The organism is Pedobacter sp. Leaf176, from assembly GCF_001424305.1.
Lineage (GTDB): Bacteria > Bacteroidota > Bacteroidia > Sphingobacteriales > Sphingobacteriaceae > Pedobacter.
The window spans coordinates 576,714-692,056 of the sequence record NZ_LMPD01000003.1; the positions used below are offsets into that span (position 1 = coordinate 576,714).

Here is a 115,343-nt window from a genome sequence, read left to right on the forward strand (position 1 = left end):
CAGCTTATTCTATTCATGATTTAGAAAAAACCTCATCGAATGCTTACTATTTAATGGAAAAGAAAAATCCGTTATTTCGGTATAAAAACCCTTGTTTAAAATCAGTTTTAAGCCCCTGGCTAACCAGCAAAGCAGGTATTGAGGGCTATTACGCGCCTCTAACTGGCGAGGCGAATATGAACATGGCCTTACCAGGTTTTGTTAAACCTTATGTCTCTTGTCATGAAATCGCCCATCAATTGGGTATTTCCTACGAAGATGAGGCCAATCTCTTAGGTTATTTAACTGCGAGTAATAGTCCTGATGTGAATTACCAATACGCGGCGAACTACGAAATGTTGCGGTATATTTTGTTTGAAATTAGAATGAAATCTCCTGAGGATTACAAAATACTTCACGATAAATTATCCGCCAGTGTTTTGGATGATTTTAAAACGGAAAAAGAATTTTGGCGAAAATATAATGGCGATATGTTCGGTTATATGGACGCGGCCTTTGATAGTTTCCTAAAGCTCAATAATCAACCCAAAGGAATTGATAGCTACCAGGATATTGTGATTTGGCTATGGAATATACACAAGGACGAGATCACCCCCTAGCCCCCTAAAGGGGGATTCACCATATGATCGAAAAGCAGGGTTTGTTATTTAAAGTCTATTTATTGTGCGTTCAAATACACTTTAGGAAATCAAGGCCCCCTTCAGGGGGTTTGGGGGTTTAACCATGTATCGCCTCTTTCGTTCCGAAACTTTGAATTAAATCGCCTTCAAATTCCAACCATTCTTTCCAGCGTTTATCTACATCCACATCAGTACTATATTTACGGGCAAAATTTAGGAAAGTAGTGTAATGTCCGGCCTCTGAAACCATAAGCTCATGGTAGAATTTCGCCAGCGCTTCATCCTTAATATTCTGAGAGAGCACGCGAAAACGTTCGCAACTTCTGGCCTCAATCATTGCGGCAAATAAAAGTCTGTCGATAAAAGCCTGGTTTCTGCTTCCATCTTTTTTGCTGAACTTTACCAAACGACCAACGTAATCATCTTTTCGCTCACGAGTCAAAGTATAGCCGCGTTGCTTAATGATATCAATTACCATTTGAAAATGCTGCATTTCTTCTATTGCAATAGCCGTTAATTCATCAACCAAATCCTGGTGTTCAGAATTTTGAGTAATTAAAGTAATCGCGTTTGACGCCGCTTTTTGTTCACACCAGGCATGGTCAGATAAAATTTCTTCCAAATTCGATTCCGCAATATTGGCCCAACGTGGGTCTGTTAATAATTTTAATCCTAACATGTGGTGATGTAATTGAGCTGCAAAAATAAGAATTTCCGCCAGATAGACACAGATTTAAACCGCAGATTGAAATGGATTTTTATATCTAATATACATCTGCGGACCTTATCCATTTAAATCTGGAGGAAATTATTCAACCCCAATAAAAACCTTTATTTTGCACAAATTTTAAATGATGAACGCAAAAAAAATATTGATTATTGGATTGGTTTGGCCCGAACCCACATCTTCGGCAGCGGGTACAAGGATGATTCAATTGGTCGATTTATTTTTGCAAAATGGTTATGACATTACTTTTGCCTCGGCGGCATCGAAAAGTGATTTTAGCCATGATTTCTCCGGAACTGGCGTGGTTGAGCAAGAAATACAACTCAATGACGAAAGCTTTAATTCATTTTTAAAAAATTTAAATCCACAAATTGTGCTTTTCGACCGCTTTATGGTAGAAGAGCAGTACGGCTGGCGGGTTCAGCAGGAATGTCCTGATGCGCTTAGAATTTTAGACACAGAAGATTTACATTGCCTGCGTAGCGCCCGCCAGCAAAGCAATAACCAACAGACCGAGGTTGATTTGTTTTCGGATACCGCAAAGCGGGAAATCGCTTCTGTTTTACGTTGCGACTTATCGTTAATTATTTCTGAAGTGGAGATGAAAATCCTGGTGGAAATATTTAAAATCGACGCGTCCATGCTTTACTATCTTCCATTTTTAGAAAAAGAAATCACGAAAGAAGCGATTAAAAACTGGATTCCTTTTGAAGAACGTTCAGATTTTGTTTTTATTGGCAACTTTTTGCATGAGCCTAATTGGAACACCGTTCAGATTCTAAAAACTAAAATCTGGCCATCATTAAGGAAAAAATTACCTGGGGTAAATTTGAATATTTACGGTTCTTATGCTACTCAAAAAGTGCTACAATTGGATAACAAAAACGAACGGTTTTTTATTCGGGGAAGGGCGCTTGAGGCACAAGAAACGATTGCTAAGCACAAAATTTTACTCGCCCCTATTCAGTTTGGTGCTGGTGTAAAAGGCAAATTTATTGATGCCATGCAGGTTGGCACCCCCTCTGTTACGACTTCAGTAGGCGCGGAAGCAATGAAAGGCGCACTGGACTGGAATGGTTTAATTGAAGACGATTTGACTGCTTTCGTTGAAAGAGCAGCTGAATTGTATCAGGATAAATCTGCCTGGCTTACTGCCCAAAAAAACGGCGTTCGGATTATTAACGAGCGGTATTCGGCTTCGCACTTCGCTAACGGGTTTATTGCTACGGTTGAAAATTTAGATTTAACGGCACATCGCCAAAACAATTTTATTGGACAAATTTTAAACCATCACACGGTGCAAAGCACAAAGTATATGTCGCTTTGGATTGAAGCGAAGAATAAAAGATAGTCAGAAGTCTTTAGACCGAAGTCCGAGGATATGGTTTGCTAAACCAGACAGGATTTCCACTTTTTCTTTGATAAAAATGGACAGAATCGAGGATTTCAACGAGTTCAATAGCAATGTCCAGCTCCCCTCCTTATTCTAAGGAGGGGCCGGGGCAATGTCATTAACTTAAGCAGACAACACAATACTTGTCATTCTATCGAAGGACAAGTATTGTGTTGTTTCCGAGTAAATGATCTTCGACAAGCTGCCCTTGATGTTATATCACAAATTACTATTAATCAATATTTAAGCAATTCGAATTTCCATCCAGCTAGGCCATAGCACATTATCCCCGTTCTCCGCAAATCCGGCCTAACAAATTTTTCGGGCTGCACTGTTCCGGCCGCAGAATTGGCTTCAAAAGAAAAATTTTCAGCCGGCATTTTTTGTTTCTTTTTGATGCCAAAAAGAAAGAGTCCTCCGGCGGCGGCGAGCCGAGGCAAGACTATAGTGGTATGACAAAAGAAATGGATTGTACGGCTCTAATATTAATTTTATAAAATAAATTACCCCTCACACGGATAACTATAAAGCTTAAGTTAACGACATTGGGGCTGGGTGTGTTTTCTGCCCTCAACTCCTCCTCTTTGTTAATAACCCTTATGGAAACCGTATTTCGATATGCTATCGTTGTAATTCCAACACTCGAATCCAGATTTTCTTTACAACATTAAAACATTTCAAACCCAAAACATTGCAACAATCTCCGTAAATTTGAGGCATGGCAAAAATATCAATTAACCTTGCTACGGGTTCGTTTCAGAAGGAAGAAATTATAGTTGGAATAGATTTAGGTACCACCAACAGCCTGGTCGCTTTCATCAATCCCGATAAAAACCCACAGGTAATTAACGATGCCGGCAAGGGTTTGTTGGTGCCGTCGGTTGTGTATTTCAACAGCCAGAATGAAGCAGTTGTCGGTAATGAAGCAAAAGAATTCTTAACTACAGACCCTGCAAACACTATTTTTTCTGTTAAACGACTGCTTGGACGCTCTTATAAAGATGTTGCCGAACACAAGGATATTTTCTCCTACAAAATTATTGACGATGATTCCGATGCCCTTGTAAAAATTCAGGCTGGCGATCGGTTTTATACGCCAATAGAACTATCTGCCGAGATTTTAAAAGAACTTAAAGCAAGAGCGGAACACGCTTTAAAAACACCTGTGAACCGTGCTGTGATTACGGTCCCAGCTTATTTCAATGATAGTCAGCGCCAAGCCACCCGTGATGCGGGGAAACTTGCCGGCTTAGATGTAATGCGTATTGTAAACGAGCCTACCGCAGCCAGTTTGGCTTATGGAATTGGTTTAGACCCTACGCAGCAAAAAACCATAGCGGTTTACGATTTAGGTGGCGGAACTTTCGATGTATCTATCCTTCAAATCCAAAATGGAATTTTTGAGGTTTTAGCCACAAATGGTAACACCTATTTAGGTGGTGATGATTTTGACCGTGCGATTTTAAATTATTGGTTTGAAAAAAACAACCTTGATTTGGCTACTGTTGCGTCAGATACGATTTTAATGCAAACCTTACGCTTACAGGCTGAAGCAGCTAAAAAAGCACTTTCCAGCCAGAATTTGTACAACGAACAAGTTGGTGGAATCTGGTGTACGTTGGATAAGCAAACGTTTGAGCAATTGATTAGTGCAAAGGTTGAAGAAACCATTACGGCTTGTAAAAACGCATTAAAGGATGCAGATTTAACCGCAGCTGATGTTGATGAAGTGATTTTAGTTGGCGGCTCTACCCGCACCCCTTTTGTTAAACAAGCTGTCGAAAATTTCTTTGGTAAAAAACCGCAAGACAATATCAATCCTGATGAAGTTGTTGCCTTAGGGGCCGCGATTCAGGCAGATGTTCTGGCTGGAAACCGTTCTGACATTCTATTGCTCGATGTTACACCACTATCACTAGGTATCGAAACCATGGGCGGCTTAATGGACGTAATTATTGCCCGTAACAGCAAGGTGCCAACTAAAGCTGGCCGCCAGTATACAACTTCTGTTGATGGACAGGTGAACATGAAAATTTCGGTTTACCAGGGTGAACGTGATTTGGTAAAAGAGAACCGTAAGCTTGCAGAATTTGACTTAAAAGGCATTCCGGCAATGCCGGCGGGCTTGCCAAAAGTAGATATTAACTTTTTGTTAAATGCAGACGGAATTTTAACTGTTCAGGCTATTGAACTACGTTCGGGCGTGAAACAGGAAATTGAAATTACACCAAGCTATGGCTTGAGCGATGATACCGTGGAAAAAATGCTTTTAGACAGTATCGAACATGCAAAAAGTGATGTCGAACAAAGGATGTTAATCGAGGCTCGCAGTGAGGGTGAACAACTGCTTTATACTGCTGAGCGCTTCATCGAAAAACATGCTGAACATTTAACTACCGAAGAAATTTCTGAAACAAAAATTCATATTGAAGCATTAAAAACCGCTTTGGCCTCACAGGAAAAAGATACCATTTTGAAAAAAGCCGACGAGTTGAATGAATTTACCCGCCCATTTGCGGAACGCGTAATGGATGCAGCGATTTCGACGGCAATGAAAGGTAAGAAGATAGAGTAAGTCCGAAGTCGGAGGACAGAAGTCCGATGATTTGAAGTTATGTAGGCATTCTTAACAGGTTCAGAACCATTTTTAATTTTACCATATAAGGCATTTAAGAAATTCAAGTCTACCGCACTTCTATGAAGCTTATATTTCTTAGGTGGTAAAGCTTTTTCTTATTTGTAATTAAACTCTTAATTTTCTTACCATACATCAAAAATTCTATCCTTCCAACCTGTTAACTTTGTCATATAAATTTATCAGTTATGGAATTAGGTATCGGTATGTTCGGCGATTTGCAGGTTAATGCAAAAGGAGAAATTCAGCCCGCTCAGCAAAGACTTCAGGAAATTATAGAAGAAATCAAACTCATGGATGAAGTAGGATTAGATTTCTACGGCATTGGCGAACACCATCGTCCGGATTATGCGGTTTCTAGTCCTGAAATTATTCTGGCAGCCGCAGCAACCGTTACCAAAACCATTAAATTAAGCAGCGCGGTATCGGTTTTAAGTTCATCAGATCCGGTAAAACTCTATCAAAATTTCGCCACCATTGATTTAATCTCGAACGGAAGAGCCGAGTTAATGGCTGGTCGCGGAAGCTTTATCGAATCTTTTCCACTATTTGGTTATAACCTTCAGGATTACGATGAACTCTATGAAGAAAAGTTAGAATTGTTGTTAAAAATCAATAAACAACCAAAAATAACCTGGAAAGGCAAATTCCGCCCGGAATTGGTTAACCAGGAAGTTTTGCCTCGTGCGGTAAACGATAATTTAAAAATCTGGGTAGCCGTTGGCGGAACACCGGAATCAGTTGAACGGGCCGGAAGGTTGGGTTTACCAGTCATGTTTGCCATCATCGGCGGACAACCAAATCAATTTAAACCACTCTTCGATTATTATAAGAAAGTTTATCAGGCATATGGTCATGATATGAATAAATTCGAAGTTGGCGTACACATGCACTCGCTGTTTGGCGAAAACAGTCAGGAAGTTTCTGATTATTATTTCCCCTTATATTCAGCACAAATGAACCGGATAGGTAAAACTCGTGGCTGGGCTCCGTTTCAAAGGAATCAGTTTGAGGCAGGTAGAAGCAGCAACGGTGCGTTAATTATTGGTGATGCAAATGAATCGGTGGATAAAATCTTAGCCATGGAAGAAACTTTTGGCTTAACGCGTTTCTCCGCACACATGGATGTTGGTGGACCATCACATGCAGCAATGATGAAATCTATAGAGATTTTTGGAACACAAATTGCACCCGAAGTTAGGAAAGCGTTGAAGAAATAGGTTATCAACTTTGTTGAATCCTAAAAGCAATACCACCATAATGGCTTCGATTAACCATGAAGATAAATTTTAGTTGAACGGCCCTTTCAACCGATGCGAAGAAATTTTTGGATTTTTATTCTGACTTCAACGTTGACACGCAATAGTCGCCATTTGTAATATGTTTATGTTAAAATGGAACAGGACAATTCCAGTTACATTATTTTTTGATTCAAATTTACGAAATTTAAACTCGCTAAAATTGAAATCAATTGACCCATTTTGAAAAACAAGATAAACATTCGAGATCTTTATACCCCTATTCAGCCTGCGGTAACACATTGGGGAGAGGTTGTGACCTATCTGGAGTTATCACCGGATATATCCCTCCAACCTTACATTTACTGTTATTGGGAGCTAAAAACCCGCAGGAAACTCGACCAACAATTCAATTACAAGGTGGTGGCAGATGGATGCATCGATATATTCTTCGATTTAAATCATCCCAAGGACAGTTTTATAATGGGGTTTTGCAAAAAGTATACTGAATTTGCCTTAGAAAACTCATTTCAATACATTGGTATTAGATTTCTTCCAACGATGTTTCCAATGCTGTTTGGCATAAATGCAGGTGAGTTAAGTAATCGCTTTTTAGAGCTGGATACAGTTGTTCCGGCTGTTGCAAAGTTCATTGAAAACAATTTTTCGCTTGCTACGACAATTAACCAAATTCAATCTAAACTTGATCAGTTCCTTATCAATCACTTACGGACCATCACGCTGAAACATGATTCCCGCATTGACAACGCCATCAATATTATTTTAGATAATTTTGGTGTACTAAATGTCGAAAATGATATTGACGTAGGTCTGAGCAATAGACAACTACGCAGATTATTTGAATTTTATATCGGTGACAGTCAGAAAACCTTCAGTCAAGTGGTTAGATTCCAAAACATATTAAAAGCAAAGCCATCTGCTCAAAGCTTAAAATTTAACAAGCTTTTTTTGGAGCAAGGATATTATGACCAGGCTCATTTTATTAAAAATTTTAAGAATTTTTACGGCACAACGCCAAACAAAGCCCTTGGTAGATAATTCGTCCGATTTTTACAATTCGAATCCACATGATTTCCTCAATTTTGATTGAAAGAAATCGAAAAATGAAAAAACACTTAATAATTATGCTGTTGTCTGCAATAGCACTTGATGTATTTTCACAGCAAAAGTTAAACACAAATAAAACACCAGTTATGAAATTAAATGCAGGTATTGTAACAGAAAAAATCTCAGAAAGTAAAGCATTCTATACATCGCTTTTTAATTTCGGAGTAACATTTGAGAATGAATTTTATCTTCTACTCCATTCTCCTGACAAAAAATCAGAGATCAGTTTCCTCCTTCCGAACCATCCGAGCCAGCAGCCGCTTTTTCATAAGCCTTTCCAGGGGCAAGGAATGTACTTAACTATCGAAGTCGACAATGTAGATGAAATTTATAAGTTTTTCAAAAAGAAGAACATTGAAATGAAGATCGACATTAGAAATGAATCATGGGGAGATCGGCATTTCGCCATTGAAGACCCAAATGGCGTTGGTATTGATGTTGTAACCTATGCCCCAAACAATTAACTGCAACCATGGATTAAACAAGTAATATCCTTAAGCTGTAAAATCCATTCTGCATTTGATAAATTTACGATCACTAAGAAAGGGATAATTCCCGTATCTTAAAATGAGCTAAACGGAAATCTCAAGTAAATTCATTATCTTTCGGTATGAAAAGATTAACGATTTTGCTTGCGTTAATCATCCCTTTTTTTTTTTGTACCTCCTGGGGGTTCTTTGCACACCAAAGGATTAATAACCTGGCTATTTTTACCCTGCCTTCTAATATGATTGGCTTTTATAAAAAGAACCTGAAATACATTACCGAACATGCTGTCGACCCCGACAAACGCCGTTATGCCGATACGTTAGAAGCACCACGACATTATCTTGATGTAGAAAACTATGAAAAGTGTATTGACAGTATTCCGGAAAAATGGAACGACGCTTTAGCTAAATATGGCATTAAGCATTTAAACGCAAATGGTATTGTACCCTGGCAGATTCAACGAACTTATTTTAGTTTAGTTAAAGCTTTTTCAACGCGTGATTCAATAAAAATTTTAAAATATTCAGCAGATCTGGGGCATTACATCGGCGACGCACACGTTCCCTTGCATACCACAAGTAATCACAACGGACAATTAACCAACCAGGTTGGCATCCACGCTTTTTGGGAAAGTCGTTTGCCAGAGCTATTTTCCACTAACTATAACTTTATTGTGGGCAAGGCGAATTACATAGAGAACCCACTAAAAGAGGCCTGGAAAATACTAAAGCATACACACAGTCTGGTCGACACGGTTTTAACATTTGAGGCACAATTGTCAGCTATCTTCCCTTCCGACAGAAAATATAGTTTTTCTGAAAGAAATAATGTGATTTTGAAGCAATACTCCCTAGCTTATTCAACGGCCTATCATGATAAGATGAATCGGATGGTAGAAAAACAAATGCGTTCTGCTATTTCAGAAATAGGTTCATTCTGGTATTCGGCTTGGGTAGATGCTGGTCAGCCGGAACTTAAAAATCTAATTAAAATTGACTTGAGTCCTGATGAAATGAAGATAAAAGACGATTTGGAAAAGAAATACCAGAGGGGAATCCCGATTGGAAGGGAGTTATGATAAAAGCGGGAACTCGGCCCGCTTTTATTATTTTGATTCGCCTCCCTCAATAATTTCTTCAATCTTTTTAGGCTGCATCCTGCTTTTAACAGCTGCCCAGACTGCAGGAACAAAGGTTACTACAGCAATAAACAATATCACCAACTCAAAATTGTTCTTGATAACCGGAATTTGACCCAACAAATAACCGCCTAATAACAAGGCAACAATCCATGCTACACCACCGAGGATATTATAATAGGTAAAACGGCCAAAAGGCATTTTAGCAATACCTGCAACAAACGGAGCAATCGTTCTGAAAATGGGTAAAAAACGACTTAACATAATTGCTTTACCACCATGCTTCTCAAAAAATTCGTGAGATTGGTGGTAATATTTAAGTTTTAAAATTTTGTTTTCTTCCTTAAAAACACCTGAGCCCAGAACAGTTCCAAGCTTATAATTGAGCGTATTTCCTGCTATAGCTGCTACAATCAAAATTACTAACATCAGCCAGATGTTTAAACCTGTGTTACCACCTGCGATTAATGCTCCTGCAGCAAAAAGTAAAGAATCTCCAGGTAAGAAAGGCGTAACTACGAAACCAGTTTCAGCAAAAATAATTAAAAATAATATCAAGTAAGTCCAGGTCTGGTAATCGCGGATGATCTCCGCTAAGTGAACATCTATGTGGGCAATAAAATCCCAAAGCTGTTGTAATATTTCCATTTATATAATTTTGGACAAAAGTAGGAATATCTAATTGATTAGAAGATTATTCTGAATTAATTATTTACAATCAAACGCTCCCTGAGTTTTCCTTTATTAGCGCCCTTGTTTACACCATCAATTATAATGGTATAAGTTTTACCCTTGAAAAAATTAGTGTAAGAAATGGTGTCAATTACCTGGGCAGAGTCAATAAGATTGAAATATAACTTGGAATTTTTCCCTACAGGTATTTTTATATAACCAGAATTTTCACCGTTTGCCAGGGTAAGATTTACTGGATTTGAATTTTCATTTTTGATACTAACCCTTGAATTGAGCGTGTGCCCAAGGTTTATGAAAAAAAGCCTTGCATTAGCTGTATCGGGCGTTAAATTATCTTCCAGGATATGTAGTACAGAATCCTTCTCAGACTTTTTATGATAATAAACAGAATAGTTTCTGCCTACAGAAAAAAAGTATTTCAAGGAATCACTTACAGATTGACTGCCAGTGTTTTTTGCGAAAATTGTATATTCTTTATCCCCGGCCGGAACAATGTAATCGCTGTTACCGTTATAAGATATGCTTGTTGCAGATTTAACATTGTTTAAATAGAAATCCTGTGGTTTTTCGTCTATGACGTTTATAAATCTGACCTTGGTATCTAAATCCTGGTTATCGCTTTTAGCACAAGATGTGACCAAAAAAGCGATTGCCATTAACAACAAAATTTTAAAAAGTGGAAACAGCCTGACTTTCATACAGATTTATAATGGGTACAACAAAGATAGTCTTTGTATTTTTAAATGAACGAAAATCCCAGCTTCTAATTGTCTACGATTAAATGCGCCTGCAAGTTTGCGGAGGTTAAACCACTAAACCAAACTGAATATATTTTTCCCGGCGACAACTCGCTTGCCAATATCGTTTTGATATTTCCTGAACCAACAACGTTGTATTTTAGATCTGCGCCTGCTTCTAACGTATAATAATTAGAGGATTCTTTAAAAAGTAATGCGTTTACAAATGGTGAACCTGTTTGTATGCTTACATTAACGCCTGTAGTGAAATAGGGTGTTAAATTTATGAATCTTATTTTAGCACTGGCCATATCTGAGGTACTTAAATTATCTTCATAATTTAGTATTTCTCTATTTCCGTTTCTATCGGATACAAGAAAGGTGCTATACGTTAGCGCGGGTACAAAATTGAAATTCGTATTTGTATTTAAATTATTTGTATCTGTAAAAGTAAGGGTTCTGGAGCCTGATAAAATTTTTATGTACTCACTGGTTTCCCCAAAAGAAAGCGCGTTATTGGTTACCTTTTCATTATCAAGATACACATTCTGCTTCGTATCGCCTTGTATGGCATTAACAACTTTAATTTTCGCCTGCCCCTTAACAATAGCATCAGGTTCCTTTTCATTGCAAGAAAAAAATGCAATAGAACAAATTAATAATACAGAAATTGTAGAGGTTCTCATAGATGGTTGTATTTGATATAAACAAAAATGGCTCGGTCAAAAACCAAGCCATTTTTAAAAAAAACTAATAATCTAGTAGATTAATAACTATTGTTGAGCATTACAGGCATCACCAGCATTAATACATCTTCATGTTCATCGTTGGTTTGAGGAATTAAAAGTCCTGCCCTGTTTGGAGTAGAAAGTTCTAACGTTATTTCATCTCCACTTAAATTACTCAGCATTTCAATTAAAAAACGGGCGTTGAAACCGATTTCCAGGTCTTCACCATCATATTGACAACTTAAACGCTCATGTGCTTCATTAGCAAAATCTAAATCCTCCGATGAAATATTCAGTTCGCTGCCGTTAATTTTTAATCGTACCTGATGGGTTGTTTTATTAGCAAAAATAACTACCCTGCGCAGCGTATTTAAAAACAAACCTCTGTCGATAACCAATTTGTTTGGATTATTCTGCGGAATTACCGCTTCATAATCAGGATAGCGTTCGTCTATTAAACGACACACTAAATTTATGTTTTCGAATTTAAAAAATGCACTGGTTGCATTGTAATCAACTGATACGTTAATATCATTTGAAGGTAGCGCGGCTTTTAAAAGAGTTAAAGCTTTTTTAGGTAGAATAAACGAGGTTGCCTTATCAGCCTTGCTATCCATGCGGCGATAGCGAACTAATTTGTGTGCGTCGGTTGCTACGAAAGTAATATGCTGAGGTGATAATTGGCAGAAAACACCAGTCATCGCCGGTCTAAGCTCGTCATTGCTAACTGCAAAAATTGTCTTTGTAATCGCTTCTGTTAAAACTGAAGCCGGAAGATTTACAGATGATGCGTTTTCTACAACAGGGATTTTAGGAAAGTCATCTCCATTTTCGCCACTTAGCTTATATTTACCATCGCCAGCACTAATTTCTATTGCGAAGGTTGTATCATCAATATTAAAAGCAATTGGCTGATCCGGTAATGTTTTAAGAGTATCTAATAAAATTTTAGACGGTACAGCTACTTTACCTTCTTCTTTCGACTCTACAGCTAGTGCTGTTGTCATACTGGTTTGTAAATCAGTTGCTGAGATGGTTAAATTACCGTCTTTAATTTCAAAAAGAAAATTTTCTAATATAGGTAAAACGGTACTGCTGCTGGATGCACCATTTACCGTTTGCAAGTGTTTTAATAAAGTTGATGTGGATACAATAAATCTCATGATATCAATTAGTCTTCTTCAAAAATAGAAAAATTATTTAGCGTACTTGTACTTACGGTGATAATGTTGAAAAATTGCAAATAATATTAACAATAATAACGGTAAAACAATATTTACAATTTGCCACTTCGTTTTATCAATTTTAACTTTGGCTTTATCCAATAGTCTTATTTTAACATCTTTATTTCTTAAAACAATTAGATTATCATCATCCGTAAAATAATCTGCAATGTTTAGCAGTAGCGCTTTATTACCATAAATTCGCTGCGTATACCGGTCGAAACCCAGAGGTAATGGCGAATTATCCTTTGCTATTACCTGATTGATGAAAACATCACCATCACCTATTACTACCATTTTCGCAGGCCTACTGCTAGAAATATGGCTATAGGGTTTGGAAATTCCTGCAGGAAGAGGCCGTCCGGCAAATACAGAAGGAAAATTTCCTTCAAGCAAAACACCACCACTTTGTAAGGGATTTTGAAAGCTTTTCGGCTCTGTTTGTTCTGCAGCCATTTGTAAAGAAAATAACTTAGGTGTATTAAACACCTTATTAAAGTTAGACGTTGTCAGAATATACGTTTTATTAACATTTCTTGAACCGATGGTATCTACTGTACTTGGAAACTCGCCTTTGACGCCATCTAAATTTTTAACGAGGCTTGCTGCTGTATCGGGCAGCAAAATTGGATAATAAATCCAGGGAACAAGCTGAAGTTGTGGCTGTCCGCCTGCCACACCCGTACTAACAGGGATTTCTGCTGAGTTTTTATCGGCTATGATGTTATAATTAATTCTTGCGCCATACATAAAGAGCATGTCGTCGAGATTTAAATTTCTGTTAAGAACCATCTGACTTTTTCCTCTTAGACTATCTAATTCTGCAGACACCTGGTCGATACTCCAGAGTACCCGCCCCCCGTTCATTACAAAATAATTGATTTTATACTTTTCCGCTTCCGAAAACGCGGTTTGAGGCTTTATAATTATTATAAGTTTTAATTTATCCAGACCCGATTGGTCTATTGTGTTCAAATCTACCCTGCCCACTTCGTAACTGTTGGCAAGCGTATGCATGGCATCATAAAGCTGTAAATCTGATGGCTCGCCATTGGACTCCGTAAAACCAATTCGCGGATTATTTCCTGACATAACTTTTTTAATACCAGAAGTAAAAGTATATTCCAGATTTTCTATAGAGCGGTTGATATTATCTTCATAACTACCACCAGCATCGAGGTTCTGTAAAAGTTTAACGGGCATTTGCCTGCCATCACTCTCGATCATCGCCATCGGAAAAACAAGTTTCTGCGTTAAGCCACTTTCTGTTTTCACACTAAGGTTAGTCGCCTCAATTCCCTGCAGGTAGAGGTTATTTATTACAGTATCCTGGTCTGCAGGATTTAAGCCAGCCAAAGGATCTACATATACCACGTTGAAACCGGCTTTGGAATAGGCCTTATAATCCGTTAATAAATCTTTAACCGATAACTGTAAGCGTTTAAATGCAGCGGGGAGGGTTCCATCAAGAAAAACAGTTATGGTTATTGGCTTTTCTGCATTTTCAAGTAGTTTCTTTGTTTTATCGTTTAAAGTAAAACGCTTATCAGCAGTAAAATCAAACCGATGGAAAATATATTGCCCAGCGATATTTACAAATAGCAAAGCCGTTATAACGATAATAATTTTAATCCATCGGTTTCTCATTTCTTCCCCTCGATTACCAGTTTTGTCGACAATAAAAAGATTACACAAAAACTCACAAAATAAATCAAATCACGGGTATCCAAAACACCACGACTGATGGACTGGTAATGTTGATTAATGCCCAGCGAAGCTATTGTAGTTTCAAAATTCTGCATAGTTACGATTTGGCTGCTGTAATCAAAACCCAGAAATGCAAATCCACATAAAGCTGCAGCAACTGCAAATGCAATAATTTGATTTTTAGTTAATGCGGAAGCAAAAATACCGATTGATATGAATGCAGAACCCAACAAAAACAAGCCAATATAAGATCCGATTACTGCGCCAGAATCTATATTTCCTTCAGGAAAACCCAATTTAGAAAGGGAATAATAATAGATCAGGGTCGGAATAAGGGAAAAAAGCATAAGTACTAAACAGGCTAAATATTTTGCTGAAACAATTTGCCAAAGTGTTACGGGTTTAGTAATTAATAGTTCGTAAGTTCCTTCTTTTCTTTCTTCAGCAAAAGAACGCATAGTAACAGCTGGAATCAGAAACATAAAAAGATATGGAACCAGGCTGAAAAAACCGCTTAGCTCTGCATAACCGTAATCCAAAACAGAAGTATCAGGGAAGAACCAAAGTAAAAGGCCCGAAACCAACAGGAAAATCCCGATGGTAATATAAGCGACCATCGAACTCAAAAAACTAAATAATTCGCGTTTGAATATTGCGTACATAGGATTTAAATGCCGAAGATAATGATATTTGAACGATAAAAATTCATATTCTCATATACTTAATTGTACGCTACAGCCCGAAAACGTAGGCGAATCTTATTCCGATAAAACCCTTCGTATTCGAACGGTTCAAAAATGTAAGGCTTTCATTCTTTCCTGTCCAGCCTTCATATCTGATGCCTAAATCGAGCATGTTTCTGCCCGGTAGATTGAATAAGTTTCCTATGCCAGGCGACCATGCAAAAAGCGTTTTTTGTCCATCATTTAAAGGCATAGCAGCACCTAATTGTCCTTCTGCGTAAAAAGTTTCACTAAGCTGATACTTTAAACCCGCTTTTAAGGGCGCATAAGTCAAGTCCCGAATATTTAATAATTGATTTTTCCTCCCAAAAAAATTAATTACCCCGGCATTCAGAGTGAATAAAAATTCATTCGAAACGATAAATTCAGCCTTTAAAGAGGCTCCTGCACCCACTGACGAGAGACCCGAAAAATTGCCTGATGGAAAGCCCAGGTCCGCGCCAATGCCTAATTTAGTGTTCTGTCCTAGTGTAGGCAAGGATAAAGATAAAATTGCAGCTATTAAAATAACTTGTATTTTGAACATGGTTATACCGTAAATTTCCTAAAAATATCTTCTAACGGACTATCATTATTGGCTTTTTTAATGCCCATTAAAGAATCGCTAGCTACTATTTTACCCTTATTAATAATAATGATATCATCACAAATGGCTTCAACTTCCTGCATGATATGAGTTGAAATGATAACAGTTTTATTTCTACCCAGTTCTGTGATTAAAGCCCTGATATCAACCAATTGGTTTGGGTCTAAACCAGAGGTTGGTTCATCTAAAATTAAAACGTCGGGATTATGTATAATGGCTTGGGCCAAACCGACTCTTTGCCGGTAACCTTTGGATAGCATTCCTATTTTTTTATGCTGTTCTGGCGTCAAACCGACTAATTCAATTACTTCGGCTATCCGCTTTGATAAATTTTTCAACTGGTAAGTTTGTCCTACGAAGCTTAGAAATTCTTTGACGTACATATCCGTGTAAAGCGGCGTATTTTCAGGTAAATAACCGATGTGATTTTTTACTTCAAGCGCGTGTGTTATGATATTCTTACTTACTATTTCGGCTTCACCTGATGTGGGTTTTAAATATCCCGTAAGCATACGCATTGTGGTTGATTTTCCAGCTCCGTTTGGACCTAAAAAACCTAAAATACGGCCGGGCTTCGCTTCAAAACTAATTGAATCAACCGCCTTTTGTTTATCATAATGCTTAGACAGATTTCTAACTGAAATGCTCATATTGTTAATTAATATAAGGGGAACTCAACTTCTTATTATACCTGAATTTATCCAGTTCTGCCGCAGTCTGCGGTAAATTATCTCCGGATAAAATGTCAGCACCGTTATTAACCAGATGATAATATACATTTTTCGATGGACTTGCAATTGCACTCTTATCAATATTACCCATCGTGCCTAAAATCGTTGTAATTCCCCTCTCATGAAGAAACTTATACAATTCCTTTTCTGGTGCACTTACACCTACGAATGCTACTATTCTATCATTTGGAATACCCAAATTATTCAGTCTTTTTAGGTCTGATGTTTTTTGAACTGAAGCGGAAATCATTAGGTCCGGAGCCAGACGATGAACATCCCGGGCTTGATTTGCTGTATAGGTAATGATAATTGAATTACTTTCCACCTTATATTGCCTAACCTTTTCAACGACTTTGGCATAAGAAACGCCTTTTTTTAAATCGATTGTAAGCAATACTTTTCCTTTGCTCCAGCTTAAAACGCTATCTAAGGTCGGTATTTTAAATTTTGTCTCTTCACCTTCGGTATCTTTCAAATTAAAGGCTTTCAGTTCTTCATAAGTATAGTTTCCTATTTCACCTTTACCAGTAGAGGTTCTGTCGAGTTTATCATCATGCATTACAACCAATACCGAGTCTTTACTATAGGCGATATCAAATTCAATAATCATTGGATTATAAGTTGTCGCATTATCGAAAGTCTCGATGCAATTTTCAGGGAAACCGGGCATTGGACCACCACGATGTGCACTAATTAAAGGAAAACGACTTTCAGGCGACCATTTTAAGAATTGGTATAGCGCTCCCGTATTATTAAATTTTATATAATGATGCACTTTTTTTTCCTGCTTGCATGATGTAACAAACGCGACAAAAGCAAACAAAAGTAAATGATGGAATTTCATAGATCAAAAATAGTAAAAAATGGAAGATGTAAGGCCCAAATTGGATTTCCCGGCATAATTCCTAAAAAAGATAAATACGCCATCCGAGAAACAAAATTACGAGAAACTTTTTTTTGTTTCTCCATAAATTGTTTCTCCAACCCGAAACATTTTTCTGAGAAACGTTTTTTTGTTTCGGGAAAAAGCATTTCAAATCCGCTACCGAACCGGTAATTCGGCCATCGTTCATCCTCCCTTCCTGAAAAAAGAAGAAAAGTTCTAAATTTGTACGGTAATAGCGACTTATTAAAAGCGCATCGAAATATGGCTTTTTTATTAATGCTGACCTGGAATCAGAAAATTGTTGAACAATGTAAGAAATCTAAGAAGAACAGAAATGACTAAGCTTATCTTTTTAACAGGTTCAAAATACAAATCTTACATTTCCCGCTGCAGGTAGATTTATTGAATTCAGGCAACACGAGAAAACAAATTTTCCGGTCAGGCGTTCAAACATAATCGCTTTACCGTTTAAAGATTGTAATTTCAAATCATGAAACCCCTATTCGTTTTACTTATTGTCTATGTAGCCTTATTAGCTTTTGGTAGTCACACTACGTTTGATAAAGGAAACATTTTCGCCGGCAACATCGCAATGGGCGTGATGTTACTTTTCACTGCGATTGGTCATTTTAAGTTTAAAACGTCTATGGCTGCAATGATTCCGCTTTTTATTCCAAAGAAAGTTGAAATCGTATTGTTCACCGGCGTTTTGGAAATTCTTTTCGCGATTGGTTTAGGGATAGAAAGTACACGCTGGTACACCGGCATTGCTTTAATTATTTTCTTTTGCGCCATTCTCCCTGCCAATATATACGCTGCAAAACATCAGATTAATTATGAGGATTTGTATAAACCAGGACCAGGCTTCAAATATTTATGGTTCAGAGTTCCTTTTCAATTTTTCTTAATCGCCTGGGTTTGTTATTTTAGCGTTCGATAAACAACACAAGATGCCGAATAACCCGATTCCAGCCGCAGCAAATAACCCTGCCGATGCTTTTAACCGCTTACTTACCGTTTTAGATACATTGCGTACGCAATGCCCCTGGGATAAAAAACAGACCATGGAGACCTTACGCCATTTAACTATAGAGGAAACTTACGAGTTAAGCGACGCGATTTTAGAGGGCGATTTAAATGAAATTAAAAAGGAATTAGGCGATGTAATGATGCACTTGGTTTTCTATTCAAGAATTGCATCGGAAACTAACGACTTCAATATTGTTGACGTTTTAAACGGGGTTTGCGATAAACTGGTTAACCGGCACCCGCACATTTATGGTGATGTTGAAGTTCAAAACGAAGAAGACGTGAAGCGGAATTGGGAACAAATCAAACTTAAAGAGGGCAATAAATCCGTTTTAGCAGGCGTTCCGGGCTCCTTACCCGCGCTCGTAAAAGCCGCCCGTATCCAGGAAAAAGCACGTGGCGTTGGTTTCGATTGGGAAAACAAAAACCAGGTCTGGGAAAAGGTTGAAGAAGAGTTACAAGAATTTAAAGCCGAATTTAATGTTGAAGATAATACAGCAATCGATGTAGAAAAAGCAGAATCTGAGTTTGGTGACGTACTTTTTTCTTTGATTAATTATGCCCGTTTTATCAATATCAATCCGGAAAATGCCTTAGAGAAAACCAATAAAAAATTCATCAAACGCTTTCAATATTTAGAAAATAAAGCTAAAGAAAATGGTAAAGCTTTAGCCGATATGACATTGGCTGAAATGGACATTTACTGGAACGAGGCGAAGAAATTGTAATATGAATACAGCTGAGAATAATAATCAAACGCCAAAAAACTTAGTTAGCATTGTTACCTTCAACGTAATCGCCGCTAAAACTGCCGGTGGCGGATTTATTCCCTGGGTGAATATTGCCAATGCAAACGAGGAAATTTTAAACCTTATCGATGCGGACGAAATTGTAATTCCGGAGCATGAAATTACAGTATCAATTGATTATCCATCATTAAACCCAACTTCATTCACTTTATTTTCATCCATCGGATTTTCGAGAAAGTCACTACTGATCGAAATTAGAGAGAAGTTTTTAATGTTATCCAAAGAAGAATCATTTGAAATTGCCGGATTAGATTTGGTTGCGTTAGATGTTTATAAAACCAATTCCGGTAAAATAGAAGTTACTTTGGATATAGATTTATAAGTTACATATCATGGTAATCGCAAAATTAATATTAAATTTGCGATCAAATTCGCAAAATTTATATTAATTTTGCGATTATGATTTCAAGAGCGATATCAAATTCCGTAGAAAAACATCTTTCAGACAATAAAGCTATAATTCTGTTAGGCCCAAGGCAAGTTGGAAAAAGCACCCTTTTACAACAACTCTCTTCTAAATTTACTTCTCCTATAATCTGGTGGAATGGCGATGATGCGGATATCAGGTCAATTCTATCAAATACAACTTCAACAGCTTTAAGATCATTATTAGGCAAGGCAAAAACCTTAATTATAGACGAGGCGCAGCGAATTGATAATATCGGCTTAACTATCAAATTAATCATAGACCAGTTAAAAGATGTTAAGGTAATCGCAACAGGCTCATCTGCCTTTGAATTAGCAAATCACATTAATGAACCATTAACCGGCAGAAAATGGGAATACAATTTATATCCGTTTTCTTTTGCAGAAATGGTAGAAGAACATGGATTATTAACAGAAAAAAGACTATTAAATCATCGCCTGGTTTATGGTTATTATCCTGAAATCGTAAACAACCTGGGTGGAGAAGAACCTAGATTAAAACAATTATCAGATAGCTATCTATATAAGGACATTTTAATATGGGAGAAAATTCAAAAACCTGACAAAATGGAAAAGCTTATTCAGGCATTAGCATTTCAGGTTGGAAATGAGGTTTCTTACCATGAACTTGGTCAATTGACGGGTTTAGATAATCAAACGACAGAAAAATATATCGATTTATTAGAAAAAGCATTTATTGTATTCAGGCTCGGCAGCTTAAGCAGAAACCTAAGAAATGAATTAAAAAAGAGCCGAAAAATATATTTTTACGACAACGGCATCAGGAATGCTGTTATTAACCAATTTAGCCCTGCAAGTTTAAGACAAGACATCGGTGCGCTTTGGGAGAATTTTGTGATCAGTGAAAGAGTTAAATTCCTTGCTTATAATCAAATCAATTGCAATCAATATTTCTGGCGTACTCACGCACAACAAGAAATAGATTATATCGAAGAAAGAAATGGCGCAATGAACGCCTATGAAATTAAATGGAATCCAAAATCAAAGGCAAAATTTCCTAAATCCTTTTTAGATGCCTACATTAATGTAGAAACGAAAATAATTACGCCAGAAAACATAGAAGATTTCTTATTATGAGTAAAACAGGCCATCAAAATAAAACCATTTTCCATTTTCTAACCTAAAACTAGATTTCTCGTGAAGTACTTCTGTTTGAAACTTCTTATTTAGATAAAAGGGTTTAAACTCTACCGTATCGAAATCAGCAGCAACTATGTTCAGCTTCAGCCATTTTGTATTCCTGGCACTTTTTAAATAAGCATCTTTCGAATTTCCCCTGCGTTTGCTTACATGTGTGGTTTCAAAGAGATAATCTCCATCGGCAACTACAAAAGCAGCGTACCTCGAACGCATTAAAGCTTCGGCCGTTGGAGCGATTTTAGCTTTTAAATGGTAAGGCTGGCAACAATTATTGTATGATAATCCGCTTCCGCAAGGACAATTTGTAATGTTCATTTTATCAAATATCCGGTAAAATTAGGATTTAATATTTCCAGCGCTAAAATTTCCGTAAAATTGTAGCTAAAAAATGAGGTATTTCTTTCACATCGCCTACCAGGGCCAGTATTTTAGCGGTTGGCAGAAGCAGCCCGGTGTTAAAAGTGTACAGGATGTTATCGAGCAAACGCTCGCTAAAATCTTTAAGACATTCATCCCTATTATAGGGTGCGGCAGAACTGATGCACACGTACATGCAAGCCAGTTTTTTTTTCATGCTGATATTGAACAGGAATTTGATTTTGATTTACTTTACATTATAAATAAAGCACTTCCATATAACATTGCGGTTTTTGATATTATTAAGATGGAGGGCAAACCCCACGCCCGTTTCGATGCTGTTCAGCGCAAATACGATTATTTTATCCATACTTATAAAGACCCGTTTTTAAGTAATCAAAGTTCATTCTATCAATTAAAAAAGCTCGATTTTGACAAAATGAAAGCGGTAGTCGCACTTCTGCCGCAATACAAAGACTATAAGGCTTTCTGTACACATCCAGATAAATATGAACATACCATTTGCAACGTAATGGAAGCTGGCTTATTTATAAATCCAAAAGGTGATAGATTTCGCTTTCACATTGCCAGCAATCGCTTTCTGGGAAAAATGATTCGCATTACGATGGGAAAAATTTTAATGGTTGGCAAAGGCGAATTAAGCATAGATGAATTCGAAAGTGAACTCATAAACCTTAAGCCATCAAAACTTTCATTGCCGGCACATCCAACAGGTCTTTATTTATCTAAAGTTACTTACCCTTACCTAAACCTCGCAGCCAGAACTGAAGTAGTATCTGTAGTTCAGGGAACTGAATGGATATCGGTTTAATCCGTTTTCTTAACGAAATTTACTTAAATCGAATGGCTTTTAGTGGTGATACTTTACTAATTAATAAGGAAGGTATTAATAAGACAGTTAAACATACCACTACAGTAACTACATTTAATACCAAAACGTCGGTGAAATGAAGTTCTATCGGTGCATATGCTAAAAAATAAGAGGATTGGTCTAACTTAAATATATGTGTTGATTGCTGGATTAATGCTAAACCAACACCTAAAATATTCCCAAGCAATAAGCCAATTCCAATAAGATAAGCTGCATTGTAAAGAAAAATTTTCATTATGCTCCAGTTACTTGCGCCGAATGACTTGAGCATTCCAATCATATTGGTTCGCTCTAATATCATAATTAAAAGGGCAGTAATCATATTGATAACGCCAACGATGAGCATGAGAATAAGTAAGACGCTTGTGTTTACATCAAGTAGGCCCAGCCAGGTAAAGATATTTTGAAAGTTTTCTTTAATAGAGTATGACCGTAGATTTTGCGGCAATTCCTCGAATATGCTGTCGGCTAAATCTTTTAATTTATTAAAATCATTAATCCTGATTTCAACTCCGCCGATCTCGCCCGGTTTCCAGTTATTTAACCGCTTAATGATATTGAGGTTACCTAACACAAACCCTTTATCAATATCCTCTACACCTATATCATAAACCCCTACAATTTTAAATTTCCTGGGCCTCAACTGGTTTTGAACAAAATACATGATAAAATCATCGCCAGTTTTTAATTTTAACCGATTAGCAGTGTATTTAGAAATCAAGAGTTCCTGCATAGCGACTGTACTGTCAGAAAAATTTATAATGGTACCGCTGATAATGTGTTGCTTAATATAATCCCAGTTATAGGTCTTATCAACCCCTTTAAAATTGATACCTTCAATTTCTTCATTTGCAGAAATAATAGCCGGTTTGGTCGCAAAAGGATAATAGTATTCGATATTCTTATTCCCTTTCAGCTGCTCCTGCGTTTCCTTGTCTAAAACAAACGGAGAATTCTCGAAAGAACTATTCAAGTCGTATCTGGTAATTTGTATATCGCCTAAAAACCCCCTAACTTTATCCTGAATCTCGGTTTTAAAGCCTTTTATGATTGCGATTGATAAAATCATAACCGCCAGACTCAGCATTACACCAGCAATTGCAATGCGTACAATGAGCTTTGAAAATGTTCTTTCTGATTTTATGGCAATTCGCCCGGCTATGAAGTATTCTAAATTCAACTTGATAAATTTGTTAGGACAAAAGTGCTTAAATCCTTTTTAAAAATGGCACTTTTGAGAATAAATAAGCGTTTAGTAAAATAATCAATACTTAAATAACAATAATCAAAAAAGCACTAAATTGTTTCGTTGTTAGCCCAATTGATTCAAAAATTATTTTCTATATGAAAACATGCATCACCTTCTCCTTAATAAGCCTAATCGCCATTTCTGCTTGCGGACAAACACCCAAATCTTCGGAACAGGAAATTGGCAGCAAAACGTCTGCAAACCACAAGACATTAATAAAAGACAACCTTAAACTTCCGGTTTCGATCAAAACAGGTGCAGAACAAACTGAAAAATACCTATCGTTACTGAAAGGTAAACGTGTGGGCATGGTTGTCAATCCTACTTCGATTATTGGCAATGCAACATCTGTTGACAGTTTATTGAAACGCGGTGTGACAATCCAGAAAATATTTGGCCCCGAGCACGGATTTAGAGGTAATGCAAGTGCCGGAGTAAAGGTTGATGATGATTTGGATGCAAAAACAGGCATAAAAGCAGTTTCACTTTATGGCAAACACAGCACGCCAACTAAAGAAGATTTGGCTGACATAGATATTATGGTTTTTGATATTCAGGACGTGGGTGTTCGTTTTTACACCTATATAAATACTTTGCAACATGTTATGGAAGCTTGTGCAGCAAACGGCAAAGAACTTTTAATTTTAGATCGCCCCAATCCGAATGGTTATTTAATCGATGGACCGATTTTAGATCCTCAGTTTAAATCAGGTATTGGCATTCAGCCAATCCCGATGGCACATGGTTTAACAATTGGAGAATATGCACAGATGCTTAATGGTGAAGGTTGGTTAAAAGATAAGGTGAAGTGCAAAATCACTATCATTAAAAACGCCAACTATGACCACGGTATGGAATATACATTGCCTGTAAAACCTTCCCCGAATTTAAATACTCAACAGGCAATTTTGTTATATCCGAGTACTTGCTTGTTTGAAGGAATTTATTTAAACCATGGTCGTGGTACGCAATTTCCTTTTACAGTTATCGGCGCACCTTATCTAAAAGGAATTTATAAATTTTCCTATACACCAACCGGGATAAAAGGCATGGCAGAGACACCGATTTTTAAAGATCAGGTTTGTTACGGTATTGATTTGCGAGGTTACGACACTAATATTTTGAGAAAGGAAAAAAAAATCAATATATCCTGGTTAATCGAATTGTACAAGGCATCACCAAAAAAAGATGATTTTTTTAATTCGACCTTAAGCAATCAAACTATGCCAATTGAACGCCTCGTTGGTGTAGCGGATTTCAGAAAACAAATAATTGGCGGCAAAAGTGAACAAGAAATCAGAGCAAGCTGGGAACCCGGCCTAAGCGCATACAAAACTATGCGTAAGAAATATTTGCTATACAATTAATATTGAATGAGCGCAGGAGCGAATGATTGAATTGCCCTTGCAATTATTTCAAAACTTAACGTATAGAGGTTTGTTATTATTTATAATTGATAAGCTTTGTGCTATTCAATCATATAAAAATCAATTATTAGCTATGAGCGGACCAAAAGTTAAAAGCGATAAACCAGGAAGTAATTTTGAGGAAGAAGTGCCAAAAGGAAGAGCGCCTGTAGATAAAAAAACAGTTAGAAAACCCAATGATAGCACCCCGAACAAACCAGTAAAAACAACCAATCCTGCAAAACAAAGGGAAAACGAAGAACAGCCGGTTCATTCGATAAAGAAAGCGCCTAAAGAATAACTACGGATTGCACCAATTAATCGATTGGTGCAATCAATTTTAAAGCGAAATAGAAAATAGAGCCCGCTCCTTCCTTACTTGTTAGCCAAATTCTACCGCCTTCATTTTTTACGATCTCTGATGAAATGTAAAGCCCTAAGCCCAATCCCGGGTAAGTGTGCTGAAAATTTCCGCTAACACGGTAAAACTGGTCGAACACTAAATGCTGCATGTCTTTAGGGATTCCTATACCATAATCCTGTACGCTCAAAACTACCTCATTATCTTCAATATAACTGCTAACATTTATATGTTTAGCATCATTTGAATATTTAATGGCATTTGATAAAAAATTAATCATTACCTGCCCAATTCTTTCTTTATCAGCATATACCTCAGCATCGCTTTTTAAATCTACCAGAATTTCATGTTGGGTGGTTGTATGTTGCATCTCATCTACAATTTCTTGCACGAGTACATCGAAACTGAACTTAACAGGGTTGAAAGCCATTTTTCCGGATTGAATTTTTGTAACATCCAGTAAATCGCCGATTAAACCTGTCAGCCGGTTTAATTGTACGTCCATCCGCTTAACCATATTGGCTTTTTTTGAATCCCCTTCATCACGTATCATGCGTTCTAAAACCTGCGTATAGGCTTTAATGCTTGTAACCGGTGTTTTTAATTCATGGCTTGCTATCCCTAAAAATTCGTCTTTCTGCCGTTGAAGTTGTACTTGTTTTGTCACATCGATAGCTGCATGTAAAATGGCATAAACACGTCCCTGTGCATCTTTTAATGGCTTATATGTGAAGTTGAACCATGATTTTTGTAACTTACCGTTTATGTTCAATTCGGCTTCCTGCTGATCGGCATGATAAGCTATACCGGTTCTGTAAACCTCTTTTAAAATTGAAATAAATGGCTGACCCACCAATTCTGGGATACCATCAGCCATCGTCTTTCCTATAATGCTATCGTCTTTTCCCCATAACTTAAGCATTTCGTTGTTCGCTATTTTGATTACAATGTCTTCAGTTTCGTAATAAGCTGTCGCAATCGGGTTGTCCAGCAATAAATTTCTGAAACGCGCTTCACTTTCTTTAAAAGCATTTATCGACCGTACCTGCGTGGTAATTTCACTTGCCACGACCATAATACCACTAACAGCTCCTTTTTCATCCCGAATGGGATCGTAAACAAAGTTGAAATAATAATCACCTAATACACCATTCTTATCTAATCTTGCCATGGTTTCATAGCCATAATGAGGATTTCCACTGTTATAAACGCCGAGCAGTAATTGAGGGAACGGCTGATTAATAATTTCAGGCAAGCCGTCTACTAATTTCAAACCAATGATATTTTTTTTCTTTCCCCAAATCTTAAGCAATTCATCATTTGCATCTTCGATTATTAACTCTCTGCCCCGCAAAATACCAATTGCAACAGGAGCGTCGTAAATCATTTGGCGAAAAAGTTTTTCTTTTTCACTTACTTTTATCCTTGCATTAACCAATTCTGTTACATCTGTGGCATTATTTAAAATTGCCCAAACCATGCCATCGCTATTTTTCAGTGGCTTGTAAACAAAATCGAAATAAAAGGTTTTTAAAAAGCCATCATTCATCAACTGAACCTTCGCCTCCTTGCCTTCGTAAGCGATCCCGGTTTTGATAACATTTTTTAAAATCTCCAGGAAAGGCTGATCATTTAATTCGGGTAAAGCTTCAGCAAGCTCCATTCCCACTACCATACCATCTTTGCCCCAAGCTTTTAAAATCGCTTTGTTCGCCACCTCGATAACTAATTTTTCACCTACGTAGAGTCCAATAGGCATTTCAGATTCCTCAATAAGAATATTAAATAACTCAGATTTGTCTCGAAAATTCACTTGCATAGGGTGTCGATAATGCATCCTTTATTTAGTTCCGGTTGACTTCAAAAAAGAAAGCAGTACTTTTTCATCATGTTCTAATCCAGCTTTTCCTAAAGCTTTAGTATTATTCATTTTTTTCATGAATTTCTCAAGTTCATTGTTTTCGTAGGCTGTAATTAAGAGCGGGTAAACATAGGAACTTTTACAAACGGCTCTGGTATTACCGAGTTTTTTTGCCACGCAATCTAAAACATTTACGACTGTTTTCTTGCTGTTTAACTGATAATCCTTGTCTGCGCTACATTTCGAAAACTGCCTTAAAGCTTCTAAAGTTCCTCCCCAGGTACGAAAATCCTTCGCGGTGAAATCACTACCTGTTATTTCTTTGATGTAATTGTTTATTTTGCCGGAGTCGATTCCTTTATGCTCCTTTCCATTGGAATAAAACTGGAATAATTCCTGCCCGGGAATATCACGACATTTTTTTACCAGTTTCGCTAATGTTCTGTCGTTGAGTTCCACATTCTGCCTCACGCCTTTTTTACCGATAAAATCGATATTTATTTTACTGCCGTTTATTTTAACATGCTTGTCTCTTAAAGTGGTTAGACCAAATGATCCGTAAAGTTGTTTATAGCTTTCATTTCCGACGCGGATTAATGTCTTTTGAAGCACATCCACTGAAATCGCTAAAACTTTACGTTCATCAAATTCTTTACGGCGTAAGTCTTTGACTAATTTTTTTCTGGCTTCTGGCAATGCTTTACCAAATTCGTAGAGCCGGAAATATTTATCTTCCGAACGCCGATTGGTCCATTTTGTATGGTATTTATATTGTTTTCTTCCTGCAGCATCAATTCCCGTAACCTGCAGATATGCATTTGGTTTACTGGCAATCCACACATTTTGCCAGGCCGGTGGAATCACGAGAAACTTTATTCTATCCAGGGATTTTTGATCGGTAATTTTATGCCCGTCTTTGTCTTCGTAATAAAATTTACCTGGCTTTCCTTTTCGGTAAATCCCAGGCATGGAATCCGTTACATAAACCAACCCACTTGCTTTAACTACCTCTTTACCTTGTATCATTTTAACCTGTCAGGATGATTTTATTTAGTTATTTTTGCGAAAACTTAATGTGAAGAATCACGTTATTTCAAAAACACAACACTTTCTTATGAAAATAGTTTTTATGGGTACGCCAGATTTTGCAGTAGCTTCTTTAGATGCGCTACTTCAAGCTGATTTCAATATCGTTGCTGTAGTTACGGCGCCTGACAAACCTGCTGGCCGCGGTCAAAAGCTAAATGAAAGTGCTGTAAAAAAATATGCTATAGAGAAAGGCATTCCGGTTTTACAACCTGAAAAACTTAAGGCTCCTGAATTTATTGAGGAACTGAGATCTTACCAGGCAGATTTACAAGTAGTGGTTGCTTTCAGAATGCTACCTGAAATGGTTTGGAATATGCCCCCAAAAGGAACCATTAACTTACATGGTTCCTTGTTACCCCAATATCGTGGTGCGGCACCTATTAACCATGCAATTATAAATGGGGAGAAAGAAAGCGGCGTAACAACTTTCTTTTTAACTCATGAAATAGATACAGGAAACATTATTTTTAGTGATACTGTACCCATCTCTGATGAAGAAACGGCAGGAGATTTACACGATAAATTAATGATTGCAGGTGCAAAATTATTAGTTGAAACCGTCGCCGCCATTGCCAAAGGAGATTTTACAGAACAGCCGCAGCCAATGGTTGAAGTTTTGAAACATGCTCCAAAAATATTTAAGGAGGATTGCAAGATTGACTGGAATAATACCGCTCAACAAGTTCATAATTTAATCCGGGGCCTTAGTCCTTACCCCACTGCTTTTACATTATTAAATGGCAAAGTACTTAAGGTTTTTAAGGCTTCTATCGAAGATAAGGAGCCGGGTATAGCTGCAGGTGGCTTTTTAACAGATGGAAAAACCCATTTAAAGTTTGCCACCAAAGATGGCTTTATAAAACTTTTAGATATTCAATATGAGGGTAAGAAAAGGATGTTTATCGAAGATTTTTTAAGAGGAATCAGACTATAGAGTTTTTAGTTTTTGGTCTTGCTTCGTTAATCAGCTTGTATTAGGCCTACAATAAATTAAAATTATTCAGTTTTTCACTTAGAAACTTAGACACTTCATTAAAATAGCGCTTTCGTCCATAGCCCATAACCCATTGTATTCCCTGGGTTGCATTGGTGATAAAAACTTCTTCTGCTTCTTTTAAAATTTCGGGATTAATCTGTGCTTCAATTAACTCCATCTCATTCATTTTTGCAATTTGCATTATCCTGGTCCTCATAACACCACTAATGCATCCTTCGGTTAATGCAGGCGTATAAATTTTGTTTCCGTAAACGACAAAAACGTTAGCGCTAATGCTTTCGCAAAGAAAACCATACTGGTTTAATATCATCGCCTCATCTAAGCGATGTTGACTTTTAAAAATGCCAGCCATCACGTATAGGAGCGCATTAGATGTTTTAAAGTTTGAAAGCTTATTAACTGGCTTGGTAAGTTCATCAAACACATCGATAATTAAACCTTTATTATTTAATTCGTATCCATTACTTTTCATAGGAATGCCTTCCAAAATGTAGCCAGCCTTATTTTGTTCAGGAGTATAAACGCCTGCTCCCTGTCGATAAACAGAAAGTCGAAACCTGACATTTCCGTTCCATCTGTTCTTTTTAGCTAGATCAGTGGTTTTTTGACGCATAAAATAGTCGTCCATCAGGGCATGGCCTTCCATTTTTAAAGCTTTCATTCCTGCTGTTAACCTGTCGGCGTGCAAATCTGCAAGCTGAAGCTTGTTGTTAATCATCCTCATGCTTTCAAAAAGGCCATCGCCGAACCTGAAACCTCTATTAGACGCTGTTAATACGGGAGCATCTATTGTCTGAAACTCATTGTTAAATAAAAAGTATTGTAAAGACATATATTAAGATGCGGCGATATAATTTTCCCATTTATTTAGTCCAGCCTTAAAATCGGCAGGTAAAGGGGATTCAAAGTAAATGTATTCTTTAGTTGTGGGGTGTATAAAACCTAAACTTTGCGCATGCAAAGCCTGCCGTGGCAGTAGTTCAAAACAATTTTCCACAAATTGCTTGTATTTGTTAAACGTTGTTCCTTTTAAAATCTTATCACCACCATACATTGCATCATTAAATAAAGGGTGACCTATATGTTGCATATGCGCCCTAATTTGGTGTGTTCTGCCAGTTTCCAATTCACAACTGATTAGAGTTACATACCCGAGGCGTTTCAATACCTTATAATGTGTTACAGACCATTTTCCCTTTTCTTCATCATCATAAATATCCATAACACGCCGGTCTTTCGCACTTCTGCCTATGTAACCAGTTACTGTTCCGTCGTTCTCAATATCACCCCATACCAGGGCAATATATTTCCTGGTAATGCTGTGATCGAAAAATTGTCTTGCTAAATGCGTTATGGATTTTTCATTCTTACTGATGAGTAGCAAACCTGAGGTATCCTTGTCAATTCGATGCACGAGTCCCGGCCGACCATCATTACCCGGCAATTGGGGTAACTTTTCGAAATGAAAAGCGAGTGCATTCACTAAAGTGCCTGTGTAATTATTAAACCCAGGGTGAACAACCATTCCTGCAGCTTTATTCACGATAAGTAAATCATCATCCTCGTAGATAATATCCAATGGCAAATCTTCGGGGTAAATTTCGGTATCGCGCGGCGGATGAGGTAATACAATGGATATCTCATCAAATGGTTTAACTTTATAACTCGGCTTGATTTGTTTTTGATTGACCAAAACATTACCGGCATCAATTGCATTCTGAATCCGGTTACGGGAAGCATTTTCTACACGAACCATTAAGAACTTATCGATACGGAGCAAGGACTGCCCTTTATCAACCACTATTTTTAAATGTTCATATAATTCCTGTTCTTCTGATTCCTGCAATTCGACCACATTTTCCATTTTGCAAAAATAAACTTTTAAGCGTAAGTATTCCCGAATGATTCGGGATTAAATAAAAGTGTTTACATTTGAAATGAACACTACACTACTAAACTTCAACTTATGAATAAGATTTACTTTAAAACTTTATATCTGTTTTTGTTATTAAGCTGTACAATTCAGAGGATTAGCGCACAGGAAAACGTCGGAGATTTATTTAAATCCGGCCCGGCTGATGCAACAAAATTAGTAAATGCTTACTTCGACCCATTGTATAAAGGTTTGGGCGTAGGACTATCCGACGGCTGGAGCAACACGGCTAAATCAAAAGGATTTTTAAAATTTGAAGTCAGGTTTTCTGTTTCCGGCGCACTGGTTCCGCAATCTGCGCGAACGTATGATGTTAACACTTTGGGCTTAGCCAACATCCGACCAGCTGTAGGCGCATCGTCAATTGGTCCTACAGCTTTTGGAAACGATCAGGAAGGTGGCCGGATGCAGCTATACAGCAGCAATGGCTTACCAACAACAACATTCTTTAATTTACCACAAGGAGTAGGTTTTCATATTGTTCCGGCTGCTCAAGTTCAGGCTACAATAGGCTTACCTAAGAATATCGACATTTCTGTAAGGGCGATGCCTAAAATAAAACTCAGTGATGATTTGGGAAGCTTATCTATGATCGGTGTGGGTGCTAAGATTGAACTATTGCCTCTTTTTATGGGAAAATCAGACAAATTAGTTCCCATTGACATTGCATTAGCAGGTGGATTTACACAATATAAATATACATTACCACTAAACATTAACAACAACAGTAACGCTGATCAACGAATCGATGCCAGGTTTAACGGTGTAAACTTTGATGCCATCATTTCAAAAAAAATATTGTTTTTTACACCATTTGCAAGCGTTGGTTATCAAACATCAACTACTAATTTAAAAGCCCTGGGCACCTATTCTTTCGATACAGGAAACGGCAATTCCATTTCTTATACAGATCCGATAGCCGTTAAACAGAAGGATATTGATGGCATCAGGGGAACTTTAGGTTTTCAATTGAAATTTGGTTTTTTCAAACTTTACGGCTCATATACTGCAGCAAAGTACAACCTGTTTAACGCAGGAATTGGCTTTGGGATTGGTCAATAGTTTTTAATAAGTACTGTTTTGGATATAACAGCAACTGTTTAATAAAATCTATCAACTTACCTAAAAATAAACCATTACCATTTGAGCTATCAGTATCGTGTTTAATGTATGAAGATAATGCTTAACCTGTAACATTAAGTTTAAGTTAATTTTTATGAAGACATAACCATATTGTCAATATTGGCTTGCTATTTGCGATGTATGTTTATCTAACAATTGGTCTATGAAAAATTTTACTCAAAATGTAAAAATCGTACTTAATTTCTTTCCTTATTTAGTAAGAAAGATATACTTTAAGTAATTCTATCAAAAACACCTGTATAATAACAGGTGTTTTTTATTTTTACAGGTGTTTAAAAAAATATACAGTCCAGTTGATAAAGTAGAATTATTCCCGTTCGACAAATTATATGCTAAACGGGATGATTTGATAGACGCTTACATTTCAGGTAATAAATGGCGTAAGCTTAAATACGTCTTAAAAAAAGCCGAAGAAGGACAAAAAACTCATCTTGTTACATTTGGTGGTGCATTCTCGAACCATTTAGTTGCTACGGCCGCGGCGGCATCAAGAACCGGATTGAAATCCACAGCATTTATACGTGGAGAAGAGGTGAAAAACGAAATCCTCCTACTTTGCTCACTTTTCGGAATGCATTTAATTTTCGCCGATAGAGAAAGTTATAAAGATAAGTTAACACTATATAACAAACACTTTCAGAAAGACTCAGAAGCGTTTTTTATTGACGAAGGAGGTGCGTCAGAAGAAGCAACAATTGGCTGTGCCGAAATAATTGACGAGCTCTCAGAAAGCTACGATCACATTTTCTGTGCTGCAGGTACTGGAACAACTGCCGCAGGATTATTGGAGGGCATTAAAAAACATAAATTAAGCACTAAATTGCATGTGGTTCCGGTTTTGAAAAATGGCTTCTTCATCAAAGATGAAATTCTGAAATACACATCCGATTCGCCAAATCTCTCATTACATACTGATTACCATTTTGGTGGTTATGCAAAAACAACTCCCGAACTCATAGAGTTTATTAAAAATTTTGTGCGTAAGACAGGAATTTTGGTTGACCCCGTTTATACCGCTAAATTGTTTTATGCCATAACTGACTTACAGAAGAACAATGTGATTGAATCGCATGAAAAAATACTTGCAATTCATACAGGGGGCTTACTAGGCCTTTTTGGGATGAAAGACAAATTTTAAAAGCTTAATTTAAAAACATTAGCGGATTTGAAATGTATAATTAAAAAGTCCTAAGCTTTATGAAGGTAAACGGAACATTGATAATCACGCTAAAATCTGGCGAAAAAGCTTTGATTTTACTTGCTGAAAACAAAGTTGAGCAGGAAAAGTTATATCATCACTTGTCTGTTGATGCTTATAAATTTAAAAATGAGATTTCTGAAGAAATATCCAAAATAGACTATATTTCTGCTGGTTATCGAGGCGAAGACAACCAGATTAATTGGGAGGATAATTACATTCCTGTTCCAAAATGGTACGATAAAAATTAACTTTATCAATCCTCCAATAAAAAGCTATTTCGACGAAAAAGGGTTATTTAATTTCCATTCATCATAAATAAAGTTTTCCACATCTGTAGTTATAAAACTCGTTTCTTATCAAAATCATACTTTAAACTGTTTAAAGCTGTTTTTTGAACCGGAGTTCAAAAAGTGCTTAAAATTGCTATTCAGGTGCATTTTTGTAAATTTGAATTGTACCAATACTACTTTTATGTACCAACTTACAATACCATCCGATCAGGTTAAGGAATCTTTGGACAAGCACATTCTAGCCGATGGGTTCGATTTGACTTATGACATGGAGAGAAGTTATGGAGCCTATATATATGACTCTAAATATAACAGGACATTGCTCGATTTTTTCACTTGTTTTGCATCTGTTCCTTTAGGTTATAACCATCCTAAAATGGTTAATGATGAAAACTTCAAAAAAAACCTACTAATGGCCGCTATGGCTAATCCGTCAAACTCCGACGTTTACACCCAGCAATATGCCCAATTTGTAGCAACTTTTTCCAGGGTGGGAATTCCTGATTATTTGCCTCATGCTTTTTTCATCGCTGGTGGTGCATTGGCCGTAGAAAATGCAATTAAAGTTGCCATGGATTGGAAAGTGCAAAAGAACTTTGCTAAAGGTTATAAGGAAGAAAAAGGATTTAAAGTTCTACATTTCGAAAAAGCTTTTCATGGGAGAACAGGTTATACTTTAAGTCTAACCAACACTTTGCCTGATAAAACGAAATGGTATGCAAAGTTTGATTGGCCGAGGGTAAGTACACCTGAAGTTAAATTTCCCCTGGAGGCTGACAATTTAGATAAAGCAATTCTTACTGAAGATGTTTCAATTGCCCAGATTAAACAAGCATTTACTGATTTTAGAGATGACATATGTGCAATCATTATTGAACCCATTCAATCAGAAGGTGGTGATAATCATTTTAGAGAAGAGTTTCTTATTCAACTTAGGGAAATTGCCGACGAAAATGACGCCTTCTTAATTTATGACGAAGTACAAACAGGTGTCGGCTTAACCGGCAAATTCTGGTGCCATCAGCATTTTAACGAAAAAGCCAGACCAGATATCGTTGCATTTGGAAAAAAGATGCAGGTTTGTGGCATTTTAGTTGGAAATAAGGTTGAAGAAATTGAAACAAACGTTTTTAAAGTTCCAAGTAGAATTAATTCCACCTGGGGTGGAAATCTGGTTGATATGGTTCGTTCCACACAGATTTTACAAATTGTAGATGAAGATAAACTTTGCGAAAATGCCACTAAAGTCGGTAGTTATCTCAAACAGAACCTGGAACAGTTTGCAAAGAAATTTGATACGATATCTAACGTCCGGGGAAGAGGCTTACTTTGCTCGTTTGATTTCCCAACCAAAGACATCCGTAATAATTTTATTGCTAAGGGTTTGGAAAACAACGTCATGTTTTTAGGTTGCGGCACTAACACAATCCGTTTCCGTCCGGCGCTTTGTATCGAACAAAAACATATTGACGAAGGCTTGACGGTTATGGAAAGAATATTGCCTTTATTGTAATATGAATAAGAAATTTCTCGCCTATACCATTTCTATTGCAGTATTACTGTTGGTTTTTTATATGGTTAAAGATACGCTGAGCCAGCCTGGAGTTGAAGATATGAAAGCTGGTTTTAAAGAAGTACTGAAATATCGTAATGCCAACAATACTGGCCCTGTTCAGCGGATATATGTTGTTACCATAAAAGATACAATTTGGCAGGAGCTTAAGGACTATGGTAATTTAATGCCACATACCAAATACGGGAATACAAAAGTTTACTATTTTTTGGAAGGTGTTAAAGTGCCGCAAAGTCTCCAACCTGGAGATATAAACTTCGATCCGTCGTTCAACAACTCCTGCGTTGCGTTCTTTGAAAAGAGTGCCATGAGCCAGGTAGCATTTAACAAACACCCTTTTTAAACTTACGAAGTTGGAATCGTACGTAGTAAATCTAAACAAAAGCCGAAAATCCTGTGATGGCCCGCCCTACTATCAACGTGTTTATCTCTTTTGTTCCTTCATAAGAATATATTGCTTCCGCGTCCGCAACAAACCGGGCAACATTGTATTCAAGTAAAATACCATTCCCGCCCATAACCTCTCTTGCTCTGCTTACGACATCCCTGGTTCTGAGCGAACAAAAGACTTTGGCTAATGATGCATGTTCATCTTTAAGTAATCCTTGATCCTGTAACTGAGACAGCCTGAAACATAAAGTTTGCATGGCTGTCAAGTTTGACAGCATTTCGACCAGATGGTTTTGGATTAACTGAAAAGAAGCGATGGGTTTCCCAAACTGTTTCCTGGTTCTGGTATATTCTAAAGCATTTTCGTAAGCACCTCTTGCACAGCCAACAGCCTGCCAGGCAACGCCTGCTCTGGTCATTTGTAGTACTTTTGCAGTATCCTTAAACGAATTTGCATTTTGTAGTCTGTCGACCTCCTCAACTTCACAATTCGTTAAAGTGATTAGGCCATTTTGAACAATCCGAAGCGCCATTTTATCCTTCATTTTCTCAACCGCAAAACCAGGATTATCCTTATTAACAATAAAGCCCTTAACCTCTCCATCATCTTCATCTCTGGCCCAGATAATCAGAATATCTGCAAACGTTGCATTGCCAATCCACTTCTTCTGCCCGTTCAAAATCCATTTATCGCCTTGCCGCTTACAAGTTGTGGTTAAACCTCCGGCTGCAGCCGAACCCACTTCAGGTTCAGTTAAACCGAAAGCACCGATTATTTTAAACTGCTGCATTAACGGCAACCATTGCTGCTTTTGTTCTTCTGAGCCGCAAAGGTAAATCGAACCCATTGCTAACCCACTTTGCACACCAAAAAATGTGGAGATTGAAGTATCTATTCTGGCCATCTCCATCGCTAAGATACCTTCCATCAAATTGGATTTTCCCGGGCATCCGTAGCCTTTATATGTTAGACCGCAGATGTTTAATTCGGCCAGCTTCGGAATAATTTCAAAAGGAAACTCCGCTCTATTCCAATATTCATTTACAATAGGCTTAACCTCTTTTTCCAAAAAAGCCCTTACTTTGAGTTGCAGTTCCCGGTCCTCATCTTTTAACGCCTCATCTCCAAGATGGTAAAAATCGCCTTCAACAGGCGGAAGTTCCCTTTTCTTTCCCGAACCGCCCATCATCTTCATCATCCCAGACAGTTGTTTATCATCCAGGTTTGAAATGGTTTCGACCATTTTTGGAAGATCAATTTTCTTAGATAAAGCTCCAAGCTTATCAAAATCTATATGCTTAAAAAGATGGTAAGCATTTTTTAGAGATGAGAATATATTCGCCATTATGATTTGTTTGAAGGTTAACAAAGAACTGTCGATTTTGTTGTTAACGCCGGTATCTCATCACCTTAGGCACCTAAGAACATCAAAGTAAATATAAAATACGCTAACTCAGGTTTCTAAGGTGTCTGCGGTGGTAAAGTATATATGCATGTTGTGGAAGCGCTCGGTTTTTCAACACCTTAGGCACCTAAGAGCATCAAAGTAAATATAAAATAACGCTAACTCAGGTTTTCTTAGGTTATCTGAGGTGGTAAAGAATATATGCATGTTGTGGAAGCGCTCGGTTTTTCAACACCTTAGGCANAATATAAAATAACGCTAACTCAGGTTTTCTTAGGTTATCTGAGGTGGTAAAGAATATATGCATGTTGTGGAAGCGCTCGGTTTTTCAACACCTTAGGCACCTAAGAACATCAAAGTAAATATAAAATACGCTAATTCAGGTTTCTAAGGTGTCTGCGGTGGTAAAGTATATATGCATGTTATGGAAGCGCTCGGTTTTTCAACACCTTAGGCAACTAAGAGCATCAAAGTAATATAAAATAACGCTAACTCAGGGTTTCTAAGGTGTCTGAGGTGGTAAAGAATATATGCATGTTGTGGAAGCGCTCGGTTTTTCAACACCTTAGGCACCTAAGAGCATCAAAGTAATATAAAATAACGCTAACTCAGGTTTTCTAAGGTGTCTGAGGTGGTAAAGAATATATGCATGTTGTGGAAGCGCTCGGTTTTTCAACACCTTAGGCAACTAAGAGCATCAAAGTAATATAAAATAACGCTAACTCAGGTTTTCTTAGGTTATCTGAGGTGGTAAAGAATATATGCATGTTGTGGAAGCGCTCGGTTTTTCAACACCTTAGGCANAATATAAAATAACGCTAACTCAGGTTTTCTTAGGTTATCTGAGGTGGTAAAGAATATATGCATGTTGTGGAAGCGCTCGGTTTTTCAACACCTTAGGCAACTAAGAGCATCAAAGTAATATAAAATAACGCTACCTCAGGTTTTCTTAGGTATCTAAGGTGGTAAATACTATTACCTCAAATCAAACAAATTATCAACGCCTAACAACTTTCTTGAAGTAAAACCCTCACCAAATGTAGCACCAATACTTTTACCAAACTCTCTTGCACGACCAATTACAGTTTCAAAAAATTCCGGAGAAGAAATATAGGTTGTTAATCCTTCAACATCGGGATTGTAAAATTGAGTTTTATATGCTTTAATAGAATTAATCTTCACATCCATGTGATCGGTGATATCAACTATAACATCCGGCCTTAGGTACCTGTCCTGAATAAACTGCAACAATAATCTTGGCCGGTGAGCCTCTTGTTTTTGTCCATTTACCGCTGTTTCAATTTTTGGTAAGCCAGATAAGAAAACCGAATCGTAGACCAGATCTCCTGCCCTGCCGTGATCGGGATGACGATCTTCCAATGCATTACTTAAAATGATTTCCGGTTTGTATTTTCTGATAACTTTAATAACTTCTAAGCGATGTTGCTCATCATTTTGAAAAAAACCATCTCTAAATCTGAGGTTTTCACGAGCGTGCAATCCTAAAATTTTTGCTGAATCTGCTGCTTCTTCATCGCGGGTTTCTGCTGTCCCTCTTGTACCTAACTCACCTCTGGTTAAATCCACAATTCCAACCCTTTTCCCCAATGCGATGTGTTTCAAAATTGTGCCTGAACAACATAGCTCCGCATCATCTGGATGTACGGCTATAACTAAAATATCTAATTTCATTAAATTACTTGGTGTTTTGTTCAAGCAAGCGTTGAACCTTTTTCTTAATTTTTGAATTTAATGGCTTTGTGAAAGGAAAAAAGTAATCCTCTACTTCGCCTTTCCGGTTGATGAGGTATTTATGGAAGTTCCACCTTGGCAATGAACTTAATTTTGTATTGAGTTTCTTATCGCTTAGAAATTGATAGAGTGGATGGGCATGCGCACCACGAACCAAAATTTTATCGAAAACAGGAAACTTAACGCCATGATTGATTTCGCAGAAGGAACTGATATCATTTCCATTGAGGGGTTCTTGTTTGCCAAAATCATTCGTGGGGAAGCCTAATATTTCAAAATCAGGATGGTTAATTTCATCCTTTAATTGTTGTAATTCACTAAGCTGGGGTGTAAAACCACATTCCGACGCGGTATTAACAATCAGAATAACTTTATTTCTGTAAGCAGACAAAAGTTGATCTTCGCCTGTAATTCTCTTCACCTTAAATGAATAGATATTAGGAACCGTTTCCTTCATTGTTAACCGTTATTGATAGAATCCAGAGGAGCGGATAATTGATTCAATATCCCTGTCCTCGTTCTTATCATAAGTACTTTTTAAATTATGGCCAACCACACGGGCGACAATTTGATAAGAGAAAGCAGCAAAGCCACCTTTTGTTTGTTTTACAATGTCATAGGTTGTCCGTCCAACCTCCCTGTCAATAAGTTTAGTTAATATCTGACCCTGGGTTATCGTTAAATCTTTAATCTCGCGATTAAACATATCTTTAATTTCTTTATCACACTGTTTAACAAGGCTTTTCTGGTCTTTTTTTTCAGGAGCTGTTAACAAATCCCTTTCCAGTTGTTCATACCTTCTTTTAGCAAATAATGCATAAGGCATTACTTTTAAAACATTGTAACGTAATCTGTTATAAGCAGCTTGTTCCTGTGGAGATTTCCATATTCTAGCAGCAAATATAGAAACATCATTAAGCTGCATCCATGGAATCATAATGCCATTATCATTTGTTGAAGCAACTCGAATGGTGTCCGTTTTCCCTAATTTTGGAAAAACAGGTGTGTTATTCTCCTGGGCTTTCAGTGAAACACCAAAAATCATGACAATAAACAGAATGATTAGCCCTTTTAATTTCATAAATTTATAGTTCAACAAAGTTAGGTGTTATTTCATATATTAGAAGTTTTACAAAACTAATATAAGTTTTATTCCATAATAAGACGCAATTTTTACGCAAAAAATACAAATGAAAACAGAGTTAGTGATCGATTTAGAAGCAGAGAAGCAGGAAATATTAAAACGATATAGGGCACTCCTCCGTGCAAGTAAATCTACTTTACAAAAGGGAGATAAAAAAGAGATAAGAAAGGCATTTGATATGGCGCTGGAAAGCCATAAAGACATGCGCCGTAAATCCGGAGAACCGTATATATACCATCCGATTGCAGTCGCTCAAATTGCAGCAGAAGAAATCGGCCTGGGAACAACATCAATTGTATGTGCTCTACTGCACGATGTAGTTGAAGATACCGACATAACGCTGGAAGACATTGAACGTGAATTTGGCAAGAAAACAGCCAAAATTATTGATGGTTTAACAAAAATATCAGGGGTATTTGATACAAATAGCTCATTACAGGCCGAGAATTTCCGAAAAATGTTGCTCACCCTTGCAGACGATGTCAGGGTAATTTTAATAAAGTTAGCGGATAGGTTGCACAATATGAGGACGATGGATTTTATGCCCCGGCATAAACAATTAAAAATTGCATCCGAGACAATATATTTATATGCACCCTTGGCCCATCGTTTAGGATTATATGCTATAAAATCGGAGCTTGAAGATCTTTCAATGAAATATCTTGAACCCGAAACATACAAGTTCATAGCGAAAAAACTAAATGAGAAAAAGGCGGAACGCAACATGTTTATAAAAAAGTTCGTCGAGCCAATTGATGAAATTATACATGAACAAGGTTTGGTAGCCGATGTTTATGGCAGACCTAAGTCAATCCATTCCATATGGAATAAAATGAAAAAGAAAAATATTCCTTTCGAAGAGGTGTATGATCTTTTTGCCATCAGAATTATTTTAGATAGTGCTTACGAAAACGAAAAAGCCGACTGCTGGAAAGCGTATTCAATAGTAACCGACTTATATCGCCCAAATCCCGACCGCTTGAGAGACTGGGTGTCGTCCCCGAAAGGTAACGGTTATGAATCGCTTCATACAACAGTAATGGGTCCACGCGGACAATGGGTAGAAGTTCAGATTCGTACACAAAGGATGAATGAAATCGCTGAAAAAGGGTTCGCCGCTCATTGGAAATATAAGGAATCCAGTAATGATAATGGCTTGGATCAATGGATTCAGAAGGTTCGCGAAATGCTGAATAATCCGGAAGCGAATGCTTTAGACTTTCTGGATGACTTTAAAATGAACTTATTCTCCGACGAGATTTTCATTTTTACGCCTAAAGGTGCTTTAATTCAGTTGCCATTAGGCGCAACAGCGCTCGACTTTGCATTTGAAATTCATACCGATGTTGGTGCAACCTGCATTGGTGCAAAAGTAAACCACAAACTGGTTCCCATATCTTATAAGTTACAAAATGGTGACCAGGTAGAAATTATTACGTCGAGCAAGCAAACACCTAAAGAAGATTGGCTGAACGTCGTTGTCACCGCAAAAGCCAAATCCAAAATAAAATCTTCACTAAAAGAAGAAAAAAGAAAAATTGCTGAAGCTGGAAAAGAGATTTTAGAACGTAAGTTGAAGTCGTTAAAAATCACTTATAACACAGATAACATTCAAAAAATCAGTTATTTCTTTAAATTACCATCTACACAGGAATTATTTGTAAATGTAGCACTGGGGAAGATAGAACTTAAAGACATTAAGGAATATTTATCCAGTGAAAAGGAAATAGAAAATCGCAGCCCCGAACGCCCTGAAAACCTAACGGTAGACATGGTTAAAACTAAAATGAAGGGTTCCGAGAATGACATTTTGCTCATCGGCGAAGACTTGCAAAAGATAGATTATACCCTGGCGGCATGTTGCAACCCGATTCCGGGAGATGATGTTTTTGGTTTTGTTACCGTTAGTGAAGGCATTAAAATACATAGAACAAATTGCCCTAATGCAGCACAATTAATGGCAAATTATGGCTACAGAATTGTGAAAGCAAAATGGAATAAACAGCAGGAATTAACCTTCTTAACCGGTTTGAGAATTGTAGGAATTGATGATGTTGGTTTAATTAACAACATCACCAAAGTTATTTCCAATGATTTTAAAGTTAACATGCGCTCGATTACAGTTGACACAAATGAAGGAATTTTTGACGGTTCGATAATGATTTTTGTTAATGACACGGAACATTTAGAAAATTTAATCAAAAATTTATTACAGGTTAAAGGAGTGACCGGAGTGACTAGATTTGATGCATAATTAGTCTGGAAGTCCGGAGTCCGATGTTGAAAGCCAGACTGCGGGATCGAATAGCAGTAAGTGTTAAATCAAATTGATAAGTGGACACCAAACTAAAGCGAATACTATGTTCGATGAATTGACAAAATATAAAAACAGCGACCATTTCTTCTTTCAAGCCACCGATGCTTTAAGCCAGGTATGCAATGCACCAACCAATCAACATGGAATTTATATCGTATACGCGTTAAAGCGTTAGCGAATCGAATTAGTTTATATTGGAAGGCCAGGAAGTATGAAACCTGAAGGTACGTTATTGATTTAAAAAACAGGTTGGGTGGAATAAAGAATGAGATTGTAAACGGTCATCAGTTTGGTGAAACTGCCAGACGAAAATCTGGACAATCCAAATGTTAAGTGAGGGCATTGAAGCTTTGGGTGTTTATTGGTATGTAACACATGGTATCAAGTTAAATGACTGTACAGGAGTAGTAGAATATAAGCTGTTCAAGCAATATCTCAACCCCCCAACCTTCCCAAACCGCTGAACGTTACATACTAGTGAAGTTTGAACTTCGTACCTCGCTCTTACTGACTTCCGACTTATTACAACATTTCAACAATCTTACAGTTGAACAATCAAACAATTTATATACCTTTGAGAGGAGTTTAAAAACTATGTCTGAACAAAAAACAAATGAGCTGGTTCGCAAGATTTTTGAGGCTTATTTAGAGAACAAAAATCTACGTAAAACACCGGAACGTTTCGCAATACTGGAAGAAATTTATTCCCGAAACGACCATTTTGATGTTGAAACCCTCTACATCCACATGAAAAACCAAAAATATCGTGTAAGTCGTGCTACGGTTTACAATACTTTAGAACTTTTGGTTTCCTGCGATTTGGTTACTAAGCATCAGTTTGGTAAAAACATGGCTCAGTTCGAAAAGTCTTATGGCTATCGCCAGCATGATCATGTTATTTGCATTGAATGTGGAAAAGTAGTAGAATTCTGCGATCCTCGTATCCATCAAATTCAAACCATGGTTGGCGACTTATTAAAATTCGATGTTAAACACCATTCATTAAATCTTTATGGCTTCTGCTCTGATTGCAGCATGGCCAGAAAAGTTAGCGAGAATGCTGCTTCTGCAGCGAAAGTTGTAGCAAATTAAATCAATACAAAAAAATAAAACCAAGCTTAATTTTTTAAATAATGACGCAAGTAGATGTACTTCTCGGCCTGCAATGGGGCGATGAAGGAAAGGGAAAAATCGTTGATGTTCTTAGTCCGAAATATGACCTTATTGCCCGTTTTCAGGGTGGCCCAAATGCCGGACATACATTAGAATTCGATGGCAAAAAATTCGTTTTAAATACCATTCCGTCAGGAATTTTTAACGAAAAAACCATGAACCTTATCGGTAATGGTGTTGTTATCGACCCAATTATCTTAAAAAGAGAGTTAGATAATTTGAAAAAAGCAGGTCATGATCCTGTTGCTGAAGGCAAATTAGTAATCGCACGTAAAGCACATTTAATTTTACCAACTCACCAATTATTGGATGCCGCTAACGAGGCAAGAATGGGTAAAAATAAAATCGGTTCTACACTAAAAGGAATCGGACCTACCTATATGGATAAAACCGGACGTAATGGTTTACGTGTTGGCGATACCACTCTACCTGATTTTAAGGAGCGTTACCAAAAACTAGTGGAAAAACACACTGAAATCCTTTCTCATTATGAAGGTTTTGAATACGAATTAGCAGAAAAAGAAGCATCTTTCTTCGAAGCAATCGAATTTTTAAAAACCATTCCACACGTAGACAGCGAACATTTTGTCAACGGTTATTTAAAAGAAGGCAAAGCTGTTTTAGCCGAAGGTGCACAAGGAACGTTATTGGATGTCGATTTTGGCTCTTACCCTTTCGTAACATCCAGCAACACTACAACTGCCGGAGCTTGCACAGGTTTGGGTATCGCCCCTAATAAGGTTGGCGCTGTTTACGGCATCTTTAAAGCTTATTGCACACGCGTTGGCGGAGGCCCGTTTCCTACCGAATTAGATAATGAAGTTGGTGAAAATTTGCGTGCTTTAGGTCATGAATTTGGTGCAACTACAGGTCGTGCACGCCGTTGCGGCTGGATCGATTTGCCTGCATTAAAATATGCCATCATGTTAAACGGTGTAACTGATTTAATTATGATGAAAGCTGACGTTTTAGATACTTTCGATACCATTTATGCTTGTACACACTACGAATATAATGGCGAAACAATCGACTATATGCCTTATGACATTATTTCAATCGAACCTAAACCAATACTGAAGGCTATTGATGGCTGGGCTACCGATGTAACTAAAATAACATCAATTGATGAAATTCCGGCTAAGTTAAACGATTATATCGCATTTTTAGAAAAAGAGCTTCAGGTGCCCATTAAGTTTCTTTCTGTAGGTCCTGATAGAGCACAAACTTTAGAATTACTTTAATATCTCCATTATCTATACCGTAGGGAAGAGATCTTTTAAGTTGATGCAATACTATAACATATGAGAAGCAATCCAATCGGGTTGCTTTTTTGTTTGCAGTAATAATAAATTTACCTTTGTTACCTCTTGGAAAATCAATTAAATTCATCCGATTTTAAGCAAAAAGCACTGCACTTTGCAAATCAATTTAACGTGTGCTGCTTTTTAGATTCTAATAACTATAAAGACGATTATTCCGAATTCGATTTTATTATAGCTTTCGGATGCAAAGCGGAATTAAATTCATCAGGAGGAAATGCTTTTGAATCGCTTAAAAGATTTTATGAAGACCATAAAAAATGGCTATTCGGTTTTTTTAGTTATGATTTAAAAAGTGAAGTTGAAGATTTAAAATCCAACAACCCGGATTACCTCCACTTTCCTGAACTTTATTTCTTTGTTCCAGAGTATTTCATTGCGAGTAAAAACAATAAAGTAAACGTAATTTTAGGTGACGAGTCCATCCTGCACCAAATTAATGACCTTGTCATTTCTGAGCAGAAAGTTTGGAATGATTTAACCATTAAAAGTAGATTCTCAAAAGAAGAGTATATTAAAAGTGTAAATATCCTGAAAGATCATATCGTCCGGGGTGATATTTATGAAGTGAATTTTTGCCAGGAATTTTTTTCTGAAAACGCAGCGATAAATCCCGTTCACACCTTTGAATTATTAAACCAGGTTTCCCCCACCCCGTTTGCAGGCTATTTCAAAGTTGATAACCAATATATCTTATCGGCAACACCAGAACGCTTCTTATGTAAACGCGGTTCTAAACTTATCTCTCAACCTATAAAGGGAACTGCAAGAAGAAGTTCTGATTTTGAAGAAGATGAACGAATCAAAACCCGGTTAAAAAATGATGCGAAAGAACAGGCGGAAAATGTAATGGTTGTTGATTTAGTGAGGCATGACCTGACAAAGTCTGCCGTAAAAGGATCGGTTAAAGTGGATGAGTTATTTGGAATTTATTCTTTTCCTCAGGTTCATCAGATGATTTCGACAATAAGTTGCAAACTAGACCCTAATATCCATTTTATCGATGCAATAAAAAATGCTTTCCCAATGGGATCTATGACTGGTGCCCCGAAGGTTAAGGCGATGGAATTAATCGAGAGATATGAAAATACTAAAAGAGGTATTTATTCCGGTTCCTTCGGCTGTATCAATCCCAACGGAGATTTTGATTTCAATGTGGTTATAAGAAGTATTCTTTACAATGCTTCAAATAAATATCTGTCCTTTCAGGTTGGAGGTGCAATTACTTTTCAAAGTGATGCTGAAGCAGAATATAATGAATGCTTACTTAAAGCGAGTGCTATATTAAAGGTTTTAGGGGATAACATTGTTCACTAGTCACTGATAACTAATAATTAGTGGGACCAGTATAACGAGAACCTTATTGTAGCAGTTAGATCCTATTCAAAAATAAAAAGGCGGAATTTCCTGCATCATGCAAAACTTTCCGCCTTCTTAACTCACAACTTTTAACTTTATTTTTTGTAATACTGCTGCGCTTCGGGTAAATATTTTTGAATCTGTGCAATACGTGTTGCATCACTTGGATGGGTACTTAAAAATTCTGGTGGTTTTTGGCCGCTTTGGGAAGCAGATGCCATTCTGTTCCAAAAACTTGTAGCGCTCTGTGGATTATATCCGGCCATAGCCATAAAAATCAATCCCAATCTGTCAGCTTCCAATTCTTGATTACGACTAAACTTAAGCATTGCAACCTGTCCACCAATACCATATCCCGCATTGAAAATGGACTGCGCCTGTGGATTTTTAGATAACGCTACCCCTGCCGCGGCACCTAAGCCTTGTGCAGCCATTTGTTGCGACATTCTTTCTGCAGAATGACCAGCAATTGCATGCGCAATTTCATGCCCCATAACAGTTGCTAAACCGGCATCGTCTTGTGTTACTGGCAAAATACCTGTATATACTACAATTTTCCCACCAGGCATGCACCAAGCATTTTTCTCATTATTTTGTACAACATTTACTTCCCATTTGTAATCCTTGATAAGGTTGCCATAGTTGTTGCTATTCATATAGTTTTGCACAGCTGTTATCAATCTGCTGCCAATTGTTTTCACTTTTAGTGCTTGTGCACTCGATGCGGGCAAAACAGTAGCCTTATTTTCATTTAAAAATTCACCGTAAGCCTGAAAAGCCATTGGTAAAACCTGATCGTTACTAACCAGATCTAACCTGCTACGGCCGGTTAACGGAACAGTAGAGCATGAATTAAATAGTAAAATACCAGCAATACCTGCGGTTAAAAATAATTTTTTCATAAATTTTTTAGTTAATGATTTTAAGCCCCTTGTTGGCAATCTTCCATATAACAGAAATAGTACCAATAAGTTTTAAAACGACGTTTTGTTTAATTAGCTCGCTTTCTTCTTAAAGAGGTATACCTTCGACTCCTTACCTTTAAGCAATCGTTCAAGATTCTTCTGATGCGTTACTAAAATCAGGATGCAGACTACCATGCCATACAAGACTTCAGATTTTATAGATACCTGAAAAAGAAACACAATACTCAGTGGAAACGTAAATCCTGCACATATCGAACTAAGGGATACATAGTTCGTTACAAGTAATACAAAAACAAAAATAAGAACGCATAGCATTGATGCCTCGAAGTGAACTGCTAAAATCATTCCAAAAAGAGTTGCAACACCTTTGCCTCCTCTAAAGCCAGCAAAAACCGGAAATAAATGTCCAATAACAGCAGTAACACCTAATGCGAGTTGGTAGTTAACAAATTGTGCAGAATTTTGGGGACCTGTTACCGACATACCAATGAGGTAGGCCAGGTTGGTTGCGGTGTAACCCTTGGCAATATCGATAATCATGACGGCTATACCTGCCTTTTTGCCTAAAACACGAAAAGTATTAGTAGCACCAGCATTCCCACTTCCATATTCTCTAACATCTACCCCATAAAAAGCCTGTCCTAGCCATACTGCTGTGGGAATTGAACCAAAGAGGTAAGCAAATAATAAGGCTGTGAGAGAATAAACCGTAACCATAGCCTACAATGATACAAAAAATAAGCTTTTCTTTATATAGGAGTCCACAGTTTAAAATGCTTTTAAACTCATATCAAGGCTTTTTACAGAATGCGTAAGCGCCCCCATTGAAATAAAATCTACACCACAAGACGCGTATTGTACAACGTTCTCTTCTGTTATCCCGCCTGATGCTTCGGTTATAAAACGTCCATTAATCAGATCAACTGCAGTTCTTAAATCCTGAAAACTAAAATTATCAAGCATAATTCTATCAGCACCTCCGGCTTCGATTACTTGATCTAATTCAACTAAATCTCGTACCTCAATTTCAATTTGAAGCAGTTTGTTATGATCAGTCAGATATTTTCTTGCAGCATTCAAGGCATTACTTATACCGCCAGCATAGTCCACATGGTTATCCTTAATCAAAACCATATCGTATAGACCAGTCCTATGGTTTACGCCCCCACCTATTCTCACCGCCCATTTTTCCAAATAACGCATGCCGGGTGTTGTTTTGCGGGTATCTAATAATTTTGTTTTGGTACTATTCAGTAAATTAACAATCCGATGGGTTTTGGTTGCTATACCGCTCATTCGCTGCATACAATTTAAAACTAAACGTTCTGCTATTAGTATAGCATGCGTACTTCCTGAAACCGTTAAAGCAATGGAGCCTACCTTCACTTCAGATCCATCGCCAATCAGAACATCTACTGCCAATGAGGAGTCAACTTCGTTAAATATTTCTACAGCCAGCTCAACACCCGCTAAAATACCGTCTTCTTTAATCAATAATTTCGCTTTGCCTTCAGTTCCCTGGGGAATAGTTGCGAGTGACGTGTGATCGCCATCGCCAACATCTTCGGCGATTGCGTTTTTTATAAATTGTGATATAAGTTGCTTATCCAAAGTTTAGGAATTAGTCCCCAAAAATAGAAATATTTATCAGGCTATCCTCACCTGTTTTGTAGAATTAAAAAGATTTAGATTGAAGTTGCCACATTAATCCTTTGCAGGCTCTATTCGGAGTTCAGTAATTAAAAATGAGGTATTAAATTTTTTCATAGTGATAGAAACCCTGAAAGTTTCTTTAGAAGTGCTTACCAGGATTACACCAAATCTATAATTCTGACTGTTATTTATTCTATGAAAAATACTTGTTTTAACAGGGCTATGTTTGCTAAAAAAATCTTTTAAGATTTGCTCCCCCTGTGCTTTAGAATATACATCTTCCTCATCAATTATAATTAGTTCAATGGTTGGCGCAAAATTCTTGGCAATTTCTTTTGAATTTCCGGACTTAAAATAGGAGGATAAATCGTCGATAATATCCGCCTGCCAGCTCACAGAACGACATATTGGTGCAATTGCTATAATGAGTAAAAATAAGCTTCGGATCATTTCTGTAGTATATAATGGTCCGTATAGCTAAAATTATGCCATTAGCATATCAAAAAAAGGATTTCTTAATTTGCATAAGCGTCAATAAACTTATATTTGCTTCATAAAACGTCTTTAACAAACATACATGCAATGAAAATGTTTTAGAGTTGTTTAAATTTTTGTCAGGTGATAAATGTTCACCCTAATGCCATTGATTAAATAAAATACAATTTAAATGAAAAATAAAAAACTTGCACTAATAATTCTTGACGGTTGGGGTTATGGAAAACACGATAATTCTGATGCCGCATATGCTGCCAATACACCTTTTTTTGATTCTTTATTAGTGAAATATCCAAATTCAAAGCTAGAGGCATCGGGAGAAGCCGTTGGACTGCCTGCAGGACAAATGGGTAATTCAGAAGTAGGGCACATGAATTTGGGTGCGGGACGTGTTGTTTATCAGGAGTTAGGGAGAATAAATAAATCCATTCAGGACAGAGCCTTACATAGCGATCCTACTCTGGTTAGCGCTTTTGATTATGCTAAGAAAAATAATAAGGCAGTTCATTTTATCGGCTTAGTTTCTAATGGAGGTGTACATGCACACATAGAACATTTAAAAGCGCTATGTGATGCTGCAAATGAAGCTCAAGTCCCTAATACATTCATTCATGCTTTTTTAGACGGTCGCGACACCGATCCGAATTCTGGTTTAGGATTTATAACTGATTTACAAAATCACATTCAGGGCAGCAATGTCAAATTAGCCTCAATGGTGGGCCGTTACTACGCAATGGATAGAGATAACCGGTGGGAGCGTGTTAAACAGGCATATGATGTCATGGTTAACGCAGTCGGTGAAAAAACAATGGATGCTTTAGCGACAATTAAAAAATCTTATGATGATGGTATCACCGACGAATTTATCAAACCGGTTGTTTTAATTCAGAGTAATGGTGAACCCGTAGCAATAATTCAAAAAGATGATGTTGTTATTTGTTTTAATTTTCGTACGGACAGAGGCCGGGAGATTACAACGGCCTTAACTCAAAAGGATTTTCCTGAACAACAAATGCAGAAATTGCCTTTGTACTACGTTACAATGACAACATATGATGAAAGTTTTAAAGGCGTAAATGTAATTTTCACTAAAGATGATTTATCGCATACTATTGGAGAAGTTTTAGCAGGAAGCGGTAAAAATCAAATCAGAATTGCAGAAACTGAAAAATACCCTCATGTAACTTTCTTCTTTTCGGGTGGACGTGAAACTGAATTTGCCAATGAAAAACGAATATTAGTTCCTTCACCAAAAGTTGCGACATATGACTTACAACCCGAGATGAGTGCTGCAGGAATAACCGAGGCCATTACACAGGAAATGGAAACCGGCTGGCCCGACTTCATCTGCTTAAATTTTGCAAACCCAGATATGGTCGGCCATACAGGCGTTTTTTCAGCTGTCGTAAAAGCAGTGGAAACCGCTGATAAATGTGCTGAAATTGTCGTTAAAAAAGGCCTCGAAAACGGTTACTCTTTTATATTGCTGGCAGACCACGGCAATTCAGAATTTATGGTTAATGGCGACGGATCTCCAAATACAGCCCATACAACAAATCTGGTGCCCTGTATTTTAATTGATGACGAATATAAAAGCATAGCAGATGGGAAACTTGGTGATATCGCACCAACGGTACTAAAAATTCTAAACGTAGAAATTCCTGAGGAGATGACGGGAAACATTTTGGTGTAATGAATAAAAAATTAATTCTTTTTCTATTTACATTATGCTTTTTTGGCTGTAATCAGCGGGAAGAATTCAAAGCCAGTACTGGTTTGTTGTACTTTGATGTCGATGGCTTCTTTAAACAAGAAGTTGCGAGGCTGAAGAAAGTAAATCCTGAGGTTGTTAAAGAAGTTTCAGTTAACGGCACAACTGAACAGAGCGCGATACATATTCCCAATTGGGAAAAGGAGCTTGCTATTTTTTCAAATGCCGACATCAATAAAGCTTCGTGGAAAGGCAGTTTTGAAATTCAAAAAACTGAAAATACAGAAAGCTATACTTCAAACAATAAACGGATTCCTGTTAAAAAAGTCTTAGTTTATAGATACCATTCGAAAGTTAATAAACTGGAGATAATTATATCAAATAAAAACATTTTATACAGTTCCGGAGATACTTTGCTATACTATCCTGACAGTTTATATCAAATTAAAAAGCATCAGAAAATCAAATTGATGAAAGCAAAAACCTATGGGGTTACAGGTAGGTTTAAACAAAAAAAGGCCTGAAAATAATTTCAGGCCTTTCATTCTATAAAGTCTTTTTCTTAGACATTGTTTTGGGAACCGGTTGAATTCATTTCAAACTGGCTATCTGAGCTTTATTGTAGGTTATCCAGTCCATAATATCTTTTCGCAATGGCTGAAGGGTAAGTATTTTTTGGAAATCCGCTATGGAGTTATTAAACAAAGCGACACAAGTAGTCTTATCTACTGCTTTTTTGGCTTTATAAGATTTGAAAATAGCGTAGTCCTTATAAGCTAACCCTCTGTTCTGGAACATTTGAGTGTCCTCATCTCCACTAAGTTCACTCGCTTTTGTGAAATCCTTTATAGCCGCAGTATAAAAATTCTCACGCATAGTATTTAAAGATTCTTTTGGATCATTTGCAATATTTAACCGTGCCTTTCCCCTGTAATAATAGGCCGAAACCTCGCTTGGTTTCAAAACAATTAAACGACTATAGGTTCCTATGCATTTTTCAAATTCCCCATTCTGGAAATAAGAATAGCCTAACATTTGTAAGATTTTTGTATTATCCGGAGTTTTTGCATCGGCTTTTTCCAACTGTGAAACCGCCGTTCTGTAATCTCCTTTAAGCATTGCATCCATAACTTTTTTGTCGTTACTATTTTGAGCAAAACTATTAGTGGAAGAAAAAATGATTAAACCTAAAATGGTTTGTTTAATATAGTTCATGTACTATTTATAAGTTAACAATTAAAATTTCATTGGATAAACGAATGAAATATTTACGCAATATAATTCAAATCTCAGAAATAAAAGGCTTTATTTTTTTTACGTGCGCCCAATTTATTTTACAACATCATTAACGTGCAAAGTTCCAATATATGATATTTGGCGCACAATTAATATTATACTGCCTTTTTATCATAGTGCATCGCTTATTTGGATATAACTTCAACTTAAAGCATCTTTGGCACAAGAGTTGAATTTAATACATGCATTAAAAAACACACAAATTACCTGCGATAAAACTGCCAGTTTGTCGTTTCATAGCATTATAATGAGTAAAAAAGATATATTTGATTTTAATAACGCCATGCCTATAATTAACGAGGACACGGAATTTTTTCCTTTAATGTCCCAACAGGATGAGGATGAAATGAATAATGAGGATACTCCTGAAATCTTAGCAATTCTACCACTGCGTAATACTGTTTTATTTCCAGGTGTTGTAATTCCCATTACCGTTGGAAGAGATAAATCAATTAAATTGATTAAGGAGGCCTATAAAGGGAACAAGATAATCGGGGTTGTTTCCCAAAAAGATGTATCCATAGAAGATCCAACTTTTGAACAGTTGAATTCCGTCGGAACAGTTGCAAACATTATTAAATTATTGCAAATGCCTGATGGAAACACGACCGTCATCATCCAGGGTAAGCAGCGTTTCCGACTTTTGGCGGAGGTGCAAAATGAGCCTTACATCACCGCGTCTATCAAAAAGTTTGAGGAACAAAAAACGAAAGTTGATAAGGAATTTAAAACACTAATTGCATCGATTCGTGAAATGTCTGCTCAGATTATTCAACTTTCACCCAATATACCGAGCGAAGCGAGCATCGCCTTAAAAAACATTGAAAGCAATTCGTTTTTAATAAATTTCATATCGTCAAATATGAATGCTGAGATGGCCGATAAGCAAAGAATTCTTGAAATGGATAATTTGCTTGAAAGGGCTCAGAAAGTGATGGAGCTTTTAATGGTCGAATTGCAAATGCTCGAATTGAGAAATCAGATTCAATCTAAAGTTCGTACTGATTTAGATAAGCAGCAACGGGATTATTTTTTAAATCAACAGTTGAAAACCATTCAGGAAGAACTAGGTGGAAATTCAGCAGATTTAGAATTCGATGCACTTCAGGAGCGCGCTAAAAAGAAAAAATGGTCGAAGGAGGTTTATGCCCATTTCGATAAAGAACTTGATAAATTAGGCAGAATGAATCCGGCCGCACCAGATTATTCAGTTCAGCTTAATTATCTGGAATTGCTCTTGGATTTACCTTGGAGTGAATTTACAAAAGATAATTTTGACCTTAAAAGAGCACAACGTATTTTAGATAAGGACCATTTCGGTCTCGAAAAAGTTAAACAGCGTATAATTGAATATCTGGCAGTGCTGAAGCTTAAACGCAATATGAAAGCGCCAATTTTATGTTTAGTAGGCCCTCCGGGTGTAGGTAAAACATCTTTGGGAAAATCTATTGCCAAAGCTTTAGGCCGTAAGTATGTACGGATGGCTTTAGGTGGTATACGTGATGAAGCTGAAATCAGAGGTCACCGCAAAACATACATCGGCGCTATGCCGGGCCGTATAATTTCATCAATAAAAAAAGCCGGTGCAGACAATCCTGTTTTTGTCCTGGATGAAATCGATAAAGTTGGAACCGATCATCGTGGCGATCCATCGTCTGCTTTACTGGAAGTACTTGATCCAGAACAAAACAACGCTTTCTATGATCATTATGTGGAAATGGATTACGATTTATCAAATATCCTGTTTATAGCCACCGCGAATTCTTTAAGTACCATACAACCCGCATTATTAGATCGTATGGAAATCATTGAAGTTAACGGTTATACAATTGAAGAAAAAATTGAAATCGCCAAAAAGTTTCTATTGCCAAAACAAAAAGAAAATCACGGGTTAAAATTGAAAGATATCATTCTGAAACCTGTCCTGATTGAAAAAGTAATTGAAGATTATACCCGTGAAAGTGGCGTTCGTGGTTTAGAGAAAAAAATTGGTTCGCTCGTTCGCGGAGTCGCAACAAAAATCGCGATGGAAGAGCCCTACAATATTACTTTAACGCAGGAAGATACCGAACGCATTTTAGGTGCGCCTATTTACGATAAAGATTTGTATGAAGGCAACGAAGTTGCCGGGGTCGTTACAGGATTAGCTTGGACAAGTGTTGGCGGCGATATTCTTTTTATCGAATCCAGTTTAAGTCCAGGTAAAGGAAAATTAACCCTGACTGGTAACCTGGGCGATGTAATGAAAGAGTCAGCTGTAATTGCATTGGCTTATTTACGTGCACATGCTGCAGAATTTGGTATCGATTATACACTATTTGATAATTGGGATGTTCACGTACACGTGCCGGCCGGAGCAACGCCAAAAGATGGTCCTTCTGCTGGAGTAACCATGTTAACCGCACTTACATCTGCATTTACTCAACGTAAGGTAAAACAGCATCTGGCAATGACTGGTGAAATTACGCTGCGCGGAAAAGTTTTGCCAGTAGGTGGAATTAAGGAAAAAATACTGGCTGCAAAAAGGGCAAACATAAAAGAAATTATTCTTTGCAAAAGCAATCGAAAAGACATCTTAGAGATTAAAGAAAGCTACATTAAGGATTTACAATTTCATTACGTTACAGAAATGAGTGAAGTAATCGAACTCGCTTTACTTAAAAACAAAGTTAAAAAACCGATTGATTTAAGCATTAAAATTAGTCCGATTGTTAACTAATTTGTAATATTCTGATTTATTTCAGTGCTCGATCGACAAATTCCATTTACAATAGATACTTTTAGTCCTGATGAATTAATCAGGACTTTTTTTATGAGATCAATTTTTACTTTTCTTTTGATGTTGTTTTTGCTGACCGCCGCCAAGGCACAGAATTTTAGGAACGAGTTTGGTTTTAAAACAGAAAACGATGCTTATCTGGCCACTTTGAACGATAGATATTATACGAACGGACTATTCATCTACTATCGCAGGGCGATAAATCCGGAAAAAATCGGGCAAAATATTGAAAAGAAAATTTACGAAATTTCAGCAGGCCAAAAAATGTATACACCTTATTGGGGGCAGGTTGCAAAAAAAGAGGATCAGGATCGACCATTTGCCGGCTATTTATACGCAGGTGCAGCATATTCTATATTTTACAAAAAGGAAACTGTACTAAAAACTAGCATTGAAGTAGGCACTATCGGACCAAATTCATTGGCACAGGACGCACAGAAATTTCTTCATAAAACCGTTGGATTTTATACACCCGCAGGCTGGGAATATCAAATCAGAAACGAGATGGCAGTTAATTTATCGGGTAATTATAGCACACTTATACACCGTTCAAGCGACAATGCGATAGACCTTAGTGGTCAGGGCTATGCAAATTTAGGAACTACTTTTACTGGTCTGGGCGCTTCCTTACTTTTTAGAGCAGGCAGATTAAATCAATTGTTCAATAGCAGTTACCATAATGCGGTTATTGGGGATTCCAGAACCAAAAAACTAAGCAATTCTGAGTTTTTCTTTTACGCTAAGCCACAGATAAATGTTGTGGCTTATGATGCAACTATCCAGGGAAGCATTTTCAACAACGACAGTCCTGTTACGTTTGATGTTAAGCCACTGATATTTGAACAGCAGTTTGGTGTAAACTACAGCTCTAAAAGATTTACAGCAGATTTCAATATTATTTTCAAAACTAAAGAAGTTAAAAGTGCTGCAAAAGCACAAAATTACGGGGGCCTAAGTTTATATTATAGGTTTGGAAATTAGGCTCACTCTAGATTTGGTTTTCTCCTACTTTCTTTTTTAAAAGCCTTAACCGTTTTATTTTTTAACCTGCTTTCAATAACAGATTTAGGAGTTTTAGTAGGCTTCCTCTTTTTTGGAACATGCAGTGACTTCTTAATCAACTCTAATAGTTTTACGATTGTTTTTTCCTTATTCAGCAACTGGCTTCTATCCTCCTGTGAAATAATGTGGATACATCCCTCTGCATCCATCCGTTTTTGCAATTTGGCTTTTAACTGTTCTTTTACCTCAACGGAAAAAAAATTAGCATCATCAATATTAAAAATCAATTCAACTTTACTCGAAACCTTATTAACATTTTGTCCGCCTTTACCACCACTTCTAGAAGTTTTGAATTGAACTACCTTTAAAATTTCAGCTCTGTCGGGTACCATTATAATTAATAATTATTATTTATAAGTTCAAAGATATGCATCAAAACAGGATATAAGCAGGTCTATATATTTTATTATAATTTATACAATTTTGTTTATTCGTTTAGAAATTTTAACTTCAAAAAATCATTCTGATAAGCGCCTATTTTATACGTTCATATGACACTGAAATCCTTTGGTCAAAAAGTTGTTTCTTTTCTTAAAACAGCACTATTTTCCTTTATTTGTATCGTTTTCCTATTCCTTCTTATCTGGACTTTTTGCTATTCTCTGCATATTTTTTATTTATTTGTTTTAACGTTAATTGCAGCAATTGTTGCCTTTTTCAAAAAGCAAAACAGAAAATTTATAACGATAACATTGTTAATCGGATTAGGTATTTTTATCTTATCAACACCATATAATTTAAAACAATATAACCGTCACGCAGAGGCTTTTCAAAAACAAATAAATAACGGCTATCATTTAAATTTTAAAGAAAAATGCGGAATATATGGTACACTGTTAATTATCACTGTGGGCGATATCATTCCGTTTCCCGAAGCTAGTATTCAAAATTTCTATTTATTATTTCCCAAAAAAAGTAAAACTAGAATATTTTATGATGATGACTATTTAGCTGCTCCTGATATACAAAGGCTACTTAACACAAAAGGCAAACAGCAAGTGGCCTGGAATAAATGGGGTGAACGTTTCAATCAGAATTTCAGATTTGCAGCCGCATACGATCCATGTACATTAGAAGTTACCGATGAAGGAAATCAGAAAAAAGCAACACTCGTTACTTATTTTCACTATCGAAAAAATTACACCACCCATAATGCTAATCACTATTTATACGGTCTGTTTGCTTTTCGTATTGATGAAGGATTATTCTGGTATTTACAACATGAAGGCTGGTTACATCCATACACTTCAGTGTGGATAGCAAAATTTGATAAATAGATAATTATAGATTTTAATTCAGCATTCTTTACATCTTTTTTACCTTTGCGGTACAATGAATAAAAATCTGGTAATAGCCATAGACGGCTATTCATCTTGCGGAAAAAGTACATTAGCAAAAGCGTTAGCAAAAAAATTAGGCTTTATTTACGTTGACAGCGGCTCAATGTACCGCGCCGTAACGTTATTTTTTTTAAGAAATAAAATCGATATCTCAAATGATGAACAGGTTATTGATGCCTTGCGCCATATAGAATTGAATTTTCATTCACGTGATTATGAATCACATATTACTTTAAACGGCGAAGAAGTTTCTGACGAAATACGCTTAATGCCAGTATCTGAAAATGTTAGCGAAGTTTCTGCACATAAAATTGTTCGCCATGAAATGGTAAAACAACAACAAAGAATGGGCAAATCTAAAAATATTGTTATGGATGGGCGCGATATTGGCACAACCGTTTTTCCTGATGCTCCTTTAAAATTTTTCATGACGGCAGATCCTAAAATCAGAGCCGAAAGAAGATTTAAGGAACTTGAGAACAAAGGTAACAATAGCACAACATTAGAAGAAGTCTTTGAAAATTTAGCTCATCGTGACTACGCAGATACAACAAGAAAAGAAAGTCCGCTGGTTAGAGCCGATGATGCCATCATTTTAGACAATACAGATTTAACCCAGGAAGACCAGTTAGCCTTTGCAATAGAAAAAGTAGCCCCATTATTGGGCAATTAACGCAAATAGTTTATTTTTTCATATTTTTAGCCATTAACCCGTTCGCCATTATGAAATTAAAGCTGACTACATTTCTACTTTTTATTTTTACAGTACTGACGCTTAGTGCCAACGCACAAAAAGGCTGGATTAATCTTTTTAACGGGAAAGACTTAAAAGATTGGAATGTTAAGATTTCTAAACACAACTATAAAGATAATTACGCTAACACTTTCCGCGTCGAAAATGGGGTAATGAAAGTTAGTTACGACGGGTATACTGCCTTCGACCAACAATATGGACACATATTTTACAAAAAGCCTTTCTCTGCATACTTATTAAAAGTTACCTACCGTTTTATTGGTGAACAGGCTAAAGGCGGCGAGGGCTGGGCTTTAAGAAATAGCGGCGCCATGCTTCATTGTCAGGATCCTGCTACAATGCTTAAAGATCAGGATTTTCCAATTTCTATTGAGGGACAGATTCTAGGCGGCGACGGAGTACATGATAGACATACAAGCAATGTTTGTACACCAGGCACCCAGATAGATTTTCAAGGCAAGTTATTTACCCAACATTGTTTGGATTCTAAATCTAAAACCTATAGCGGCGAACAATGGGTTACCGCAGAATTTTTGGTACTTGGCGATTCGGTAATTAAACACATCGTCGAAGGCAACGTGGTTTTAGAATATAATAAGCCGCAAATTGGTGGTGGCAATGTTTCTAATTACGATCCTAAAGTTAAAGTTGATGGAAAACCATTAACATCCGGTTACATTTCATTACAAAGCGAGAGCCATCCTATTGAATTTAAAACTGTTCAATTGTATAATCTTGAGCCTTTTGTTAAAAATAAAGTTAAACTTAATAAAGTGCTGGATAAAATACTTAAAGATTAGAAATCACATTTCCATTAGAGTAAACCTCATCATAAATCAACTTAATCGCTTTTTTTGCTAACTAATAAGGGCTAAGCTTTTAGCCTTATTTTTATTCTATCAAAACTGAGCGTAATTCAAATGGCTTACACCATTGCGTATTACATACTAAATCTTATTGGGGTTGCAGCTACTCTCCATCATACAGTTCGGCCACTAGACGTAGCAACTGTACCGACCGAAGTTGTTAATAATGATATGGAATTGAACATTTTTCAGCATCATAAACGCATGAAAAGATTTTCAATTCTATTGATTCTATCAATAATAACAGCTAAATTATTTGCTTGCTCTTGCGTTTCAGGTACCATTACCGAAAATTTTTACAAAGCAAATTTTGTAGCAATCGCAGAGATTTTAAAAACAAATACCAATGAGAAAGGAAAAGATTTTTATACGGTTGACATTAGCGTTAAAGAACTTTATAAAGGAATTTCATCAAGATCCATTAATATCGGAGGTTATAATGGCGTGCAACAGTGGAGTTCTTGCGATATAAAACTCATCCCGGGAAGTAAATGGCTATTTTTTGGATATAAAGATAAAAAGGGAAAATTTTATTCTGGCTATTGCAGTATGCAAAGAGCTGACGACCATAATTTTATTAAACGAAAATGCGCTTTTATATTATCTGTTTTAAAAAAGAATGCCGGTAATTTTGTTGAAAAAATACCGTATAACCTCCCGTATTTAAACTATGACAATTATAAAACCTATAGCGCTGATAAAACCGGGATGTACTGCCTGTTCTCTGTTAAACTCGATTCCAATTTAAATATTGAAAAAATTATTTTCTATACAGATGATAATGAAATTATAAAAAAAAAGCTTCAGAATGAACTTAAAAAATGCTCTTTCAAGGATTATGCAATTAAAAATAATCTGAACACATCGCAGGGTTTCTCTTATATTTTTGAAGTCTATCCTTATACCCCAATTGCTGAACCAGACCTAAGAATACATGGATTATAATGTATTATTTAAAATATTAATGTAGTGTATTAAAGTATTTCATAATTTTGGAACTCTTAGCACGATGTTTGTACCAAGCGTCGTTAAATTTTGTATAAATCTGCCTGAAGAAATCTAAAAATTATGTTTAAAATTTTCTTTGTATTCATAGCGCTGTCCGTATTTTCAACCCATATAATCGCACAAGATACCTACCGCGTTACAGCAGATAAGTTGAGGGTTAGGGAAACCCGCGACCCAAAAAGTAAGGTCATCAGCAATATATCACAAAATGACAACATAATAGTTTTAGATGCCAGCAATGCTAAGTTTTACAAAGTAAAATTGAAAAACGGAGAAGGCTGGGTGAGTAAGGAGTTTATACAAAAAGTAGAACAAGCTCCTGCACAGCATGCCAGCAGTGCTGTACCGAATCCCCCACAACAAAATTCCGGTATAACAAAAGAGGTTATCTATCGCGTAACCACCGATAACCTGAGGGTTAGAGCACAGGCCGACCCGAAAAGCAAAGTAATAGGCTACCTCCCTGAAAATGAAAATGTAGCTGTTATCGATTCGAGCAATGCCAGCTATTTCAAAATCAAGGTTACCAATGGAGAAGGTTGGGCAAGTAAAGAATTTCTGACCAGGATTTCGCCTGTTAGCCAGCCCACTACTTCGGAGCCGGCAGCTGCAGCATCAGTACCAAAAGAAACTAAAGATTATGCAAGCATTGTCTTCTTTGCAATTGTTGCGCTGATATTGTTTACTATTCTTTATTTCTCAATAAAATATGCAAGTGGAAATAAGGTCTTAATCGCTTTTTCGGTAATCGTAATATTGGTGATCGGATATTTTTGCTTTATTACTTTTATACAGGCTAAAGTTGTTTCAGGAACTTATACGAGTAACGAAGATATACAATACAAGAATTTTAACTTTAAATCGAAAGATTCTGTTACGGTTACAGATGCTTACACGGATTCCGTTTTCACATCGAAATATGTTATCGATGGTGAAATGATAAAACTTTATGATCAACAAAACACAATAATGCTTTTAATCAGAGATGAAAATACCTTAATTGGTGAAGGCTTTACCAGAGGCACATTTACTAAGAATTAATACGCGCCTTCACCTTCGTCGCAATCTTTATCTTTAAACCCGAAAAGCAGAATAGCAGACAGCGTAGCGAGAACTATGAGCGATAAGGGGACTGGTTGAACACAATTACAAAAGGTGCACTTCCAAATCTTGATTTAAACCTTACCCCCCTACTGGCTGCCCATCTGATAGAAGGAAATTACACAACCCTAATTTCATCGTCAACTCTTATTCGTTGTTCCTTTATCCCTACTTACAAGTACCCAATCTTAATACTTGATACTAAATACCTGATACTATTTTATAATAACCTAAAAATCAGCAACATTTATTAAAAAAATCTTTTCTATTAATTAAAATATTTTTACCTTTGCAGTCCCTAAATAGGGAAAAAAGGAGATAATTAATTAATGGCTAAAAAACAAGTAGCAGAAAAAGAATTAGCAGCAAAAACAGCTGAGCTTCAGGGAGAAGGCGGACGCCTGACTGAAAAAGAAACTATTGAATCAGAAGCTGATTCAGTTTCGATCGAATCGATCAAATCATCATTAGCAACACCAACAGAAGATTTCGATTGGGATGCAGATGAAAAAGTTTTCGGTAATTACAATGACGCAGACCGTAAAAAGTTTGAAGATATGTATGCTGGAACATTCAATCAGATCACTAAAGGTGAAATTATCAGTGGTATCGTTGTTTCAATAAACAACAAAGACGTAGTGTTAAATGTTGGTTTTAAATCAGACGGTTTAGTTTCTACTTCAGAATTCCGTGATACACCAGATCTAAAAATCGGCGATTCAGTTGACGTTTTCGTTGAAGCACCAGAAGATGCTAACGGTCAATTGATCCTTTCCCGCAAAAGAGCAAAAACCCAACGATCATGGGAAGCAATTAACGAGGCTCTTGAAAATGATAGAATCATCAATGGTTTCGTTAAGAGCCGTACTAAAGGTGGTTTAATTGTTGACATCATGGGTGTTGAAGCTTTCTTACCAGGATCTCAAATTGATATTAAACCTATCCGCGATTACGATGTATACGTGGGTAAAACAATGGAATTTAAAGTTGTTAAAATTAACCATGAGTTTAAAAACGTAGTTGTTTCTCATAAAGTGTTAATTGAAGACGATTTAGAAAGCCAAAAAGTAGAAATTGTTTCTAAATTAGAAAAAGGTCAGGTATTAGAAGGTACGGTTAAAAATATTACTGATTTCGGTGTATTCATCGATTTAGGTGGTGTTGACGGATTACTTCACATTACTGATATTTCTTGGGGCCGCATAGAGCATCCGAAAGAGGTATTATCATTAGACGAAAAAATCAACGTTGTTGTGTTGGATTTCGATGATGAGAAAAAACGTATCGCTTTAGGATTAAAACAATTAACTCCACACCCTTGGGAGAATCTGGATACCGAAATTCAGGTTGGTTCTAAAGTAAAAGGAAAAATCGTAACTGTTGCAGATTACGGTGCTTTCTTAGAAATCATCCCAGGTGTTGAAGGCTTAATTCACGTTTCTGAAATGAGCTGGTCGCAAAACTTAAGAAATCCTCAAGAATTCTTAAAAGTTGGTGACGAGATCGAAGCTGAAGTTTTAACTTTAGACAGAGATGAGCGCAAAATGAGCTTGGGTATTAAACAATTATCTAACGATCCATGGCAGGAAGTTGCTGCTAAATTCCCAGTTGGAAGCAAGCATAAAGCAACCGTTAAAAACATGACTAACTTCGGCGTATTTGTTGAAATCGAAGAAGGTATCGATGGTTTAATCCACATTTCTGATTTATCTTGGTCTAAAAAAGTAAACCACCCTAACGAATTCACTAAAGTTGGTGATGTATTAGATGTAGTTGTTTTAGAATTAGATGTTGATAACCGTAAATTAAGCTTAGGTCACAAACAATTAGAAGAAAACCCTTGGGATACTTTTGAAACTATCTTCACTTTAGATTCTGTTCACCAGGGTACTGTTGTTAAAGTAACTGATAAAGGTGCTGTAATTGCTTTACCATACGGCGTAGAAGGTTTCGTACCAACTAAACATATGGTTAAAGAAGATGGCTCTACGCTTAAGGCGGATGAGACTAACGAATTCAAAATCATTGAGTTTAATAAAGAAGCAAAACGCATCGTTGTATCTCACGCCCGTATCTGGGAAGAGGTGAAAGCAGAAGCTGTTGCTGAAGAAAGAGCTACTAAGAAAAAAGAAGCAAAAGCTGCTGTAACTGCCGTTAAAAAAGTTAAAGATTCTGTAGAGAAATCTACTTTAGGAGACTTAGACGTATTGGCTCAATTGAAATCGCAATTAGAAGGCGAAGAAAGCAAAGCTAAAAAAGGCTAGTTCTTTTTAACTAATATTAAAAGCTCCCTGATAAAATCAGGGAGCTTTTATTTTATAGTGATTTTTATACCATTTAAATTTCCCTAATAAAAATTTGTAATAAAAGAATGGAAGCATCAGCGGATGGTGTTCTCGCAAATGCTTTTTGGTTGCATTATGCAGGTTTTGACCTAAATTGACAGTTGTTGTTTTGTTGTATCCATCAGAATGAAATACACCAAGTGTCGCATCAGTTTTGATTAGCTTAAATCGTTTATAGGCTTTAAGAATAAACCAGATGTCCATTGAGAAATGATTGTCGACAGGAAATTCACCAATTTGTTCCTGGACTTTTCGGGTATAGAAATAGCTTACCGGATTATTCGGAAATAAATTTAACCAATATTGTAAAACATCTTTGTACAGGATTGAAGGCACTCTCAATGTACTTTCAGAAGCGCTCTTGAAAATCAGGTTTCCAATAACCATGTCGGCATCTTTATTCGCCTGAAAAACAGATACAACATGGTCAAAAGCGCCGGGTAAAAATTCGTCGTCTGCATTTAAATAAACAATAACATCTCCCGAACTTAATCTAAAAGCTTTATTCATAGCATCTGATTGCCCCATATCTATTTCCGAAATGTATTTTATATTAGGATACTCCTCAATGATGGATGTGGTATTATCTTTTGAACCTCCATCAACTATGATATGTTCGAAATTAGGATAACTCTGAATCAAAACACTTTCAATAGCTCTCCTTATATACTTTCCTGAATTGAAAGATGGCGTAAGCACACTAATTTTCGTCATTATCATCCATAATATATTGATAAATATTACTTATTAAATATAATTGATATGCCAATTGGTTAAACCAATAAAAATACCGTAACAGGAATATTTCAATCTGGTTGTTTCTCAGGTATCATTTAGAGTATTTACATAACACGATAATTGCTATTTTTGATTTACAGAATTTATCTGGTATGAAAAAAATCGCATTTATATGTTTACTTAAGCTTTTTAGTTTAAATATAATCGCACAGGAGATTAATATTGTACCACTACCGGCTTACGTAAAACTCGAGGCTAACAAAAAATCATTTTTAATAAATACAGAAACACAAATCGCTTTTACCGATTCTTCATTAATCAATTCAGCAATCTTCCTGAGTGAGTACATTCAGAAATATTATAAAGTAAACCTGAAGGTAACAAATGTTATACCTACCAAAAACTTCGTTAGCTTAATCCTGAATACAAAAATTAGCGAGTTTGATAATGCATACGCTTTAAACACACTGGACAATGGAATATCGATAACGGGCACTTCAGGTGCAGGCGTATTTTACGGTGTTCAGTCACTAATACAATTACTTCCAGCTTCAATCACAATTCCTTTAATAGTTCCACCGGTTAATATAATGGACCACCCGCGTTTCGACTATCGCGGAATGCATCTTGACGTGAGCCGTCATTTTTTTGAAGTAGATTTTATAAAACAATACATAGATTATTTGGCCTTTCATAAAATGAACTATTTCCATTGGCATTTAACTGATGATCATGGCTGGAGAATTGAAATAAAAAAATACCCTAAATTAACTGAAATCGGTGCCTGGCGTAATGGAAGTATTATTGGTTTGTGGCCTGGAAAAGGAAATGAACACATTAAATATCAGGTGTTACCAACAGAAATAAAAATTACACCGAAAGACGCTGTAATTAAAACAGACGGAATTTGGCATGGTGGATTCTACACTCAGGAACAAATTAAAGAGGTAGTTGACTATGCCGCTAAACGCTACATCACAATTATTCCTGAGGTTGAAATGCCTGCGCATAGCATGGCTTTACTTGCAGCATACCCCGAATTAGGCACTGAACCCGGCAAAAAATACGAGGTTGCTCAAACTTGGGGAATGATGAACAAATACAATAATGTGCTACAAGCATCTGATTCTACCTTTAAATTCCTTGAGAATGTATTGGCAGAAATGATGGATTTATTCCCTTCACAATACATACACATTGGTGGCGATGAAGCTTCTAAAATATGGTGGAAACAATCGGCAGTTTCTCAGCAAATAATGAAGAAGAATGGACTTAAAAACGAAAGCGAGCTGCAAAGCTATTTTATTCAGAAGATAGAGAAATTTGTAAACAGCAAAGGCAAAACCATCATAGGATGGAACGAAATTTTGCAAGGTGGCTTAGCCCCTAATGCTGTGGTAATGAGCTGGCAAGGCGAAAAAGGAGGGATTGAAGCGGCTAAACAAAATCATAAAGCCATTATGACTCCTGAGGATAAAGTTTATTTCAACCATGCTCAATTTATTAAAGAGGATAGCCTGACAGCAGGCAAACCCTCGCTCTTAGCTCATGTTTACAATTACGAACCTGTTCCTGCCGAATTAAATGCCGAACAGGCAAAATATATTTGGGGCGGACAAGGTTGCTTGTGGAGTGAATACATCACTAATCCCGCAAAAGTGCAGTACATGCTTTTCCCCAGGCTGGATGCATTAAGCGAAATTTTATGGAGTCCAAAAGAGCAACGAAATTATCCTGATTTTCAAAAAAGATTGAAAACTCAGTTTAGGCGGTACGATTTAATGGGAATAATGTATTCTAAAAGGCATCTAGAAAATTAACTATAAAATCGGCTTTTTAATTCTGGAGTCGGTACCCAGCAACGCTCCTGCCTCCCCCACCATTTATAACGGTTTTTTGCAACTATATCATAAATCCAATCGCGAATAAATTTTGGAACAATAATAAATACGTAAAGCAATGGTAACAAACCGTTTAGCTTTCTAGCAATTCTTAAGGCTGCTGAAGATTTAGTATAAAGTTTACTATTCTGTAGTAAAACAATGGAATTAATTTTACTAGTGTCAAAATCAAATTCAGGCAACATTTTTTTTGCAAAATCACTTTGAAGTGCCGTAAATTTAAAAGTGCTGTCAGCATCATGTTCAATAACAAACTGTACGGCTGCATTACACAGATTACAAACACCATCAAAAAAAATTACCGGGTTGTTCGACATATTGGTTGCAAAGGTATCTATTTTGCCTTATTCATTAAAACGCTACCTTCGTAGAAAAATACATCTATGTCAATTACAACCGAGGAAGAATTAACCGGCATGCAAAAAATAAGTAATGCTGTTGCCTATACACTCAAGGAAATGCGTAATTTTGCCAAACCAGGATTATCAACAAAGCAACTTGATGATTTTGGCGGTGAGATTCTAAATGATCTTGGTGCAAAATCAGCACCACGGTTAACTTATAACTTTCCTGGCTGGACCTGTATCAGTGTTAACAATGAAATAGCCCATGGGATTCCGAGTAAAAATAAGATTTTAAGTGAGGGTGATTTAATAAATATCGATGTTTCCGCCGAATTAAATGGTTTTTGGTCGGATAATGGTGGTTCATTCGTGCTGGGTGAGGATTTGTACAATCACAATATTCTTGTAAACGCTTCAAAAGCAATTCTTAAAAAGGCAATAAATAATATAAAGGGCGGTGTCCGGATAGCCGAAATAGGAAGGCTGATAGAAACAGAAGCCCGAAAATCTGGTTTTCGTGTAATTAAAAACTTAACTGGTCATGGTGTTGGAAGGAGTTTACACGAAGCGCCTCATGAAATTGCCAATTTTTACGACCGATACAATCAGGAAAGATTCAGAAAAAATACTACTGTAGCAATTGAAACATTTATATCTACTGCATCTAATATCGCTGAAACAGAAGAAGATGGCTGGACATTAACCGGAAACAAGGGCGGTTATGTTGCTCAACATGAGCATACCATCTTAGTTACCGGCGATAAACCAATAATTCTCACATCGGAAAACGATATCTGGAGATAACAATATCTAATTCAACTTTTCAACCTTAAAACATTTTTCTATATTTGCCCAATCCTTCTTCAATGCAGAAAAAAATAATCTTTGACGGACAAAAAATTCGGATAACAATTAAGAGGCTTTGCCGTCAGTTAATTGAAAACCACGATGATTTTGCAAATACTGTTTTAATTGGCATTCAACCCAGAGGAATTTTCTTAGCAGACCGCATTCAATCGGAACTTCAAAGCATTTTAAAAAACAAAAAAATATTAAAGGGAAATCTGGACATTACATTCTTCAGGGATGATTTCCGACGTAAGGATGGCTTGGTAACGGCCAGCAGCAACTCTATTGATTTCGTTATCGAAGGCAAAAAGATTATTCTGATTGATGATGTACTCTGGACAGGAAGAACAATACGTGCGGCAATGGATGCATTACTTGCATATGGCCGTCCGGAAAAGGTGGAACTTTTAGTATTGATAGACAGAAGATTCAGCAGGCATTTGCCAATTGAGCCGAAATACATTGGTCTTCAGGTAGACAGCCTGAACTCTCAACATGTTAAAGTAAGCTGGGCTGACGAAGGTGCAGAAGACAAAGTGATTTTATTATCCGAAAAACAATAAATAAAAATGGCAGCAGAAAAACTATCAACCCGACATCTTTTAGGAATTAAAGATATTAACCGGAATGATATTGAATTGATTTTCGAAACTGCAGATAATTTTAAGGAAGTAATTAACAGGCCCATAAAAAAGGTTCCATCGCTTCGTGATATTACAATCGCCAATATTTTCTTTGAAAACTCTACCCGTACAAAACTATCTTTTGAATTAGCAGAAAAAAGATTATCAGCTGATGTGGTTAACTTCGCTGCTTCCTCGTCGTCTGTTAGCAAAGGTGAAACGCTAATCGATACGGTAAACAACATTTTATCGATGAAAGTTGATATGGTTGTAATGCGTCATCCTTATGCTGGTGCCGGCCAGTTTTTAAGCAGGCATATAAAAGCGCAAATTGTAAATGCCGGCGATGGCGCACATGAACACCCCACACAAGCCTTGCTTGACGCTTTTTCCATTCGTCAGAAACTTGGGGATGTGACCGGGAAAAAAGTGGTTATCGTTGGAGATATTCTTCATTCGAGAGTAGCCATCTCAAACATACTTTGCCTACAGCGCTTAGGTGCAGAAGTTATGGTTTGCGGGCCGACAACGCTTATCCCTAAACACATTCATCAGTTAGGCGTAAAAGTTGAACACAATTTGATTAAAGCTTTAAACTGGTGCGACGTAGCCAATATGCTCCGCATTCAGCTAGAACGCCAGGATATAAAATATTTTCCATCATTAAGGGAATATGCGATGATGTATGGATTAAACAAGCAAATTCTGGATAACCTTGATAAGGAAATTATAGTGATGCACCCTGGTCCGATAAACCGTGGGGTTGAAATAACCAGTGATGTGGCAGACAGCAAGCAATCTATTATTTTAGAACAGGTTGAAAATGGTGTTGCAATCAGAATGGCGGTACTGTATTTACTTGCGAGCCAGGGTTAATGCATTTCTTCGCCAGATTTTATTCAGGAAGTAATTATACTTACGCCCTGTTAAAATCCAAAATCTTCATGTAAATACTGAAGTTTGCAAAAATCAAAATTTGCAATAACTTTCTGTCAGCTTTTTTATCAGGCCTACCCTATCTTTTATGTACTTAGAATTAAAAAAAGGGTTAGAAAAATCGTCAAAATGTTTTTGGTGGTAATCCATAAAAAATATCCAGAAACCAAAACTAAGATAAGGGATGGCGGTTATTTCCTTGTCAGATAAATGCCTCACTTTCCGATAAGATGAAACGACTACATTAAATTGCCGATCTGCCTCCTCCTGACTTATTTTATTGAACGTAGCGTGAAGCGAAAGATGAAGCCAAAACGTCATTATATCGTTTACCAATAAGCCTTTTCCCAGGAAGTCGAAGTCGAAAAAAGTAATTCGACCGTTATAATCAAAGTGAAAGTTTTTTGGAAGCAAATCATAATGGCAATATCCATAACTGAACTCAGAAAAATCAAAATCCTCAAGTTTAGCGATTATTTTGCTCGCTGTATTATTAATCCAGGCTAAATTTTCTGCGTCTTTTTCAAAAATCGGCTTTATCGACTGTATCGGCTGCCTGATGGTTGTATCCATATCATAAACCCGACGATCGAAAGGTAATACAATTGTAGAAGAAATGGTATGCATACGTGCCAATTCCGTTCCAAACTCAGTAAGTTGCTGATCGTTCATTGAATTAATGGATTCGCCCTGGGCATAACTAAATAAAACACCATACCTTGTGCCTTCTGCTGCATCGAACGCTATTATTTGTTCCTGATTTAAAGTAGTTATCGGATAAGATACGCTAGTCCCTTCCTCGCGGAGCGCATTCAGAAAGACTACTTCAGACTCAATTTCTTCCAGAGACCTATGGGTATTTCTATAAATCCTGAAGATAAATTTATCATCGATGGTCTCAATCAGGTAATGATCGTTTACACCCCTTAACAGATATTTACAGGAATGGATTTCAAATCCATATGCTTTTTGTAAAAAAACTTTCAGCGCTGCTGAGGATAAGGTAGAGTACTGCGTTGGAAAGATTGACATAATTGTTTAAGTTAATATTTTTTGATTAATATCCGAATCAAGAAGAAACATAGAATTGAATAACTAATAAAATTCCATTAAGTATTATTCACTCCAGCAGCAAATTGATGTAATAAGCTATTCTGTGAAATAGTAGGATTTCAATTACTTCAAGCGATGACTTTTGTTGATAAAATGCTGACAACATCAACCTGCAAATTGTCTATTTTTGATGAACCGATAATATCCGGTGAATAATCCTTAATAACCTATGTACTTAATTTTTGATACGGAGACGACGGGTTTGCCTCGTAATTACAACGCACCAATTACCGATACGGATAACTGGCCACGTTGTATTCAAATTGCATGGCAGCTACATGATGACATGGGACGAATGGTTGAGCATCAGGACTATCTGGTTAAACCTGAAGGATTTAATATCCCGTACGACGCCGAACGCATTCACGGAATTTCAACTGAGCTGGCTGAGGAACAAGGCATAACCCTTGCCGAAGTGCTCGAAAAATTCAATATTGCTTTATCAAAATCTAAGTTCATCGTCGGCCAGAATGTAGGTTTCGATGTTAACATTATGGGTTGCGAATTTCATCGCTACGGAGTCGAAAACCGCATGGCTGAAATGCCTGTTTTAGATACTTGTACTGAGGTCACTGCAGACTTGTTAAAGCTTCCAGGTGGCAGAGGTGGTAAATTCAAATTACCAACACTTACAGAATTACATTCTTACCTTTTTGGGGTTTCTTTCAACGAAGCCCATAATGCAACTGCCGATGTTGAAGCTACTACGCGTTGTTTTCTGGAATTGATTAAGAAAGAAATTTTTAAGAAAGAAGAATTACTGGTCGATGCAGAATATTTTCCTCGTTTCAGGGAAGTTAACCCAGCTTCGATACCCAGTTTTGGTATACCGCATGTTAACTTAAAAGCCGCTTCAGACGAGATTCGTAAGCGCCTTCAAAAAGCGGAAGGCGGAGGCATTTCAAAGCAAGAACTTGCGGAAAATAAACAGGAGCTTGCCTCGGCAACTTTTGTGCATTTGCACAACCACACCCAGTTTTCTGTATTACAAAGTACAATTAGCATACCTGATTTAATAAAAGCGACTGCTGCACAAAAAATGCCGGCGGTTGCGATGACCGATCATGCCAACATGATGGGGGCTTTTCACTTTGTAAATCATGTTTTAAACCACAATAAGGCAGCGGAAGCAAAAAATGCTGCCGCCATAGAAGCAGGCGAAAGACCAACGGAGGTCGTTATGACACCCATTGTTGGTGTAGAATTTTTTGTATGTGATAATCATTTAGACAGAACCGCAAAAGATAATGGTTATCAAATGGTGTTTCTGGCGAAAAACAAAAATGGTTACCATAACTTAGCCAAAATGTCGTCAATCGCCTATACAAAAGGCTTTTACTATGTTCCTCGCATCGATAGAAATGTAATTGAACTATATAAGGAAGACATTATTGTTTTATCTGGTAACTTATCTGGTGAGATTTCTAATAAAATCTTAAACCTAGGTGAAAACCAGGCAGAAGAAGCCTTGGTTTGGTGGAAAGCAAAGTTCGGAACAGATTTTTATGTTGAGATCATGCGCCACAACCAGGAGGACGAGGAAAGGGTAAATGCTTCATTAATTTCACTTGCCAAAAAGCATGAGGTAAAACTTGTAGCTACAAATAACACCTATTACATAAACAAAAAAGATGCAAATGCGCATGACATCTTGCTTTGTGTTAAAGACGGGGAAAAACAGGCAACACCAATAGGTCGCGGCCGCGGCTATCGCTATGGCTTACCCAATCAAGAATATTATTTTAAATCGGCCGATGAAATGAAGGCGCTTTTCGCAGATTTACCTGAAGCAATTTTAAACATTCAGGAAATTGTAGATAAGATAGAAACCTATAAATTGGCACGGGAAGTTTTGCTTCCAAAATTTGATATCCCTGAAGCATTTTTAGTAGCTGAAGATGAAAATGATGGCGGGAAACGAGGTGAAAATAAGTTCTTACGTCACCTCACTTATGAAGGTGCAAAAAAACGATATGGCAATTTAACGCCTGAAATTATTGACAGGCTGGATTTTGAGTTGGCCACAATTGAGAAAACCGGTTATCCGGGGTATTTTTTAATTGTACAGGATTTCATTGCCGAGGCCAGAAGAAGAGATGTTTCTGTTGGACCTGGCCGGGGTTCAGCTGCCGGTTCTGTTGTTGCCTATTGCTTATGGATTACAAATATAGATCCCATTAAGTATGACCTCCTTTTTGAGCGTTTCTTAAATCCAGACCGGGTATCTATGCCTGATATTGACATCGATTTTGATGATGAAGGCCGTGGTCGGGTGATGGAATACGTAATCAACAAATATGGTTCGAGCCAGGTTGCACAGATTATTACCTATGGAACAATGGCCGCAAAATCATCCATCCGTGATACCGCAAGGGTTTTAGACCTGCCACTTTTTGAAGCAGATAAAATTGCCAAGCTTATTCCAAATATGAAGCTTGCGAAAATCTTCAACCTTGATGAAAAAAGCTTGAAAGATGCGCTGCGTCCTGATGAATACGAACGTGTTCAGGAATTAAAAGCAATGGGCCTTTCCAAGGATTTAAGCGCAGAAACCATTCAGCAGGCACAAATTTTGGAAGGTTCATTAAGAAATACAGGTATCCATGCCTGTGGCGTTATCATTACTCCGAGTGACATTACAAACTTTGTTCCTGTGGCTACAGCCAAGGATTCTGATTTGTATGTTACTCAATTTGATAACTCCGTTGTAGAGAGCGCCGGTTTATTAAAAATGGACTTTTTGGGTTTGAAAACCCTTACCCTTATAAAAGATACCGTTAAGCTGGTTAAGAAAAGGCATGATATTCTATTAGACCCTGATAACTTCCCAATTGACGATGTTTTAACTTACGAGCTTTTCCAACGGGGAGAAACCATCGGGATTTTCCAGTATGAGAGTCCAGGCATGCAGAAATATATGAAAGAGTTGAAACCTACAGTTTTCGACGATTTAATTGCCATGAATGCATTATACCGTCCGGGCCCGATGGAATACATTCCAAGTTTCGTTAGGCGTAAAAATGGAGAAGAAGAAATAAAATACGATTTAGATGCCTGCGAGGAATATCTAAAAGAGACCTACGGAATTACAGTTTACCAGGAACAGGTAATGCTTCTATCGCAAAAGTTAGCCGGTTTTACTAAAGGTGAGGCCGATGTTCTACGTAAGGCGATGGGTAAAAAGCAAAAAGATGTACTCGATAAGATGAAACCTAAGTTTGTAAAGCAGGCTGCGGAAAAAGGGCATTCTGCTGAAACATTAGAGAAAATCTGGAAAGATTGGGAGGCCTTTGCATCTTATGCATTTAATAAGTCGCACTCCACCTGCTACGCCTGGATTGCTTATCAAACGGCCTATTTAAAAGCGCATTATCCCGCAGAATATATGGCTGCTGTGCTCTCGAATAACATGAGTGATATCAAACAGGTGGCATTTTTTATGGAAGAGTGCCGCCAGATGGGTGTTGTGGTTTTAGGTCCTGACGTTAACGAATCTGACCTTAAATTTTCAGTAAATGCTAAAGGAGAAGTACGTTTCGGCATGTCGGCAGTTAAAGGTGTTGGTGAAAAAGCCGTTGAAAGCATTATTGAAGAACGGTTAGCCAAAGGGCCATATACCAGCATTTACGATTTTGCAAAACGTTCCAACACTAGAATCGTAAACAAAAAAGCGTATGAGAGTTTTGTTTACAGTGGTGCTTTTGACGGATTTGGCGGCCATAGAGCACAATATTTCTATATTGGACCGAATGATAAAATGAACGGTATCGAAAAAATTATTAAATACGCCAATGATTTTCAAAATAATGAAAGTACTTCTCAGGCATCATTATTTGGAGGTTCCAAGGCCGATATGATTTTAGAGCCGGCTTTGCCTGTTTCACCTGAATGGGCTTTGATGGACAGGTTAAAATATGAAAAAGACGCAATTGGCATTTTTCTTTCAGGTCATCCTCTGGATAATTACAAGTTGGAACTCGATAAATTTTGCACCCATGGCGTTAAACAATTAAGCATCATTAACAAAGTCAGAATGGGTGATACCAATGAGGAAGTTCTGGCGGAATTTGCTAAACTACAAAACCGCGAACTTTGCGTCGGCGGATTGGTGGTTACCGCATCACAACGCATAACTAAAACGGGTAAACCTTTCGGAACCTTTGTTTTCGAAGATTATGATGATGCTTGCGAGATGGCCTTATTTGGAGAGGACTTCCTTAAATTTAAGTCATTTCTGACTGAAGGATACTTCCTTCAGATTCGTGGCAGAGTTGGCGAACGCTTCGGCAAAGCGGGTGACTGGGAGTTCAAGATTACCTCTATCAATCTAATGTCAGAATTACGGGACAAATTGGCAAAAAGCCTTACTATTCAGATGCCTATTGAGAAAGTTAACGACGAATTGATGCGTCAGATTGAAGAGCTGTTAGCAGACAATAAGGCAAACTCAGAGCAACAAAACTGCCAGCTTAATTTTGCTGTTTTTGATAGTGAAAGACAGATAATGTTAGATTTGCCATCTAAGAATTTAAAAATTAACCCGAACAACAAGTTCTTAGAACAATTAATCGGGTTGAATGTTGTAAACTACAAGCTCAACTAAGCATAGGGAATTGAGATTAAGCATAGAGTTTATTTTTTGCTATGCTCTACGCTCGCCGCCCTCCGCTTCTTGCTCAAAGAAATGTCAAATTGGCATTACGTTATAGGTGGCATTACAATTGAATACATATATTTGAATATAAAAAAATAAATTATGGCATTAGAAATCACAGATGCAAACTTCGAGGAGCTTGTATTAAAATCAGATAAACCCGTATTAGTAGATTTTTGGGCAGAATGGTGTGGCCCTTGTCGCATGGTTGGTCCTGTAGTAGAAGAAATCGCTAAAGAATATGATGGCAAAGCTATCGTTGGTAAAGTTAACGTAGATAACAATCCTCAAATTTCAATGCAGTTTGGTATCCGCAACATCCCTGCTTTGTTATATTTCAAAGATGGTCAGGTTGTTGACAAACAAGTTGGTGCAGTTCCAAAATCTGTTTTAGCCGATAAATTAAACAAGCAATTAGCTTAGTTACAGCAAAACTGAAACATGACAGCCAATAGGCTTGTAACATATTTAAAACCCGGATTCAATTGTTTGATTCGGGTTTTTTTATGCAGATATTATTTTGTTCCTTTATTTAAAAAAAATCGTTTTACCATGAACCTTTTAACTAACAAAACATTAGGTGTAGCACTTGCAGCGTTATCAATAAGTCTGGCGCTTGCAAACTCAGCTTCTGCTCAAAATCCCGTTGAAACAAATCAACCTTCTGCTGACTATAAACCTGCATTTGAAGGACAAACAAGAATTGCTGGTGTAAAATCTAAAACAGCCATAGCGGTTTCGGTTTTAAATGATAAACTCGAAAATCCATGGGCAATCTCCGTATTACCCAATGGTGGATTTCTTATTACCCAAAAGCGGGGTACAATGGTTATTCTTACAGCGAATGGTAAGTTAAGTAAAACCATTACAGGATTACCGAAAGTAGACCCGTCGGGACAGGGGGGATTGCTTGATGTGACTTTAGACCCTGATTTTGCTAAAAATAGAATGGTCTATTACGCGTATTCAGAACCTCAGGAAAAAGGTGTTTTACTAGCTATCGCGAAGGGCAAATTATCTGAAAGCGAAACAGCGCTGGAAAATCAAACGGTGATTTACCGGGCTACACCGTCTTATACAGGAAAATTACAATATGGATCGAGAATCGTTTTCGACAAAAACGGTAATCTTTTTGTGAGTACGGGCGAACGTTCAGGAAGCGATATCAGGATACAGGCACAATATTTAAATTCATCTTTAGGAAAAATTCTACACCTTACAAAGGATGGAAAACCAGTTCCAAACGGCCCTTTCGCCGGGAAAGCAGATGCCAGACCAGAAATTTATGCTTTAGGTTTACGTAATCCCGATGGTTTGGCAATTAATCCGCGTACCGGCGACCTATGGGAGGCTGAATTCGGACCAAGAGGCGGCGATGAGGTCAACATCATCAAACCGGGCAAGAACTATGGTTGGCCGGTTATTACATATGGTACTGAGTACAGTGGAAAAAAAGTTGGCGATGGTATTCAACAAAAAGAAGGAATGGAACAACCGGTTTATTTCTGGAATCCGAGTATTTCCCCAGGTTGTATTGCTTTTTATAATGGCACGGCTATTCCCGAGTGGAAAGGAAATTTATTTGTTGGTGGTTTAGGTGGTTCGCATATTATTCGTTTGGTAATTAAAGATAATAAAGTTGTCGGCGAAGAGCGATTACTTGAAGGAATGGGTGAACGTTTCCGCGATATGGTAGAAAAAGACGGTGCACTTTATTCCGTAACCGATAACGGTAAGTTGTATAAAATAGCAAAGAAATAGTTTAACTTAAACCTCATAGGTTTTGAAAACCTACGAGGTTTAGTCATGTTTTTTTTATAATTTAATTAATCATGAAGTACGCTGACCAATGCTCTCCAGAACCTTAAATCAGGATTTATCCTTCCATTTAGTATATGTTTTTTAGCTTTACGATATGCAGGCAGTAAATTACGCGAATGAAACAAGTTACGGGAACCTGGAGTTGCTGGCACAGCAAGTTGTAGAAGGTTTTATTACTGGCTTACATAAAAGTCCATTCCATGGCTTTTCGGTAGAATTTGCTGAGCACCGCCAATACAATAACGGCGATAGCATAAAAAATATCGATTGGAAATTATTCGCCAAAACTGATAAATTGTACAGTAAAAGGTTCGAGGAAGAAACCAACCTGCGTTGTCAATTTGTAATTGACGTTTCCTCTTCAATGTATTTCCCTGAACCAAAAAACAGTAAACTTACTTTTTCAATTCAGGCAGCGGCATCATTAATGTATTTATTAAAAAAACAGAGAGATGCCTTCGGATTGAGTTTATTTACCGATGAAATTTTATTAAATTCTCAGGCAAAATCGACAACAGTTCATCAGAGATACCTGCTCACTCAACTTGAAGAACTGCTTCAAAAACCTAAAATAAATGTCCAAACCAATTTAAGCGAAGCCTTGCACCAGGTTGCGGAGTTAATTCATAAACGTTCGCTTGTTGTCATTTTCAGCGACTTGTTTAATACACAAACCGGGCTTGATAAAAATGAAGAATTTTTCGATGCTTTGCAGCATTTAAAGTTTAACAAACATGAAGTTGTCGTTTTTAATGTCGTAGATAAATCTAAGGAAGTCGATTTTGACTTCGAAAACCGACCTTATCAATTTATTGATATGGAAACCGGTGAAACCATTAAGGTCCATACCAATCAGGTTAAAGCAAATTTTACTGCTGCTGTTTCAGCTTATCGCCAGCAAATTGCGATAAAATGTGCTCAATGTAAAATTGATTTAATTGATGCTGACATCAATGAAGGCTTTTATCCTATCCTGCAATCTTATTTAATCAAAAGGCAAAAATTAGGTTAGTTGGTTTATTAAAATCAAAGAAATAAATTTACATATACGGTGCTGTCAACAAACAACAAAACCGTTTTGAGGTATAAAAAGCATCAATATTAACGAATGTCTAAACAGGTTAAATAAGTATTTTATTATGGCGAAAAATGTTGCAGAACAACTCGTAGAGATGCTGGTTGAAGCTGGTGTAAAAAGAGTTTATGCAGTAACAGGAGATAGTTTAAACTACTTCAATGATGCTGTTCGCAGAAATGGCAAGATACAGTGGATTCATGTAAGAAATGAAGAGGTGGGTGCCTTTGCTGCTGCTGCAGAAGCTGAATTAGATGGTTTAGCCTGTTGTGCAGGCAGCTGCGGCCCGGGGCATGTACATTTAATTAATGGTTTATATGATGCGCACCGATCGCATGTTCCGGTAATTGCTATTGCGTCAACTATTGATACTGGTCAGTTTGGCATGGATTATTTTCAGGAAACGAATACTTCCAAATTGTTTGATGACTGTAGCACTTACAATCAAATTGCTACAACTGCTGCACAGGTTCCAAGGATGTTTCAGTCCGCCATTCAACATGCAATATCCAAAAAAGGTGTCGCAGTGTTTGGCTTACCTGGCGACGTAGCGCAACTAGATGCTGTGGAAAGCGAAACATCAATGCAGTTATTTAAATGCAAACCAGTCGTAAGGCCATCAGATTACGAGCTGAAATTAGTAGCAGATTGTTTAAATGAAGGCAAAAAGATAACAATTTATTGTGGTATAGGAGCAGCTGAGGCTCATGCAGAAGTCATTGCTTTAGCCAACGAATTAAAAGCCCCAATAGGGTTTTCATTCCGGGGAAAAATGGGCATGCAATATGGAAATCCGTATGAAATTGGTATGACTGGTTTACTCGGACAACCGTCTGCTTACCACAGTATGCACGAGTCTGACGTTATTTTACTTCTTGGAACAGATTTCCCCTATCAAAACTTTATGCCTGGGAAAAACAAAATCATTCAGATCGATGAAAGTCCGGAGCGGTTAGGCCGAAGAGCCAAACTGCATATGGGTTTATGTGGTGATATAAAACATTCCATTAATGCGTTATTACCTTTAATAAACAACAAGGAAGATGATGGTTTTCTTAAGGCACAACTCGCTTTTTATGAAAAAGTGAAAGCACATCAGCAAAGTTATGTTATTGACAAGGGATCCGAAAACAAGATACAACCAGAATTTGTTGCCGATACAATAGACAAGTTAAGTGATAAAGACGCGATTTTTACTGTTGATACAGGGATGTGTTGTGTTTGGGGCGCCAGGTTTATAAACGGAACTGGCAAAAGGAAAATGTTGGGTTCTTTTAACCATGGATCGATGGCTAATGCCATGCCCATGGCAATCGGAGCTGCACTTGCCCATCCGAATCGGCAAGTAATAGCACTGTGTGGTGATGGTGGTATCTCCATGTTACTCGGCGATTTAGCTACTATCAAACAATATAATCTGCCAATTAAATTAATTGTATTCAATAATAGAGCCCTGGGCATGGTGAAGTTGGAAATGGAAGTTGATGGTTTGCCGGATAACGAAACTGACATGATAAACCCGGATTTTGCACTTGTTGCAGAAGCAATGGGCTTCAGGGGTGTTACAATTTCGAAACCGGAAGATGTGGAAGCTGCTATTTCAAATGCGCTAAGTTACAACGGCCCTATTTTACTGAACATTCTAACCAACCCCAATGCTTTGGCTATGCCACCAAAAATAGAATGGGAACAAATAAAGGGTATGACGGTTTCTATGACCAAGTTAATGCTGGGTGGAAAAATGACCGAAGTATTTGATACAATTAAATCAAATTATAAACATTTAGGCGAAGTGATTTAACCTTAAATAAAAAATTATGTTAGAAGAAGGCGCAAAGGCACCAGATTTTGAATTGAACGCTACTCCCGACCAAAAAATAAGACTTAAAGATTTTAAGGGGAAAAATGTTATACTGGCTTTTTATCCTGCCGATTGGAGCCCCGTTTGTAGCGACCAAATGGCCTTGTATAATGAAATGCTAAAATATTTCAATAAATATGATGCACAAATTTTCGGAATTTCTGTAGATAGCGTTTGGTGTCACCTGGCTTTTTCGGCCGACAGAAAACTTCATTTCCCATTATTAGCTGATTTTGAACCTAAAGGTGAGGTTTCAAAAGCTTATGGCGCTTATGACGATGAAGCAGGCGAAAGCAAACGAGCACTTTTTGTAATTGACAAGGAAGGTAACATCGCCTGGAGTTATTTGTCGCCAACAGCCGTAAATCCAGGGGCCGATGGAATTTTAGATGCATTAGATAAATTAACCAAGAAGTAATTATGAGTACCTTAAAACCAGCCGTTTCAGAAAACGATCATATTCAAGGCGACCAATCAGCATCGGTTGAAATTGTAGAGTTTGGCGATTATGAATGTCCCTTTTGTGGTGATGCTTACCCAATCGTTAAAGAGATTCAGGAAACTTTTGGCGAACAGATTAAGTTTGCATTTCGAAATTTCCCGCTACAAGAAGCTCATCCTTTCGCACTTTCAGCAGCTTTCGCTGCCGAAGCTGCAGCAGCCCAGGGTAAATTCTGGGAAATGCACGATGCCATTTACGAGAATCAACACCGACTTAGCGAACACATTTTCGCTGAGTTGGCAGAAATGGTTGGCTTAGATTTAGAGAAATTTAAAGAGGATTCGCAATCAGAAGAGGTGAAGCAAAAAGTAGAAAGCGATTTTGAAAGTGGTGTTAGAAGCGGTGTAAATGGAACACCTTCGTTTTACGTAGACGGAATAAAGTTTGATGGCGGCGTGATGGATTTATACCAAATGCTTAAAGAAAGCACGGAATAAAAAAACCTCATGTATTTTACAATACATAAGGTATCAGATAAGGGTAACCGGAAAACTAAAAAACTAATTATAAGTTTTTAGAATTTAACAAAACGGAAATCGCTTCTTGTGTTTTGTTATTTCAAAGGTGCACTTCAATTATGAAGTTTTAGTGAAGATTTAATTATCAATAGCTAATCAATCGAATACTTATCTGTTTATTAGTGAGAAACACCTCTTTCATAGATTGCAAATAAAATGTTGCCTGTCTATGAAATTCCTTAACTGATACCTTTCCCCGGGCATCTTCCAATAATAATAAAAAGCATTTTTAAAACTTATATTTATTTATAACTTCGATTGGTAATTAACAGCAAACCATAAATTTAGATATATGAAAGTAACGGTTGTAGGAGCAGGCGCTGTAGGCGCAACTTGTGCGGATAATATTGCACGTAAAGAATTAGCAAACGAGCTCATAATATTGGATATAAAAGAAGGTTTCGCCGAAGGAAAAGCCATTGATATGATGCAAACCGCTACCCTTTTAGGTTACGATACAAAAATCACCGGCGTAACAAATGATTACAGTAAGACAGCCGGTTCTGATGTTGTCGTAATCACATCTGGCTTACCGCGGAAACCTGGCATGACACGTGAAGAACTTATCGGCATTAATGCTGGTATTGTTAAGGGTGTTGCTGAAAACATATTGAAATTTTCTCCTGAAACCATCATTATCGTGATTAGTAATCCGATGGATACGATGACTTATCTGGCTTTAAAATCATTGGGCTTACCAAAAAATAGAATCATTGGTATGGGCGGCACTCTCGATAGCTCCCGTTTCAAATTCTATTTATCTCAGGCCCTGAATTGCAATCCAAGCGATTTACAGGGATTTGTGATTGGCGGTCATGGTGATACAACTATGATTCCGTTAACCAGATTAGCCACCTATCAAAGTTTGCCGGTTAGTAACCTGTTGGATAAAGCTACGCTTGATAAAGTTGCCGCAGATACAATGGTTGGCGGTGCGACTTTAACCGGATTAATTGGAACATCAGCATGGTATGCACCCGGTGCTGCCGGTGCCGCTTTAGTTGAAGCAATTTTGCGTGATGAGAAAAAATTATTTACCTGCTGTGTTTCACTCGAAGGTGAATATGGTCAGCAAGATATTTGCCTGGGTGTACCCGTAATAATTGGCCGCAGTGGATGGGAAAAAATTATCGATTTTAAACTCACGGATGATGAACAGGCTGCATTCAATAAAAGTGCCGACGCCGTTAGAAATATGAACAGTGTTTTAGCCGAAATGAAACTGGTGCAATAAATTTACCACCTAAGACACCTAAGAGAAAATTCTTAAAATATCAAGCAACAATTATTTTTATTATAATCCTGAACGCTAAGGTGTCTTAGGTGGTTAAAAATATGAAGTCAATCTCAATTCCTTTAAAACTTATAAACTTGCAAGATGATGGTTTCCACCTTTTGGTGGAAATTGTTGTTTTTGAAGAAAATCATTTTGCCGTTTTAGATACCGGTGCATCCAGAAGCGTTTTCGATAAAGGCTTAATTGAACAACATCTTTCCGAAACACTTCATATTTCTGATGAGATAAACGCAGCGACTTTATTTACCACAACGACAACGGTTCAGGCTACAATTCCTGAATTAAAAATTGGTTCACTAAAAATTAAGAATTATGAAACTGTTGCCTTCGATTTGCAATCTGTTAGCGAAACTTATCAGCAATTTGGCCATCCGCCGATCATGAGTATACTTGGCGGCGATATTTTAATGCTATATAAGGCTGTTATCAATTATGACAAACTTACTTTGAGGCTATATAGATAATGTGACTTCTATCAGCTTTTAGATCATGTCTTAGAATGATATTTGAATTTATTTTAACCTAAGTTTTGAATGAAAACAGACATACAAAATAGAGATGACATCATTATACTGGTCAACACCTTCTACTATGAAGTGCAAAAAAATGATAAAATAGGCACGATTTTTACCGATGTAGCAAAAGTGGATTGGAGCCTTCACCTACCGAAAATGTACGATTTTTGGGAAAGCATCCTTTTTGGTAAAGCTGTTTATAAAGGCAATCCAATGCTAACGCACTTTAAGCTTAAAGAAAAGGCAACCATGCAAGAACAAGAATTTTCTGAGTGGAAAAATACATTTTTTACAACTGTTGACGAATTATTTGAAGGAGGAAACGCAGAAATAATTAAACAAAAAGCACAATCCATAGCAGACCTCATGCATTTTAAATTGAACCCACCTGAATCAAGAATCAATATTGTTTAAAAACTTTATTTTTATATTGGTTTCTTTGTAAATTTAGTTAAACAAAAAAATCAGATATGAAAGTCTTAAAAATTTTACTAGGTATTATTCTCGTACTGGCGATAGTTATAATTATTGGGGGCTTTTTCCTTCCTAAAAATTACTCGGTTAGCAGAAGCGTTGTCATTAATACTCCAGACAGTGTAATCTTTAAAAATATCGCAGATTTTAATGAATTTTATGAATGGAATCCCTGGGCTAAAATGGAACCAACTGCTAAAACCATCTTTTCAGGTACACCTGCAACTCCTGGCCACATTTACGCATGGGTTGGAAAAGAAACCGGCTCAGGAGAAATGAAAATTTTGAAAGTCGAGCGAAATAAATTGGTCGACATCGATCTTTTTTTTAAAGAACCTTTTGAAAGCCATGCAGACACAAAGTTTGTTATACAGCAAGATGGAGGCAGCAATAGAGTTACCTGGACAATGAGTGGAGAAAACAACCTGATAAGCAAATGGATGTGCCTCGTAATGGGCGGAATGGATAAAATGATTGGTAAGGATTTTGAAAGTGGATTAAAGAGCCTGAAAGAAAAATCAGAAAAAGGTAGTTAAACTGTAATGCAAACAAAAATTACAAATTCTTCAATTCGCTTTGTGTATTTTTTATTGCCTTTTTTCATTGATAAACAAACAATTATGTCGTCCTTTCGTTAAGTGAACATCAAATCCTATTTTCGTAGGTTAAGATTTTGTAAACCGCCATTTTTTAGATTATTTGCCATTCATGAATTTATTACTTGTAGAGGATGAACCGAGCGTTATTTCTGTAATTTCCAGAGGATTAACGGACGAAGGTTTCACGGTCAGCGTAGCACCTGATGGACTAATAGGAAAACATATGGCCCTGGAGAATTCTTTCGATTTAATTATTTTGGACATCATGTTGCCTGGCATAAATGGTTTGGAACTCTGCAAAATCATTAAAGAACAGAAACCAAATACGCCAATAATTATGCTTACTGCATTGGGCACTACCGAAAACGTGGTAAACGGGTTAGATAATGGAGCGGATGACTACCTGATTAAGCCTTTTAAATTTGCTGAACTTTTTGCCCGAATCAGAACCTTGTTGAGGCGATTTAGTGGCATGGCTTCAAATGATCAGATCATCAATATAGCAGATTTACAAATTAACTTAAGCGCAAAAACAGTAAAAAGGGATAATAAAGATATTGTGCTAACGGCGACAGAATATCGGTTACTAGAATTTATGGCTAAGAACAAATCAAAAATCCTTTCACGTATTGACATTTTAGAAAGTGTTTGGGATATTGATTTTAACCTTGGCACCAATGTGGTTGATGTTTATGTCAATTACCTACGAAAAAAAATAGATAAAAATGCCGACCAAAAACTTATTCATACGGCCGTGGGCCTGGGTTACGTTCTGAGAGAAAAATAATGCAAATAGCCAAGAAAATCACGTTACTTTTTGCAATTCTATCGGCAATCATCATCTCACTGCTAAGTGGTTTTGTTTGGTATTTCTCTAATGATTTCGCTTTTGAAGATTTTTATAAACGTCTGGAAGCCAGGGTTAATATAGCCGCACAAATAAAACTTTATGAAGATGATAATAACAGTGTTTATGCAAAGATGCGCAACCAGTATCTCGAACGATTGCCGTCAGAAAAGGAATATATTATCGAAGCCGGCAAGCCGGAAATAAAAGCCGACATCGTTTTACCTAAAAGTTTCTACAATAAAATCAACTCCGGACAGGTGGCCAGGTACCGGGTAGATAATCACTTTTATGCTGGGAAATTCTTCAAAAACAGCAAAAGCAGCTATATTGTAATTGTATCAGCTAATGATCCAGTAGGCTTTCGTGAACTTAAAGATTTACAGAAAATTCTAATCATCGGTTTCTTTCTTTCTGTCGTATTGTCATTTGTGGTTGGTTGGAAATTCTCTAACTATATGCTCATGCCACTTAGAAACATAATCAAAAGTGTAAAACGAATAAAGGCCGAAAACCTGCACTTAAGGCTGGATGTTAAAAAAGGAAGCGATGAAATGTCTCAATTAGCCGAAACATTTAACAACATGCTTAACCGACTGGAAACTGCTTTCGAAACGCAAAACAATTTCATTAGTAATGCCTCCCATGAATTGAGAACGCCACTAACCATCATCAGTGGAGAAGTAGAGCTTGCTATGAAAGCTATACACGATTCAGAAAAACAGCATAAGGCGTTGGTGAAAATACAGAATGAGTCTGAAAGATTAGAAAACATCTTAACAAGTTTACTAGGTCTGGCACAATCCGGTTTTAATGGCAAAAACCAACCCAGGGAAAAAGTTAGAATCGATGAACTTCTATGGGAAATAAAGGATTCTGTAAATCAGGTTCATCCAGACAGCAGGATAGAAATTGACTTTGTCAATCTACCTGAAAACGAGGAGCAGCTTACACTCCAGGTAAACAAAAATCTTATTAAACTGGCGATTACAAATATTGTCAGCAACGCTTGCAAGTATTCCAATTATAAACCCGTAAATATTATCCTTGAGTGCAAATCAAATATAATTTCAATTGCGGTAATAGATCAGGGAATAGGCATACCTGAATCTGATGTTCAGCATATTTTCGAACCTTTCTACAGGGCTTCCAATACAAATCAGTTTAAAGGTTACGGTGTTGGCTTACCCTTATCATTAAATATTATTCGGCTACACCGCGGTAGCATTGCAATAAAGTCTCAGGAAGGAATTGGAACAGAAATTAAAGTCATATTACCAATTATAGGTTAACTGTTTTAACCGCTTAGCTTAGTTTGAAGGTTGACTGTTCTAGAAGTTTAAATGGTTAGCTCTTTAATCGTTTGTATCAGTTACCCATTCCAAATAATTTATCATTAATCTAAAAATCAAATTCTAATCTCGTTTTAATCTCACTCTTATTTCGCTGTAATAACATCGGCTTAAACTTGTATAAATAATTAATCGATTCATTTAACAACTTGACCATGAAAACAGTATTAATTCCAACCGATTTTAATTTAGAAAGTCTAAATATATTAGAAGCATTAATTCAGCAGAAACCTGAGAAGATGAATATAATCTTTCTTCACGCTTTCAAATTGTCTGACTCCATAACTGATATGTTAATGCTTAGCCGCCGCAGCAGAGATTATGAAAATGTTAGTGATGAATTTTATAGTAAAATTGATCAATTCAAAAATAAATATTCAGCCCAAATAAATGCTATCGGTATTGAATACTTTTACGGAAGTACCGTTGCAGCTTTTAAAAATTTCCTGGAAGCTTTTGATGTCGATTACATTGCATACCTGAAAAATTACGATTTCAAACCAATTAACAAATACAGTATCGACCCGAAATTTTTAACTGAACGTTCAGGCTGTGAAGTACTTAATTTAAATATTTTAACAATCCATAGTTCTGAAAACTTAATTGAAACTAAAATTCAGGAAACTCAGTTACAAGAGTCAAACGCTTAGTTTTTAAAACCTAAAATTTTATATTATGCTGTTACGAAATAATATTCCGCTCACTTATATATTCGGAAAAATCAAAAAAGAACTGCTTTTTGTTATTGCCTATTCGGTGGGAATAGTTATTCTGTATCAAAATTTTCATGTTACACGTATCTCGATTCCGGTCGCTGTACCCGCTTTATTGGGCACCATAATTTCACTTTTATTGGCATTTCGTTCTAACCAGGCGTACGACAGATGGTGGGAAGCAAGAACACTTTGGGGCGCTATTGTTAACGATTCAAGGTCTATTGCCCGCCAAATATTGTCGTTCGTTGAAAACCCTTACGGCCAGGATGAAATTGAGGCATTCAAGGAAGGTTTCATTAAAAGACAAATTGCCTGGTGTTTTGCGCTAAGTCAATCGCTTAGGGGTTTTAATCCACGTAAAGGTTTAGAGGAATATTTAACCCAGGATGAACTTGCCTTTATTAAAAAGCGTAAAAATGTTACCGCCAGCTTACTGGAGTTACATGGAATGGATTTGAAAAAAGCTTTACAGGAAGGCTGGATAAATAAGTATCAACAGATAGAAATAGACCGGGTTATTTGCGGACTTTGTAACCACATGGGTGGATCGGAAAGAATTAAAAATACGGTTTTCCCGGTAACTTACAGCAAATACATAAGCATGTCTATACATTTATTTATCGTATTGTTGCCATTTGGATTAATAGAATACTTCGGGTACATGGAAATTCCGCTGGTTGTTGCAATTGCTGCATTCTTTTTACTGGTGGAGAAAATGGCTGTTCATCTTCAAGACCCATTTGAAAACAAACCCACAGATACACCAACAACAACCATTTGCAGAACAATCGAAAGAGATTTATGCCAGATGTTAGACGATAATAAAATATACGAGGATAAGCCTCAAACAGAATTAGCGCCAATAGGCTCTTATTACATTCTATAGTAAATATAGATTTTTAGTTCAAGTCCATTTTGGGCTGGTTAGTTAATGCCTGGATTTGTTCCCTGGATAGGGTTCAAATAGGAAAAGTTTGATAATTGACTTATAATTATCGATTCTAAACGAGAAAACCTCTGCAAGTTAAAACTTGACAGAGGTTTTTATTTTGAAGTCCCCTCAGGGGATTTAGGAGTTAAGCATCAATCTTCGCATATTTAGCGTTACGCTCAATAAATTCCCTGCGTGGTGCAACTTCGTCGCCCATTAACATAGAGAAAGTATGGTCGCATTCTGCGGCACTTTCAATTGTAGCCTGTAATAAAGTACGGGTGGCAGGATTTAGTGTGGTATCCCATAATTGCTCCGCATTCATCTCACCCAAACCTTTATAACGTTGAATATGCACGCTATCTTCTTTACCAGCACCCTTTAAGCGCTGTACAGCCGCATCGCGTTGTACATCGTTCCAGCAATATTCAAATTCCTTACCTTTCTTAACCTGGTAAAGTGGTGGCGATGCGATATAAACGTAACCGGCCTCAATTAAAGCCCTCATATACCGGTAGAAGAAGGTTAGAATTAAGGTTGTAATGTGAGAACCGTCGATATCCGCATCCGTCATGATTACGATTTTATGGTAACGCAGTTTAGTTAAGTTCAAAGCCTTATCATCTTCCGGCGTACCAATGCTCACGCCGATAGCAGTAAACATATTTTTAATCTCATCATTCTCGTAGATTTTGTGCTCCATCGCTTTTTCTACATTCAAAATCTTACCTTTTAACGGCAAGATAGCCTGAATATTTCTGTCGCGACCTTGTTTAGCGGTACCACCCGCCGAGTCACCCTCTACTAAGTAAATTTCACATTTCACTGGGTCACTATCAGAGCAATCGGCAAGTTTACCTGGCAAACCAGAACCACCCATCACGCTCTTACGTTGAACCATTTCGCGGGCTTTACGCGCCGCAGCACGAGCAGTAGCCGCTAAAATCACTTTGTTGATGATCATTTTAGCTTCTTTCGGATTTTCTTCCAAATAAGCACCTAACGCCTCACCAACAGCTACATCTACAGCTCCCATTACCTCGCTGTTACCCAGCTTGGTTTTAGTTTGCCCTTCAAACTGTGGTTCTTGTACTTTTACGGAAACCACAGCTGTTAATCCTTCTCTAAAGTCATCTCCGGTAATTTCCATTTTCAAGTTTTTTAACAAACCTGATTTATCAGCATAACTTTTTAAAGTTCGCGTTAAACCCCTGCGGAAACCAGCGATATGTGTCCCACCCTCGTGTGTATTAATATTATTTACATAGGAGTGAACATTTTCTGAATAACTGTCGTTGTACTGGAAAGCCAGTTCAACCGGAACCCCGTTTTTAATTCCATCGATATAAATCGGTTCCGGCAAAAAAGACGCCCTCGTTCCATCTAAAAAGGAAACAAATTCTTTTAAACCACCTTCAGATTGAAAAACTTCTGATAGGAATGTTCCGTCTCCCAAAGCTTCACGCTCATCTGTTAATGTTAATTTTATTCCTTTATTTAAGAATGCCAGTTCACGTAAACGACCGGCTAAAGTATCGTATTTGTATTCAGTTGTTTGGGTAAAAATAGTCGGATCCGGACTGAAAGTTACAATCGTACCACGTTTATCAGTTGTTCCAACCTCTTTAACGTCATACTGTGGAACACCAATTTTATATTCCTGCATCCAGATTTTACCTTCACGGTGCACTTCGGCTTTTAAGTCAGTAGATAATGCGTTAACACAACTTACCCCAACACCGTGTAATCCACCCGAAACCTTGTAAGTGTCTTTATCAAATTTACCACCTGCATGTAAAACCGTCATCACGATCTCAAGCGCTGATTTATTTTCTTTTTTATTAATACCGGTTGGAATACCGCGACCGTTATCTTCTACCCTAATTGAATTTCCTTCTAAAATTCTTACGTCAATTGTATCGGCATGACCGGCCAATGCCTCGTCAATTGAATTGTCTACTACCTCATAGACCAAATGGTGTAATCCTTTTACACCGGTATCACCGATATACATTGAAGGACGCTTACGCACCGCTTCCAAACCTTCTAAAACCTGTATATTATCTGCCGAATAATTTGACTTTAAATCTTGTTCTTCGCTCATATATTAATTAAAAACTATAAGTATCAAAAATACGGAAACTTATCCACATACGCTAATATGTGGATAAGTTTTGGGCTGTTGATGAATTACCTGACACCTGTGTTTCATGTAGCTTAAAGATGGTTTGAGGCGCAATTTTGCATTTGATTTACCTTTCGCTCCCTTTCCATTTTAAGCGATTCAGAAGAATCGGATGCTTTTTATTCCAATCTGATTTAATTACCAAAATTCCCAGGTTGTTATTCATTTATGCGCTTTCAAACACCAACCTATTCCCGACTAAATTAATTGAATCGCTGTTCCCGGTTATTAGGCAATTAAAAAAATTTGAGGCGGAAACGAAATTAAGAAAAGCATCAAAATAATCTATCCTGCTTTAATGAGAATATTTGGCTTCATACCTTTAAATCACACCGTAAACAATTATTATCTAAAAGCTTATGCATTAAAAGTATTTATTGCATACTTAATTATCATTTTTATCTTTGCTAAAATTTATTAAACAATAATGGAAAGAAGAACCTTTAAAACCTTTAGTTTACTTGCTACCGCAGCTTTAATCACAGCATTTTCTGCGTGCCAGAACAAAGAAGCTAAAACAACTGAAACTAAAAAAACAGATAGTACTGCAGCTGTTTCTGCAGATGAGAAAATTGTATTTGTAAATTCAGATTCATTATTAACTAAATACGATTACTACAAAGACCTTAAGGTAAAATTTGAAGGTAAATCGAAAAGTGCGCAGGCAGACATGCAGGCAAAAACCCAGGCTTTTCAAAGGGAAGTTGCTCAATACCAACAAACTGCCGGTTCTTTAGCTGCTGATGTCCGCAAAGCTACTGAAGAGCGCTTAGGCCGTAAACAACAGGAACTACAAACTTACCAGCAAAATGCAGGTGGTGCTTTGCAAAATGAGCAGGCTGCAGAAAACGAAAAATTATACGATAAAGTTGCAGGTTATTTAAAAGGTTATGCCAAAGAGAAAGGTTATAAAATGGTTTTAACTTACTCAAAAGGAAATAGTGCCATCTTGTTTGCTGACGAAAGTTTAGACGTAACTTCTGAGGTGATTAAAGGCTTAAATGCGGATTACTCAAAAAAATAATTTTAAACATAATTTTAAAAAAATGCCCTGAACAATCAGGGCATTTTTTTTGTCTAAATGTTACTATGGAAAATATTGAACAACATGTTGCATTTATGCGTATGGCCATTGAACTTTCCATGCAAAATGTGAGTGAATGCGTCGGTGCTCCCTTCGGTGCCGTAGTTGTAAAAGACGGGAAATTAGTCGCAAAATCGGCAAACAGAGTAGTTGCAGCTAATGATCCTACAGCACACGCAGAAATTTCGGCAATCAGGCTAGCCTGCCTTTCATTAAACACTTTTGATTTAAGCGGTTGTGTAATTTATACAAGTTGCGAGCCTTGCCCGATGTGTCTTGGAGCAATTTATTGGTCTAGGATAAACACCATTTATTATGCAAATACAAAAGCCGATGCGGCAGATTTTGGTTTCGATGACAAATTTATATATGACGAATTGGATAAGCCCATGGAGGAGAGAATGCTACCAGTTGTGCAAATGTTAAGAGACGAGGCCGTGGCAGCTTTCAAACTATGGGAGACATCACCAATGCGAATTGATTGTTAATAAAAAAAGATACCCCCAAATCGTATTTCACTTTTTGGGGGCAATGCATTTTCATCGGTTTTTATCTTATTTACTTGTTTCTTTTGCGGTAAGTAATCCAATCATAGAATCTATTTCTTTTACAACGCCATCATCCGACCCCGAAAAACCAACAGCTTTAAACCTGATGTTTCCTTCACCGTCGATGATAAACTTTGTTGGTATTCCATCGACTTTATAAGCGCTAACAACATCAAACTTCGATGGGTCTTTAGCATTTTTGGTATCGTACAAAACAGTAAAGTTTAACTTTTTCTCAGCAATAAAATCGGTTACTACTTTCTCTCTGTTCTCCTCTGTTTGCCAGGTATTGACAAATAAAAATACAACATTAGGATTGCCGGAATATTTCGCCATTGCTTTTTGCATACCTGGAAAAGACGCTACACATGGGCCACACCAGGTTGCCCAATAATCTAAAACCACGATTTTTCCTTTCAAGTCTGCTAGACTAACTTTTTCTCCTTTTAAATTAGCGAGCGTAAACTTTGGTGCAGGAATGTTAATCATTTTTTTAGTCCACTCTGCTTTCGCTTTTTCATTAGCTTCTTTTTCCAGATTAGCTATATAAGAATCATATGTTCCTGTTTTCTTAAGGCTTGCATATAGATTTTTAAAATCTGTTTTTAAAGAATCAGAGCCTTTTCCTTCTTTAATTAATTTCTCAGCTTCGGTAAATGCTTTTTCTTTTTGCCCATCTTTAATTAAATATGTTATATAACGCGTTGCAACATCCGGCGATACATTTTCACCATACATAGGTAAGGCTTTTTCCTGCGTAGCCAAAGCTTCCTTATATTTGCCCTGATGATAGAGCAGCAAAGCATAGGTATCGGCATACATTCCATAAGTTTGATTAAGACTCTTCAGATAATCTTCTTGAGAAGAATAGTAAGAGGGCATTTCATCATTTTTAGCTTGCTCTACAAGTTCGATTGATTGTTTGGATACTTTAGAAGCAAAAGCTACGTTTTCATTTTTTTCTGCTAAAGGCCAGGCAAACTGGTTGTAAACGCTTGCACGACTTAATTTATTATCAATTTTACCAGCATAAAATTCGAACTTATCATTGTTGGTTGTTTTTGCATATGCATTTGCAACTAGGCTATTAATTGCATTTAATTTTGCGGCATCGACTTTTTTACTTGCGTCGAATTTAAATTTCGAAATCATAGATGCACTTTTTTGTTCAACAATAGCCGCATCTTTTTCTGAATAAAGTGCATTCATATCTTGTGCGTAGGCAAAATTACCTGTAGGGAATTTCCTCAGCAGAATTGCTTTCACAGAATCGGCCTGGGGCTTCTTTTTGAGCATGTTATATAGGGTCAGATTTAAAGATAGATCCTGCTCCTTTGGTTCTTTTATCGTGCTAACTTGTTTTATATGATTTTCAATTAATTTAGAACCAACGTCTTTATTCGTTTTCATTTCCATTGAAAGATAATTTGCCAGCTGTTTTTCCTTCAATGCTGGTTTAAGCTCAAATGCTTTTTTATAAAGGCCCGCACTTTCCTCGGTATTCAAGGTTAAGCCTAAATAATAATTACCTGCCAAGCCATACAAAAACGCCTCGTTGATATAGGTCTCTGCTGCCACCTTTCCATCTTTTGTAAATTCTAAAATATAACCTGCCGGTGCTTCATCCTTTTTTTCTCCTACGGAAAAAGCCAGGCCAACCAGCGTAGTGCTATCTGCTGTAGCAATTTCGCCTTTGTATAGCTCACCATCTTTTACCAACTCAATTTTCTTCGCCTTTGGATTTGAGGTTGAATAAAAGGTATAAGCTGTGCATTTAACATCTGCCAGATTTTGCAAATTTGTTCCCTTTGGTTCATAGGTAAATTTTACGGTACTCCCCGCCGCAGGTTTAGCGGTAGAAAATTTTACACCTTGTGCATTTACTTCCACAAAGGCAAATAGCATGAGCAATAACAAATTGAACGATTTCATAATGAATAGGTTAAGATTTTGAATAGACAACTAAATCTATAGTTTAATTTTCTTTTTTCCAAGTTTTTTTTTATTAAATTTTGAGGAATAATATTTGTAGTGTATTAGGTATGACCTACGAGCAAAAAATCACAAGTGAACTGGATTTCTGGAAATTTAAAGTGCTGCAGAAACCATCTCTATTCAATAAAGTTACGAACAGCGTTCAGAAAAAAATAAACAATTATATTCCGGATAAAGTTCACAATGCCATAACTACAGCAATAAAGCAAATGGTTAAAGCCGTACTTTTTGGTTCCACATTTACAACTTCAAAACCAATAGCTGATTTAACTTTAATGCACCGGGAAGCTTTGATTAAGCAAAAGATAGAAAATTATAAAAAAACCGGTGCAGCAGAAGGCGGAATAACTGGTGCAGGTGGTTTTTTAATGAGCCTTGCTGATTTCCCACTATTACTGGGCTTAAAAATGAAAATGCTCTTCGATATTGCAGCAGCTTATGGTTACGATGTAAAGGATTACCGTGAACGACTTTTTATTCTGCACATTTTTCAACTGGCTTTTTCAAGCAAGGAAGAAAGTAAAAATATCTTTCTGAAAATGGAAGGCTGGGATAATAAGGCGCATAAATTACCGACCAACATTGATGAATTTGATTGGTTAACCTTTCAGCAGCAATACAGAGATTATATAGATTTAGCTAAGCTCGCCCAAATGTTGCCTTTTGTGGGCGCAGCCGTCGGCGCTGTAGCGAATTATAAATTAATCGAGAGATTAGGTAAAACAGCAATGATGAGTTACAGAATGAGGCATTTCAGTTTGCAATATGCAGTTATCAGTTCGCAAGAAACTACTAACCAAAAGCTGAGAATTGATAACTAATCCTCGTCATCCTGAAACAATCCGCCAATCAAATCGTCAGTTTCTCTCCTGTCTTTCTTGGTTGGTCTACCTGCTCCCCTGTCTCTTTTTAAATTTGGCGAATGGAACATCGATTTAAATGCGTGCGTCTCTTCAACAGGTGTTAAATCCTTGTATTTTGTTAAGGCGGTTGGCGAATCTGTTCTGTTATATGAAAAATCCACTACCTCAATAATCTTTTTTTCAATTCCTTTGGATACCTGGTAAACGTCGCCGATTTTAACAATAGCTGACGGCTTAATATTCTGTCCTTTCAACTTCACCCTGCCTGCTTTACAAGCATCGGTTGCGAGGCTCCTGGTTTTAAACAACCTTATTGCCCACAAATATTTATCAATTCTAAGTTTTTCTGTTCCTGTCATAAAATTCAAAAGTAAAGAATTGTTAAATTGTTTTATTGCTTTATTGTTAAATCATTCTCATTTTCAAATCCGTTAAACCAGCAATCGAACAATTCGACAATCTTTGCACTAAGCTATCTACAAAACAATTTAAATAATTAACCCTTTAATAAGCAAAAATTGATTTATTTTGCGTAAAATTTAAAAAACATCATGTATTCAGATTTAAAGAAATTAATTGAAGCCGCTTGGGAAGACAGAAGCCTTTTAAAATACAGCAATTATTGCGAAGCTATTGAAACCGTTATTCAAGGGTTAGATAAAGGTGAAATTCGTGTTGCTGAACCAGTTTTAAATTCCTGGGGCATTAATGAATGGGTAAAGAAAGCCGTTATATTATACTTTCCGATTCGGGAAATGAAAGAAATTAAAAGCGGTCCTTTTGTTTACCACGACAAAATGGAATTAAAAACTGATTACAAAACAACAGGTGTTCGTGTTGTACCAATGGCAAGTGCGCGATACGGTGCGTATTTAGCTAAAGGCGTTATCATGATGCCATCTTACGTTAATATTGGCGCCTATGTTGATGAAGGTACAATGGTTGATACCTGGGCAACGGTTGGTTCATGCGCACAAATCGGAAAACGCGTTCACTTAAGTGGTGGCGTGGGAATTGGTGGTGTTTTAGAACCTGTTCAAGCTGCTCCTGTAATTATTGAAGATGATGCTTTTTTAGGTTCAAGGGCTATTGTTGTTGAAGGAGTTAAAGTAGAGCGAGAAGCTGTTTTAGGTGCAAACGTGGTTTTAACTGCATCGACTAAAATAATTGATGTTACCGGCCCAACTCCTGTAGAATATAAAGGCATCGTTCCGGCCCGCTCAGTTGTAATTCCAGGTAGTTATACTAAAAAATTTCCCGCTGGCGAATACCAGGTGCCATGTGCTTTAATTATCGGTAAACGTAAAGAGAGTACAGATAAAAAAACCTCTCTTAACGATGCTTTGAGAGAAAATAATGTAGCAGTATAAAATGGTTTAAGGTATGGGGTTTAGGGTGTAAGGCAACACCCAGAGCCTTAAACCTTCTACCTTAAACCTTCCACCTTTATGAAAATCGGTTTTGATGGAAAACGGGCAGCAAATAACTTAACAGGTTTAGGGAATTACAGTCGTTCACTAATTGAGGCACTTGCCAAACAATTCCCACAAAATCAATATCTGGTTTATACGCCAAAAGTAAAACCTGCCAGGCAAATTGATACTTTCTTCGCAAAGGAAAACATCGAGCTAAAACTTCCTAAAAATGGACCTTTTCTTTGGAGAAGTCTCAACATTTTAAAGGACTTAGTTAAAGATGAGGTTCAAATTTTTCACGGCTTAAGCCATGAAATTCCCTATGCAATTGAACACACCCGAATTAAATCGGTTGTAACCATCCATGATTTAATTTTTCTTCGGTTTCCGGAATATTACAGATTTATCGATAGGAAATTATATGAGTGGAAGAGCAAATCCGCATGTAAGCGAGCTGATAGGATTATTGCAATCAGCGAAAGAACAAAAGCAGACATTATCGAATTCTATGGCATAAAAGCGGATAAAATTGAAGTTATCTATCAGAGCTGTGACGATATATTTAAAAGTCCTTTCGGCGTACCAATATTGAAAAGAATCATTTCACAATATAAACTTCCTGAAAAATATATTTTAAGTGTCGGAACAATTGAGGAACGTAAAAACCTCAAATTGATCATTCAGGCGTTGAAACATATTGATAAAGAATACAAGTTGGTCGTGATTGGAAAAAAGACCGTCTATTTCAAAACAGTTGAAAAGGAAATTAAAAAACTCGGATTAAAAAAAAGAGTTATTTTTCTTCAAAACATTCCTTTTGCCGATTTGCCGGGAATTTATCAGCTAGCGAAAATATTTGTGTACCCATCCTTTTATGAAGGTTTTGGCATACCGATTATCGAAGCACTTTATTCGGGCGTACCTACAATTGCAGCAACAGGCTCCTGTTTAGAAGAAGCAGGCGGGCCGGACAGTTTTTATGTTAATCCTAATGATTCAGAAGGTTTATCAGCAGCGATAAACAAAGTAATTTCATCCTCGACATTGCAACAAGAGATGAAAAGAAAAGGGCTGGAATTCGTTCAAAAATTCAACAGCCCTTTAGTAACGCAGCAACTTATAGATTGCTATACAAATTTAACCTAGAATTATTTCGCTGCTATCGCATTTGGCGGATATTGGGCCAAAATTTCTTTTACGCCTGTATATAAACGTTGCTCTCTTTTGCTGAAATTATCAAGATTAAAACCTGCCCCCTGACCATGCCAGAACAGTATTTTTTTAGCCGGATCCAGGAAGTCAATGATAATTGTACCTTCAATGTATTGGTTTACATAGTTAGAGCCCCATCCGCCCCAACCACCACGCCAGCCCCAGCCCCAACCCCATCCGCCGTAGTAGGCAGGACCATAGAAGTCAGTTTTTTCCCGAGCAACAACAACAAGGTTTACCAATAAATCAGGCCGGTTGGATTTCGTAAAGCCCTTAGCATTCATCTCGGCTTCAACAGCGGCCATTAACCTTCTTTTATCAAGATTGTTTAGCTTAACCCTTGCAATGCCTTTATCGTAAAAATTATAAGTTTTGTAAGCATTCAGATCTACATTTTTGTCATAATCTGAAGCGGTCCGGAGCGATGAACATCCGGCTAATGTGATCACAACTGCAATCAGCATTATTAATTTCTGAAAAATTTTCATTTGTTAATATGTGTTTATGTTTTTAAATAACCTGTATTAAAAATAACGATTTTTTTATATGAAATCAAAAACGATAAGAATTATTTTACTTTCCAATTGTTTTTAGTAAAACGTCAGGAAATACCCATTGTTTTAAAGCAAATGTTAAATGTTAGAGCAATTTGGAGATTTAACATATTGCAGAAAAAATTACCTTTGCAACATGCTTAAAGAAGAAATTAATAAAGCTTTAGAAGTTTTAAAATCAGGCGGTGTTATACTTTACCCCACAGATACAATTTGGGGTTTGGGGTGTGATGCAAGCAATCCGGAAGCTGTTGATAAAATTCTGAAAATTAAAAACCGCCCGGCAGAGAAGAGTTTGATAGTTCTTCTTGATGTTGACAGCAAATTACAAAGTTATGTTACCGAAGCGCCCGAGATAGCTTACGATTTAATTGAATATGCTGAAAACCCACTGACAATTATTTTTTCAGGAGCAAAAAACTTAGCGAATAATGTGATTAATGAAGATGGTAGCGTGGGAATAAGAATCGTAAAACACGATTTCTGCACGCCGCTAATTCAGCGATTTCGTAAACCAATTGTTTCTACATCAGCAAACTTAAGTGGCGAGCCATCACCTAAAAACTTTGATGATATCAGTTCCGAAATTATCGATGCAGTTGATTATGTTGTAGATTTCGAACAAGAAAACAGAACATCAAAAAAACCATCAACCATTATGAAACTTTCTCCGGGTGGCCAATTCGAGTTTATTCGCAAGTAATACCCCAAACCCCTTTGAGGGCTTTAAACTTTAATAAATCATCACCGAATGTTTTTCTTATTTTTGAAAATTATTACCCCCGGAATATGGAATTTAATTTGAGCGATAGACATGAGAAGTCTCCATTAGGGGATTTAGGGGTTCATTTACAAAATCCGATTTTTAAAACCTTATCGGTCATAGCTGATAAAAACAGCATCGAGGCTTACGTTGTTGGTGGCTTTGTCCGCGATTTATTCTTAAACCGGCCATCCAAAGATATTGATGTTGTCGTGATAGGTAGTGGAATAGACTATGCTGAAGCTGTTGGCAGGAAGCTGAATACAAAAGTTGCTATTTTTAAAAATTTTGGCACCGCAAATATTAAATTTAACGACTTGGAAATCGAATTTGTAGGTGCAAGAAAAGAGTCTTACCGCTCGGAATCAAGAAAACCAATTGTTGAAGATGGCACATTGGAAGATGATCAACTGCGCCGCGATTTTACGATAAATGCGCTAGCTATCAATTTAAATACAAATCATTTCGGTTCTTTATTGGATCCTTTTAATGGTATTCAAGATTTACAAAATAGACTCATCCGTACGCCACTTGACCCAGAAATTACATTCTCTGATGATCCATTAAGAATGATGAGGGCAATAAGGTTTGCATCACAATTGAATTTCAATATAGATGAGGCTGCGCTAAAAGCAATAAAATTACAAAAAGAACGGATAAGCATTGTTTCTAAAGAACGTATAACGGATGAATTAAATAAAATTATTTTATCAAAAAAACCATCAATTGGCTTTAAATTACTATTTGATACAGGATTACTTCATATTATTTTCCCCCAAATGGCGCAACTTTTTGGCGTCGATATTATTAATGGTAAAGGGCATAAAGATAACTTCTACCACACGTTAGAAGTACTTGATAATATTTGTGAAAATACAGATGATTTATGGTTGCGTTGGGCTGCCATTTTACATGACATTGCAAAGCCTGCCACCAAGCGCTTTGAAGAAGGCCACGGCTGGACCTTTCATGGCCATGAGGACAAAGGCGCCAGAATGGTTCCCAAAATCTTTAGTCAGCTTAAATTGCCTTTAAACGATAAAATGAAGTTTGTGCAGAAACTGGTTCAGCTTCACCTCCGCCCTATAGTTCTGGCCCAGGATGTTGTAACCGATTCGGCTGTTCGACGGTTGTTATTCGATGCTGGTGAGGAAATTGAAAGTTTAATGCTGCTTTGCAATGCAGATGTAACAACTAAAAATGAATATAAAAAAGCCAAGTATCGTAATAATTTTGAATTAGTTAAACAAAAGCTGAAAGATGTTGAAGAGCGCGACAAAATAAGAAATTGGCAACCACCTATTTCAGGCAATGATATCATGGAAATATTTGCATTGGATGCCGGCAGAGAGGTTGGGATTATAAAAAATGCCGTTCGGGAGGCGATTTTAGAAGGTGAGATAACAAATGATTACAATGAGGCGTTTAACTTTATGGTAAATCTGGCAAAACAAATGGGATTAAATCCTGTTAATAAATAATTTAATCGCGATAACAGCAGCTAGGCAACATTTTAATCACATACGCTGTTTTGTGATAAAACTAATTAACTTTATTTTTACAGCTCCAAAAAATACTAATGGCTATTTATAAATTTAAAATTACTTTTGAAGACTTTGATGATGTAGTGAGAGAAATCGACATTAAATCTAATCAGACGTTTGAAGATTTACATAAAGCAATTCATAAATCTACTGGTTACAATTCCGAGAAGTCTTCATCTTTTTATGTAAGCACTGATAATTGGCTGAAAGGAGACGAAATTGCTTACCTGCCAAGTGAGCGCAAAAAAGACAGGGTTGTTTTAATGGAAAACTCAAAACTTAGCGGTTTTATTGAGGATCCACATCAAAAATTTTACTATACCTACAATTTTGACCGCCCATACGATTTTCACGTTGAGTTGATTAAAATCATTTTAGATGCCGATCCGCATATCGAGTACCCTTTTCTTGCAAAAAGTTTGGGTGAAGCACCAAAAATTATGGAACAAAACAGCCCGCAGTCTGTAGACCCACGTGGTGCGACAGCTTCAGCGAGCGAATTTGATTTCCTTAATGAAATGAATTTTGTACCTGAAGACACTGATGAATTAGAAGCAATGGGCGAAATGGGCATCAACGAGGAAGAACATGACGACGATGAGGTTGCTGAAGATGGCGATGAATTTGGTGATGAATTTTCAGACAGTGAAACTTATGAAGATGACACCCATAAAGACGACTATTAATAACCATTTCCATTAAAATACTCAACTGTCGGACAAATCATCCGGCAGTTTTTTTATACTTGAACTTATGCGTGAAAGCCAGAACCGAAAAACTTTAATTGCTATTGTAGGCCCAACCGCAATTGGTAAAACAGCTTTGGCGATAGCGCTTGCAAGGCACTATAATACTGAAATCCTATCTGCAGATTCAAGGCAGTTTTACTCGGAAATGGAGATTGGCACCGCGAAACCCGACGTTAATGAACTTGCTTCAGCTAAACATCATTTTATTAATTCACACTCTGTAACCCAGCTTTTTAGTACAGGAGACTTTGAAATTGAAGCGTTAAAAGTGATTGATACCATTTTCCAGAATCAAGATTTAGCCATAATGGTTGGTGGCAGCGGGTTGTACATAAATGCTGTATTAAATGGCTTGGATGAAATGCCTGAGATCGATTTAGCAATCCGGGAAAAATTAAACATGCAGCTTGAAAACGAGGGGTTGGAAGTAATTCAAAATCAGCTTAAGCTGCTCGATCAAGAATATTTTGAAAAGGTTGACCAGAATAATCCCCAACGGATGATAAGAGGTTTAGAAGTTGTTCTATCAACAGGACAAAAACTTTCTTCGATGTTATCCTTTACTAAAAAGCAAAGGACGTTCAACATCATTAAAATAGGTTTAAATACTGATCGCGCTAAACTTTACGAGCGAATTAACCTTCGGGTAGATAAGATGATGGAAAATGGTTTATTGGAAGAAGTGAAATCCTTAATTGATTTTAAAAAACATAATGCACTGAATACAGTTGGTTACAGTGAAATTTTTGATTACCTGGACGAAAAAATTACGCTGAATAATGCTGTAGCTTTAATTAAACAAAATACCCGGCGTTTTGCTAAAAGACAGCTAACCTGGTTTAAACGGGACCAAGAAATTAACTGGTTCGAGCCTGGTCAAACGAGAGCGGTAATTGTGCGAATAAATGAAAGACTCGCGTCAAGTGAAACGACAAAAGGCCCCAATTTACATTAAGGCCTTCTATCGGTTTAGTTTTAGTTATTATTAATTAGGAAATTTAACCCCTCTGTACTCAGTAATATTGACAGTCGGCATATTCGAACCATACTTACCATTTATTGCATCAATGAATACATTGGCAATTACCGCGTTACCACGAGGTGTTAAGTGAACCCCATCTAAAGAAAAAGCGCCACCCGTTATAAAGGAAGAATTAATTCCAACCCCTTGTACTACTACGCCCGTTTTAACCTGGTTAAGATAGCTGTAGGTGTCTGCAATTGCTAGTCCTTTACTATCGGCTAACGACTTAATGGTACTGTTATAGCTAATAACATAATCTTTAACCTTTATGATTTCATCTTTATCTAAAACCCAACTATTAACAATTGGATTCAGAGGATGTAATCCATAAGGAAGGCCCGAAGCATTTGGAACACCGAATAAACCAGCTGATTGAAATGGTAAACGAATTAAATCTTCCGCAGTTGCAGCCCTTACCGTATTAGTTCCTGTTTGGATATAGATTGCGGCAGCAGCAGGATTGATTGCCTTGGCTGCATTTAATAAAGCCGCTACAGTTACTGTATTGAAGTAAGGAATTGCAGTAACATCAGGAATTGTTGCTACAACACCCTTAGCTCCGCCTACTGTTAAAGCGTTTACAAGATTAGAATACAGCAAAGCAAAGGTAGATTTGTCAGTTAAAACATTTGTCGCATCAGTAGTAACGCCGCCATTGGTAGCATAGCCTAAAGCATCGTTATTGCCTAACCATAAAGAAAAGAAAGTATGATTTCTACCTTGGATAAATTGGAAATAACTTACCGTTCCTACTTGTGAATCAGTCAATAAACGCTCTAAATATGGATTTGCAGCGCCAAATGGTGCAGCAAATGCCAAATCAACACGCATGCCAGGAATACCAATATTCTGAACTTCACCAGTATATTTTGTTAAACGACCAGCCGCATCACGATAAGCAAGATTACTGGTCACATTTGTTAAAGTCGGACTACCATTTATAAGTGCTGATAATGTTAAATAGCCAGAACCGTTTGCTTGAGCATCCGTAAAAAATGGAGAAGTAAAGCTTCCGCCACCCACTGTAGCCATTTGCGCAGCGATTAAGTTTGGATAGGCTACTTTTTGTCCCTCAAGATATAACCCCCCATCTGCGAAACCAGATGTTAAAGAGTTACCAACTGCAATATACTTACTAAAATTAGCCTGTCCGGCTGACGTAGCAACTGCGGTATCGATATCTGGTTTGCAAGCTGCTGCTAAAAGGATTACGGCCGCCAAAAACCAATTGAATGTATATTTTCTCATCTGAAATCCTCCTACCATTTATAAGTTAATGAAATACCCGGCGCGTAAACCAAAGTTTTGAACGTACCATCTAAACCGGTTTCGATATTTTTTTGTTTGCGAGATTTAACATCTTCAAAGAAGAATGAAGCATTCACCTCAAACTTCGGGGTAAAAGCATAACCTGCCCCGGCACTCAAAATGTAACGGTCTGCATCCGGTGCTTCCGGTGTTACGTAGCCATCCTGAACAGGACTAAAGGCATATCCCACACCCGCCCGCAAAGCTAACTTATCGGAAGCCTGGTGATTAATACCCAACTTAAATGAAGAACCATCACGATAGTTCCGGGCAGATTTTGTATCAGCAAGTGCCGGAGTATTGGTTGCATAGTCAAAGGATAAATCCTGATAAACATGCCATTGTACCCAACTTGCGTCGAATGCAAGCAATGTGCTTTTCGACAATGGAATTCCAATACCTAAACTTGTTGTAGCCGGTAAAGGCAATTCGGCATTAAACGTATTTCCTGAAGGGAAAGAAGTTCTTAAGGAATTCGGAACATCAAATTCTGCAGAACCTGCCTCTAACTTAGTAACTACTTTAGATTTATGAACAATTGCAAAAGTAACGTTGCTTAAAGTTTTGATGTAAATACCTGCGTTCCAGCCATAACCCTTGCCGGTACCATCAAGCGTCGCCTTACCTGATCGGCCATCAGGATAATTTACCGGAAGTGCCCTCTGAAGGTTTACATCGCCATGGTTGTACACAAAACCTGCACCGATACCAATCTGATCTGTAATCTTCACACTCAATGTAGGCTGAACATAAATCGCTTTCAAGTTTAATGAGGTCAAAGCATATTTACCAGACCAGTTGTCACCCCAATCCACCAAGCCGCCAAAGGGCGTGTAAACACCCAATCCTAACTTCCAACGGTTAGATTTTGGTCCCCAAACGGCGTAAAATTCGAACGGAGGTGCAATTTTATTTTTAACATCTTCTGTTACATTTGAACCGGTCCGCTGAAAAGCCGATTTAAACAATAATGGGTTTACGCCTGCTGAAATTGAGTTTTTCTCTAAGAAACTAACCGCCCCTGGATTGAAAAAGACGGAAGCTTCATCTAGTGCCAGAGCAGATCCTGCCCCAGCCATACCAATTTGTTTTTGCCCTTGTAAATTAACCTGGAAACCCTGCCCCAAAACCCATAGTGGGGCGGATAGTAATACGCTCAATAAAATTTTTTTCATCTATATATGGTTATAGCACAAATGTATACTATGCTAACATAGCAATCAAGTATTTGTTTATTTTGTTTGATAGAATTTTATGCCTGTGCTGTTGGCCCGCCAAAGCCCATTGGAAAAGGTGGCTCCTCCTGCGTTTTAATTCGTCCATTAACATGCTCAAATTTTTGAATGTTATCTTCCATAGCAGTTAACAAACGCTTTGCGTGTTCTGGTGTTAAAATGATTCTCGATTTAACTTTAGCCTTAGGCAAGCCGGGCATTACTCGGATAAAATCTAATACGAATTCGGTATTTGAATGGGTAATAATTGCAAGGTTTGAAAAAATACCTTCCGCAATTTCTTCAGACAGCTCTATATTTATTTGGTTTTCGTTCTGTTGTTCTTCCATAGACCAAAAATAAAAAAATCCGCTATGTATTAGCGGATTTATAAAAAGATTCATTAAATAAAAGCTATTTAATCATAAAATTTACAATGCCGATTACAGAGCCAATAATAGCTAAAAACTGAATTAAACCAACTACATAGATGGTTTTTTGCATACCTGAAATATCTTCTTTCGTCGCTAAAATTTCACGTTTGTTATCAAACTCAGTCTTCACTTCATTTTTAACAAACGACACCAATTGTTCTGCTTCATTTTCGCCTAACTTCGCTTTTAATATTTGAAAAAGTTGTATCTCAGAAACACTCATGCTACTAATTTTATTTAAAAATACAAAATCCGTTCCAAATAAAAAAGTCCTCCACTTTGGTGGAGGACTTGATTTAAGATATTGATATTTAAGCCTCTACTTCTTCTTGTTTCGAAGCTAATAACTTATCATATTCTTCCTGAGAACCAACGATGATTCTTTCGTAACCACGTACACCAGTACCTGAAGGTATTAAGTGACCAACGATCACGTTTTCTTTCAAGCCTAACATGTTGTCGCGTTTACCTGCAATCGCCGCCTCATTTAATACTTTCGTAGTTTCCTGGAACGAAGCCGCAGAAATGAACGATTTAGTACCTAATGATGCACGAGTAATACCTTGTAAGATAGAACTTGCTGTTGCTGGTCTTGCATCTCTAACCGTGATCTGTTTCAAATCTTTACGTTTCAATTGAGAATTTTCATCTCTTAATCTACGTAATGAAACAATCTGACCTGGTTTGAAATCTGTTGAATCACCTGCATCTTCAACTACTTTCTTGTCGTACATTGCGTCGTTCTCATCAGCAAAATCCCAACGGTCAACAGCATTGTTTTCCAAGAAAATGGTATCACCCGGATCTTCAATGTGAACTTTTTGCATCATCTGGTGAACAATTACTTCGAAGTGCTTATCGTTAATTTTAACACCTTGCAAACGGTAAACCTCTTGAATACCATTTACTAAGTATTCCTGAACCGCTGCCGGACCTTTAATTGATAAGATATCTGCCGGAGAAATTGAACCATCTGATAAAGGCATACCTGCTTTCACAAAGTCATTATCCTGTACAAGGATGTGTTTCGACAATGGAACTAGGTATTTTTTAACTTCACCATCTTTAGATTCGATTGTAATTTCACGGTTACCACGTTTAACACCACCTAACGTTACAACACCATCAATCTCAGTTACTACAGCTGGGTTTGAAGGATTACGAGCCTCAAATAACTCTGTTACACGAGGCAAACCACCTGTAATATCTCGGGTTTTACCAGTTGCACGAGGAATTTTAGCGATAATCTGACCGGTTTGAATGGCTTCACCTTCATCAACTGAAACGTGAGCACCTACTGGAATGTTATAACCTTTTATAAATTCACCTTTCTTATCAACGATTTGAACAGAAGGGTTTTTAGTTTTATCACGTGTATCGATAATCACTTTTTCACGGTGACCAGTTTGCTCATCTGATTCTTCACGGAAGGTTACACCTTCAATAATGGCATCAAACTGTGCTTTACCAGCAAATTCGGAAAGAATAACCGCGTTATACGGATCCCACGAACAGATTTTATCACCTTTTGAAAGCTTATCACCTTCTTTTACGAACAAGAACGCGCCGTAAGGAATATTGTTGGTTACAATGATACGTCCGGTTCCTGGCTCAACAATTTTAAACTCACCTGAACGACCCAATACTACTTGTACTGTACCATCTTCAGTTTGTGTATCAACTGTACGGATATTTTCGAATTCGATAACACCATCAAATTTAGCTACGATGTTAGATTCTGCAGCAATGTTCGACGCAGTACCACCCACGTGGAAAGTACGAAGTGTTAACTGTGTACCCGGCTCACCGATTGACTGTGCTGCAATTACACCAACTGCTTCACCTCTTTGAACACGTTTACCAGATGCCAAGTTACGGCCATAACATAATGCACAAACACCACGTTTAGCTTCGCAAGTTAATACTGAACGAATTTCAATACCTTCTAAAGGCGATTCTTCGATCAGTTTAGCAACTTCTTCATTAATATCTTCGCCAGCACCTACTAATAATGTATTATCTAAAGGATTGTATACATCATGTAGTGAAGTACGGCCTAGAATCCTGTCATATAATGGCTCAACGATATCTTCCTGATCTTTTAAAGCGGTAGTATACATACCTCTCAAAGTGCCACAATCGTTATCATTAACAATCATATCCTGCGCTACATCATGTAAACGACGGGTTAAGTAACCCGCATCCGCAGTTTTTAAAGCCGTATCAGCCAAACCTTTACGGGCACCGTGAGTAGAGATAAAGTACTCTAATACCGATAAACCTTCTTTAAAGTTTGATAAAATCGGGTTTTCAATGATATCACCACCTGAACCTGATTTCTGAGGTTTCGCCATCAAACCACGCATTCCGCAAAGCTGACGAATCTGCTCTTTCGAACCACGTGCACCTGAATCAAGCATCATGTAAACTGAGTTAAAACCTTGGTTATCTGAAGATAACTGAGTCATAACGAAAGTAGTTAACCTGTTGTTGATACGGGTCCAGATATCGATTATCTGGTTGTAACGTTCGTTGTTGGTAATGAAACCCATGTTATAGTTGTTTCTTACCTCTTCAACTTCCGCTGCAGCTTGCTCCAATAAAGTGTGTTTCTCTACCGGAATGTTTACGTCTTGTAAGTTGAACGATAAACCGCCTTGGAAAGCCATTTTGAAACCTAATTCTTTGATATCATCTAAGAACTGAGAAGCACGGGCCATACCAGTCATTTTAACTACTTCCCCGATAATATCCCTTAACGATTTTTTAGTTAATAATTCATTGATATAACCTACCTCTTGAGGCACCAATTGGTTAAACAATACTCTACCAACAGTAGTTTCTGTTAATTTATTAACGATAGAACCATCGTTTTGCTTAACATTTACCCTTACTTTGATGAAAGCATGAAGATCTAATTCTTTCTCATTGTAAGCAATAATTACTTCCTCTGGAGAATAAAAATTAGAGTCCTGTCCTTTAACTACTCTTGTCTCATCAGTTCTACGGCCTTTAGTAATATAATAAAGACCCAAAACCATATCCTGAGATGGTACTGTAATTGGTGTACCGTTTGCAGGGTTTAAGATATTGTGTGCAGCCAACATTAATACTTGGGCTTCCAAAATTGCCGCGTTACCTAGTGGTAAGTGGACAGCCATCTGGTCACCATCAAAATCGGCGTTGAATGCAGTACAAACTAACGGGTGTAACTGGATCGCTTTTCCTTCAATTAATTTTGGTTGGAAAGCCTGAATACCCAATCTGTGTAATGTAGGTGCACGGTTTAATAATACCGGGTGACCTTTCAATACATTTTCTAAGATATCCCAAACTAATGGATCTTTTCTATCAACGATTTTCTTGGCAGACTTCACTGTTTTTACCACACCACGCTCAATCATCTTGCGAATAATGAACGGTTTGTAGAGCTCAGCAGCCATATCTTTAGGAATACCGCATTCGTGCAATTTAAGGCTAGGGCCTACAACAATTACCGAACGAGCTGAATAATCCACACGTTTACCTAATAAGTTCTGACGGAAACGACCTTGTTTACCTTTCAAAATATCTGAAAGTGATTTCAAAGCACGGTTACCTTCAGTTTTAACCGCATTAACTTTACGTGAGTTATCAAATAACGAATCTACAGCTTCCTGTAACATACGTTTCTCGTTACGTAAAATTACCTCTGGTGCTTTAATCTCGATCAAACGTTTTAAACGGTTGTTACGGATAATTACACGACGGTATAAATCATTTAAATCTGAAGTTGCAAAACGACCGCCTTCTAATGGAACTAAAGGACGTAACTCTGGCGGAATAACCGGAACGATTTTAACAATCATCCACTCAGGGCGATTCTCAATACGGGTATTAGCACCACGGAAAGCTTCAACAACCTGAAGACGTTTTAAAGCCTCATTTTTACGTTGCTGAGATGTTTCGTTAGCAGCCTGGTGACGTAAATCATAAGACAAAGTATCTAAATTAATACGTTTTAACAAATCTTCTAATGCTTCAGCACCCATTTTGGCGATGAATTTATTAGGATCTTTGTCATCTAAGTATTGGTTTTCTTTAGGTAATTTATCTAAGATATCTAAATATTCTTCTTCTGTCAGGAAGTCCATATAATTGATACCCTCTTCAGCCATTAAGCCTGACTGAATAACTACGTAACGCTCATAATAGATAATTAAATCTAATTTTTTAGTAGGTAATCCTAATAAATAACCGATTTTGTTTGGCAATGAACGGAAATACCAGATGTGTGCAACAGGAACCACCAAAGCGATGTGTCCCATACGCTCACGACGTACTTTCTTTTCAGTAACCTCAACACCACAACGATCACAAACAATACCCTTATAACGGATACGTTTGTATTTACCGCAATGACATTCGTAATCTTTTACCGGACCAAAAATACGCTCACAAAACAAACCGTCACGTTCAGGTTTGTAAGTACGGTAGTTAATCGTTTCCGGTTTCAACACCTCACCGCTCGAACGTTCCAGAATAATTTCCGGAGACGATAAGCTAATTGTGATTGATGTGAAATTGCTTTTTAATTTATTATCCTTTTTGTAAGACATATCTTTTTGTTTTTAGTAGCAAGTACTTAGTATTAAGTATCAAGACAGAATTAACCCTCTTGATACTCGATACTTTATACTTAATACTTAGTCTAACGTAATATCTAAACCTAAACCACGTAACTCGTGTACCAATACGTTAAACGATTCTGGCACACCTGGAGTTGGTAGATTTTCACCTTTAACAATGGCTTCGTAAGTTTTGGCTCTTCCGATAACATCATCCGATTTAACGGTTAATATCTCCTGAAGAATATTAGCAGCACCGAATGCCTCTAATGCCCAAACCTCCATCTCACCAAAACGTTGACCACCGAACTGGGCTTTACCACCCAATGGTTGCTGTGTAATTAATGAGTATGGTCCGATTGAACGGGCGTGCATTTTATCATCAACCATGTGACCTAATTTCAACATATAGATAATACCTACTGTTGTAGTCTGATCGAAGCGCTCACCAGTTAAGCCATTGTATAAGTAGGTTTTTCCAGAAGCAGGAACACCCGCTTTAGCAATCCATTCTTCAACCTCATCATGCGTAGCACCATCAAAAATCGGAGTAGCAAATTTCACTCCCAATTCTTTACCGGCCCATGCCAATACGGTTTCATAAATCTGACCTAAGTTCATACGTGAAGGTACACCCAGTGGATTCAACACGATATCAACAGGACTACCATCAGCTAAGAAAGGCATATCCTCGTCACGTACAATACGTGCAACGATACCTTTGTTACCGTGGCGGCCCGCCATTTTATCACCTACTTTTAATTTACGTTTTTTAGCAACATAAACTTTTGCCATTTGTACGATTCCCGAAGGAAGCTCATCACCTACACTAATTGCGAATTTATCGCGTTTGTAAGCGCCGAGTTCTTCATTAACACGAATACCGTAATTGTGAAGCAACATTTTAATCATCTCGTTTTTGTCATCATCAGTAGTCCATTTATTAGGGCTGATGTGATTGTAATCAAGATCTGCTAAAATTTTCTGAGTGAATTTAGCACCTTTAGCAACTAATAATTCTTTGTAAATATTGAATACACCTTGTGATGTCTTTCCATTTACGATGGTGAATAATTTATCTACTAATTCTGCTTTTAATTTCTCAGTAATGTTATTATATCCTTTGTCTAATTTCTCAATTGCCGATTTCTCTTCAGCTTTTGTAGTTTTCTTAGCACGGCTGAATAATTTAGTATCAATTACCACACCCTGAATTGAAGGAGGTGTTTTCAAAGACGCGTCTTTAACATCACCTGCTTTATCTCCAAAGATTGCACGTAGTAATTTCTCTTCCGGCGAAGGATCAGACTCTCCTTTCGGAGTAATCTTACCAATTAAAATATCCCCTTCTTTTACATCAGCACCTACACGGATGATACCATTTTCATCAAGGTCTTTAGTGGCCTCTTCAGAAACGTTCGGGATATCTGGTGTTAATTCCTCTTCTCCACGTTTAGTATCACGTACTTCTAATTCAAACTCTTCAATATGCAATGAAGTAAAAACGTCATCACGAACAATACGCTCGTTGATTACAATCGCATCCTCAAAGTTGAAACCTTGCCAAGGCATGAAAGCCACTTTCAAGTTTCTTCCTAATGCCAGCTCACCATTTTCAGTTGCATAACCTTCGCAAAGTACTTGTCCTTTAGTAACTTTCTGACCTTTCTTAACGATTGGTTTCAAGTTGATACAAGTATTCTGGTTGGTTTTCTTAAACTTAATTAAACGGTAAGTTTTGCTGTCACCTTCAAATGAAACTAAACGATCATCTTCATTGCGTTCATATTTAATGATGATTTCGTTTGCATCAACATATTCGACAACGCCGTTACCTTCAGCATTGATAAGTGTTCTTGAATCGCGTGCAACGCGACCTTCCAAACCTGTACCAACAATTGGTGCTTCAGGACGTAACAATGGTACGGCCTGACGTTGCATGTTCGATCCCATCAAAGCCCTGTTCGCATCATCGTGTTCTAAGAACGGAATTAACGAAGCAGCAATTGAGGTAATCTGGTTAGGCGCAACATCCATTAAGTCTAATTTCTCAGGCTCAATAATCGGGAAGTCACCCTCGTAACGTGCTTTAACGCGTGGTGTAATGAAGTTACCTTTATCATCATATTCTGCATTTGCCTGAGCAATGGTTTTACCATCCTCATCTTCAGCAGATAAATAAATAACATCTGAATCAACAACTACCTTACCATCTTCAACACGTTTGTATGGCGTTTCGATGAAACCTAAATTATTGATTTTAGCATGCACACAAAGTGATGAAATCAAACCAATGTTCGGTCCTTCAGGAGTTTCAATTGTACATAAACGACCGTAGTGCGTGTAGTGAACGTCACGTACCTCGAAACCAGCTCGCTCACGTGATAAACCACCTGGGCCTAAAGCTGATAAACGGCGTTTGTGTGTAATCTCTGCTAATGGATTGGTTTGATCCATGAACTGAGATAATTGATTTGTACCAAAGAAAGAGTTAATTACTGATGATAACGTACGGGCGTTAATCAAATCAGTTGGTGTAAAAACCTCGTTATCGCGAATGTTCATACGCTCACGGATTGTTCTGGCCATACGAGCCAAACCAACACCGAATTGTGCATACAATTGCTCACCTACCGTACGTACACGACGGTTTGATAAGTGGTCAATATCATCCACCTCTTCTTTAGAGTTTATTAATTTAATTAAGTATTTAACAATTGCAATGATATCTGCTTTTGTTAAAACTTTAACATCATCCGGGGTATTCATTTTCAATTTACGGTTGATGCGGTAACGACCTACATCTCCCAAATCGTAACGTTTATCCGAAAAGAATAAACGATCAATGATACCACGTGCAGTTTCCTCATCAGGTGGTTCTGCGTTACGCAAAGCCCGATAGATGTTTTCAACAGCCTCTTTTTCAGAGTTTGATGTATCTTTTTGTAATGTATTATAAATAATGGTATAATCGGCCTGGCTTGCACCATCTTCTTTAGAAAGAATGATGGTCTTAACACCCGCTTCGATAACCATATCAATGTGTTCGTCTTCTAAAACGGTTTCTCTTTCAAGAATCACTTCATTACGGTCGATAGAAACTACCTCACCTGTATCTTCATCTACAAAATCTTCAACCCATTTCTTTAAAACTCTTGCCGCCAGTTTACGACCGATATATTTCTTTAAACCTGATTTACTAACTTTTACTTCGTCAGCAAGATCAAAAAGTTCTAAGATATCTTTATCAGAATCGTAACCGATAGCACGTAATAAAGTGGTAACCGGGAATTTTTTCTTACGATCGATGTATGCATACATTACGTTGTTTACGTCTGTAGCAAACTCGATCCATGAACCTTTGAAAGGTATCACACGTGCGGAATACAATTTAGTTCCATTTGTGTGACGACTTTGGCCGAAAAACACACCTGGAGAACGATGTAATTGCGAAACGATAACACGTTCTGCACCGTTGATCACAAATGTACCTTTTGGTGTCATATACGGGATAGTACCTAAATACACATCCTGAATAATGGTTTCAAAGTCCTCATGTTCAACATCGTTACAAGAAAGCTTTAGCTTTGCTTTTAATGGAACATTGTAGGTTAACCCACGCTCAATACATTCATGTATATCGTAACGTGGCGGATCAACAAAATAATCAAGAAACTCCAATACGAAGATATTTCTTGAATCTGTTATTGGAAAGTTTTCAGCAAACACTTTAAACAAACCTTCGCTAGAGCGATCGTCTGATGTGGTATCTATCTGGAAAAATTCTCTGAATGATTGCAATTGCACATCCAGAAAATCCGGATAGTCTATAATGTGCTTACTCGTTGCAAAATTTACTCTTTGTTCGACTGTCTTTGCCAATGGACTAAAAGATTTTAGTTTAAGAATAAACTATTTGTTTGGTTTCGGGTTTGAAACATTCTCATTAACCAAGCAAAATGAGGTGTTTATAAACAGGTAAAGACACCGACATTTTCAGTCGGTGTCTGATACATTTTTAGCTTAGCTAAATTAAGTGATTACTTAATTTCAACTACTGCTCCAGCTTCTTCTAATTGTTTTTTAAGAGCTTCTGCTTCGTCTTTAGCAACACCAGTTTTTAATTCTTTTGGTGCTCCGTCTACTAAGTCTTTAGCTTCTTTCAAACCTAAACCAGTTAAGTCTTTAACAAGTTTTACAACTGCTAATTTCTGACCACCAGCTTCTTTTAAGATTACATCAAATGATGTTTTTTCTGCAGCAGCAGCAGGTGCATCACCACCAGCAGCAGGACCAGCAACTACAGCAGCAGCTGCAGGCTCGATACCATACTCGTCTTTCAAGATTTGAGCTAATTCATTAACTTCTTTTACTGTTAAGTTTACCAATTGCTCAGCAAACGCTTTTAAATCTGCCATTTTATTAAGATTTTAAAAATTTACGTGTAATAATTTTGTTTAATTTGCGAACTTAAGGTGTTCGTTAACCTTCTCTTTCTTGTAGAGTTTTAACAATTCCTGCAATTTTGCCACCGCTTGATTTAAGGGCAGAAACAACATTTTTAGCTGGTGATTGTAATAATCCAATGATATCGCCAATAAGCTCTTCTCTTGATTTTAAGCTTACTAAGTTATTCAATTGATCATCACCAACGTAAACTGATGAATCTATGTATGCCGCTTTAAGCACAGGTTTATCAGAAGTTTTTCTCAAAGTTTTAATCAACTTAGCCGGAGCGTTTGCTGTTTTTGAGAATAGTAATGATGATGAACCTTTAAGGGCTTCGTATATCTCAGAAGCATCGCCGTCTAAACCTTCAATCGCTTTGCGAATTAAAGTATTTTTAGCAACCTTCATTACGATATCACTTTCAAAACATTTGCGACGGATGTTATTAATCTGCTCAACAGAAAGGCTAGATGTATCAGCAATATAAAAATTGCCAAACTCCTGCATTTGTCCTTGTAGTTCTAAAACTACTTCGTTTTTTTCTTCTCTGTTCATGATTAGATCCCCGCTACTGATTTTGTTTCAATTGCAATTCCAGGACTCATTGTAGAAGACACGTGAATGCTCTTAAAATAAGTTCCTTTAGCAGCAGATGGTTTTAATTTAGAAATTACAGAGATGATCTCTAATGCATTTTCATAAATTTTATCTGCCGGGAATGATACTTTCCCTATTGAAGCGTGTATAATACCGCTTTTGTCTACTTTAAAATCAATCTTACCTGCTTTAACCTCTGTTACAGCTTTACCAACTTCGTTAGTTACTGTACCAGATTTTGGGTTTGGCATTAAGTTCCTCGGACCTAAAACACGGCCCAATTTACCTACTTTTGCCATACAAGCTGGTGTAGTGATAATAATGTCTACATCGGTCCAACCACCTTCAATTTTAGCCACATATTCGTCTAAACCTACGAAATCTGCGCCGGCTGCTTTTGCTTCTTCTTCCTTATCAGGAGTTACTAAAGCTAAAACACGTACAGTTTTACCTGTTCCGTGTGGTAAAGTAGCAATCCCACGCACCATTTGATTGGCCTTACGTGGATCTACACCTAATGATACATCAATATCAACTGACGCATCGAATTTAGTGGTAGTGATTTCTTTTACCAAAGCAGCAGCAGCCTGTAAAGTATAAGCTTTACCAGCTTCTATTTTAGCATGTGCCTTTTTTTGATTTTTAGTTAATTTCGCCACTGTTGTAAACTGTTTTTAATTAATTATTCCAGGGTGCGTCACCAGAAACGGTGATTCCCATACTGCGTGCTGTACCGGCAACCATACTCATTGCAGATTCGATTGTAAATGCATTTAAATCAGGCATTTTATCTTCAGCAATAACTTTAATCTGGTCCCAGGTCACCGATCCAACTTTCTTACGGTTAGGCTCAGCAGAACCACTCTGTAATTTAGTAGCATCTTTTAACTGGATGGCTACAGGAGGGGTTTTGATGATGAAATCGAATGACTTATCAGCATAAACAGTAATTACAACCGGCAATACTTTACCTGCTTTATCTTGGGTACGAGCGTTGTACTGTTTGCAAAACTCCATGATGTTAACACCCTTAGCACCTAATGCAGGTCCAACTGGTGGCGATGGATTTGCCGCTCCGCCTTTGATCTGTAATTTGATCATTGCACTGACTTCTTTTGCCATTTTGTGTTTTTATTTATTTAAAACTCAATGTTAATAGTGGAAGCATGTAACATTTAATGTCCTGGCGGTTTTATATAAAACCAAAAGGACTGCAAAGATATGAATAATCCTGCAGTCCTCCAATATATTTTATAAAATTAATTTTTACTCTTTTTCTACTTGCATATAGTTAAGTTCTAATGGTGTTTTACGACCAAAAATCTTAACCATAACTTTCAACTTTTTCTTCTCTTCGTTAACTTCTTCAATAACACCCGTGAAACCATTGAAAGGTCCATCCATAACTTTGATGTTTTCACCAACATAGAAAGGAACATTCATCATCTCCCCTTGCTCGCTCATTTCATCAACCTTACCTAAAATACGATTAACCTCAGCCTGACGCATCGGGATAGGATTACCAGCTTTATCGCCTAAAAATCCAATGACACTGTTTATTCCTTTAATAATATGCTCTAACTCGCCATCCAGAGTTGCCTCGATTAAAACATAACCAGGATAAAAGTTACGCTCTTTTGCTATTTTTTTTCCGTCTTTCATCTGGTAATATTTCTCCATAGGAATTAATACCTGAGGAACCAAATGAGAGAAACCTAAACGACTTATTTCAGCATCAATATACTGCTTTACCTTTT

At 37.2% G+C, this 115,343-nt stretch carries 106 protein-coding genes (2 of these 106 cut by a window edge); 62 read left to right on the top strand and 44 right to left on the bottom strand.

Annotated features, from left to right (window positions below):
- Positions 1-599, top strand: the 3' portion of a protein-coding gene (locus ASF92_RS11245; RefSeq protein ID WP_231729798.1) for a DUF3810 domain-containing protein. The gene continues 469 nt to the left of window position 1, outside the view; only the last 599 of its 1,068 coding nucleotides appear in the window; its start codon lies beyond the left edge, outside the window; its stop codon occupies positions 597-599.
- Between the two features lie 118 nt (positions 600-717).
- On the opposite strand, the gene ASF92_RS11250 is transcribed toward ASF92_RS11245, so the two are convergent.
- The gene (locus ASF92_RS11250; RefSeq protein WP_056092506.1) at positions 718-1,299 is read right to left on the bottom strand and encodes a tRNA-(ms[2]io[6]A)-hydroxylase; all 582 of its coding nucleotides are present in this window, start codon (positions 1,297-1,299) and stop codon (positions 718-720) included.
- A 172-nt stretch (positions 1,300-1,471) separates the two neighbouring features.
- Here ASF92_RS11250 and ASF92_RS11255 point away from each other — a divergent pair, with 172 nt between their 5' ends.
- From ASF92_RS11255 to ASF92_RS11285, 6 genes are all read left to right on the top strand, one after another.
- Positions 1,472-2,698 (top strand): glycosyltransferase family 4 protein, encoded by a 1,227-nt coding sequence (locus tag ASF92_RS11255; protein ID WP_056092509.1) that lies wholly within the window; start codon positions 1,472-1,474, stop codon positions 2,696-2,698.
- A gap of 760 nt (positions 2,699-3,458) precedes the next feature.
- The gene (gene dnaK / locus ASF92_RS11265; RefSeq protein ID WP_056092515.1) at positions 3,459-5,315 is read left to right on the top strand and encodes a molecular chaperone DnaK; all 1,857 of its coding nucleotides are present in this window, start codon (positions 3,459-3,461) and stop codon (positions 5,313-5,315) included.
- Between the two features lie 248 nt (positions 5,316-5,563).
- Complete coding sequence (locus tag ASF92_RS11270; RefSeq protein ID WP_056092517.1) at positions 5,564-6,595, top strand: Atu2307/SP_0267 family LLM class monooxygenase; 1,032 nt, start codon at positions 5,564-5,566, stop codon at positions 6,593-6,595.
- Positions 6,596-6,856: 261 nt separating this feature from the next.
- Positions 6,857-7,672: a helix-turn-helix domain-containing protein gene (locus tag ASF92_RS11275; RefSeq protein ID WP_056092521.1), complete on the top strand. Its 816-nt coding sequence runs from the start codon at positions 6,857-6,859 to the stop codon at positions 7,670-7,672.
- Positions 7,673-7,737: 65 nt separating this feature from the next.
- On the top strand, positions 7,738-8,205 hold the full coding sequence (locus tag ASF92_RS11280) for a VOC family protein (protein WP_056092525.1): 468 nt from the start codon (positions 7,738-7,740) through the stop codon (positions 8,203-8,205).
- Positions 8,206-8,351: 146 nt separating this feature from the next.
- Complete coding sequence (locus ASF92_RS11285; RefSeq protein WP_056092528.1) at positions 8,352-9,308, top strand: zinc dependent phospholipase C family protein; 957 nt, start codon at positions 8,352-8,354, stop codon at positions 9,306-9,308.
- Between the two features lie 27 nt (positions 9,309-9,335).
- Here ASF92_RS11285 and ASF92_RS11290 read toward each other — a convergent pair whose 3' ends face one another.
- The 9 genes from ASF92_RS11290 to ASF92_RS11330 form a co-directional block, all read right to left on the bottom strand.
- The gene (locus ASF92_RS11290; protein ID WP_056092531.1) at positions 9,336-10,016 is read right to left on the bottom strand and encodes a DedA family protein; all 681 of its coding nucleotides are present in this window, start codon (positions 10,014-10,016) and stop codon (positions 9,336-9,338) included.
- 56 nt (positions 10,017-10,072) lie between these two features.
- Positions 10,073-10,717, bottom strand: coding sequence for a DUF4397 domain-containing protein (locus tag ASF92_RS11295; protein WP_197413282.1), 645 nt, complete (start codon positions 10,715-10,717; stop codon positions 10,073-10,075).
- A 107-nt stretch (positions 10,718-10,824) separates the two neighbouring features.
- Complete coding sequence (locus ASF92_RS11300) at positions 10,825-11,484, bottom strand: DUF4397 domain-containing protein (protein ID WP_056092537.1); 660 nt, start codon at positions 11,482-11,484, stop codon at positions 10,825-10,827.
- An 80-nt stretch (positions 11,485-11,564) separates the two neighbouring features.
- A complete protein-coding gene (gene dnaN / locus ASF92_RS11305; protein WP_056092540.1) occupies positions 11,565-12,689 on the bottom strand; it encodes a DNA polymerase III subunit beta in 1,125 nt (374 codons plus the stop codon).
- 33 nt (positions 12,690-12,722) lie between these two features.
- The gene (gene gldG / locus ASF92_RS11310; RefSeq protein WP_056092543.1) at positions 12,723-14,396 is read right to left on the bottom strand and encodes a gliding motility-associated ABC transporter substrate-binding protein GldG; all 1,674 of its coding nucleotides are present in this window, start codon (positions 14,394-14,396) and stop codon (positions 12,723-12,725) included.
- The gene (gldF, locus tag ASF92_RS11315; RefSeq protein WP_056092545.1) at positions 14,393-15,118 is read right to left on the bottom strand and encodes a gliding motility-associated ABC transporter permease subunit GldF; all 726 of its coding nucleotides are present in this window, start codon (positions 15,116-15,118) and stop codon (positions 14,393-14,395) included. Before gldF ends, gldG begins: the two co-directional genes overlap by 4 nt.
- 70 nt (positions 15,119-15,188) lie before the next feature.
- Positions 15,189-15,725: a hypothetical protein gene (locus ASF92_RS11320; protein WP_056092547.1), complete on the bottom strand. Its 537-nt coding sequence runs from the start codon at positions 15,723-15,725 to the stop codon at positions 15,189-15,191.
- A 2-nt stretch (positions 15,726-15,727) separates the two neighbouring features.
- Positions 15,728-16,435, bottom strand: a complete 708-nt coding sequence (locus tag ASF92_RS11325) for an ATP-binding cassette domain-containing protein (protein ID WP_056092551.1) — start codon at positions 16,433-16,435, stop codon at positions 15,728-15,730.
- 4 nt (positions 16,436-16,439) lie between these two features.
- Positions 16,440-17,360, bottom strand: a complete 921-nt coding sequence (locus tag ASF92_RS11330) for a glycerophosphodiester phosphodiesterase family protein (RefSeq protein ID WP_056092554.1) — start codon at positions 17,358-17,360, stop codon at positions 16,440-16,442.
- A 532-nt stretch (positions 17,361-17,892) separates the two neighbouring features.
- On the opposite strand from ASF92_RS11330, the gene ASF92_RS11340 reads away from it, so the two are divergent.
- From ASF92_RS11340 to ASF92_RS11355, 4 genes are all read left to right on the top strand, one after another.
- On the top strand, positions 17,893-18,342 hold the full coding sequence (locus tag ASF92_RS11340; protein WP_056092560.1) for a hypothetical protein: 450 nt from the start codon (positions 17,893-17,895) through the stop codon (positions 18,340-18,342).
- Between the two features lie 10 nt (positions 18,343-18,352).
- A complete protein-coding gene (gene mazG, locus ASF92_RS11345) occupies positions 18,353-19,159 on the top strand; it encodes a nucleoside triphosphate pyrophosphohydrolase (RefSeq protein WP_056092563.1) in 807 nt (268 codons plus the stop codon).
- Position 19,160: 1 nt separating this feature from the next.
- Positions 19,161-19,562, top strand: a complete 402-nt coding sequence (locus ASF92_RS11350; protein ID WP_056092566.1) for a hypothetical protein — start codon at positions 19,161-19,163, stop codon at positions 19,560-19,562.
- A 77-nt stretch (positions 19,563-19,639) separates the two neighbouring features.
- Entirely contained in the window at positions 19,640-20,764 is a 1,125-nt protein-coding gene (locus ASF92_RS11355) for an ATP-binding protein (protein WP_056092569.1), read from the top strand.
- Here the strand turns inward: ASF92_RS11355 and ASF92_RS11360 are convergent.
- Positions 20,759-21,142 (bottom strand): YchJ family protein, encoded by a 384-nt coding sequence (locus ASF92_RS11360; protein ID WP_056092572.1) that lies wholly within the window; start codon positions 21,140-21,142, stop codon positions 20,759-20,761. The two genes, ASF92_RS11355 and ASF92_RS11360, sit on opposite strands and share 6 nt — an antisense overlap.
- Before the next feature lie 73 nt (positions 21,143-21,215).
- Here ASF92_RS11360 and ASF92_RS11365 point away from each other — a divergent pair, with 73 nt between their 5' ends.
- Positions 21,216-22,016, top strand: a complete 801-nt coding sequence (locus ASF92_RS11365; RefSeq protein ID WP_056092574.1) for a tRNA pseudouridine(38-40) synthase TruA — start codon at positions 21,216-21,218, stop codon at positions 22,014-22,016.
- A gap of 19 nt (positions 22,017-22,035) precedes the next feature.
- Here ASF92_RS11365 and ASF92_RS11370 read toward each other — a convergent pair whose 3' ends face one another.
- Positions 22,036-23,256, bottom strand: coding sequence for an FtsX-like permease family protein (locus ASF92_RS11370; RefSeq protein WP_056092576.1), 1,221 nt, complete (start codon positions 23,254-23,256; stop codon positions 22,036-22,038).
- A 164-nt stretch (positions 23,257-23,420) separates the two neighbouring features.
- Here ASF92_RS11370 and ASF92_RS11375 point away from each other — a divergent pair, with 164 nt between their 5' ends.
- Both ASF92_RS11375 and ASF92_RS11380 read left to right on the top strand, forming a co-directional pair.
- Positions 23,421-24,692, top strand: coding sequence for an exo-beta-N-acetylmuramidase NamZ domain-containing protein (locus tag ASF92_RS11375; RefSeq protein ID WP_056092579.1), 1,272 nt, complete (start codon positions 23,421-23,423; stop codon positions 24,690-24,692).
- A 133-nt stretch (positions 24,693-24,825) separates the two neighbouring features.
- Positions 24,826-25,032 carry a hypothetical protein gene (locus ASF92_RS11380; RefSeq protein WP_056093291.1) on the top strand — a complete coding sequence of 69 codons (207 nt, stop codon included), beginning with the start codon at positions 24,826-24,828 and terminating at the stop codon, positions 25,030-25,032.
- A gap of 16 nt (positions 25,033-25,048) precedes the next feature.
- On the opposite strand, the gene ASF92_RS11385 is transcribed toward ASF92_RS11380, so the two are convergent.
- Positions 25,049-26,911: an ATP-binding protein gene (locus ASF92_RS11385; RefSeq protein WP_197413283.1), complete on the bottom strand. Its 1,863-nt coding sequence runs from the start codon at positions 26,909-26,911 to the stop codon at positions 25,049-25,051.
- A 21-nt stretch (positions 26,912-26,932) separates the two neighbouring features.
- Positions 26,933-27,979 carry a DNA topoisomerase IB gene (locus tag ASF92_RS11390; RefSeq protein WP_056092584.1) on the bottom strand — a complete coding sequence of 349 codons (1,047 nt, stop codon included), beginning with the start codon at positions 27,977-27,979 and terminating at the stop codon, positions 26,933-26,935.
- An 88-nt stretch (positions 27,980-28,067) separates the two neighbouring features.
- Here ASF92_RS11390 and fmt point away from each other — a divergent pair, with 88 nt between their 5' ends.
- Positions 28,068-28,976, top strand: coding sequence for a methionyl-tRNA formyltransferase (fmt, locus tag ASF92_RS11395; RefSeq protein WP_056092587.1), 909 nt, complete (start codon positions 28,068-28,070; stop codon positions 28,974-28,976).
- A gap of 46 nt (positions 28,977-29,022) precedes the next feature.
- Here the strand turns inward: fmt and ASF92_RS11400 are convergent, their stop codons facing one another.
- Complete coding sequence (locus tag ASF92_RS11400; RefSeq protein WP_056092591.1) at positions 29,023-29,871, bottom strand: aminotransferase class IV; 849 nt, start codon at positions 29,869-29,871, stop codon at positions 29,023-29,025.
- 3 nt (positions 29,872-29,874) lie between these two features.
- Positions 29,875-30,903, bottom strand: coding sequence for an RluA family pseudouridine synthase (locus ASF92_RS11405; protein WP_056092593.1), 1,029 nt, complete (start codon positions 30,901-30,903; stop codon positions 29,875-29,877).
- A 102-nt stretch (positions 30,904-31,005) separates the two neighbouring features.
- On the opposite strand from ASF92_RS11405, the gene ASF92_RS11410 reads away from it, so the two are divergent.
- The 5 genes from ASF92_RS11410 to ASF92_RS11430 all read left to right on the top strand — a co-directional run bounded on the left by ASF92_RS11410 (position 31,006) and on the right by ASF92_RS11430 (position 35,522).
- Positions 31,006-32,034, top strand: a complete 1,029-nt coding sequence (locus ASF92_RS11410) for a DUF6588 family protein (protein WP_056092596.1) — start codon at positions 31,006-31,008, stop codon at positions 32,032-32,034.
- A 349-nt stretch (positions 32,035-32,383) separates the two neighbouring features.
- A complete protein-coding gene (locus ASF92_RS11415) occupies positions 32,384-33,253 on the top strand; it encodes a 1-aminocyclopropane-1-carboxylate deaminase/D-cysteine desulfhydrase (protein ID WP_082489543.1) in 870 nt (289 codons plus the stop codon).
- Positions 33,254-33,312: 59 nt separating this feature from the next.
- A complete protein-coding gene (locus ASF92_RS11420) occupies positions 33,313-33,564 on the top strand; it encodes a hypothetical protein (RefSeq protein WP_056092602.1) in 252 nt (83 codons plus the stop codon).
- A 223-nt stretch (positions 33,565-33,787) separates the two neighbouring features.
- Positions 33,788-35,119: an L-lysine 6-transaminase gene (gene lat / locus ASF92_RS11425; RefSeq protein ID WP_056092604.1), complete on the top strand. Its 1,332-nt coding sequence runs from the start codon at positions 33,788-33,790 to the stop codon at positions 35,117-35,119.
- Between the two features lies 1 nt (position 35,120).
- Positions 35,121-35,522: a hypothetical protein gene (locus ASF92_RS11430; protein ID WP_056092608.1), complete on the top strand. Its 402-nt coding sequence runs from the start codon at positions 35,121-35,123 to the stop codon at positions 35,520-35,522.
- Positions 35,523-35,553: 31 nt separating this feature from the next.
- Here ASF92_RS11430 and ASF92_RS11435 read toward each other — a convergent pair whose 3' ends face one another.
- The 4 genes from ASF92_RS11435 to ASF92_RS11450 all read right to left on the bottom strand — a co-directional run bounded on the left by ASF92_RS11435 (position 35,554) and on the right by ASF92_RS11450 (position 39,808).
- Positions 35,554-36,639 carry an acyl-CoA dehydrogenase family protein gene (locus ASF92_RS11435; RefSeq protein WP_369817095.1) on the bottom strand — a complete coding sequence of 362 codons (1,086 nt, stop codon included), beginning with the start codon at positions 36,637-36,639 and terminating at the stop codon, positions 35,554-35,556.
- 1,311 nt (positions 36,640-37,950) lie between these two features.
- Positions 37,951-38,667 (bottom strand): bacillithiol biosynthesis deacetylase BshB1, encoded by a 717-nt coding sequence (gene bshB1, locus ASF92_RS11440; RefSeq protein WP_056092613.1) that lies wholly within the window; start codon positions 38,665-38,667, stop codon positions 37,951-37,953.
- A 4-nt stretch (positions 38,668-38,671) separates the two neighbouring features.
- Positions 38,672-39,184 (bottom strand): glutathione peroxidase, encoded by a 513-nt coding sequence (locus tag ASF92_RS11445; protein WP_056092615.1) that lies wholly within the window; start codon positions 39,182-39,184, stop codon positions 38,672-38,674.
- A gap of 9 nt (positions 39,185-39,193) precedes the next feature.
- Positions 39,194-39,808 (bottom strand): DUF4294 domain-containing protein, encoded by a 615-nt coding sequence (locus ASF92_RS11450; protein ID WP_056092618.1) that lies wholly within the window; start codon positions 39,806-39,808, stop codon positions 39,194-39,196.
- 109 nt (positions 39,809-39,917) lie between these two features.
- Between ASF92_RS11450 and ASF92_RS11455 the strand changes: the two genes are divergently transcribed.
- The 4 genes from ASF92_RS11455 (at position 39,918) to ASF92_RS11470 (ending at position 45,997) form a co-directional block, all read left to right on the top strand.
- Positions 39,918-42,125, top strand: a complete 2,208-nt coding sequence (locus tag ASF92_RS11455) for a bifunctional (p)ppGpp synthetase/guanosine-3',5'-bis(diphosphate) 3'-pyrophosphohydrolase (protein ID WP_056092621.1) — start codon at positions 39,918-39,920, stop codon at positions 42,123-42,125.
- Positions 42,126-42,782: 657 nt separating this feature from the next.
- A complete protein-coding gene (locus ASF92_RS11460; RefSeq protein WP_056092626.1) occupies positions 42,783-43,280 on the top strand; it encodes a Fur family transcriptional regulator in 498 nt (165 codons plus the stop codon).
- 41 nt (positions 43,281-43,321) lie between these two features.
- Positions 43,322-44,602 carry an adenylosuccinate synthase gene (locus tag ASF92_RS11465; RefSeq protein WP_056092630.1) on the top strand — a complete coding sequence of 427 codons (1,281 nt, stop codon included), beginning with the start codon at positions 43,322-43,324 and terminating at the stop codon, positions 44,600-44,602.
- A 126-nt stretch (positions 44,603-44,728) separates the two neighbouring features.
- Entirely contained in the window at positions 44,729-45,997 is a 1,269-nt protein-coding gene (locus ASF92_RS11470; protein ID WP_056092633.1) for an anthranilate synthase component I family protein, read from the top strand.
- Positions 45,998-46,134: 137 nt separating this feature from the next.
- Here ASF92_RS11470 and ASF92_RS11475 read toward each other — a convergent pair whose 3' ends face one another.
- From ASF92_RS11475 to ASF92_RS11490, 4 genes are all read right to left on the bottom strand, one after another.
- Positions 46,135-46,941, bottom strand: coding sequence for a M48 family metallopeptidase (locus ASF92_RS11475; RefSeq protein WP_056092636.1), 807 nt, complete (start codon positions 46,939-46,941; stop codon positions 46,135-46,137).
- A gap of 93 nt (positions 46,942-47,034) precedes the next feature.
- Positions 47,035-47,682, bottom strand: a complete 648-nt coding sequence (plsY, locus tag ASF92_RS11480) for a glycerol-3-phosphate 1-O-acyltransferase PlsY (protein ID WP_056092639.1) — start codon at positions 47,680-47,682, stop codon at positions 47,035-47,037.
- A 51-nt stretch (positions 47,683-47,733) separates the two neighbouring features.
- Complete coding sequence (nadC, locus tag ASF92_RS11485; protein WP_056092642.1) at positions 47,734-48,576, bottom strand: carboxylating nicotinate-nucleotide diphosphorylase; 843 nt, start codon at positions 48,574-48,576, stop codon at positions 47,734-47,736.
- 93 nt (positions 48,577-48,669) lie between these two features.
- Positions 48,670-49,068, bottom strand: a complete 399-nt coding sequence (locus ASF92_RS11490; protein WP_056092648.1) for a DUF4783 domain-containing protein — start codon at positions 49,066-49,068, stop codon at positions 48,670-48,672.
- 217 nt (positions 49,069-49,285) lie between these two features.
- On the opposite strand from ASF92_RS11490, the gene gpmI reads away from it, so the two are divergent.
- Positions 49,286-50,806: a 2,3-bisphosphoglycerate-independent phosphoglycerate mutase gene (gpmI, locus tag ASF92_RS11495; protein ID WP_056092653.1), complete on the top strand. Its 1,521-nt coding sequence runs from the start codon at positions 49,286-49,288 to the stop codon at positions 50,804-50,806.
- The gene (locus ASF92_RS11500) at positions 50,806-51,348 is read left to right on the top strand and encodes a hypothetical protein (RefSeq protein ID WP_056092656.1); all 543 of its coding nucleotides are present in this window, start codon (positions 50,806-50,808) and stop codon (positions 51,346-51,348) included. The genes gpmI and ASF92_RS11500 overlap by 1 nt, the downstream gene beginning before the upstream one ends.
- Positions 51,349-51,415: 67 nt before the next feature.
- Here ASF92_RS11500 and ASF92_RS11505 read toward each other — a convergent pair whose 3' ends face one another.
- On the bottom strand, positions 51,416-52,039 hold the full coding sequence (locus ASF92_RS11505; RefSeq protein ID WP_056092662.1) for a tetratricopeptide repeat protein: 624 nt from the start codon (positions 52,037-52,039) through the stop codon (positions 51,416-51,418).
- A gap of 328 nt (positions 52,040-52,367) precedes the next feature.
- Between ASF92_RS11505 and lon the strand changes: the two genes are divergently transcribed.
- Entirely contained in the window at positions 52,368-54,839 is a 2,472-nt protein-coding gene (gene lon, locus ASF92_RS11510) for an endopeptidase La (protein WP_056092667.1), read from the top strand.
- Positions 54,840-54,932: 93 nt separating this feature from the next.
- Positions 54,933-55,880 carry a lipid A deacylase LpxR family protein gene (locus ASF92_RS11515; protein ID WP_056092670.1) on the top strand — a complete coding sequence of 316 codons (948 nt, stop codon included), beginning with the start codon at positions 54,933-54,935 and terminating at the stop codon, positions 55,878-55,880.
- A 2-nt stretch (positions 55,881-55,882) separates the two neighbouring features.
- Here the strand turns inward: ASF92_RS11515 and arfB are convergent, their stop codons facing one another.
- The gene (gene arfB / locus ASF92_RS11520; protein WP_056092673.1) at positions 55,883-56,293 is read right to left on the bottom strand and encodes an alternative ribosome rescue aminoacyl-tRNA hydrolase ArfB; all 411 of its coding nucleotides are present in this window, start codon (positions 56,291-56,293) and stop codon (positions 55,883-55,885) included.
- A 360-nt stretch (positions 56,294-56,653) separates the two neighbouring features.
- Here arfB and ASF92_RS11525 point away from each other — a divergent pair, with 360 nt between their 5' ends.
- The 6 genes from ASF92_RS11525 to rpsA all read left to right on the top strand — a co-directional run bounded on the left by ASF92_RS11525 (position 56,654) and on the right by rpsA (position 63,294).
- Positions 56,654-57,238: a hypothetical protein gene (locus ASF92_RS11525; protein WP_157263842.1), complete on the top strand. Its 585-nt coding sequence runs from the start codon at positions 56,654-56,656 to the stop codon at positions 57,236-57,238.
- A 55-nt stretch (positions 57,239-57,293) separates the two neighbouring features.
- Entirely contained in the window at positions 57,294-57,974 is a 681-nt protein-coding gene (cmk, locus tag ASF92_RS11530) for a (d)CMP kinase (RefSeq protein WP_056092678.1), read from the top strand.
- Between the two features lie 50 nt (positions 57,975-58,024).
- Positions 58,025-58,855 (top strand): DUF1080 domain-containing protein, encoded by an 831-nt coding sequence (locus ASF92_RS11535; RefSeq protein WP_056092681.1) that lies wholly within the window; start codon positions 58,025-58,027, stop codon positions 58,853-58,855.
- Between the two features lie 120 nt (positions 58,856-58,975).
- Positions 58,976-59,866: a hypothetical protein gene (locus ASF92_RS11540; RefSeq protein WP_056092684.1), complete on the top strand. Its 891-nt coding sequence runs from the start codon at positions 58,976-58,978 to the stop codon at positions 59,864-59,866.
- A 123-nt stretch (positions 59,867-59,989) separates the two neighbouring features.
- Positions 59,990-60,970: an SH3 domain-containing protein gene (locus tag ASF92_RS11545; RefSeq protein WP_056092686.1), complete on the top strand. Its 981-nt coding sequence runs from the start codon at positions 59,990-59,992 to the stop codon at positions 60,968-60,970.
- 389 nt (positions 60,971-61,359) lie between these two features.
- On the top strand, positions 61,360-63,294 hold the full coding sequence (gene rpsA / locus ASF92_RS11550) for a 30S ribosomal protein S1 (RefSeq protein WP_056092689.1): 1,935 nt from the start codon (positions 61,360-61,362) through the stop codon (positions 63,292-63,294).
- Between the two features lie 36 nt (positions 63,295-63,330).
- On the opposite strand, the gene ASF92_RS11555 is transcribed toward rpsA, so the two are convergent.
- Positions 63,331-64,089 (bottom strand): glycosyltransferase family 2 protein, encoded by a 759-nt coding sequence (locus ASF92_RS11555; RefSeq protein WP_056092692.1) that lies wholly within the window; start codon positions 64,087-64,089, stop codon positions 63,331-63,333.
- 176 nt (positions 64,090-64,265) lie between these two features.
- On the opposite strand from ASF92_RS11555, the gene ASF92_RS11560 reads away from it, so the two are divergent.
- Positions 64,266-65,933: a beta-N-acetylhexosaminidase gene (locus ASF92_RS11560; protein WP_056092695.1), complete on the top strand. Its 1,668-nt coding sequence runs from the start codon at positions 64,266-64,268 to the stop codon at positions 65,931-65,933.
- Here the strand turns inward: ASF92_RS11560 and ASF92_RS11565 are convergent.
- Positions 65,930-66,331: a thiol-disulfide oxidoreductase DCC family protein gene (locus tag ASF92_RS11565; protein ID WP_056092699.1), complete on the bottom strand. Its 402-nt coding sequence runs from the start codon at positions 66,329-66,331 to the stop codon at positions 65,930-65,932. The genes ASF92_RS11560 and ASF92_RS11565 overlap by 4 nt on opposite strands.
- Positions 66,332-66,397: 66 nt before the next feature.
- On the opposite strand from ASF92_RS11565, the gene map reads away from it, so the two are divergent.
- From map to ASF92_RS11580, 3 genes are all read left to right on the top strand, one after another.
- Positions 66,398-67,162, top strand: coding sequence for a type I methionyl aminopeptidase (gene map / locus ASF92_RS11570; RefSeq protein ID WP_056092702.1), 765 nt, complete (start codon positions 66,398-66,400; stop codon positions 67,160-67,162).
- A gap of 62 nt (positions 67,163-67,224) precedes the next feature.
- Positions 67,225-67,770, top strand: coding sequence for a bifunctional pyr operon transcriptional regulator/uracil phosphoribosyltransferase PyrR (pyrR, locus tag ASF92_RS11575; protein WP_056092705.1), 546 nt, complete (start codon positions 67,225-67,227; stop codon positions 67,768-67,770).
- A gap of 6 nt (positions 67,771-67,776) precedes the next feature.
- Positions 67,777-68,706 (top strand): aspartate carbamoyltransferase catalytic subunit, encoded by a 930-nt coding sequence (locus tag ASF92_RS11580; RefSeq protein ID WP_056092708.1) that lies wholly within the window; start codon positions 67,777-67,779, stop codon positions 68,704-68,706.
- A 93-nt stretch (positions 68,707-68,799) separates the two neighbouring features.
- Here ASF92_RS11580 and ASF92_RS11585 read toward each other — a convergent pair whose 3' ends face one another.
- Positions 68,800-69,798 carry a phosphotransferase enzyme family protein gene (locus ASF92_RS11585; protein ID WP_056092711.1) on the bottom strand — a complete coding sequence of 333 codons (999 nt, stop codon included), beginning with the start codon at positions 69,796-69,798 and terminating at the stop codon, positions 68,800-68,802.
- Positions 69,799-70,048: 250 nt separating this feature from the next.
- Between ASF92_RS11585 and dnaE the strand changes: the two genes are divergently transcribed.
- From dnaE to ASF92_RS11660, 15 genes are all read left to right on the top strand, one after another.
- Complete coding sequence (gene dnaE / locus ASF92_RS11590; RefSeq protein WP_056092714.1) at positions 70,049-74,482, top strand: DNA polymerase III subunit alpha; 4,434 nt, start codon at positions 70,049-70,051, stop codon at positions 74,480-74,482.
- 153 nt (positions 74,483-74,635) lie between these two features.
- Complete coding sequence (gene trxA / locus ASF92_RS11595) at positions 74,636-74,956, top strand: thioredoxin (protein WP_056092717.1); 321 nt, start codon at positions 74,636-74,638, stop codon at positions 74,954-74,956.
- Between the two features lie 129 nt (positions 74,957-75,085).
- Positions 75,086-76,294: a PQQ-dependent sugar dehydrogenase gene (locus ASF92_RS11600; RefSeq protein ID WP_056093294.1), complete on the top strand. Its 1,209-nt coding sequence runs from the start codon at positions 75,086-75,088 to the stop codon at positions 76,292-76,294.
- A gap of 154 nt (positions 76,295-76,448) precedes the next feature.
- Entirely contained in the window at positions 76,449-77,366 is a 918-nt protein-coding gene (locus ASF92_RS11605; RefSeq protein ID WP_056092721.1) for a DUF58 domain-containing protein, read from the top strand.
- Positions 77,367-77,493: 127 nt separating this feature from the next.
- Complete coding sequence (locus ASF92_RS11610; protein ID WP_056092723.1) at positions 77,494-79,230, top strand: thiamine pyrophosphate-dependent enzyme; 1,737 nt, start codon at positions 77,494-77,496, stop codon at positions 79,228-79,230.
- Between the two features lie 16 nt (positions 79,231-79,246).
- The gene (locus ASF92_RS11615; RefSeq protein ID WP_056092725.1) at positions 79,247-79,708 is read left to right on the top strand and encodes a redoxin domain-containing protein; all 462 of its coding nucleotides are present in this window, start codon (positions 79,247-79,249) and stop codon (positions 79,706-79,708) included.
- Between the two features lie 2 nt (positions 79,709-79,710).
- Positions 79,711-80,229 (top strand): thioredoxin domain-containing protein, encoded by a 519-nt coding sequence (locus ASF92_RS11620; RefSeq protein WP_056092727.1) that lies wholly within the window; start codon positions 79,711-79,713, stop codon positions 80,227-80,229.
- A 373-nt stretch (positions 80,230-80,602) separates the two neighbouring features.
- On the top strand, positions 80,603-81,544 hold the full coding sequence (locus tag ASF92_RS11625) for a malate dehydrogenase (RefSeq protein WP_056092730.1): 942 nt from the start codon (positions 80,603-80,605) through the stop codon (positions 81,542-81,544).
- Positions 81,545-81,645: 101 nt separating this feature from the next.
- Positions 81,646-82,071: an aspartyl protease family protein gene (locus ASF92_RS11630; RefSeq protein ID WP_056093298.1), complete on the top strand. Its 426-nt coding sequence runs from the start codon at positions 81,646-81,648 to the stop codon at positions 82,069-82,071.
- A gap of 69 nt (positions 82,072-82,140) precedes the next feature.
- Entirely contained in the window at positions 82,141-82,536 is a 396-nt protein-coding gene (locus ASF92_RS11635; protein ID WP_056092735.1) for a group III truncated hemoglobin, read from the top strand.
- Between the two features lie 56 nt (positions 82,537-82,592).
- Positions 82,593-83,132 carry an SRPBCC family protein gene (locus tag ASF92_RS11640; protein ID WP_056092738.1) on the top strand — a complete coding sequence of 180 codons (540 nt, stop codon included), beginning with the start codon at positions 82,593-82,595 and terminating at the stop codon, positions 83,130-83,132.
- 172 nt (positions 83,133-83,304) lie between these two features.
- Positions 83,305-83,982 carry a response regulator transcription factor gene (locus ASF92_RS11645; RefSeq protein WP_056092739.1) on the top strand — a complete coding sequence of 226 codons (678 nt, stop codon included), beginning with the start codon at positions 83,305-83,307 and terminating at the stop codon, positions 83,980-83,982.
- Complete coding sequence (locus tag ASF92_RS11650; protein ID WP_056092742.1) at positions 83,982-85,334, top strand: HAMP domain-containing sensor histidine kinase; 1,353 nt, start codon at positions 83,982-83,984, stop codon at positions 85,332-85,334. The genes ASF92_RS11645 and ASF92_RS11650 overlap by 1 nt, the downstream gene beginning before the upstream one ends.
- A 215-nt stretch (positions 85,335-85,549) precedes the next feature.
- Positions 85,550-86,044: a hypothetical protein gene (locus tag ASF92_RS11655; RefSeq protein WP_056092745.1), complete on the top strand. Its 495-nt coding sequence runs from the start codon at positions 85,550-85,552 to the stop codon at positions 86,042-86,044.
- A 25-nt stretch (positions 86,045-86,069) separates the two neighbouring features.
- Positions 86,070-86,996 carry a bestrophin family protein gene (locus tag ASF92_RS11660; protein ID WP_056092749.1) on the top strand — a complete coding sequence of 309 codons (927 nt, stop codon included), beginning with the start codon at positions 86,070-86,072 and terminating at the stop codon, positions 86,994-86,996.
- A 190-nt stretch (positions 86,997-87,186) separates the two neighbouring features.
- Here the strand turns inward: ASF92_RS11660 and gyrB are convergent, their stop codons facing one another.
- Complete coding sequence (gyrB, locus tag ASF92_RS11665) at positions 87,187-89,145, bottom strand: DNA topoisomerase (ATP-hydrolyzing) subunit B (protein ID WP_056092750.1); 1,959 nt, start codon at positions 89,143-89,145, stop codon at positions 87,187-87,189.
- Between the two features lie 508 nt (positions 89,146-89,653).
- Here gyrB and ASF92_RS11675 point away from each other — a divergent pair.
- Together ASF92_RS11675 and ASF92_RS11680 are read left to right on the top strand one after the other, a co-directional pair.
- The gene (locus ASF92_RS11675) at positions 89,654-90,250 is read left to right on the top strand and encodes an OmpH family outer membrane protein (RefSeq protein ID WP_056092756.1); all 597 of its coding nucleotides are present in this window, start codon (positions 89,654-89,656) and stop codon (positions 90,248-90,250) included.
- Positions 90,251-90,315: 65 nt separating this feature from the next.
- Positions 90,316-90,798, top strand: a complete 483-nt coding sequence (locus tag ASF92_RS11680) for a nucleoside deaminase (protein WP_056092758.1) — start codon at positions 90,316-90,318, stop codon at positions 90,796-90,798.
- Positions 90,799-90,864: 66 nt separating this feature from the next.
- On the opposite strand, the gene ASF92_RS11685 is transcribed toward ASF92_RS11680, so the two are convergent.
- Positions 90,865-92,790 (bottom strand): TlpA disulfide reductase family protein, encoded by a 1,926-nt coding sequence (locus ASF92_RS11685; protein ID WP_082489545.1) that lies wholly within the window; start codon positions 92,788-92,790, stop codon positions 90,865-90,867.
- Between the two features lie 80 nt (positions 92,791-92,870).
- Here ASF92_RS11685 and ASF92_RS11690 point away from each other — a divergent pair, with 80 nt between their 5' ends.
- Positions 92,871-93,674 carry an EcsC family protein gene (locus ASF92_RS11690; protein ID WP_231729799.1) on the top strand — a complete coding sequence of 268 codons (804 nt, stop codon included), beginning with the start codon at positions 92,871-92,873 and terminating at the stop codon, positions 93,672-93,674.
- On the opposite strand, the gene ASF92_RS11695 is transcribed toward ASF92_RS11690, so the two are convergent.
- On the bottom strand, positions 93,671-94,075 hold the full coding sequence (locus ASF92_RS11695; protein ID WP_056092767.1) for an RNA-binding S4 domain-containing protein: 405 nt from the start codon (positions 94,073-94,075) through the stop codon (positions 93,671-93,673). The genes ASF92_RS11690 and ASF92_RS11695 overlap by 4 nt on opposite strands.
- Positions 94,076-94,267: 192 nt before the next feature.
- Here ASF92_RS11695 and ASF92_RS11700 point away from each other — a divergent pair, with 192 nt between their 5' ends.
- Both ASF92_RS11700 and ASF92_RS11705 read left to right on the top strand, forming a co-directional pair.
- Complete coding sequence (locus tag ASF92_RS11700) at positions 94,268-95,086, top strand: 2,3,4,5-tetrahydropyridine-2,6-dicarboxylate N-succinyltransferase (protein ID WP_056092771.1); 819 nt, start codon at positions 94,268-94,270, stop codon at positions 95,084-95,086.
- Positions 95,087-95,164: 78 nt separating this feature from the next.
- The gene (locus ASF92_RS11705; RefSeq protein ID WP_056092775.1) at positions 95,165-96,277 is read left to right on the top strand and encodes a glycosyltransferase family 1 protein; all 1,113 of its coding nucleotides are present in this window, start codon (positions 95,165-95,167) and stop codon (positions 96,275-96,277) included.
- 2 nt (positions 96,278-96,279) lie between these two features.
- On the opposite strand, the gene ASF92_RS11710 is transcribed toward ASF92_RS11705, so the two are convergent.
- Positions 96,280-96,831, bottom strand: a complete 552-nt coding sequence (locus ASF92_RS11710) for a DUF4136 domain-containing protein (protein WP_056092779.1) — start codon at positions 96,829-96,831, stop codon at positions 96,280-96,282.
- A gap of 202 nt (positions 96,832-97,033) precedes the next feature.
- Here ASF92_RS11710 and ASF92_RS11715 point away from each other — a divergent pair, with 202 nt between their 5' ends.
- From ASF92_RS11715 to miaA, 4 genes are all read left to right on the top strand, one after another.
- Complete coding sequence (locus ASF92_RS11715) at positions 97,034-97,600, top strand: L-threonylcarbamoyladenylate synthase (protein WP_056093300.1); 567 nt, start codon at positions 97,034-97,036, stop codon at positions 97,598-97,600.
- A gap of 86 nt (positions 97,601-97,686) precedes the next feature.
- Positions 97,687-99,141: a CCA tRNA nucleotidyltransferase gene (locus ASF92_RS11720; RefSeq protein WP_056092782.1), complete on the top strand. Its 1,455-nt coding sequence runs from the start codon at positions 97,687-97,689 to the stop codon at positions 99,139-99,141.
- 98 nt (positions 99,142-99,239) lie between these two features.
- On the top strand, positions 99,240-99,890 hold the full coding sequence (locus ASF92_RS11725) for a hypothetical protein (RefSeq protein WP_056092786.1): 651 nt from the start codon (positions 99,240-99,242) through the stop codon (positions 99,888-99,890).
- A 67-nt stretch (positions 99,891-99,957) separates the two neighbouring features.
- Positions 99,958-100,908, top strand: a complete 951-nt coding sequence (gene miaA, locus ASF92_RS11730; RefSeq protein ID WP_056092789.1) for a tRNA (adenosine(37)-N6)-dimethylallyltransferase MiaA — start codon at positions 99,958-99,960, stop codon at positions 100,906-100,908.
- Positions 100,909-100,938: 30 nt separating this feature from the next.
- Here the strand turns inward: miaA and ASF92_RS11735 are convergent, their stop codons facing one another.
- The 11 genes from ASF92_RS11735 to nusG form a co-directional block, all read right to left on the bottom strand.
- The gene (locus ASF92_RS11735) at positions 100,939-102,243 is read right to left on the bottom strand and encodes an SGNH/GDSL hydrolase family protein (protein ID WP_157263848.1); all 1,305 of its coding nucleotides are present in this window, start codon (positions 102,241-102,243) and stop codon (positions 100,939-100,941) included.
- Positions 102,237-103,460, bottom strand: coding sequence for an OmpP1/FadL family transporter (locus ASF92_RS11740; protein ID WP_056092792.1), 1,224 nt, complete (start codon positions 103,458-103,460; stop codon positions 102,237-102,239). Before ASF92_RS11740 ends, ASF92_RS11735 begins: the two co-directional genes overlap by 7 nt.
- Before the next feature lie 77 nt (positions 103,461-103,537).
- The gene (locus ASF92_RS11745) at positions 103,538-103,849 is read right to left on the bottom strand and encodes a DUF3467 domain-containing protein (protein ID WP_056092795.1); all 312 of its coding nucleotides are present in this window, start codon (positions 103,847-103,849) and stop codon (positions 103,538-103,540) included.
- Positions 103,850-103,913: 64 nt separating this feature from the next.
- Positions 103,914-104,156 (bottom strand): hypothetical protein, encoded by a 243-nt coding sequence (locus ASF92_RS11750; RefSeq protein WP_056092798.1) that lies wholly within the window; start codon positions 104,154-104,156, stop codon positions 103,914-103,916.
- A gap of 88 nt (positions 104,157-104,244) precedes the next feature.
- Positions 104,245-108,531, bottom strand: coding sequence for a DNA-directed RNA polymerase subunit beta' (gene rpoC / locus ASF92_RS11755; protein ID WP_056092802.1), 4,287 nt, complete (start codon positions 108,529-108,531; stop codon positions 104,245-104,247).
- An 87-nt stretch (positions 108,532-108,618) separates the two neighbouring features.
- Positions 108,619-112,422, bottom strand: a complete 3,804-nt coding sequence (rpoB, locus tag ASF92_RS11760; protein WP_056092804.1) for a DNA-directed RNA polymerase subunit beta — start codon at positions 112,420-112,422, stop codon at positions 108,619-108,621.
- 158 nt (positions 112,423-112,580) lie between these two features.
- Positions 112,581-112,958, bottom strand: a complete 378-nt coding sequence (gene rplL / locus ASF92_RS11765; protein WP_025143257.1) for a 50S ribosomal protein L7/L12 — start codon at positions 112,956-112,958, stop codon at positions 112,581-112,583.
- A 64-nt stretch (positions 112,959-113,022) separates the two neighbouring features.
- Entirely contained in the window at positions 113,023-113,544 is a 522-nt protein-coding gene (gene rplJ / locus ASF92_RS11770) for a 50S ribosomal protein L10 (RefSeq protein WP_056092807.1), read from the bottom strand.
- Between the two features lie 2 nt (positions 113,545-113,546).
- Positions 113,547-114,245: a 50S ribosomal protein L1 gene (gene rplA / locus ASF92_RS11775; protein WP_056092810.1), complete on the bottom strand. Its 699-nt coding sequence runs from the start codon at positions 114,243-114,245 to the stop codon at positions 113,547-113,549.
- Between the two features lie 19 nt (positions 114,246-114,264).
- The gene (rplK, locus tag ASF92_RS11780; protein ID WP_010601094.1) at positions 114,265-114,708 is read right to left on the bottom strand and encodes a 50S ribosomal protein L11; all 444 of its coding nucleotides are present in this window, start codon (positions 114,706-114,708) and stop codon (positions 114,265-114,267) included.
- Between the two features lie 144 nt (positions 114,709-114,852).
- Positions 114,853-115,343: the 3' portion of a transcription termination/antitermination protein NusG gene (gene nusG / locus ASF92_RS11785; protein WP_056092813.1), read on the bottom strand. 52 nt of this gene lie beyond the right edge of the window; 491 of the gene's 543 nt are visible here — the last part of the coding sequence; its start codon lies off the right edge, out of view; its stop codon occupies positions 114,853-114,855.

Coding starts and splice junctions, on each gene's coding strand:
- ASF92_RS11555 (WP_056092692.1), bottom strand. CDS start 64,089: ATGACGAAAATTAGTGTGCTTACGCCATCTTTCAATTCAGGAAAGTAT.
- ASF92_RS11465 (WP_056092630.1), top strand. CDS start 43,322: ATGACGCAAGTAGATGTACTTCTCGGCCTGCAATGGGGCGATGAAGGA.
- ASF92_RS11645 (WP_056092739.1), top strand. CDS start 83,305: ATGAATTTATTACTTGTAGAGGATGAACCGAGCGTTATTTCTGTAATT.
- ASF92_RS11625 (WP_056092730.1), top strand. CDS start 80,603: ATGAAAGTAACGGTTGTAGGAGCAGGCGCTGTAGGCGCAACTTGTGCG.
- ASF92_RS11565 (WP_056092699.1), bottom strand. CDS start 66,331: ATGTCGAACAACCCGGTAATTTTTTTTGATGGTGTTTGTAATCTGTGT.
- ASF92_RS11410 (WP_056092596.1), top strand. CDS start 31,006: ATGAATAAGATTTACTTTAAAACTTTATATCTGTTTTTGTTATTAAGC.
- ASF92_RS11515 (WP_056092670.1), top strand. CDS start 54,933: ATGAGATCAATTTTTACTTTTCTTTTGATGTTGTTTTTGCTGACCGCC.
- ASF92_RS11735 (WP_157263848.1), bottom strand. CDS start 102,243: ATGGTAGGAGGATTTCAGATGAGAAAATATACATTCAATTGGTTTTTG.
- rpsA (WP_056092689.1), top strand. CDS start 61,360: ATGGCTAAAAAACAAGTAGCAGAAAAAGAATTAGCAGCAAAAACAGCT.
- ASF92_RS11680 (WP_056092758.1), top strand. CDS start 90,316: ATGGAAAATATTGAACAACATGTTGCATTTATGCGTATGGCCATTGAA.
- ASF92_RS11290 (WP_056092531.1), bottom strand. CDS start 10,016: ATGGAAATATTACAACAGCTTTGGGATTTTATTGCCCACATAGATGTT.
- ASF92_RS11285 (WP_056092528.1), top strand. CDS start 8,352: ATGAAAAGATTAACGATTTTGCTTGCGTTAATCATCCCTTTTTTTTTT.
- rplJ (WP_056092807.1), bottom strand. CDS start 113,544: ATGAACAGAGAAGAAAAAAACGAAGTAGTTTTAGAACTACAAGGACAA.
- pyrR (WP_056092705.1), top strand. CDS start 67,225: ATGCAGAAAAAAATAATCTTTGACGGACAAAAAATTCGGATAACAATT.
- ASF92_RS11430 (WP_056092608.1), top strand. CDS start 35,121: ATGAATAAGAAATTTCTCGCCTATACCATTTCTATTGCAGTATTACTG.
- ASF92_RS11350 (WP_056092566.1), top strand. CDS start 19,161: ATGAATACAGCTGAGAATAATAATCAAACGCCAAAAAACTTAGTTAGC.
- ASF92_RS11560 (WP_056092695.1), top strand. CDS start 64,266: ATGAAAAAAATCGCATTTATATGTTTACTTAAGCTTTTTAGTTTAAAT.
- ASF92_RS11660 (WP_056092749.1), top strand. CDS start 86,070: ATGCTGTTACGAAATAATATTCCGCTCACTTATATATTCGGAAAAATC.
- gldG (WP_056092543.1), bottom strand. CDS start 14,396: ATGAGAAACCGATGGATTAAAATTATTATCGTTATAACGGCTTTGCTA.
- dnaK (WP_056092515.1), top strand. CDS start 3,459: ATGGCAAAAATATCAATTAACCTTGCTACGGGTTCGTTTCAGAAGGAA.
- dnaN (WP_056092540.1), bottom strand. CDS start 12,689: ATGAGATTTATTGTATCCACATCAACTTTATTAAAACACTTGCAAACG.
- ASF92_RS11545 (WP_056092686.1), top strand. CDS start 59,990: ATGTTTAAAATTTTCTTTGTATTCATAGCGCTGTCCGTATTTTCAACC.
- ASF92_RS11445 (WP_056092615.1), bottom strand. CDS start 39,184: ATGAAGGAAACGGTTCCTAATATCTATTCATTTAAGGTGAAGAGAATT.
- lon (WP_056092667.1), top strand. CDS start 52,368: ATGAGTAAAAAAGATATATTTGATTTTAATAACGCCATGCCTATAATT.
- cmk (WP_056092678.1), top strand. CDS start 57,294: ATGAATAAAAATCTGGTAATAGCCATAGACGGCTATTCATCTTGCGGA.
- ASF92_RS11390 (WP_056092584.1), bottom strand. CDS start 27,979: ATGATACAAGGTAAAGAGGTAGTTAAAGCAAGTGGGTTGGTTTATGTA.
- ASF92_RS11740 (WP_056092792.1), bottom strand. CDS start 103,460: ATGAAAAAAATTTTATTGAGCGTATTACTATCCGCCCCACTATGGGTT.
- ASF92_RS11380 (WP_056093291.1), top strand. CDS start 24,826: ATGAGCGGACCAAAAGTTAAAAGCGATAAACCAGGAAGTAATTTTGAG.
- ASF92_RS11605 (WP_056092721.1), top strand. CDS start 76,449: ATGCAGGCAGTAAATTACGCGAATGAAACAAGTTACGGGAACCTGGAG.
- gldF (WP_056092545.1), bottom strand. CDS start 15,118: ATGTACGCAATATTCAAACGCGAATTATTTAGTTTTTTGAGTTCGATG.
- bshB1 (WP_056092613.1), bottom strand. CDS start 38,667: ATGAAATTAGATATTTTAGTTATAGCCGTACATCCAGATGATGCGGAG.
- ASF92_RS11620 (WP_056092727.1), top strand. CDS start 79,711: ATGAGTACCTTAAAACCAGCCGTTTCAGAAAACGATCATATTCAAGGC.
- rplL (WP_025143257.1), bottom strand. CDS start 112,958: ATGGCAGATTTAAAAGCGTTTGCTGAGCAATTGGTAAACTTAACAGTA.
- ASF92_RS11280 (WP_056092525.1), top strand. CDS start 7,738: ATGAAAAAACACTTAATAATTATGCTGTTGTCTGCAATAGCACTTGAT.
- ASF92_RS11400 (WP_056092591.1), bottom strand. CDS start 29,871: ATGTCTTTACAATACTTTTTATTTAACAATGAGTTTCAGACAATAGAT.
- ASF92_RS11375 (WP_056092579.1), top strand. CDS start 23,421: ATGAAAACATGCATCACCTTCTCCTTAATAAGCCTAATCGCCATTTCT.
- miaA (WP_056092789.1), top strand. CDS start 99,958: ATGCGTGAAAGCCAGAACCGAAAAACTTTAATTGCTATTGTAGGCCCA.
- ASF92_RS11585 (WP_056092711.1), bottom strand. CDS start 69,798: ATGTCAATCTTTCCAACGCAGTACTCTACCTTATCCTCAGCAGCGCTG.
- plsY (WP_056092639.1), bottom strand. CDS start 47,682: ATGGTTACGGTTTATTCTCTCACAGCCTTATTATTTGCTTACCTCTTT.
- ASF92_RS11460 (WP_056092626.1), top strand. CDS start 42,783: ATGTCTGAACAAAAAACAAATGAGCTGGTTCGCAAGATTTTTGAGGCT.
- ASF92_RS11640 (WP_056092738.1), top strand. CDS start 82,593: ATGAAAGTCTTAAAAATTTTACTAGGTATTATTCTCGTACTGGCGATA.
- ASF92_RS11325 (WP_056092551.1), bottom strand. CDS start 16,435: ATGAGCATTTCAGTTAGAAATCTGTCTAAGCATTATGATAAACAAAAG.
- ASF92_RS11405 (WP_056092593.1), bottom strand. CDS start 30,903: ATGGAAAATGTGGTCGAATTGCAGGAATCAGAAGAACAGGAATTATAT.
- ASF92_RS11490 (WP_056092648.1), bottom strand. CDS start 49,068: ATGATCCGAAGCTTATTTTTACTCATTATAGCAATTGCACCAATATGT.
- fmt (WP_056092587.1), top strand. CDS start 28,068: ATGAAAATAGTTTTTATGGGTACGCCAGATTTTGCAGTAGCTTCTTTA.
- ASF92_RS11655 (WP_056092745.1), top strand. CDS start 85,550: ATGAAAACAGTATTAATTCCAACCGATTTTAATTTAGAAAGTCTAAAT.
- ASF92_RS11385 (WP_197413283.1), bottom strand. CDS start 26,911: ATGCAAGTGAATTTTCGAGACAAATCTGAGTTATTTAATATTCTTATT.
- rplK (WP_010601094.1), bottom strand. CDS start 114,708: ATGGCAAAAGAAGTCAGTGCAATGATCAAATTACAGATCAAAGGCGGA.
- gyrB (WP_056092750.1), bottom strand. CDS start 89,145: ATGAGCGAAGAACAAGATTTAAAGTCAAATTATTCGGCAGATAATATA.
- ASF92_RS11360 (WP_056092572.1), bottom strand. CDS start 21,142: ATGAACATTACAAATTGTCCTTGCGGAAGCGGATTATCATACAATAAT.
- ASF92_RS11650 (WP_056092742.1), top strand. CDS start 83,982: ATGCAAATAGCCAAGAAAATCACGTTACTTTTTGCAATTCTATCGGCA.
- gpmI (WP_056092653.1), top strand. CDS start 49,286: ATGAAAAATAAAAAACTTGCACTAATAATTCTTGACGGTTGGGGTTAT.
- ASF92_RS11725 (WP_056092786.1), top strand. CDS start 99,240: ATGGCTATTTATAAATTTAAAATTACTTTTGAAGACTTTGATGATGTA.
- ASF92_RS11700 (WP_056092771.1), top strand. CDS start 94,268: ATGTATTCAGATTTAAAGAAATTAATTGAAGCCGCTTGGGAAGACAGA.
- mazG (WP_056092563.1), top strand. CDS start 18,353: ATGCCGAATAACCCGATTCCAGCCGCAGCAAATAACCCTGCCGATGCT.
- ASF92_RS11600 (WP_056093294.1), top strand. CDS start 75,086: ATGAACCTTTTAACTAACAAAACATTAGGTGTAGCACTTGCAGCGTTA.
- ASF92_RS11610 (WP_056092723.1), top strand. CDS start 77,494: ATGGCGAAAAATGTTGCAGAACAACTCGTAGAGATGCTGGTTGAAGCT.
- dnaE (WP_056092714.1), top strand. CDS start 70,049: ATGTACTTAATTTTTGATACGGAGACGACGGGTTTGCCTCGTAATTAC.
- arfB (WP_056092673.1), bottom strand. CDS start 56,293: ATGGTACCCGACAGAGCTGAAATTTTAAAGGTAGTTCAATTCAAAACT.
- ASF92_RS11685 (WP_082489545.1), bottom strand. CDS start 92,790: ATGAAATCGTTCAATTTGTTATTGCTCATGCTATTTGCCTTTGTGGAA.
- ASF92_RS11580 (WP_056092708.1), top strand. CDS start 67,777: ATGGCAGCAGAAAAACTATCAACCCGACATCTTTTAGGAATTAAAGAT.
- ASF92_RS11715 (WP_056093300.1), top strand. CDS start 97,034: ATGCTTAAAGAAGAAATTAATAAAGCTTTAGAAGTTTTAAAATCAGGC.
- ASF92_RS11250 (WP_056092506.1), bottom strand. CDS start 1,299: ATGTTAGGATTAAAATTATTAACAGACCCACGTTGGGCCAATATTGCG.
- ASF92_RS11535 (WP_056092681.1), top strand. CDS start 58,025: ATGAAATTAAAGCTGACTACATTTCTACTTTTTATTTTTACAGTACTG.
- ASF92_RS11540 (WP_056092684.1), top strand. CDS start 58,976: ATGGCTTACACCATTGCGTATTACATACTAAATCTTATTGGGGTTGCA.
- ASF92_RS11455 (WP_056092621.1), top strand. CDS start 39,918: ATGAAAACAGAGTTAGTGATCGATTTAGAAGCAGAGAAGCAGGAAATA.
- ASF92_RS11475 (WP_056092636.1), bottom strand. CDS start 46,941: ATGAAAAAATTATTTTTAACCGCAGGTATTGCTGGTATTTTACTATTT.
- ASF92_RS11255 (WP_056092509.1), top strand. CDS start 1,472: ATGATGAACGCAAAAAAAATATTGATTATTGGATTGGTTTGGCCCGAA.
- ASF92_RS11450 (WP_056092618.1), bottom strand. CDS start 39,808: ATGAAATTAAAAGGGCTAATCATTCTGTTTATTGTCATGATTTTTGGT.
- lat (WP_056092604.1), top strand. CDS start 33,788: ATGTACCAACTTACAATACCATCCGATCAGGTTAAGGAATCTTTGGAC.
- ASF92_RS11750 (WP_056092798.1), bottom strand. CDS start 104,156: ATGAGTGTTTCTGAGATACAACTTTTTCAAATATTAAAAGCGAAGTTA.
- ASF92_RS11705 (WP_056092775.1), top strand. CDS start 95,165: ATGAAAATCGGTTTTGATGGAAAACGGGCAGCAAATAACTTAACAGGT.
- ASF92_RS11500 (WP_056092656.1), top strand. CDS start 50,806: ATGAATAAAAAATTAATTCTTTTTCTATTTACATTATGCTTTTTTGGC.
- trxA (WP_056092717.1), top strand. CDS start 74,636: ATGGCATTAGAAATCACAGATGCAAACTTCGAGGAGCTTGTATTAAAA.
- ASF92_RS11630 (WP_056093298.1), top strand. CDS start 81,646: ATGAAGTCAATCTCAATTCCTTTAAAACTTATAAACTTGCAAGATGAT.
- ASF92_RS11330 (WP_056092554.1), bottom strand. CDS start 17,360: ATGAAATTCCATCATTTACTTTTGTTTGCTTTTGTCGCGTTTGTTACA.
- ASF92_RS11675 (WP_056092756.1), top strand. CDS start 89,654: ATGGAAAGAAGAACCTTTAAAACCTTTAGTTTACTTGCTACCGCAGCT.
- ASF92_RS11320 (WP_056092547.1), bottom strand. CDS start 15,725: ATGTTCAAAATACAAGTTATTTTAATAGCTGCAATTTTATCTTTATCC.
- ASF92_RS11365 (WP_056092574.1), top strand. CDS start 21,216: ATGAGGTATTTCTTTCACATCGCCTACCAGGGCCAGTATTTTAGCGGT.
- ASF92_RS11710 (WP_056092779.1), bottom strand. CDS start 96,831: ATGAAAATTTTTCAGAAATTAATAATGCTGATTGCAGTTGTGATCACA.
- ASF92_RS11300 (WP_056092537.1), bottom strand. CDS start 11,484: ATGAGAACCTCTACAATTTCTGTATTATTAATTTGTTCTATTGCATTT.
- ASF92_RS11295 (WP_197413282.1), bottom strand. CDS start 10,717: ATGGCAATCGCTTTTTTGGTCACATCTTGTGCTAAAAGCGATAACCAG.
- ASF92_RS11745 (WP_056092795.1), bottom strand. CDS start 103,849: ATGGAAGAACAACAGAACGAAAACCAAATAAATATAGAGCTGTCTGAA.
- ASF92_RS11420 (WP_056092602.1), top strand. CDS start 33,313: ATGAAGGTAAACGGAACATTGATAATCACGCTAAAATCTGGCGAAAAA.
- ASF92_RS11505 (WP_056092662.1), bottom strand. CDS start 52,039: ATGAACTATATTAAACAAACCATTTTAGGTTTAATCATTTTTTCTTCC.
- ASF92_RS11355 (WP_056092569.1), top strand. CDS start 19,640: ATGATTTCAAGAGCGATATCAAATTCCGTAGAAAAACATCTTTCAGAC.
- ASF92_RS11270 (WP_056092517.1), top strand. CDS start 5,564: ATGGAATTAGGTATCGGTATGTTCGGCGATTTGCAGGTTAATGCAAAA.
- ASF92_RS11635 (WP_056092735.1), top strand. CDS start 82,141: ATGAAAACAGACATACAAAATAGAGATGACATCATTATACTGGTCAAC.
- rpoC (WP_056092802.1), bottom strand. CDS start 108,531: ATGTCTTACAAAAAGGATAATAAATTAAAAAGCAATTTCACATCAATC.
- ASF92_RS11720 (WP_056092782.1), top strand. CDS start 97,687: ATGGAATTTAATTTGAGCGATAGACATGAGAAGTCTCCATTAGGGGAT.
- ASF92_RS11340 (WP_056092560.1), top strand. CDS start 17,893: ATGAAACCCCTATTCGTTTTACTTATTGTCTATGTAGCCTTATTAGCT.
- map (WP_056092702.1), top strand. CDS start 66,398: ATGTCAATTACAACCGAGGAAGAATTAACCGGCATGCAAAAAATAAGT.
- ASF92_RS11695 (WP_056092767.1), bottom strand. CDS start 94,075: ATGACAGGAACAGAAAAACTTAGAATTGATAAATATTTGTGGGCAATA.
- ASF92_RS11615 (WP_056092725.1), top strand. CDS start 79,247: ATGTTAGAAGAAGGCGCAAAGGCACCAGATTTTGAATTGAACGCTACT.